The organism is Streptococcus sp. Marseille-Q5855 (assembly GCF_946901985.1).
Classification (GTDB): Bacteria; Bacillota; Bacilli; order Lactobacillales; family Streptococcaceae; genus Streptococcus.
Genome location: NZ_CAMPPR010000010.1, coordinates 1 through 83,233 on the forward strand (window position 1 = coordinate 1; position 83,233 = coordinate 83,233).

Consider the following 83,233-nt stretch of genomic DNA (forward strand, 5'->3'; position numbering starts at 1 on the left):
GGGGCTTGCTGAAGTCTGGCAGGGGCTGGATCGCACTAGACTATACAGAAGAAATCAAATAGAAAAAGGAAGAAAGAATGAAACAAAAGCATAAAGAAGATCATAAAGGGGAAAAGGTTTTTCGTTATTCGATAAGGAAGTACCACTTCGGTGCTGCTAGTGTTGCCGTTGCGGCGCTGATGTTTTTTGCCAACGGGACAGTACAGGCACAAACGCCTGAGATTTCCCCAGCGACAGAGAGTGGAACGACTAAAACCAGCGCCCTTGTAAGCGATTCCTCGGGGGGTATCTAGAGAGCTAAGTGAAGAAAGTCCTGCCACAGCCCCTAGTGAACCCGAGCAATCTAGCCAAGGCAATCAAAAGCCTCAAGAGGCATCAGATGAAAACCAGTCTCTAGTAAAAGATAGCGAAGAAGGCAAGAAGGAAAGCCAAGCAGAGACAAGTCGTCCTACTGTAGATAAGTCACTTGCCGAGTCTGCACAAACCAGTCTGCAAGCCTTGCTTGCCAATTTAACACTGGACTCTATGAAAGAACTTCACGCTCGTGTAGAAGCAGGTCTAGAAAGAGCTAAAGCTGTTCTTGAAAATCCAAACTCCAGTCAAGAGGAGGTCAATGCCCAGATTCAAAGCATGAGGGAGTTGACTGAGGAGGTCAACAAGGCTATGGCAGGTGGAGTCACTTCCCCAGCTCAGCTTGGAGAGGGAAGAAGTGTGACTCAGAGTGAAGCAAGCCCGACTCCTAGACGGGGGCGACGTGGTAGGGGGCCGCTAACCCCTCCTGCCACGCCAGCACCAGTGTCAACAGAAAGTCAAGAAAAGAAGGAAACAGTGGAGGAGGCTACAGACTACACAAATGGTCCAGGTAGCTACCCTCTATTAGAAAACATCCATAAACTCTTCCAAGAACTGAAGACCAGCACTGGAAATCCAGAACAAGTCCAAAAACTCAAGGAAGCCTATGATAAGCTCAATGAAGCATTACAGACGCAGGAAGATGGACTTGTAGACGATGCTATCTTTAATGCTGCACTTGAGGAGTATAAAAAGGCTAGTCACCTAAAGAAAGGTGCAGAGGGAGCTGCAAAAACTAGGAGCCGTAGAAGTGTTTCTGGACTTGTCTATGGGCTGGCTACTGGAAGCCCAGGGAATGAGAGAATATTGACGCATTCGGACGGTAGTGGAAAAGATAGTGTAACATTATTGAATAGTACAGATTTAACTGACGCACCGCTGAAGTTTATTGCTACCGTACAAAATGGAAGTATTCGTGAGTTTGCATTAACAGAATTTCCAGATAGAGATAAGAATGGTAATAAATGGGCGGAGACCACTGTAACTTATTCTCGTGACAAAAAGAGAGCACTTATAACAGTTAAAGGTAAGACGCCAAAAGAAATTTACGGACTATACAATGTAAAACCGGTAGTAACCTTATCTAGTGGACATGTTGAGAGTAGAATACTGCAAGTTAGATACCAGCTTCCAAAAGCGGAATTTGATTTATCTCCATTAGGTACAGGGAATACAGCTCAACAAGATGTGGAGGGTAAAGCCAAAGCTAAGGGGAACGACAGGCCTGTATTAAAAGTGAAAATACCTCTACCACCAAATGGTTCAGTAGATTCAAAAAATATTCCTTCTAAGGGTCAGTTGAGAGTGTTATTGGTTCGAGGCGGAACCAATGATAACTTTAATGGAGTCGCAACTTCAGCAAAAAATTATGACATCGTTGCGTGGACACTAATAAGTGGTAACGGAACGGGGTATATTACTCCTCCTCGATATCTAAAAGAAACCATAGGTGATCAACCCTTGCGCTTGGTTACTGCTTACGTTTGGCAAAATACAAATAATCCAATCAGCGAAGACGTTATTTCACCTCTTTCTGATGCTTCTATCACGCCGACCAATCCGATTGATAGGGATGGGGCTAAACAAACAGCTGAACAAAAAGCACAGGCTAAGAGAGAAAGCTTTAATGGTATTCGACATCTGACAGATGAAGAGAAGAATGCGGCAATTGATAAGGTTAATGCAGCACTTGATAAAGCCAAGAAAGCAATTGATGCGGCAGGCAACCAAAGAGATATTGAGGCTGCCAACCAAGCGCTTGATACTGAGCTAAGTCAAATCACTCCAACAGCTGAAGCGAATAAGGCAGCTAAACAAACAGCTGAACAAAAAGCACAGGCTAAGAGAGAAAGCTTTAATGGTATTCGACATCTGACAGATGAAGAGAAGAATGCGGCAATTGATAAGGTTAATGCAGCACTTGATAAAGCCAAGAAAGCAATTGATGCGGCAGGCAACCAAAGAGATATTGAGGCTGCCAACCAAGCGCTTGATACTGAGCTAAGTCAAATCACTCCAACAGCTGAAGCGAATAAGGCAGCTAAACAAACAGCTGAACAAAAAGCACAGGCTAAGAGAGAAAGCTTTAATGGTATTCGACATCTGACAGATGAAGAGAAGAATGCGGCAATTGATAAGGTTAATGCAGCACTTGATAAAGCCAAGAAAGCAATTGATGCGGCAGGCAACCAAAGAGATATTGAGGCTGCCAACCAAGCGCTTGATACTGAGCTAAGTCAAATCACTCCAACAGCTGAAGCGAATAAGGCAGCTAAACAAACAGCTGAACAAAAAGCACAGGCTAAGAGAGAAAGCTTTAATGGTATTCGACATCTGACAGATGAAGAGAAGAATGCGGCAATTGATAAGGTTAATGCAGCACTTGATAAAGCCAAGAAAGCAATTGATGCGGCAGGCAACCAAAGAGATATTGAGGCTGCCAACCAAGCGCTTGATACTGAGCTAAGTCAAATCACTCCAACAGCTGAAGCGAATAAGGCAGCTAAACAAACAGCTGAACAAAAAGCTACTGATACCCTAGCTCTTATTAATGGCGATGACAACCTCTCTCTATTTGAAAAAGAGGAGGCTAAGAATCAAATAAGGAAATCTCTTCAAGATGCACTTAATAGTATTGACCAAGCTAAAACACAAGCTGAAATCGATCAAGCTCTTCAAGATGCTTTATCTAGTATAGATCTGGCTCTGGGTCAAGCCCTTGGTAGAGCTAATGCTAGAAGACAGTCTAATCAAGATAAGGATCAGACTCGTCCATCAGATCAAGTAGAAAATCCAGAGGACAAGGATGGTAGCCAAACACCAGCTTCCACAAGAAATCGAAGAACTCCTCCGCGCCGCTCTCGTAGAAGTGTAGAATTTGTAGGGAATTCCCAAACAGGTACAAATCCATCGGCTGTGGATAAGTCAGAACTTCAGACTCTGGTAGAAGATTTGGAACGTCGCTTGCAAGGTCTAGCAGCTCTATCTCCTGAAGCACTGGAGGAAGCGCAGCGTATCTTGAGAGAGGCGCAAGCAGCTCTTGCTAATGACTCCTTAACAGCTAAAGAATTAGCGGAACTCCTTGCCAAAGTTAGAGAAGCTCTCAATTCTCTACAAGCTGGCACATCAGCTGATAAGAGTCCGTCTACGTCAAACTCAAATAAGGAAGCAGAAAGTACCAAGGGAGCTAAAAATGAGACAGAAGTCCCTCTATATGGTGTCTTAGGAGCTGCAGTTCTTTCTCTTCTAGGAGCTCTCCTCTTTGCAGTAGCTCGTAAAAAATCCTCTCAACTAGATAAGCTTTCAAGAGAATTGCACCAGCTTGTAGTTGAGCTAGAGGCTAGCGACAAGGATAAAAAAGTTCTAAACAAGGCTAAGAAATTAGCTGATGAAGCACGACTCTTTGTAGATAGCCATCAAAAAGATTCTCAAAAAGAAGCAGAACTAATTTCTGAAATCAAGACTGTTCTCAGTCAACTCAAAGAAGAAGTCTAGTTTTGAAGAAAACACTACTTTCAGGAACTGAGTGAGTAGCTTTGTAGCTATGATGAGGAAATAATAAAATCTCCAGATTAGGAACCGTCAATGAGTTCTCTAGTCTGGAGATTTTTCAATATACTTCATTATTGGGGGATTACAAATAGTCGGATGTTTTTTGATTTTTTTACGAATAAATAGATGAGTAGAAAAAGAAATGGAGACATTTATGAAAATCACAAACTATGAAATTTATAAGTTGAAAAAATCAGGTTTGACCAATCAACAGATTTTGACAGTCCTAGAATACGGTGAAAGTGTTGATCAAGAACTTTTGTTGGGTGATATTGCAGATATATCAGGTTGCCGAAATCCAGCTGTTTTTATGGAACGTTATTTTCAGATAAACGATGCGCATTTGGAGAAGGAGTTTCAAAAGTTTCCATCTTTCTCTATTTTAGATGACTGTTATCCTTGGGATTTGAGTGAAATTTATGATGCACCTGTGCTTTTATTTTACAAGGGCAATCTGGATCTCTTGAAATTTCCAAAAGTAGCGGTTGTGGGTAGTCGTGCTTGTAGCAAACAGGGAGCTAAGTCAGTTGAAAAAATTATTCAAGGCTTGGAAAATGAACTGGTTATCGTCAGTGGATTAGCCAAGGGCATTGACACAGCAGCTCATATGGCAGCTCTCCAGAATGGCGGAAAAACCATTGCAGTGATTGGAACAGGACTGGATGTGTTTTATCCTAAAGCCAATAAACGCTTGCAAGACCACATCGGCAATGATCATCTGATTCTCAGTGAGTATGGACCTGGTGAACAACCTCTGAAATTTCATTTTCCTGCCCGTAATCGCATTATTGCTGGACTTTGCCGTGGTGTGATTGTAGCAGAGGCCAAGATGCGCTCAGGTAGTCTCATTACCTGTGAGAGAGCAATGGAGGAAGGGCGCGATGTCTTTGCTATACCTGGTAGCATTTTAGATGGACTATCAGACGGTTGCCATCATTTGATTCAAGAAGGAGCAAAATTGGTTACAAGTGGGAAGGATGTTCTTGCAGAATTTGAATTTTAAAAATGACCTAAGCTAGAATTCTGAGAAAAAATCAATTTCAAGATAAAATGAAGTAAATATCCCCACAATAAAATGCATAGTATCAGTTTTTTCATCACTTGATATTATGCGTTTTTTCTAAGTGGGGAAGTAGAGTGGAGGACTTTTCCCATAGGAAGGAAAGTAATTTAGTGTAATTGAGAAAGGAGAGTTGCTTGCGACTAATCTTGGTCAGCTTACTGTTAGGGAGGCTTATCATCTAAAATCTTGTCGCTAAGGAAAAATAAATTCTTCAAAAGTAGAGATTACAAGGCTTGTTTAAGAAAGAATTCAAAGACCTTGACAGATAAAAATAAAATGGTTATTATAAAAAATGATCTGAAATTGATGATGATACTTTTCGGAAATCTTTTTAAATCAGCTCAGCTTTGCCTTGTTGTGTTTTGAGCAATCTACGGTGAGCTTCCGAGTTTGATTTTCATTTACTAGAAATGAAGCTGATGAGAGATAGCAGTAGACATTTGCGTCAGGATATGATGGAAAATGATAAAAAGACCTCATGAGATTGGCATATCAGACTACTAAAGTATTGAGTTTGTTAGGATTTTATACTCAATGAAAATCAAAGAGCAAACTAGGAAGCTAGCCGCAGGTTGCTCAAAGCACTGCTTTGAGGTTGTAGGTAAGACTGACGAAGTCAGCTCAAAACACTGTTTTGAGGTTGCAGATAGAACTGACGAAGTCAGTAACATCTATACGGCAAGGTGAAGCTGACGTGGTTTGAAGAGATTTTCGAAGAGTATTAGCGACTAGTTAGCTAGGAAAGGAAGATATTTGTGACAAATAATAAACTGTATTCGTTGGTAGAATTTAGAAATAAAATATATGAAGAATTAGAACTTTCCAGAAGTGATTTAGCGATTTTACTATGTGCCATGCTTATCGCCTCTATCGGATTAAATATGGATTCGACTCCCGTGATTATTGGAGCCATGTTAATCTCTCCTTTGATGACACCTATTCTGGGAGTGGGGCTCTCTCTAGCTATATTTGATTTTAAATTGTTAAGAAAATCTTTTAAAATATTAGCTATTCAAATTCTTGCCAGTTTAATAGCTTCAACACTTTATTTTTATCTTTCTCCCATTTCGTATGCTAGTTCGGAGATTGTTGCTAGAACCTCTCCGACCATTTGGGATGTTCTCATTGCTTTTGTAGGAGGGATAGCAGGTATTATTGGTGCTAGGAAAAAAGAGACCAATAATATTGTCCCTGGTGTCGCGATTGCAACTGCCTTGATGCCTCCTCTTTGTACAGTAGGTTATGCTATTGCTTCTGCTAATCTAAAATTTATCATAGGCTCCTCTTACCTATTCCTCATCAATTGTAGCTTTATTGTCATTGCGACTTATATAGGTGTTAGGTTGATGATGGTTAAGAAGCACTATTTTAGAGATAATGAAGAAGACTCTAAAATGCGCAGGATTTTGCTTTTAGTTGCTGTTTTGCTGATGATTCCGAGTTTCATCTCTGCAACGACTTTAGTCAGAGAAACGTTGAAAAAAGAGTCTCTTAATAAATTTATATCAGAGCAGTTTCAGGGGCATAATATTTTGAAAAAAACCTATTCTAAAAAGACTCATACCCTAAAGCTAACCATTTCAGGAAATTATTTGACAGAAGAAGAGCTTGATATGATTTCCAGTAAGAGGGGGGACTATGGTTTAAGTGATGTTTCTGTTCAAGTTTCCCAATTGTCTGATTCAGAACAACTTAGCAAGGAAGAACTGGTAGAGTATTTCTTTCAGTATATCAAGGATAAGGAAGCAAAAGAAAAGGAAAAGGCTAATAAATTTGATACAGAGTCTGAGGAACAATAATTTCTTGAGAATAGCTGGTTTTTCTCGTGAGTCTTCTATGTATATCAAAGGAAGATTGTGGTCTTAAGTATAAACTTTTCTTCTATTATAGTAGCTAAGTCTTGACAGTTATGGCAAAATGGTTTACACTTTATAAAGTTTATTACTTTGAAAAGGTGTGATACTGTGGCTACGGCAACAAAAAAGAAAAAATCAACAGTTAAAAAAAATCTAGTCATCGTGGAGTCGCCTGCTAAGGCGAAAACGATTGAAAAATATCTAGGCAGAAACTACAAGGTTTTAGCCAGTGTCGGGCATATACGTGATTTGAAGAAATCCAGTATGTCCGTCGATATTGAAAATAATTATGAACCGCAATATATCAATATCCGAGGAAAAGGTCCTCTTATCAATGACTTGAAAAAAGAAGCCAAAAAAGCTAATAAAGTCTTTCTCGCAAGTGACCCGGACCGTGAAGGAGAAGCGATTTCTTGGCATTTGGCCCATATTCTCAATTTGGATGAAAATGATGCCAACCGTGTGGTCTTCAATGAAATCACCAAGGATGCGGTCAAAAATGCTTTTAAAGAACCTCGCAAGATTGATATGGACTTGGTCGATGCCCAACAGGCTCGTCGTGTCCTAGACCGCTTGGTAGGCTATTCGATTTCGCCTATTTTGTGGAAAAAGGTCAAGAAGGGCTTGTCAGCAGGTCGCGTTCAGTCTATTGCGCTTAAGTTAATCATTGATCGTGAGAATGAAATCAATGCCTTCCAGCCAGAAGAATACTGGACAATTGATGCTGTCTTTAAAAAGGGAACCAAGCAATTTCAGGCTTCCTTCTATGGAGTAGACGGCAAAAAGTTGAAACTGACTAGCAATGATGAGGTCAAGGAAGTCTTGTCTCGTCTGACCAGTAAAGACTTTTCAGTGGATCAGGTAGATAAGAAAGAGCGCAAACGCAATGCTCCATTACCCTATACTACTTCATCTATGCAGATGGATGCTGCCAATAAAATTAACTTCCGTACTCGAAAGACCATGATGGTTGCCCAACAGCTCTATGAAGGGATCAATATCGGTTCTGGTGTGCAAGGTTTGATTACCTATATGCGTACCGATTCGACTCGTATCAGTCCAGTGGCACAGAACGAAGTAGCAAGTTTCATTACGGACCGTTTTGGTAGCAAGTATTCTAAGCATGGTAGCAAGGTCAAAAATGCATCAGGTGCTCAGGATGCCCACGAGGCTATTCGCCCGTCTAGTGTCTTTAACACACCGGAAAGTATTGCTAAGTATCTGGATAAGGATCAGCTCAAGCTTTATACTCTTATTTGGAATCGTTTTGTAGCGAGTCAGATGACAGCTGCTGTCTTTGATACTATGGCTGTTAAATTGTCTCAAAATGGAGTTCAATTTGCTGCCAATGGTAGTCAGGTTAAGTTTGATGGTTATCTTGCCATTTACAATGATTCTGATAAGAATAAGATGTTACCAGATATGGCTGTTGGAGATGTGGTTAAGCAGGTTAATAGCAAACCAGAGCAACATTTCACTCAACCGCCTGCTCGCTATTCTGAAGCGACACTGATCAAGACCTTGGAGGAAAATGGGGTTGGACGTCCGTCAACCTACGCGCCAACCATTGAAACCATTCAGAAACGTTATTATGTTCGCCTTGCAGCCAAACGTTTTGAACCGACAGAGTTGGGAGAAATTGTTAACAAGCTCATCGTTGAATATTTCCCAGATATCGTAAACGTGACCTTTACAGCTGAAATGGAAGGCAAGCTGGATGATGTCGAAGTGGGAAAAGAGCAGTGGCAACGGGTCATTGATGCTTTTTATAAACCATTCTCTAAAGAGGTCGCCAAGGCTGAAGAAGAAATGGAGAAAATCCAAATCAAGGATGAACCAGCTGGATTTGACTGTGAAGAGTGTGGCAGTCCCATGGTCATTAAACTTGGTCGATTTGGTAAGTTCTACGCTTGTAGCAATTTCCCAGATTGCCGTCATACCCAAGCAATCGTGAAAGAGATTGGTGTTGAGTGTCCAAGTTGTCATCTGGGACAAATCATTGAGCGTAAAACCAAACGTAACCGCCTCTTCTATGGTTGCAATCGCTATCCAGAATGTGAATTTACCTCTTGGGACAAGCCTGTTGGGCGTGACTGTCCAAAATGTGGCAACTTCCTCATGGAGAAAAAAGTCCGTGGTGGCGGTAAGCAGGTTGTTTGTAGCAAGGGTGACTACGAAGAAGAAAAGATTAAATAAGAAGAGAGTCCTGAAAGTGAATTTCAGGCTCTTTTTGATTAGTACTTGACAAAATTCATCATTTTATGCGAAACTAGAAGAAGATTATTTTAACTAGGAGAAGTTATGCGTCTTATCTATCTGATAATTGGTTTTTTATCACTAGCCTTGGCTATTGTTGGGGTTGTCTTACCCTTGTTGCCGACAACGCCTTTCCTTTTGTTGTCTATTGCTTGTTTCTCCAGAAGTTCCAAGCGCTTCGAAGATTGGCTTTATCATACCAAGCTCTATCAGAGCTATGTAGCTGATTTTCGAGAAACAAAGTCTATTGCGCGTGAACGTAAGAAAAAAATCATTGTATCTATCTACATCTTGATGGGAATTTCCATTTACTTTGCTCCTCTTTTGCCGGTCAAAATCGGTCTGGGAGCTTTGACCATCTTTATCACTTATTATCTCTTCAAAGTCATTCCGGACAAAGAATAAGAAATAGTAACTATTTTCCTTGATATAAATGAAAGCATATTCACAACAATATGATATAATAAATTCAAAGTAATACTCAAGGAGAATCAAATGATTTATGAATTTTGTGCTGAAAATGTGACCTTGCTTGAAAAAGCGATGGAGGCTGGAGCTCGTCGGATCGAACTTTGTGACAATCTAGCAGTTGGTGGAACAACCCCCAGCTATGGAGTGACCAAGGCAGCGGTTGAACTGGCAACTAAATACGATACGACTATTATGACCATGATTCGTCCTCGTGGTGGCGACTTTGTCTATAATGATATGGAAATTGCTATCATGCTAGAAGACATTCGTTTGACTGCTCAGGCTGGAAGTCAAGGAGTTGTATTTGGGGCTTTAACTGGTGAGAAGAAGTTGGATAAGCCTAATCTGGAGAAGCTAATTGAGGCTTCAAAAGGAATGGAAATTGTCTTTCACATGGCCTTTGATGAATTGAGTGATAATGATCAACTGGAAGCCATTGACTGGCTCAGCCAAGCTGGAGTCACTCGTATCTTAACTCGTGCTGGTGTGTCTGGCGATTCACTAGAGAAACGTTTCGCCCATTATCACAGAATTTTGGAGCACGCTAAAGGTAAAATTGAAATTCTACCAGGTGGAGGGATTGACTTGGACAACCGTCAAACTTTTATCGACCAGCTGGGTGTAACACAATTGCATGGAACCAAGGTTGTCTTTTAAAAAATAGAAAGGAACTGCTAGCTTTTGGTAGCAGTTTTCACTTATGTTTGAAATTTTTAAATCCTATCAGTTTAATCACGAAAAGGCTAAAGCTTTTGGTTTTGTAGAAAATAGTGGAGTCTGGACCTATAGTTGCCAGATTTTGCAGGGTGACTTTGTCATGATTGTATCCATCACTGCTGATAATGTGAGTTTTCAAGTCTTTGACCAGGAAACGGGCGACCTCTATCCTCAAGTTCATATGGAAAGTATGACAGGAAGTTTTGTTGCAAGTGTTCGTGAGGCTTGTTTGGAGATTCTCTACCAGATTCGGAAGGCTTGTTTTGAGATACAAGATTTTATTTGTCCTCAGACTAAGCGTATCATGGTTCAGGTTCAGGAAAAGTATGGCAATCAGTTGGAGTATTTGTGGGAGAAATCGCCTGATACGGCAGTCTTAAGACATGAAGGCAATCAAAAATGGTATGCCGTCTTGATGAAAATCTCTTGGGATAAGCCGGAAAAGGGCAGAGAAGGTTTAGTCGAAGCAGTCAATCTCAAACACGACCAAGTAGCGGACTTGCTTTCACAAAAGGGCATCTATCCAGCTTTTCATATGAACAAACGCTACTGGATTAGTGTGGCTTTTGATGATACGTTGTCAGATGAAATGGTACTGGAATTGATAGAAAAAAGTTGGAACTTAACTTCTAAAAAATGAAACATTTCAAGGATTTTCAATAACTTTCAATTAGCTAAATATTCTATACTGAAGAAATTTTCAGAAAATATTTGATTTTTTCTTGACAAGTGCTTTTGCCTATGCTAAAATACTTAACAAGATATCAAACGAAGGAGAAAGTCAAACATGAGAACAGCTAAGTTTAATCAATTTGCTTTGTTGTTGAGGTACTCGGGCTAGTGCAAAAAGCATTAGTCCTGTTTGGCTTACCAAGCGGGAGTAAATCAACATCTCGCTTGGGTTTCTGAGCGAGATGTTTTTTTAAAATCACATTTGGAAAAGGGGAAATCTTATGCGAACAGTTGAATTTCTAGATACCAGCCTTCGGGATGGAGAGCAGACACCCGGTGTTAACTTTTCAATCAAAGAAAAAATTGCCATAGCAAGGCAGCTGGAGAAATGGGGCATTTCAGCCATAGAAGCTGGTTTTCCGGCGGCGAGTCCTGATTCATTCACAGCAGTGCAGGAGATTGCTAAGGCCTTGAAGAAAACGGCGGTGACTGGTTTGGCACGTTCGGTCAAGTCTGATATTGATGCTTGTTATGAGGCCCTCAAGGATGCCAAGTATCCACAGGTTCACGTCTTTATCGCTACCAGTCCGATTCATCGCAAGTACAAGCTCAATAAGAGCAAGGAAGAGATTTTGGAAGCAATCAGTGAGCATGTTTCTTATGCCCGTTCTAAGTTTGAGATTGTCGAATTCTCTCCTGAAGATGCGACTAGAACAGAGTTGGATTTCCTCTTGCAAGTTGTTCAAACAGCGGTTGATGCAGGGGCGTCTTATATCAATATTCCTGATACGGTAGGATTTACCACACCAGAGGAGTACGGCGCTATCTTCAAATACTTGATTGAGAACGTCAAGACAGATCGTCAGATCATCTATTCACCTCACTGTCATGATGATCTTGGAATGGCAGTGGCTAATAGCCTTGCTGCCGTCAAGAATGGGGCAGGACGTGTCGAAGGAACTATCAACGGTATTGGGGAGAGAGCTGGAAATGCTGCTTTGGAAGAAATAGCAGTTGCTCTCAATATTCGCCAAGATTACTATCAAGCAGAAACTAGTATTGTTTTAAATGAAACCATCAATACGTCAGAAATGGTTTCTCGCTTCTCAGGAATTCCAGTTCCTAAAAACAAGGCCGTCGTTGGTGGCAATGCCTTCTCTCACGAATCTGGTATTCACCAAGATGGAGTTCTTAAAAATCCTCTTACTTATGAGATTATCACCCCTGAATTGGTCGGTGTTAAGAGTAATAGTCTTCCGCTTGGAAAATTGTCTGGTCGCCATGCCTTTGTCGAGAAACTAAGAGAATTGGCCCTAGACTTTACAGAAGAGGACATCAAACCACTCTTTGCTAAGTTCAAGGCACTGGCCGACAAGAAACAAGAAATCACAGATGCAGATATTCGTGCTCTGGTAGCTGGAAGCATGGTTGAAAACCCAGAAGGCTTCCACTTTGATGATTTACAACTGCAAACCCATGCAGATAATGACATTGAAGCACTCGTTAGCCTAGCCAATATGGATGGTGAAAAAGTCGAATTTAATGCGACAGGGCAAGGTTCCGTTGAAGCAATCTTTAACGCTATCGATAAGTTCTTTAACCAATCCGTCCGCTTGGTGTCTTACACTATTGACGCGGTGACAGATGGAATTGATGCCCAAGCTCGGGTCTTGGTCACTGTTGAAAATAGAGATACAGAAACTATCTTTAATGCAGCAGGGCTTGATTTCGATGTGTTGAAGGCTTCAGCAATTGCCTATATCAATGCCAATACCTTTGTTCAAAAAGAGAATGCTGGTGAAATGGGACGCAGTGTTTCTTACCGCGATATGCCTAGTGTGTAAAGGAGAAGGCTATGACAAAGAAAATAGTAGCTCTAGCAGGGGACGGAATTGGCCCAGAAATCATGGAGGCTGGTTTAGAAGTTCTGGAGGCTCTAGCTGAAAAAACAGGTTTTGACTATGAAATAGACAGACGCCTTTTTGGAGGTGCAGGTATTGATGCTGCAGGGCATCCCTTACCTGATGAAACCCTCAAGGCAAGTAGGGAAGCAGATGCTATTCTCCTAGCGGCTATCGGTAGTCCTCAGTATGATGGAGCAGTGATTCGCCCTGAACAAGGCCTGCTGGCTCTTCGTAAGGAACTCAATCTCTATGCTAATATTCGCCCTGTAAAAATATTTGACAGTCTCAAGCATTTGTCACCACTCAAATCGGAACGAATTGCTGGTGTAGACTTTGTCGTGGTGCGTGAGTTGACAGGCGGGATTTACTTTGGAGATCATATCCTTGAAGAGCGCAAAGCGCGTGATATCAACGACTATAGCTATGAGGAAGTGGAGCGGATTATTCGCAAGGCCTTTGAAATCGCAAGAAATCGCAGAAAAATCCTTACCAGCATCGATAAGCAAAATGTGTTAGCGACCTCAAAACTCTGGCGGAAAGTAGCTGAGAAGGTCGCACAGGATTTCCCAGATGTGACCTTGGAACACCAGTTAGTGGACTCAGCTGCCATGCTCATGATTACCAATCCTGCTAAGTTTGATGTCGTCGTGACGGAGAATCTTTTTGGAGATATTTTATCTGATGAATCAAGTGTCCTACCTGGTACACTTGGGGTCATGCCATCAGCCAGTCATTCTGAAAATGGACCAAGTCTCTATGAACCTATTCACGGTTCAGCGCCTGATATTGCAGGTCAAGGAATTGCCAATCCTATTTCCATGATTTTATCAGTGGCCATGATGCTGAGAGATAGTTTTGGACATTTTGAGGATGCAGAGCGTATTGAGCGTGCTGTTGAAGCTAGTTTAGCGGCTGGCGTTTTAACGAGAGATATAGGTGGACAGGCTTCGACCAAGGAAATGACAGAAGCTATTATTGCAAGGTTATGAAGTTAGACGAAAAAATTACTCTAGTCCTTTTGATTTGGAATGTCATGGTTTTCTTGATTTATGGTATTGACAAATCTAAGGCAAGGAGAAGAGTTTGGCGCATCCCTGAGAAAATCTTACTTATTTTAGCCTTTACTTGTGGTGGTTTTGGTGCCTGGCTAGCAGGAATCATCTTTCACCACAAGACTCGAAAATGGTATTTTAAAACAGTTTGGTTTCTTGGGATGGTGTCCACACTAGTAGCCTTATATTTTATTTGGAGGTAATGGATGGCAGGAAAATCGATTTTTGATAAATTATGGGACCGCCATGTCATCACAGGAGATGAGGGGCAGCCCCAACTCATGTATGTGGACCAGCACTATATCCACGAGGTGACCAGTCCTCAGGCATTTCAAGGATTACGAGACGCAGGTCGTAGATTGAGACGACCAGACTTGACATTTGGAACCTTTGACCACAATGTCCCGACGGTCAATATCTACGATATTCGAGATGTCATTTCCAAGGCACAAATTGATAAACTGGCTGAAAATGTTGAGGAGTTTGGGATTGAACATGCGGCCCACGGTTCTGAAAAACAAGGAATTGTTCACATGGTTGGACCAGAAACTGGAAGAACTCAACCAGGAAAATTCATCGTCTGTGGAGACAGCCATACCGCAACCCACGGAGCTTTCGGAGCAATCGCCTTTGGGATTGGGACCAGTGAGGTCGAGCATGTCTTCGCTACCCAAACACTCTGGCAGGTCAAACCCAAGAAAATGTTGGTAGAATTCACTGGAGTTCCTCAAAAAGGAGTTTATTCCAAGGATTTCATTTTAGCCTTGATTGCCAAGTACGGCGTTGCTTGCGGTGTAGGCTACGTGGTGGAATATAGAGGACAGGCTATTGATGCACTGAGCATGGAAGAGCGAATGACCATCTGCAATATGTCCATCGAGTTTGGGTCCAAGATGGGAATCATGAATCCGGATCAAACCACCTATGATTATCTCAAGGGACGCGAGTGTGTTCCAGAGAATTTTGAAGAGGCTGTGGCGGATTGGAAAACAATTGTCAGTGATGATGATGCTGTTTACGATAAGGTTATCCAGATGGATGTCTCAGACTTGGCTCCCATGGTGACCTGGGGGACCAATCCTGCTATGGGTGTTGACTTTGACAGTAGCTTCCCAGAAATTAAGGACATGAATGATGAGCGAGCCTACAACTACATGGACTTGGAACCAGGTCAAAAGCCAGCGGATATTGAACTAGGCTATATCTTTATCGGTTCTTGTACCAATGCTCGTCTCAGTGACTTGCAACTGGCTGCGCGATTTGTCAAAGGGAAGAAAATAGCCCCTAATCTAACAGCTATCGTGGTTCCAGGCTCTCGTCCTGTCAAACGAGCTGCGGAGAAATTAGGCTTGGATAAAGTTTTCTTAGATGCTGGCTTTGAATGGAGAGACCCAGGTTGCTCTATGTGCCTAGGGATGAATCCTGACAAGGTTCCAGATGGCGTTCACTGCGCCTCAACCAGCAACCGCAACTTTGAAGACAGACAGGGATTTGGGGCTAAGACCCATCTCTGCAGTCCAGCCATGGCGGCTGCAGCAGCTATCGCAGGGCGCTTCGTAGATGTTCGGCAAATGCCAGAAGCCCAGTAAGGAGAGGATATGGAGAAATTTACAGTTTATACGGGAACGACCGTTCCTCTCATGAATGATAATATCGATACCGATCAAATCCTACCTAAGCAGTTTCTCAAGTTAATAGATAAGAAAGGCTTTGGTAAGTACCTCATGTATGCTTGGCGTTATCTGGACGACAAGTATACTGAGGACCCAGACTTTGTCTTTAACCGACCTGAATATCGGAAAGCCAGTATCCTCATCTCAGGTGATAACTTTGGGGCAGGTTCTTCGAGGGAACACGCGGCTTGGGCTCTAGCAGACTATGGTTTTAAAGTCGTGATTGCAGGATCTTTCGGTGATATTCATTACAATAATGAACTCAATAATGGCATGTTGCCCATTGTCCAGCCTAGAGAGGTTAGAGAGAAACTAGCTCAGCTACAACCAAGTGACCAGGTAACTGTGGACTTGGAACAACAGAAAATCATCTCACCAGTTGGAGAATTCACTTTCGAAATCGATAGCGAGTGGAAACACAAGCTCTTAAATGGTTTGGATGATATCGGAATTACCTTGCAGTATGAAGATTTGATTGCTGCTTATGAAAAACAACGACCAGCCTACTGGCAGGATTAGAAGAAAATTAGAAAAGGAAATAGAACTATGACAAAACACATTCAATGGAACGGAACACTTTCACAAGAAGGCTATGACATTTTAAAAGGTGAGGGCGGATGTATCGTTTGCCCAACAAAAGTTGGTTATATCATCATGACTAGTGACAAGGCTGGTCTTGAACGTAAGTTTGAAGCCAAAGAACGTAACCGTAACAAACCAGGTGTCGTGCTCTGTGGTAGCATGGATGAGCTTCGTGCTTTAGCACAACTCAATCCAGAAATTGAAGCCTTCTACCAAAAACATTGGGACGAAGACATTCTTCTTGGATGTATCCTTCCATGGAAACCAGAAGCCTTTGAAAAACTCAAAGCGTATGGAGATGGCCGTGAAGAACTCATGACTGACGTGCGTGGTACTAGCTGTTTTGTTATCAAGTTTGGGAAAGCTGGTGAACAATTGGCTGCCAAACTTTGGGAAGAAGGCAAGATGGTTTATGCCTCATCAGCTAACCCATCTGGAAAAGGAAACCGTGGTAAGGTAGAAGGAATTGGAGAACGTATCGAAGGAGCAGTTGACCTTGTTATCGAGGCAGACGACTATGTGGCCTCTATCCAGCCTGACAAAACGATTGAAACTCGCTACGAGCAAGGCGTGATGGTGTCTATGGTCGATAAGGACGGCAAACTCATCCCAGAACAAGGAGGAGCACGTTCAACTTCACCAGCGCCAGTGGTAATCCGTAAAGGGCTTGACATTGATAAGATTATGATGCACCTGTCAGACACCTTTAATTCATGGGACTACCGTCAGGGTGAGTATTATTAGGATGTAGAAGAAGTGGGGAGACAATAATCTCTCCTCTTTTTTTTGTTTATTCATACAAGAAAATCCGAACGATATATTTTAATTTATAAAATAATTTGACAAAAACTGTACTTTGGTTTATAATAAATTAAGGAAACGTCGGAAAAGGCGTAGTGATGCGAGAGCATAGGTAGGTCATTATAAAAGAAACGAGACATCAATATGTTAAATGAATTTCCAATTTTTGATTACGAAGATATTCAATTGATTCCAAATAAATGTGTGATTAAAAGCCGTGCAGAAGCGGACACAAGTGTCACTTTAGGAAATCACACCTTTAAACTACCTGTTGTGCCAGCTAATATGCAGACGATTTTGGATGAAAATGTAGCAGAGCAACTGGCTAAAGGTGGTTACTTCTACATTATGCATCGTTTTGATGAAGCAGGACGCATTCCTTTTATTAAACTAATGCACGATCAAGGGCTTATTGCTTCTATCTCTGTCGGTGTTAAGGATTATGAGTATGATTTTGTTAGCCAGCTCAAGGCTGATGCTCCTGAATATATCACGATTGATATCGCTCATGGTCATGCAGATAGTGTGATTTCTATGATTCAACACATCAAGAAAGAATTGCCAGATACTTTTGTTATTGCAGGAAATGTGGGAACACCAGAAGCTGTGCGTGAATTGGAAAATGCTGGTGCGGATGCCACTAAGGTCGGAATTGGTCCTGGTAAGGTTTGTATTACCAAGGTCAAGACTGGTTTTGGTACAGGTGGTTGGCAGTTGGCTGCTCTACGCTGGTGTGCTAAGGCTGCGCGTAAACCGATTATCGCCGATGGAGGAATTCGTACTCACGGTGATATTGCCAAGTCTATTCGTTTCGGTGCTAGCATGGTCATGATTGGTTCCCTCTTTGCAGGACATATCGAAAGTCCAGGGAAAACGATTGAAGTCGATGGCGAACAGTTCAAAGAATACTACGGTTCAGCTTCCCAATACCAAAAAGGAGCTTACAAAAATGTGGAAGGCAAACGCATCTTGCTTCCTGCCAAAGGTCATCTGCAAGACACTTTAACTGAGATGGAACAAGACCTTCAAAGTGCTATTTCTTATGCAGGTGGACGTCAGGTTGCTGACCTTAAACACGTTGATTATGTTATCGTGAAAAACTCCATCTGGAATGGGGATGCTTCCCACTAGGACGGGCTATTTGACCAGAAAAAACTTGTTATTAGAGCAAATTTCTGTTATAATAAAACAAGTTTCCACCCTTAGTGTAATGGATATCACGTAAGATTCCGGTTCTTGAGATGGGGGTTCGATTCCCTCAGGGTGGATGTAAACATCCTAAAAAAAGCCTTTAATAGGGCTTTTTTTCTTTATCCTGCCCCAAATTTGCTCCGAAAACTGAAAACATCATTCTAAAGAATGCCCAAATCCTCTCCAGTCCCGTTTTAAAGTGACTCAGGGGGCTTTTTTTGATATAATAAAAAGGACTGTTATCAGTTAGAAAGAGGTTGGTATGAAAGAATTACAAACTGTACTAAAGAACCATTTTGCAATCGAATTTGCAGACAAAAAGTTACTGGAAACTGCCTTTACTCATACGAGTTATGCCAATGAGCACCGCCTCTTAAAAATTTCACACAATGAACGCTTGGAATTTTTAGGAGACGCTGTTCTACAGTTATTGATTTCAGAATATCTGTATAAAAAATATCCAAAAAAACCTGAGGGTGATTTATCCAAACTCCGTGCTATGATTGTCCGCGAGGAGAGTTTGGCTGGTTTTGCGCGTGATTGCCAGTTTGATCAGTTTATCAAGCTTGGTAAGGGGGAAGAAAAGTCTGGTGGTCGCAATCGTGATACCATTCTTGGTGATGCCTTCGAAGCCTTTCTTGGTGCCCTCCTTTTGGACAAGGATGTGGCCAAGGTCAAGGAATTTATCTACCAAGTCATGATTCCTAAGGTTGAAGCAGGCGAGTTTGAGATGATTACAGACTACAAAACCCATCTCCAGGAGTTACTTCAGGTCAATGGGGATGTGGCTATCCGTTATCAGGTAATTTCTGAAACGGGTCCTGCCCATGATAAGGTCTTTGATGTAGAAGTGCTTGTCGAAGGTAAGAGCATTGGTCAAGGTCAAGGTCGGTCTAAGAAATTAGCAGAGCAAGAAGCTGCCAAAAATGCTGTTGAGAAAGGGCTGGATTCATGTATTTAAAGGAAATCGAAATTCAGGGATTCAAGTCTTTTGCTGATAAGACCAAGGTCGTCTTTGACCAAGGTGTGACGGCAGTCGTTGGACCAAATGGATCTGGAAAGTCAAATATCACAGAAAGTCTGCGTTGGGCCTTGGGGGAGTCTAGTGTCAAGAGTCTCCGTGGTGGCAAGATGCCAGATGTCATCTTTGCTGGAACAGAGAGTCGCAAACCGCTCAATTACGCTTCTGTAGTTGTAACTCTGGATAATCATGACGGATTTATCAAAGATGCTGGTCAAGAAATCAGGGTCGAACGCCATATCTATCGTAGCGGAGATAGCGAATACAAGATTGATGGCAAGAAAGTCCGTCTGCGTGATATTCATGACCTCTTCTTAGACACAGGTTTGGGACGAGATTCTTTCTCCATCATTTCCCAAGGGAAGGTTGAGGAGATTTTTAATTCCAAGCCTGAGGAACGCCGTGCCATTTTTGAAGAAGCTGCTGGGGTTTTAAAATACAAGACTCGCAGAAAAGAAACCGAGAGTAAACTGCAACAAACTCAGGATAATCTGGACCGTCTTGAAGACATTATCTACGAGTTGGATAATCAAATCAAGCCTCTTGAGAAGCAAGCTGAAAATGCTCGTAAGTTTCTAGACTTGGAAGGGCAACGCAAAGCGATATACTTGGATGTATTGGTTGCTCAAATCAAGGAAAATAAGGTTGAACTAGAATCGACAGAAGAAGAGTTGGCTCAGGTTCAGGAACTCTTGACGAGCTATTACCAAAAGCGTGAAAAATTAGAAGAAGAAAATCAGAATCTTAAAAAGCAACGTCAAGATTTACAGGTTGAAATGGCCAAAGACCAAGGCAGTTTGATGGATTTGACCAGCCTGATTAGTGATTTAGAGAGAAAATTAGCCCTATCGAAATTAGAAATTGAGCAAGTAGCCCTGAATCAACAGGAGGCACAAGCCCGTTTGGCTGCTTTAGAGGATAAGAGAAATTCACTCAGCAAAGAAAAATCTGATAAAGAAAGCTCTTTAGCTCTGTTAGAGGAAAATCTAGTCCAAAATAATCAAAAACTCAATCGTTTAGAAGCTGAATTGCTGGCTTTTTCAGATGATCCTGATCAGATGATTGAGCTTTTGCGTGAACGCTTTGTGGCGCTTTTACAGGAAGAAGCCGATGTCTCAAACCAGTTGACCCGTATCGAGAATGAGTTGGAAAATAGTCGTCAGCTTTCTCAAAAACAAGCAGATCAACTAGAAAAGCTGAAAGAACAGTTGGCTACAGCTAAAGAGAAGTCTAGTCAGCAAAAAGACGAGCTTGAAACTGCCAAGGAGCAGGTTCAAAAATTATTGGCCGACTATCAAGCTATTGCCAAGGAGCAAGAGGAGCAGAAATCTTCCTATCAAGCTCAACAAAGTCAACTATTTGACCGTCTGGATAATCTCAAAAACAAGCAGGCCAGAGCTCAGAGTTTGGAAAATATCCTGAGAAATCATAGTAACTTTTATGCAGGTGTTAAGAGTGTTCTCCAAGAAAAAGAACGTCTTGGTGGTATTATTGGTGCTGTTAGTGAGCACCTGACCTTTGATGTGCATTATCAAACAGCCCTAGAGATTGCCTTAGGGGCAAGTAGCCAGCATATTATTGTGGAAGATGAGAACGCGGCGACTAAGGCTATTGATTTCCTCAAACGCAACAGAGCCGGTCGTGCAACCTTTCTTCCTTTGACAACGATCAAGGCTCGTACGATTTCAAGTCAGAACCAAGATGCTATTGCTGCAAGTTCAGGATTTCTGGGCATGGCAGATGAGTTGGTGACATTCGATACTAGACTGGAAGCCATTTTCAAGAACTTGCTAGCTACGACGGCTATCTTTGATACAGTAGAACATGCGCGTGAAGCTGCTCGACAAGTTCGTTATCAGGTTCGCATGGTGACATTGGATGGGACAGAGCTGCGTACAGGTGGTTCCTATGCAGGTGGAGCCAATCGTCAGAACAACAGCATCTTCATCAAGCCAGAACTGGAGCAATTACAAAAAGAAATTGCTGAAGAGGAAGCAAGTCTTCGTTCAGAAGAAGTGGCTTTGAAGACCTTACAAGACCAGATGGCTAGATTGACAGAAAGATTAGAAGCTATTAAATCTCAGGGAGAACAGGCACGTATTCAGGAGCAAGGCTTGTCCCTCGCTTATCAGCAGACCAGTCAGCAAGTTGAAGAACTGGAAACTCTTTGGAAACTCCAAGAAGAGGAATTAAATCGTCTTTCTGAGGGAGATTGGCAAGCAGATAAGGAAAAATGCCAAGAGCGCCTTGCTACCATTGCCAGTGATAAGCAAAATCTGGAAGCTGAGATTGAAGAGATCAAGTCTAACAAAAATGCCATCCAAGAACGCTATCAAAACTTGCAGGAAGAGGTGGCGCAAGCTCGTTTGCTTAAGACAGAACTGCAAGGGCAAAAACGTTATGAAGTAGCTGATATTGAGCGTTTAGTCAAGGAATTGGACAATTTAGATATCGAACAAGAGGAAATTCAGCGCCTTCTACAAGAAAAAGTTGACAATCTTGAGAAAGTTGATACAGAGCTTCTAGCTCAGCAGGCTGAAGAAGCCAAAACTCAGAAAACAAATCTCCAACAAGGTTTGATTCGCAAGCAGTTTGAGTTGGATGATATAGAAGGTCAACTGGATGATATTGCCAGTCATTTGGATCAGGCTCGCCAGCAGAATGAGGAGTGGATTCGCAAGCAAACACGTGCTGAAGCCAAGAAAGAAAAGGTCAGCGAGCGCTTACGCCATTTACAAAGCCAATTAACAGACCAGTATCAGATTAGCTATACTGAAGCACTAGAAAAGGCACATGAATTGGAAAACCTCAATATGGCAGAGCAAGAGGTGCAGGATTTAGAGAAGGCTATTCGCTCACTGGGTCCTGTCAATTTGGAAGCTATTGACCAGTACGAAGAAGTTCACAGCCGTCTGGATTTCCTCAATAGCCAGCGAGATGACATTTTGTCAGCGAAAAATCTGCTCCTTGAGACAATTACAGAGATGAATGATGAGGTCAAAGACCGCTTTAAATCAACCTTTGAGGCTATTCGTGAGTCCTTTAAAGTGACCTTCAAGCAGATGTTTGGTGGAGGTCAGGCAGACTTAATCTTGACTGAAGGAGATCTGCTGACAGCTGGGGTTGAGATTTCTGTTCAACCTCCAGGTAAGAAAATCCAGTCGCTTAATCTGATGAGTGGTGGTGAAAAAGCATTATCAGCTCTTGCTTTGCTTTTTTCTATCATTCGAGTCAAGACCATTCCATTTGTGATCTTGGATGAGGTAGAGGCTGCACTGGATGAAGCTAATGTTAAGCGTTTTGGGGATTACCTCAATCGATTTGACAAGGACAGCCAATTTATCGTCGTAACCCACCGTAAGGGAACTATGGAAGCGGCTGATTCCATCTATGGAGTTACCATGCAAGAATCAGGTGTCTCAAAAATTGTTTCGGTTAAGTTAAAAGATTTAGAAAGTATTGAAGGATGACAATTAAACTAGTAGCAACGGATATGGACGGAACCTTCCTAGATGAGAATGGACGCTTTGATATGGACCGCCTCAAGTCTCTCTTGGTTTCCTATAAGAAAAAAGGGATTTACTTTGCGGTAGCTTCGGGTCGAGGATTTCTGTCTTTAGAAAAATTATTTGCTGATATTCGTGATGACATTATTTTCATCGCGGAGAATGGCAGTTTGGTAGAGTATCAAGGTCAAGACTTGTATGAAGCGACCATGTCTCGTGACTTTTATCTGACGACTTTTGAAAAGCTGAAAACGTCACCTTATGTAGATATCAATAAACTGCTCTTGACGGGGAAAAAAGGCTCTTATGTGCTAGATACGGTTGATGAGATCTATTTAAAAGTGAGTCAGCACTATAATGAAAATATCCAAAAAGTAGCGAATTTGGAAGATATCACAGATGACATTTTCAAATTTACAACCAACTTCACAGAAGAAACGCTAGAAGCTGGAGAAACTTGGGTTAATGAAAACGTTCCTGGTGTTAAGGCCATGACAACTGGCTTTGAATCTATTGATATTGTTCTGGATTATGTCGATAAGGGTGTGGCTATTGTTGAATTAGCTAAAAAACTTGGTATCACAATGAATCAGGTTATGGCTTTTGGAGATAATCTAAATGACTTGCATATGATGCAGGTTGTGGGACATCCTGTAGCTCCTGAAAATGCACGACCAGAAATTTTAGAATTAGCAGAGACTGTGATTGGTCACCATAAGGACCAGTCGGTTATAGCTTATATGGAGGGCTTATAATGGCAGATATAAAATTGATTGCATTGGACTTGGATGGGACCTTGCTGACTACTGATAAAAGGCTGACAGATCGAACCAAGGCAACCCTGAAAGCTGCACGTGATCGTGGTATCAAGGTCGTTTTGACAACTGGTCGTCCCTTAAAAGCTATGGATTTCTTTCTCCATGAGCTAGGGACTGACGGCCAAGAAGATGAGTATACGATTACTTTTAATGGTGGTTTGGTTCAGAAAAATACAGGAGAAATCCTTGATAAAACAGTCTTTTCATATGATGATGTGGCACGCTTGTACGAGGAAACAGAGAAATTATCACTGCCTCTTGATGCTATCTCAGAAGGAACTGTTTATCAAATCCAATCCGACCAAGAAAGTCTTTATGCCAAATTTAATCCAGCTTTGACTTTTGTTCCAGTGGACTTTGAAGACTTATCTAGTCAAATGACTTACAATAAATGCGTGACTGCCTTTGCTCAAGAACCCTTGGATGCAGCCATTCAGAAGATTTCGCCAGAATTGTTTGACCAATATGAAATCTTTAAATCACGTGAAATGTTGCTAGAGTGGTCACCAAAGAATGTTCATAAAGCAACAGGTTTGGCAAAACTAATCAGCCATCTTGGAATCAATCAAAGCCAAGTCATGGCCTGTGGTGATGAAGCCAATGACCTTTCTATGATTGAATGGGCAGGGCTCGGTGTTGCCATGCAAAACGCTGTTCCTGAAGTCAAGGCAGTCGCAAATGTGGTAACTCCAATGACCAATGATGAGGAAGCTGTCGCCTGGGCTATCGAAGAATATGTGCTAAAGGAGAACTAAGATATGGGATTATTTGACCGTCTATTCGGAAAAAAAGAAGAACCTAAAATCGAAGAAGTTGTAAAAGAAGCTCTGGAAAATCTTGATTTGTCTGCAGATAATGAGCTTGCCCTTGCAGAAGCTGAGGAAGTTCCTCAAGAAGAAGCAGAGGTTGAAAGTTCTGAAGAAGCTGTGTTTGAAGAAGAGGAAATCCAAGTCACAGTTGAAGAAAGTACGGATTCAGAACCAGTTGTAGAAGTTCAACAAGAAGAAGTCCCAGAGGAAGAGAATACTGAGCTCCTAGAAACTGTAGAAGAAAATAGTTCTGAAGTTCTTGAAGCAGAAACGCCTCAAGCAGAAGAAACTGTTCAGGAAAAATATGACCGCAGTCTTAAGAAAACTCGTACAGGCTTCGGAGCCCGCTTGAATGCCTTCTTTGCAAATTTCCGCTCTGTTGATGAAGAATTTTTCGAGGAACTGGAAGAACTGCTGATCATGAGTGACGTTGGTGTACAGGTCGCTTCTAACTTAACAGAGGAGTTACGCTACGAAGCCAAGCTTGAAAACGCCAAGAAACCTGATGCACTTCGCCGTGTCATCATTGAGAAATTGGTTGAGCTTTATGAAAAGGATGGTAACTACGATGAAAGCATCCACTTCCAAGATGGCTTGACAGTCATGCTCTTTGTTGGTGTTAATGGTGTTGGGAAAACAACTTCTATTGGGAAACTAGCTAACCGCTATAAACAAGCTGGTAAAAAGGTCATGCTGGTTGCGGCAGATACCTTCCGTGCAGGAGCAGTAGCCCAGCTTGCTGAATGGGGCCGTCGTGTTGACGTTCCAGTTGTGACTGGACCTGAAAAAGCTGACCCAGCCAGTGTGGTCTTTGATGGTATGGAACGAGCTGTAGCAGAAGGAATTGATATTCTCATGATTGATACTGCTGGTCGTCTGCAAAATAAGAATAACCTTATGGCCGAGCTAGAAAAGATTGGTCGTATCATCAAACGTGTTGTGCCAGAAGCGCCGCATGAAACTTTCTTGGCTCTGGATGCATCAACAGGTCAAAATGCTCTTGTACAGGCCAAGGAATTTTCAAAAATTACCCCTTTGACAGGAATTGTCTTGACTAAGATTGATGGAACTGCTCGAGGTGGTGTTGTTCTAGCCATCCGTGAAGAACTCAATATTCCTGTAAAATTGATTGGTTTTGGTGAAAAAATCGATGATATTGGAGAGTTTAACTCAGAAAACTTTATGAAGGGTCTCTTGGAAGGCTTAATCTAATCAGAAGCAAAAATCCTGCAAGGTACAAACTTGCAGGATTTTTTTTATTCTAAACGACCATCTTGACGATAAGCGATATCTGGTTGCCAAGTCCATTTGGCACCGAATTTTTCAAGTAGGTCAAAGCTGGCTTGAGGTCCCATGCTTCCAGCTTTATAGTCATGAAGTGGGGCACCATTTTCAGCCCAGAGCTCTTCGATACGGTCAATCAATTTCCATGACGCACCAACTTCATCCCAGTGGCTAAAGTTAGTTGAGTTATTATTTAAGACATCATAAATCAATTTCTCGTATGGTTCTGGAGAAGCACCAGTTGCGGTCGCATCTGTACGGTAATCCAGTGAGTTAGGAGCCAAGTTAAATTCTTCTCCTACTTGTTTCCCATTTAGGCTAAGAGAGAAGCCTTCTGTTGGTTGGATATAGATGGTCAAAATATTTGGAGCAAGTGGCTCACCAAAGATAGAGTCCATTTGTTTAAAGACGATGTTGACATGAGTTCCTTTTTCAGTCAGACGTTTACCAGTACGGAAGAAGAAAGGAACACCATGGAATCGATCGCTGTCTACAAAGAAAGCACCAGATGCAAAGGTTTCAGTTGTAGATTCTGGATTTACATTTGGCTCGCTACGATAAGAGATGTATTTCATGCCATCAATCTTACCAGAGCGGTATTGACCACGGATAAAGTGTTCTTTAAGTTCTTCATCAGTTGGATGATAGAGGTTTTTAAAGACCTTAATCTTCTCAGCACGAATCTCGTCTTTTGTGAAGCTTGCTGGTTTGTCCATGGCAAGGAGGGAAAGCAGTTGTAGAGTATGGTTTTGTACCATGTCACGGAGGGCACCAGATTGGTCATAGTAGCCACCACGTTCTTCTACACCCAAGCGCTCTGCAAAGGTAATTTGAACATTGTCGATAAAGTCCTTGTTCCAAACATTTTCAAAAATCAGGTTGGCAAAGCGAACTGCAAAGATGCTTTGGATCATTTCCTTACCAAGATAATGGTCGATACGGAAAATTTGTTCTTCGTCAAATGTTGCTAGGAGTTCGTCATTTAACTTGCTTGCGCTTGCGTAATCTGTACCAAATGGTTTTTCAACGATTAAGCGCTCAAAACCTTTACCGTCAACAATGTTTTCAGACTTGAGGTGTTTGGCAATGGTTCCAAAGAACTGAGGTGCCATCGACAAGAAGAAGAGCTTGTTGTGTTCAGCTTGGTACTTGTCATTGAGTTCGGCCTGCAATTGACGCAAAGCAATATAGTGCTCTGTATCATTGACATCATGACTTTGATAGTAGAAGTGGCTAGCGAATTCTTGAGCCTGTTCGGCACTATCTGCCAAATCAAGGATAGATTCAACTACTACAGATTCAAAATATTCCTTGCTCCAAGGACGACGAGCAGTTCCAATGACGGCAAAATGTTTGGAAAGATTGCCGGATTTATATAGTCTAAATAGGGAAGGGTAGAGCTTGCGTTTAGCCAGGTCTCCACTCGCACCGAAAATTGTAACAATAACCTTAGATGACATCTAGCTACCTAATTTCTATTTTTATTCCTAGTCTTGCTAGGTATGAGGAAACCTCATTTCATAAATTTAATTCTAACATAATTTTCCGAAAAATCAAAAATTCCAATACGAGGTAGAAAAAAACTGCAAGGAAATCCTTACAGTTTGAGTTTAGACGTTTAAGACCTTGTCCAAGAACTCTTTCAGACGTGGGTGTTGTGGGTTATCAAAGATTTGATCAGGTGTGCCGTCTTCTAGGAATTCACCGTCTGCAGTAAAGATAACGCGGTTGGCAACTTGACGAGCAAATCCCATCTCATGAGTTACGATAATCATGGTCATACCTTGCTCAGCCAATTCCTTCATAACGTTTAGTACGTCTCCGACCATTTCAGGGTCAAGGGCAGAAGTTGGTTCATCAAAGAGCATGATGTCTGGATTCATTGCAAGGCCACGAGCGATGGCTACACGTTGTTTTTGACCACCTGACAGGCTATCTGGACAGGCCTTAGCCTTATCTGCTAGCCCAACCTTGTCAAGCAACTCCATTCCCAATTTTTCAGCTTCTTCCTTAGTCATCAACTTGTGCTCAATAGGAGCAAAGGTGATGTTGTCCAAAACGGACATGTGTGGGAAGAGGTTGAAGTGTTGGAACACCATTCCGATATTTTCACGGACGTGGTCAACGTTGGTTGTTTTTTCAGTTAAGTCATAACCGTTCACAGTGATGTGACCGCTAGTAACTTCTTCCAAAAGATTTAGGCTACGAAGGAAAGTTGACTTACCAGAACCCGAAGGACCGATGATACAAACAACATCTCCTTCATAGAATTTAGTCGTAATTCCTTTTAGGACTTCATTTTTTCCGTAGCTTTTGTGTAAATCATTTACATCAATTTTTAATTTTGCCATTAACGAATCCTCTTTTCTAAGCGTTTCGCTAGTTTAGTCAAAAGTGTGATAATTACAAGATAGAAGATAGCAAGGATTGCATACATCTTGAAACTTTGGTAGTTACGGGCAATGATAATCTTACCAGTTTGGAAGAGTTCAACCAAACCGATAGCAGATACGATAGTTGTATCTTTAAGAGCGATAACGAATTGGTTAACAAAGTTTGGCAACATCAATTTAGTTGCTTGTGGCAAGATAATCTTACGCATGGTTTTTCCATAAGAGATACCCAAGCTTCGGCTGGCTTCCATTTGGCCAACTGGAACGGCCTGAATACCACCACGAACGATTTCAGCGATATAAGCAGCCGCATTGAGTGAGAGGGCAATTGTTCCAGCTACAAAGTCGTTAATTGGGCTTTGTTGGCCTGTGATAGACTCGATGAAGTTTGGAATTCCCCAGAAGATGAAGGCTGCAAGAATCATCAATGGAATACCACGAATAACGTCAACGAAAATCTCAGAGATGACGCGAAGAGATTTGTAGGGGCTAACGCTAAACATACCGAAGATAATCCCGATAACAATGGCAATAGCAAATGAGATAAGAGCTAGAGCAAGAGTGATACCAAGCCCGCTAAGGAGTTGTTTATAGTTGTTTTGAAGCAAGCCCCAGATAGTTGTCTCATCAACAGTGCTTGTTGAAGCAGTTGAAGATTCGCTAGCTAGGTATTTATCAAGAATCTTTTGGAATTCTCCGTTTGCTTTAAGGTTTGCAAGTCCGTTGTTGAACATTTCAATCAATTCTGGATTTGCTCCTTTTTTAACGGCAAAGGCTGTTTCACCGATTGGAGTTCCAGCGATTGGTGTTTTCAATTTTTGGCCTTGGCTGATAGAATATTTGAGAACAGGCTCATCATCCATAACGGCATCGATTGCCCCAGTATTTAAACTGTCATACATTGAAGAACCATCAGCGAAGGTTTTGATTTTGTAGCCGTATTTGCTTTGATTTTCTGTTAGGAAGGTTTGAGAAGCAGTTCCGTTTTTAACACCAACTGTCTTTCCTTTCAAATCCTCATAAGAAGCAATGGTGCTTGATTCTTTGACACCAAGGATAGTATTAGCAGTGTAGTATGATTCTGAGAAGTCAAAAGTTGCCTTACGAGCATCTGTGACAGACATACCAGCAATGATACCGTCAGCTTGACCAGCTTGAACAGCACTGATAGCGGCATCGAAACCAGGGTTGGTGATTTCAATTTCAAAACCTTGGTCTTTAGCGATTGCCTTAATCAATTCCATATCAATACCAGTAAATTGGTTACTTGAGTTTTGGAAAACAAAAGGTGCAAAAGAAGAATCGCTGGCAATAATGTATTTAGCTTTAACAGGAATGGCTTTTAAGCCTGCTATAGTAGTTGTAGTTGGCACTGCTGAAGATGATGAAGCAGTCCATTTCTTGATGATTTTATCAAGACTACCATCTTTTTTCATTTCAGCCAAGGCTTGGTTAAATTCAGTAACCAGGTGCTCGTATTTGCTACCTTTTTTCACACCGAAAGCAAAACTTCCTACAGCTTCCCCATCCATTTCAATATGAAGGTCTTGACCTTGGTTAATGGCATACTCGATAACAGGTTTGTCATCCATCATGGCATCGATGGCACCAGCACTCAAGCTGTTGTTCATCAAATCACTAGTGTCAAATGTTTTAATAGTAAAGCCGTATTTATCTTTGATTGTTTCAAGAAAACGTTGAGCAGCAGTTCCGTTTTTAACACCAACGGTTTTGCCAGTTAATTGGTCATATTTACTAATCTTGTGTGATTTTGTAGTAGCAATGACAACTTTTGTATCATAGTAAGTATCAGACATGGTGAAGACTTTTTCACGTTCTTTCGTCTTTGTCATCCCTGCCATGATAGCGTCAGCTTGACCAGCTTGAACTGCATTGACCGCTGCATCAAATCCAGGATAGGACATCTGAATGTTCCATCCTTTAATCTCAGCGACTTTGTTGATAATGTCAACATCAATTCCTTTATAAGTTTGATCTGAATCTTTAAACTCAAAAGGCGCATAGGCAGTATCAGACACAATCTTAATCGTCTCTGCTTTTGCAATACCTAATGAGAAAATTGGGAATAAAATTAGCAAAAATGCTAGAAATTTTTTCTTCATTTTTAGTCTCCTTTTCCGAATATTTTTCCATTATATCAGAAAAATTAAAAAAATGCAAATCGCGAGGTTTTTATGTCAGAAAATATAACATAGATTCTTTTTGTTTCTTGATTGAATTGCTACTATAAAGTGCTATAATGGTATAAATAGAAGAAAAGAGGACAGGAATATGAAAGACAAAAGAATTTTTAAAGACTTCCAAGCTTCAAAAATGAGTTTAAACATTTACACAAGCCCCTTGTTAGCTCTATTTTTCGTCTATATATCTGAGTTCATATCTTCTCTATTTTTGGGCCTTAGTTTTTTAGCATTGATCGGGCTATTTAGCAATCTTGGTATGGGTGGTCAAAGAATTGCAGATTTCCTTCAAATGTTATTTCAGAATTTATCTGATAAATCAAGTGACATCCATTTGATATTTGAATTACTGTCCTTTGGTTTTATCATCTTAACTGTGTTTAGATGGACTAGAAAAGTAGAGAAAAGACCGATTCGAACCTTGGGATTCTATAAAGAAAATTTTTTAAGTGCCTTATTTAAAGGATACGGTCTTGGTCTATCCCTCTTTATACTTGCTTTGGCTGGACTAGTAGTGTTGGGGCAGTATCAATTTGATTCCATTCACTTGGATACTTATTCGCTAGCTTTTACTTTATTTACAATACCTTTTTGGATTTTACAGGGAACGGCAGAAGAATTGGTTACTCGTGCTTGGTTGATTCCACAATTGGCTAAGAGAACCAATCTTAAAGTCGCTATTATCATATCTAGTAGTCTCTTTACCTTACTTCATTTAGGAAATTCAGGCATAACCTTCTTATCTGCAATTGATCTCTTTTTATTTGGGGTTGCCATGTCTCTATATCTTCTTAAAACAGATACTATATGGGGTATAGGTGGTATTCATGGAGCTTGGAATTTCGCACAGGGAAACCTCTTTGGAGTATTAGTTAGTGGTCAGTCTTCAGGAACATCAATCATGAAATTTACTCCACAAGGCAATCAAGACTGGCTATCTGGTGGGTCTTTTGGTATTGAGGGTTCCATCGTGTCCAGTATTATTTTGTTTCTGCTGATTCTTTATCTCGCTTATCAATTAAAGAAAGAAAATGAAAGGATGTGACTTCGGTCCGTCCTTTTCTTCGTGAAAATGCTACAAGTATGCTAAAATAGGAATAGCACATCGAGAGAGGATTCTTATGATCAATCGCATTACAGATAATCAATTTAAACTAGTATCAAAATATCAACCATCAGGAGATCAACCCCAAGCTATCGAGCAGTTGGTTGATAATATCGAGGGTGGAGAAAAAGCTCAGATTCTGATGGGGGCGACTGGAACAGGGAAGACCTATACCATGAGTCAGGTCATTTCCAAAGTCAATAAACCCACTCTGGTCATTGCCCACAATAAAACGTTAGCAGGACAGCTCTATGGGGAGTTTAAGGAATTTTTCCCTGAAAATGCAGTTGAGTATTTCGTATCCTACTATGATTATTACCAGCCAGAGGCCTATGTCCCTTCTAGCGATACATATATTGAGAAGGATAGTTCTGTCAATGACGAGATTGACAAGCTTCGCCACTCAGCTACCTCAGCCCTTTTGGAGCGTAATGATGTTATTGTCGTGGCCTCAGTCTCTTGTATCTATGGTCTGGGTTCGCCCAAGGAATACGCTGATAGTGTCGTTAGTCTCCGTCCAGGTCTTGAAATTTCCCGTGATAAACTCTTGAATGACTTGGTGGATATCCAATTTGAGCGAAATGATATTGATTTCCAACGGGGAAGATTTCGCGTTCGTGGGGATGTGGTGGAGATTTTCCCAGCTTCCCGTGATGAACACGCCTTTCGAGTAGAATTTTTTGGAGACGAAATTGACCGTATCCGTGAGGTTGAGGCTCTGACAGGTCAGGTGTTGGGAGAAGTGGATCATTTGGCGATTTTCCCAGCTACTCACTTTGTGACCAATGACGACCATATGGAAGTTGCCATTGCCAAGATTCAGGCCGAGTTGGAAGAACAATTAGCTGTCTTTGAAAAGGAAGGTAAACTGCTTGAAGCCCAGCGTTTGAAACAGCGGACAGAGTATGATATCGAAATGTTGCGTGAGATGGGCTATACCAATGGGGTTGAAAATTATTCTCGCCACATGGATGGACGGAGCGAAGGAGAGCCTCCTTATACGCTTCTCGACTTCTTCCCAGATGATTTCTTAATCATGATTGACGAGAGCCATATGACTATGGGACAAATCAAAGGCATGTACAATGGAGACCGTTCGCGTAAGGAAATGCTGGTTAATTATGGTTTCCGTTTGCCGTCTGCTCTGGACAATCGTCCTCTCCGTCGTGAAGAGTTTGAAAGTCATGTGCATCAGATTGTTTACGTTTCAGCGACACCTGGTGACTATGAAAATGAACAAACCGAGACAGTGATTGAGCAAATCATTCGTCCGACAGGGCTATTGGATCCTGAGGTGGAAGTACGTCCGACAATGGGACAGATTGATGACCTCTTAGGTGAAATCAATGCCCGTGTTGAAAAGAATGAACGAACATTTATAACCACTTTGACCAAGAAAATGGCAGAGGACTTGACCGACTACTTTAAGGAAATGGGCATCAAGGTCAAGTACATGCACTCGGATATTAAGACCTTGGAACGGACGGAGATTATCCGTGATCTGCGCTTGGGTGTCTTTGATGTCTTGGTCGGAATCAACCTCCTTCGTGAAGGAATTGACGTTCCTGAAGTGAGCCTCGTAGCCATTCTCGATGCTGACAAGGAAGGTTTCCTTCGTAACGAACGTGGGCTCATCCAGACCATTGGCCGTGCTGCTCGTAACAGCGAAGGGCATGTCATCATGTATGCGGACACGATGACTCAGTCTATGCAACGTGCCATCGATGAAACGGCCCGCCGTCGCAAAATCCAGATGGCCTATAATGAAGAACATGGTATCGTGCCACAAACCATTAAGAAAGAAATTCGTGACTTGATTGCCGTGACTAAGGCAGTTGCCAAGGAAGAGGACAAGGAAGTCGACATCAACAGCCTCAACAAACAAGAGCGCAAAGAACTAGTCAAGAAACTAGAAAAACAAATGCAAGAAGCCGTCGAAGTGCTTGACTTTGAACTAGCAGCACAGATTCGTGATATGATGCTAGAAGTCAAGGCGTTGGGGTAGGAGAAGAAAATAAATGACGGTTATTATCAAATCAATGGAAACTCCTGAAGAAATAGAAGGTAAATCCTTCGTTCACTGGCAAACGTGGAGAGAGGCTTATGATGACCTTTTACCTGCAGAATTTCAGGAGACGATGACATTAGAAAGATGTCGATTCTTTAGTCAAAAATATCCAGAAAATACATTGATTGCGATGGATGGTATGAAGGTAGTTGGCTTTATAAGTTATGGCAACTTTCGTGATGAGACTATTCAAGCTGGTGAAATTATTGCTTTATATGTTTTAAAAGACTATTATGGAAAAGGAATCGCACAAAAGTTAGTGAAAGCAGCTTTGACTGCTCTGGATCATTTTTCTGAAATTTTCTTATGGGTATTGAAAGATAATAAGCGAGCCATTGCTTTCTATCAAAAAATGGGTTTTACTTTTGATGGTCAAGAAAAAATACTTGAACTTGGAAAGCCTATAAAGGAAAAACGAATGGTATTTCAATACTAAACAATTTTAAAAAGTAAAAGCTAATGTCTCTGGTAGTAAGTCTGAAAATTTAATAAATTAGAAAGCGAGTAAATTTATGTCCCGTTCCCAATTAACGATTTTAACAAATATTTGTCTGATTGAAGATCTAGAAACCCAGCGCGTGGTGATGCAGTATCGCTCTCCTGAAACCAATCGCTGGTCTGGTTATGCATTTCCTGGAGGTCATATTGAAAATGGTGAGGCTTTTGCGGAGTCTGTCATTCGTGAAATATATGAAGAAACAGGGTTGACTATCCAAAATCCTCAACTTGTCGGCATTAAAAATTGGCCACTGGATACAGGTGGGCGCTACATTGTCATTTGTTATAAGGCGACTGAGTTCTCTGGTACCCTTCAATCCTCAGAAGAGGGAGAAGTTTCTTGGGTGCAAAAAGACCAGATTACAAACTTGGATCTGGCCTATGATATGTTACCCTTGATGGAGATGATGGAAGCTCCGAACAAGTCAGAGTTTTTCTACCGTCATCGTACAGAAGATGGCTGGGAGAAAGAAACTTTTTAGTTCTATGATTAGTCTATAGGTGTTATCTTTTAAAGTAAGGTACTGAAATATAGGCTAAGTATGGTGGTGTAAGTCAACTGAATATCTCTAAATTTCTTATTATTCTTTTCGACCTATATTTTGAACAATCTCCACCTTCAATTTTGAAATCGGAGATTGTTTTATTTTATGGTATAATCTTAAAATATGAAAGGAAGGACTAGAAAATGGATGATAAAGTAATTGAACAATATGCAAAACAAGATAATCTTGATATTAGAGTAAAAATACATAAGAAGTATTCAAAAAATAAATTAGGATTTAACAATTGGATATTTTCCAACTACCAAATCACTGATGAAGTAAAGGTTCTAGAATTGGGATGTGGTACAGGAGAACTGTGGAAAAGTAACAGTGATTCTATAGATAAAATGAAGCAGTTGGTTATTACAGATTTTTCTAAAGATATGGTGAAAACAACGAGATCAGTGATTGGAAATAGAGACAATGTTAACTATGAAATAATGGATATTCAAAAGATTTCTTTTGAGGATGAAACGTTTGATATTGTTATTGCTAATATGCTTCTACATCATGTAAATGATATTCCTAAAGCGCTCTCTGAGGTGAATAGAGTCTTAAAAACAGGCGGAATTTTTTACTGTGCTACATTTGGTGAAAATGGAGTTGTAGATTATTTGGCAAGCTTATTTAAAGATGAGGTCAATCAAGATTTGGAAAATAAAACTTTTACTTTACAAAATGGTAAAAGGTACCTGAGTAGGTGTTTTAACTCTGTCGATACATTGCTCTATGATGATGAGTTACAGGTAACTAGTATAGATGACCTAGTTAAATACATCCAATCCTTTAAAGGAATTTCAGAAATAGGTTCGCTAGAAGAGGAAATAATTCGTAAAAGGTTGGAAACTGAGTTTAATAATGGTATGTTGATTATTCCTAAAGAATATGGAATGTTTATCGCTCGAAAATAAAGTTAAGGGAAAGAATTGTGAAAAATTATGGAGAAGCTTTTCGATATAAAATCAAGCGGATAGTCTTTAGAGCATGCTATAGCTGATTCTATATAAAAATCTCAATCTTTTGGATTTGGAGAAGTTTCTTGGGTGCAAAAAGACCAGATTCCAAACTTGGATCTGGCCTATGATATGTTACCTTTGATGGAGATGATGGAAGCTCCTGACAAATCAGAGTTTTTCTACCGTCATCGTACAGAAGACGATTGGGAAAAGAAAATTTTCTAGTCTTTTACTAAATAACCAAGTTGGTCCAAGGCCTCCTCGATATAGTGGAGGCCTTGTTGTATTTCCTGTATAATAGTAATAATGGATTTGGAAAAAATATATGTACTCTGAAATAAATTTAAAATATTTTTAGAAAAGTATTGACAAATCAAAAGAAAACGTTTACTATAGAATAAGGGAACGGTTCCACAACGTAAGAAGGAGGAATGATGACTACAATAAAACAGGTTGCTGAAGAAGCTGGAGTATCAAAATCAACGGTTTCAAGATATATATCAAAAAAAGGTTATGTTGGAGATGATGCGAGAGAGAAAATAAAAAATGCGATTAAAAAATTAAATTACACACCAAATGTATTAGCACAATCTTTGAAAACCAAAAAAAACCAAATGGTGGGACTCTTATTGCCAGATATTTCAAATCCCTTCTTCCCAAGATTGGTTCGAGGAGCTGAATCATATTTGAAAGATAAAGGTTATAGAATTATGGTTGGTACGATTTCAGACCAAGAATCTTTGAGTGAATATGTTAATTTACTGTTGAAAACAAATGCTGCTGGAATTATTACTACACATGACTTCACAAAAGAATATCCAGATTTATCATTACCTGTTGTTGTGGTTGATCGAATTAGTAAAGATACAGGTTACGGTGTTTTTTCTGATAATCAGTCAGGTGGTCGTTTGGCTGCTGAAGCAATCTGTAATGCAGGTGCTAAACAAGTTCTGATTATTAAAGTTTTAGATGATAAAGCCGAGAATATCGCGGAACGGTTTGAAGCAAGTTTAAACTATTTGAGGAATAAATCTTTAGAAATTTGTATTGAAGAAAGTGAAACGTTTGACTTTGAAAAAATTCAAAAAGAAGCTAAAGAGAATCTAAAAAGAAATCCCAATATCGATAGTATTATAGCACCTTCAGATATTCATGCGATAGCTTATATTCATGAAATTTTAGCAATTGGTAAAAAAATTCCAGATGATATTCAAATCATTGGTTATGACGATATTGTACTTAGTCAATTTATTTACCCTTCTTTATCAACTATTCACCAATCATCATATAAAATGGGAGAACAGGCTGCAAAGCTAATCTATAATATGGCAAATAAGTTCTCTATAGATGAAGCTAAAATTAAACTACCTGTTAGATACGTAGAAAGAAATACATTAAGGAGAAAGTAATGAGTAAAATTGTTGTTGTTGGAAGTATTTCAATGGACTTAGTTATGAGAACAAAAAGGATTCCAGAAGGAGGTGAAACGATTTTTGGGGATTCATTTAATATAGTTCCAGGTGGAAAAGGTGCAAATCAAGCTGTAGCTATTGGTAGATTATCCAGTGTAGAAGATAATATTTACATATTTGGAAACGTCGGAGAAGATATTTTTTCAGAAGATTTACTAAGTAATTTGCAAAATAATAATATTTCTACAGAACATGTGGGAACGGTACCACAATCTACAGGAGCTGCACAAATTACTTTATATGGAGGTGATAATAGGATTATTTATTATCCCGGAGCGAATAATTTAGTTAAAACAAATGATTGGAAAAATGAGTGGGAATTGATTAGTGATGCAAGTATTGTTGTATTACAGAATGAAATACCACATGAAGCCAACCTATCTATAGCTAAATTTTGTCAAGAAAATCAAGTTAAGGTGCTTTACAATCCTGCACCAGCTAGAGAAACAGACATAGAGATGATTCCTTTTTGTGATTTTATTACTCCTAATGAGCATGAATGTTCAGAGCTTTTTCCAGATAAGAAATTAGAAGAAATTATTAAAATTTATCCTAATAAAATGATTGTGACATTAGGAGTTGAAGGTTCTATTTATTATGATGGGACAGCAGTTCAGAAGATTCCTGCTATAAAAGCAGAAGTAGTTGATACTACAGGAGCAGGAGATACGTTTAATGGTGCTTTTGCTTATGCTATCTCAAAAGGAAAAGAGATGAATGTTGCATTGTCCTTTGCAACGATTGCTTCACATCTTTCTGTTCAAAGATTTGGAGCGCAAGGAGGCATGCCGAGTTTGAAAGAAATAAAGGAGCATTCAGGATATGAAGAAATATGGGATTTTAAATAGTAATATAGCAAAACTAGCTGATGATTTAGGTCATATGGATTTGGTTTGTATCGGAGATTTAGGATTGCCAGTTCCAAAAGGTGTTGATAAAATTGATTTAGCATTAAGAAAAGGTAGTCCAAGTTTTTTAGAGGTTTTAAAAGAATATTCAGATCATGTACTTATTGAAAAAATTTTCTTAGCAGAAGAAATTAAGGAAAAAAACAAAGAACAGTGGCATGCAGTTCTAGATCTTTTAGGATCGAATATAATTATTGAATATATTAGTCATGAAGAATTGAAAGCTATGAATACTAAAGTTAAAGCAGTTATTCGCACTGGGGAAGATACACCATATTCGAATATAATCTTGCAATCAGGAGTTATTATTTAGAAGGGGGTTGCCTATGAAAATTGAAATGAAGAACATTTCAAAATCTTTTGGGAATAATCGTGTTTTAGAAAGTATTGATTTGGTTCTTAATTCAGGAGAAGTTCATGCTTTAATGGGGGAGAATGGTGCAGGCAAATCAACCTTAATGAATATTTTAACTGGACTTTTTCCAGCTACTTCAGGAACTATTTTTATTGATGGAAAAGAAAAAACATTTTCTAATCCTCAAGAGGCAGAACGGTTTGGATTGAGTTTTATTCATCAAGAAATGAATACTTGGCCAGATATGACTGTACTTGATAATCTTTTTTTAGGAAGAGAAATAAAAAATTCGATTGGGTTTCTAGATAAGGCTAGTATGGAAAGGAAAGCTAAAGAAGCATTTAAACGTCTTAATATCTCTATTCCTCTCGATGCAATCATTGGTCAATTATCAGTCGGACAACAACAAATGATAGAAATAGCAAAATGTTTATTATCAGAAGTTTCCTTGTTAATTATGGATGAACCCACAGCAGCTTTAACTGATCGTGAAACTGAAACACTTTTTAAAGTGATAGAAGGATTAAAATCTGATGGTGTAGGTATTGTGTATATTTCACATCGGATGGAAGAAATCTTTAAGATTACAGATCTTATAACTGTTATGAGGGATGGGTTTGTAATTGATACCAAGAAAACGAAGTTAACCAATGCGGATGAATTAGTTCAGAAGATGGTAGGTCGTGAATTAGAAGATTATTATCCAGAAAAAAAGGCTGAGATTGGGAATATTGTTTTTCAAGCTAAGAATCTTTCTGGTGATGCTTTTACGGATATTTCTTTCTATGTACGTCAAGGGGAAATTCTTGGTTTTTCTGGTTTGATGGGTGCTGGTCGTACTGAAATAATGCGAGCAATTTTTGGAATTGATTCTTTAAAATCTGGTCAAATTATAATAAACGAAGAACAACTGATAATTAAAAATCCTTTTGAAGCAATTAAGCATGGAATTGGTTTCTTAACAGAAGATCGTAAAGATGAGGGATTGATTTTAGATTTTTCTATTAAAGATAATATGACTTTACCTAGTACTCGAGATTTTGTTAAAAATGGTATTTTTGATAATAAAACAAGTGATATATTTGTACAACGTTTAATTGATAGGCTACGAATTAAATCAGGTTATCCAGATAAGGAAGTTGGAACACTTTCTGGTGGTAATCAACAGAAAGTAGTTTTAGCAAAATGGATAGGTATTGCTCCAAAAGTACTGATTCTAGATGAGCCAAGTCGTGGGGTAGATGTTGGTGCTAAGCGTGAAATTTACCAATTAATGAATGAATTGGCTGAACGAGGTGTGCCGATTATTATGGTATCTTCAGATTTACCAGAAGTGATCGGAGTCAGTGATCGCATTATGGTCATGCATGAAGGAAGAATTAGTGGAGAATTAACACGTCAAGAAGCTACACAAGAAAAAGTTATGCAACTAGCTACAGGAGGACAATAGTGTGAAAAATACTATGAAGTATATGTCAGAATTGACAACAGTAATAGCATTGATAATTTTAATGGCTGTCATCACTATTATTAATTCAAATTTTTTAACAGCAAATAATCTGTTAAATTTACTATTGCAAGTAACATCAAATGCACTGATTGCTTTTGGAATGACTTTTGTTATTCTAACAGGTGGAATCGATTTATCAGTAGGATCAATTTTAGCCTTATCCAGTGCGCTAACAGCTGGTTTATTAGGATCTGGAATGCCTGTTACATTAGCAATTCTCATCTCTTTAATTTTGGGTTGCATTCTGGGGATGATGAATGGTTTGTTGATTTCCTACGGGAAATTAGCTCCATTTATCGTCACTTTAGCGACTATGACTATTTTTAGGGGAGCAACACTTGTTTATACAAATGGGAATCCTATTACAAAAGGATTAAGTGATACATTCTTATTTCAATTTTTGGGGCAAGGTTATATAGTCGGAATTCCATTTCCTGTAATTATTATGTTTATTGTATTTATTGTTTTATATGTTTTACTTCATAAAACAGCATTTGGTAAATCTGTGTATGCTATAGGGGGGAATGAAAAAGCAGCATATATATCAGGTGTGAAACTAAATAAAGTGAAAATTATCATTTATTCAATTTCAGGTATAATGGCTTCAATTTCTGGATTGATTATAACATCACGCTTAAGTTCTGCTCAACCAACAGCAGGTGCTAGTTATGAAATGGATGCTATTGCAGCTGTTGTTCTTGGGGGAACCTCATTATCAGGAGGTAAAGGTCGTATACTGGGGACTCTAATAGGTGCTTTAATTATTGGAGTTTTGAATAATGGACTTAATATTATTGGTGTTTCAGCATTTTGGCAGCAAGTAGTAAAAGGAGTTGTAATTTTAATTGCTGTTCTGATTGATCGTTTTAAAGTTGTAAAACAGTAGAATCATTTTCAATTTTTTTGGAAATAGTAATAATTTATTAGATGACGAACAATAGTCGGGATGGAAACTATCCCTATAGATATATATTACGAGGAGTAATAACATGAAAATTATTAAAAAAATTAGCATTTTTGCTTTGTTTGTAACATTTATTTTTGCTTTAGTAGCTTGTGGAAAAACTGGTTTAGGAAATTCATCAAATGATAATAAATCTACGACTCAAAAGTCGGCAAAAGAATTAAAATTAGGAGTTTCTATTTCGACTACTAACAATCCCTATTTTGTAGCTATGAAAGATGGTCTTGAAAAAGCCGCAAGAGAAAAAGAAGTAACTTTGAAGATAGCAGATGCACAAGATGATGCTGCTAGACAAGCAGATGATATTCAAAATTTTATTAGTCAAAATGTAGATGCTTTACTAATTAATCCAGTTGATTCTGATGCAATTGTAACATCTATTAAAGCTGCTAATAATGCAAATATTCCAGTAATCTTAATTGACCGCGGTAGTAATGGCGGTGAAGTCTTGACAACTGTTGCTTCTGATAACGTAGAAGCAGGTAAAATGGCTGCAGAATTTATTACCAAGCAATTGGGAGAAAAAGCAAAAACTTTTGAATTATCAGGAGTCCCTGGAGCTTCTGCAACTGTAGATAGAGGTAAAGGATTTGAACAAATTTCAAAGACAAATTTAGATGTTCTTTCTAGTCAATCCGCTAATTTTGATCGCGCAAAAGCTTTGAATACAGCGCAAAATATGATTCAAGGAAACAAAGAAGTACAAGCAATCTTTGCACAGAATGATGAGATGGCGTTAGGAGCTGCACAAGCAGTAAAAGCAGCTGGTCTTAGCAATGTATTAATTGTTGGTATTGATGGTCAACCAGATGCACATGATGCTATTGCAAAAGGTGATATTACTGCCACTATTGCTCAGCAACCAGCTAAGATGGGTGAAATTGCTATTCAATCAGCAATCGATCATTATCAAGGGAAAAAACTGGAAAAAGAAACAGTTTCTCCAATTTATCTTGTGACTAAGGATAATGTTGATCAACATAACTGGTGATATATTTTTAGTAAGTAGGTAGTTGTTAATTTTCATTCAATGTAGTTTTTAAATATCATTGTTACTATTTGAGCTTTTGGGTGCAAAAAGACCAGATTCCAAACTTGGATCTGGCCTATGATATGTTACCCTTGATGGAGATGATGGAAGCTCCTGACAAGTCAGAGTTTTTCTACGGCCACCGTACTGAAGATGGCTGGGACAAGAAAATTTTCTAGTCTTTTACTAAATAACCGAGCTGATCCAAGGCCTCCTCGATATAGTGGAGGTCTTGTTGTGTTTCAGCTTCGACTAGGTGGTAATGGATGCCATCTGTCAATTCAGACAGAGGTCTAAAGTCAGAATGCTCGACTTGTTCTAGAAAATGTTGCACATCTCTGCGACAAGACAGTTTCAGCAAGGTTTCAATTTCTCCATAAACGGGATGGTCAATCAAGGTATTCTGGACACGCCCTCCATTATCTACGATAGCAAGGAGTTCTTGACCGATTTCTTCAACTTCATGTTTCACTTTGAAAAGTTTGTGGACGTATGGATTGACATCAACTTGCTTATAGACGTAGCCACGATTAGTGGATAGGATAGGAGCGCCATCGGCTCTCAAAATTGCAATGTCTTGTACAATGACCTGACGTGTGACATGAAAATGTTCAGCCAAACTTTGGCCGTTGAGGGCTTTAGGAGCTTCTTTCAAGAGTTGGAGCAGGGCTTGTTTGCGATTTTTTGTCATAGTTCTTCCTTTTAACGGCGTTTTCGAAGCACTTTATAGACAGCTAGTGCTAATGTATAGTCTACCATACTATGGATAATTGTACCAAATCCAACTAGCACAAATAGAACATAAAACATATTTTCTACATTGGTACCAGAAGTTGCGTAAAAAACGACACAGGCCAATACTTCAGCAAGGGCATGGATAAGCGCTAAAACAAAGTTAAAAATCCAGGAAGATTTTGGTTTATCAAGGGTTTCGGGGAATTTTTGTAGGTAAAGAGCTCCTAGAGTCCCAAAAAAGATATGGGAAAAAGCTCGAAATACGATAACCATGGGATAGCCAGCCATCAAAAATCCAAAACTAGAGGCTAGGATGACAAAAACAGCCATCAAGGGCGATAAGAACATGGCAATAAAAATAGCAATGTGGCTTCCCAAAGTGTAAGAAGCAGGTGGAATGACAATCTTAAAAGGCATAACAATTGGAATCAAAATCGCAATAGCCGTTAAAAGAGCAGTCATTGTCATAAATTGTGTCTTTTTCCGTGTATTCATAAGAATCTCCTTTTTGTCTGTATATACACTAGTATAGTACAATAAACAAGACAATAAAGCAAGGATTTACTTAAGTTTATAGGTCGTTTTTAAGTTAAAAGTTAGTAAAGATTTCACTAAAAAGAAACTACCTCAAACAAAATCTCCACCTTCAGGTTTGAAAGCGGAGAATGTTTTTATTTTTTCAAGGTTTGTAGTCGTGGAACAATAGCTAGGGTTAGAACTGCGGAAATAACTAATTCAGCAATCGAATTTGTAGAGATAACAGTTGCTAGGAGTTTTTGGATATTACCATCAAAGACATTTCCAAAAAGGTAGAAAATTCCACCAAGTACAAAGACTGTATTGGTAAGTGAACCAAGGGCACCAGCTAGAATCAGACCAGTTTTATTTTTCATCAGTTTATAAACTAGATACGGAGTCAAACCAATCAAAATACGTGGGACGATGGCAATGATAGCTGAGTAGATGTTTCCGTTTGGTACAAATGGGGAGAAGAGGTAACTTGTCGGTAGAATTGTAATCGTGTTAACAGTTAAGCTAAGTAGCCCCATCAAAAATCCAAGTGTAACTCCAACGCGTGGACCGTAAATAATGCTGGCAATAATGACAGGAATATGAACGATAGTCGGTTTGATTGGAAATGGAAAAAGGTTAAAGATAAGTGAGCTCAGAAAGTGTATCACGAGCATGGTTGCAAAAAAGATAGCAATAGGTGCAATATTAGAGCGTTTTTTCATCGAGAGTTTCCTTTATTCTTTCTAAAATAATTGTGAGGTCAGCTAAAGCTCCTCGTCCGTGGTCTCCACAAGCTAGTAGGGATTCCTTAGGAGCAATCAGCTGATAGCCGTAGGTTTCTAATGTTTTCAGATTAGCCTGAGTTGCTGTATGGTCATACATTTTTGTATTCATAGCAGGAGCTATTAGTTTAGGAATATGACTGGGCAATGCTAGAGCCGTACAGGTTACCATGTTGTCCGCAAAGCCGTGGGCTAGCTTTGCAATTGTGTTAGCTGTTGCAGGGACTACGATAAATAAATCTGCCTTTTTTCCAAGTTCGATATGATTAATCTGATTAGGATAGGGTTCCTTCATGACATCAAGGTGGACAGGATTCTGTGATAAGACCTGTAGTGTCAAAGGTTGGATAAACTCTGTAGCGGCCTGAGTCATTAAAACCGTGACTTGATGACCTTGTTTTTTTAGAGAACTGACTAAATCTGCCGACTTGTAAGAGGCGATTGACCCTGTTACAGCCAAGAGAATATGTGACATATCTTTCCTTTCTAAGAATGGTAGGCTTGAATTTTTTCAAGGAGGAGTTCTGCAATTTCTTCCTTAGTATTAACTGATTGAAGTTGATTTTTCTCAACAAAGATAGCACGATGCTTGTCTGTTGAAATTTGAGTCTGGTCATTTGCAATGATTAAGTCTGCTTGATTATTGATAAGACTGTTTCTAGCAGTGTCAATTAGATGATTTTCAGATACATCAACTAGTAGTTTAAAACCAATCAGATGAATAGCAGGATTCCATTCCTTGACTAGAGAGATGATCTTGGGTGTTTTTTTCAGGAATAAGACCTGAACCTCGTCGGTTGAAGAAATCTTAGCCTGATGATTCTGCTTGCTTAAAAATTCTTCTAGATTGGAGCTAGCCTGAACTTCCTCAAGTCCTGTCATATAAACAGAAGTGTAGTCGGACACCGCCATTGAGTGAATCAAGACCTGATAATCCTGAACACGTTCTTGCATTTCTAGTAGAAGGTCCTTGGTATTGTTAATTTCTCGAATACTTAGGTTAGGATGGGCTTCTGGCTTCACAGCTCGTTTTGTTGTTATCAAACAAACTTCATGCCCTGCAGCAAGCAAGGTTTCTGTGATGATTTTCCCTAAACAACCTGTAGAATGGTTAGTGATAGAGCGGACGCTATCGATAGCTTCACTGGTACCGCCCGATGTAACTAAAATTTTCATAGGACTATTGTACACAAAAATAAACGGTAAGTAAAATGAAAGTGATAAATTTTTGGTAAAAACGAAGATTAACTATAGTTTTAAACTATAAAGCCATATAAAATTTAAGAAAGGACTCTAAAAACCTAAAAAATAGGGATATTTACGAACGTTTAGAGAGTTTTAGGATGTTAAAAATCTTGTTTTGTGTTATAATGAATTATCATATAAGAGGTTAGAGGAGTTTTGAATGAAAACAGATATTGAAATCGCACAGAGTATTGAGCTGAAGCCAATCGTTGATGTTGTAGAGAAACTTGGTATTTCTTACGACGATTTGGAGTTGTACGGAAAGTACAAGGCTAAGCTCAGCTTTGATAAAATTCGTGCAGTTGAGAGCAATCCAGTTGGAAAATTGATTCTGGTTACTGCTATCAACCCAACACCTGCAGGTGAAGGAAAATCAACCATTACCATTGGTCTTGCGGATGCCTTGAACAAGATTGGCAAGAAAACCATGATTGCTATTCGCGAACCATCTCTTGGTCCAGTAATGGGGATTAAGGGTGGTGCTGCTGGCGGTGGGTATGCACAAGTTCTGCCAATGGAAGACATCAACCTCCACTTTACTGGAGATATGCATGCGATTACAACTGCCAACAATGCACTTTCTGCCTTGATTGACAACCACTTGCACCAAGGGAATGAGTTGGGAATTGACCAACGTCGTATCCTCTGGAAACGTGTAGTGGACTTGAATGATCGTGCCCTTCGCCATGTGACCGTTGGACTTGGTGGTCCTCTAAACGGTATTCCTCGTGAGGATGGCTTTGACATTACCGTTGCTTCCGAAATCATGGCAATTCTTTGCTTGGCAACAGACATCGAGGACTTGAAACGCCGTTTGGCTAATATCGTTATCGGTTATCGTTACGACCGTACCCCTGTTTCTGTAGGTGATTTGCAGGTTGAAGGTGCCTTGGCTTTGATTTTGAAGGATGCGATTAAGCCAAACTTGGTTCAGACAATTTACGGTACACCTGCCTTTGTACATGGTGGTCCATTTGCCAATATTGCTCATGGGTGTAATTCAGTCTTGGCAACAAGCACAGCCCTTCACTTGGCTGATTACACAGTTACTGAAGCTGGTTTTGGTGCGGACCTTGGTGCTGAGAAATTCCTTGATATTAAGACACCAAACTTACCAACATCTCCAGATGCAGTAGTTATTGTAGCAACTCTTCGTGCCCTTAAGATGAATGGTGGCGTGGCTAAGGATGCTCTGACAGAGGAAAATGTGGAGGCGGTTCGTGCAGGTTTTGCTAACTTGAAACGCCATGTAGAAAATATTCGTAAGTTCGGTATTCCAGCAGTCGTAGCTATTAACGAATTTGTATCTGATACAGAAGCTGAAATTGCAGCCTTGAAAGAACTTTGTGCCTCAATCGATGTACCAGTTGAATTGGCTAGTGTCTGGGCTGATGGTGCAGAAGGTGGAGTAGCACTTGCTGAAACGGTTGTCAAGACTATCGCTGAAAACCCATCTAACTATAAACGTTTGTATGATAATGACCTTTCTGTTCAAGAAAAGATTGAAAAGATTGTTACTGAAATCTACCGTGGTAGCAAAGTGAACTTTGAAAAGAAAGCTCAAACGCAAATCGCTCAAATTGTTCAAAATGGTTGGGACAAATTACCAATCTGTATGGCTAAGACTCAGTACAGTTTCTCTGACAATCCAAATGCACTTGGAGCACCTGAAAACTTTGAAATTACCATTCGCGAATTGGTGCCAAAATTAGGTGCAGGCTTCATCGTTGCCTTAACTGGTGATGTCATGACCATGCCAGGACTTCCAAAACGACCTGCTGCTCTCAACATGGATGTTGAAAGTGATGGAACCGTTCTAGGCTTGTTCTAGTATATTGAAATTGACTTTAAATGAGTTTGGAAATAATATCCAAACTCATTTTTTCTCAGACTGCAAGCAGTTCATCAATAAGATTTATATAGTGTATTGAATTTAGAATAGTACATCATAGTTTCTAAAGCATTATTAGGAATTACTTTAAAATTTCCTTATCAATTTGTTCACAGTCTATTTCAATCTACTATACTCTTCGAAAATCTCTTCAAACTACGTCAGATTCACCTTGCCGTATAGATGTTACTGACTACGTCAGTTCTATCTGCAACCTCAAAACGGTGTTTTGAGCTGACTACGTCAGTTCTATCCACAACCTCAAAACAGTGTTTTGAGCAACCTGCGGCTAGCTTCCTAGTTTGCTCTTTGATTTTCATTGAGTATTAGTCCTCTTTCTCTTGGGAAGAGGCTTTTTAATACTAGGAAAAGGACAGTTAGAGTCTTCTGTGTTATACTAGAGATATGTTAGATTTGAAAGAATACGGTATCGTTCTGTGGCCGGAGGAGAAGATTGTTTCTTTTCGTCAGAAACTCCTCACTTGGTATGATGAAAACAAAAGAGATTTACCGTGGCGTAGAAGTAAAAATCCTTATCACATCTGGGTATCTGAAATTATGCTCCAGCAGACTAGGGTGGATACGGTTATTCCTTACTACGAACGATTCTTGGACTGGTTTCCAACAGTAGAATGTTTGGCGAATGCGCCTGAAGAGCGTTTGTTGAAGGCTTGGGAAGGTTTGGGTTATTATTCTCGAGTACGCAATATGCAGGCTGCAGCCCAGCAGATTATGACTGACTTTGGTGGTCAATTTCCAAACACCTATGAAGGAATTTCCAGCTTGAAAGGGATTGGTCCTTACACTGCAGGAGCCATTTCCAGTATTGCTTTTAATTTGCCTGAGCCGGCTGTAGATGGTAATGTTATGCGTGTTTTGGCCCGTCTGTTCGAAGTCAACCATGATATTGGGATTCCAAGTAATCGCAAAATTTTTCAGGCAATGATGGAAATCTTGATTGATCCAGAACGTTCGGGTGACTTTAATCAAGCCTTGATGGACTTAGGATCTGATATTGAGGCTCCTGTAAATCCCAGACCAGAAGAAAGCCCAGTTAAGGACTTTAGTGCGGCATATCAGAATGGCACAATGGACCGTTATCCAATCAAGGCTCCCAAGAAAAAGCCAGTTCCCATTTATCTAAAAGCCTTAGTTGTAAAAAATGCTCAGGGACAATTTTTACTTGAAAAAAATGAAAGTGAAAAGTTGTTGGCAGGATTTTGGCATTTTCCCTTGATAGAAGTAGATGACTTTTCGCAAGAGGAGCAGTTTGACCTCTTCCATCAGGTCGCAGAAGAAAGTATAAACTTTGGCCCCAGTCCAGAAGAGAGTTTCCAGCAGGACTATGACCTAGAAGTTGATTGGCTTGATGTTTGTTTTGAGACTGTCAAGCATGTCTTTAGTCATCGAAAGTGGCGTGTTCAAATTGTAGCAGGTCAGGTAAGTGACTTCCATGACTTTTCAGATAGGGAAGTTCGCTGGCTTTCACCAGAAGAGTTCAAGGATGTTCCGCTTGCTAAACCCCAACAAAAAATCTGGCAGGCTTATGCAAAAGCTAACTTAGACAGTAGTAAAGACTAGCTATTGTGTCTTCTTGCTATTTTTTTGGTATAATAGTAGAGAAAAAGGTGAACAAATGAAAAAAATATTAATTGTAGATGATGAAAAACCAATCTCGGATATTATCAAGTTTAATATGACCAAGGAAGGTTACGAAGTTGTAACTGCTTTTAATGGTCGTGAAGCATTAGAGCAATATGAAGCAGAGCAGCCAGATATTATTATTCTGGATTTGATGCTTCCAGAAATTGATGGTTTAGAAGTTGCTAAGACCATTCGCAAGACCAGCAGTGTGCCTATTATCATGCTGTCGGCTAAAGACAGCGAATTTGATAAGGTCATCGGTTTGGAGCTTGGGGCAGATGACTATGTGACAAAACCCTTCTCCAATCGTGAGTTGCAGGCGCGTGTTAAAGCTTTGCTGCGTCGTTCTCAACCTATGCCAGTAGATGGGCAGGAAGCAGAAAGTAAACCTCAACCTATCCAAATTGGGGATTTAGAAATTGTTCCAGATGCCTACGTGGCTAAAAAATATGGCGAAGAACTAGACTTAACCCATCGTGAGTTTGAGCTTTTGTATCATTTGGCATCGCATACAGGTCAAGTCATTACGCGCGAACACTTGCTTGAGACTGTCTGGGGTTATGACTATTTTGGTGATGTCCGTACAGTTGATGTGACTGTCCGACGTCTGCGTGAGAAGATTGAAGATACGCCTAGCCGACCAGAGTATATCTTGACGCGCCGTGGTGTAGGGTATTACATGAGAAATAATGCTTGATTTACTGAAACAAACCATTTTTACCAGAGATTTTATCTTTATCCTGATTTTGTTAGGTTTCATCCTTGTTGTGACCCTTCTATTACTAGAGAATAGACGTGATAATATTCGATTGAAGCAAATCAATCAAAAGGTTAAAGATTTGATTGCAGGAGATTATTCCAAGGTTCTTGATATGCAAGGTGGGTCTGAAATCACCAACATTACCAATAATTTGAATGACTTGTCGGAGGTTATTCGTCTCACTCAGGAAAATCTAGAACAAGAGAGTAAGAGGCTAAATAGTATCCTGTTTTATATGACGGATGGGGTTCTTGCGACCAATCGTCGGGGTCAGATTATCATGATTAACGATACAGCCAAGAAGCAACTGGGGTTGGTTAAAGAAGATGTTCTGAATAGAAGCATTTTGGAAGTACTCAAGATAGAAGAAGACTATGAATTGCGTGATTTGATTACCCAAAGTCCAGAATTGTTGCTAGATTCCCAAGACATCAATGGCGAATATCTAAGCCTTCGAGTTCGCTTTGCCTTGATTCGTCGAGAGTCTGGTTTTATTTCGGGTCTGGTGGCTGTTTTGCATGATACGACGGAGCAGGAGAAGGAAGAACGCGAACGAAGACTCTTTGTTTCCAATGTTAGCCATGAGCTACGGACACCCTTAACCAGTGTTAAATCTTATCTTGAAGCCTTGGATGAGGGAGCTTTGTGTGAAACTGTAGCACCAGACTTCATCAAGGTGTCTCTGGACGAAACCAACCGTATGATGCGCATGGTAACGGACCTCCTTCATCTCTCTCGGATTGATAATGCTACCAGTCACCTAGATGTGGAACTGATTAACTTTACTGCTTTTATTACCTTTATCCTCAATCGTTTTGACAAGATGAAAGGACAGGAAAAGGAGAAAAAATATGAGTTGGTGAGAGATTATCCTATCAATTCTATCTGGATGGAAATTGATACAGATAAGATGACGCAGGTTGTCGACAATATTTTAAATAATGCCATTAAGTATTCGCCAGATGGGGGTAAAATCACTGTCAGAATGAAGACAACTGAAGACCAGATGATTTTATCCATTTCTGACCACGGTTTGGGGATTCCTAAGCAGGATTTGCCACGTATTTTTGACCGTTTCTATCGTGTGGATCGTGCTAGAAGTCGTGCACAAGGTGGTACAGGTCTAGGACTGTCTATTGCCAAAGAAATTATCAAACAACATAAGGGCTTTATTTGGGCCAAGAGTGAATACGGTAAGGGATCAACCTTTACCATTGTGCTCCCTTATGATAAGGATGCAGTGAAAGAAGAAGTATGGGAGGATGAAGTAGAAGACTAGAATGAGTGAAATAGGCTTTAAATACAGTATTTTAGCGTCGGGTTCCAGTGGAAATTCCTTTTATCTGGAAACCCCAAAAAAGAAGCTTTTAGTGGATGCAGGCTTGTCTGGTAAGAAAATTACCAGCCTACTTGCTGAAATAAATCGCAAGCCAGAAGACTTGGATGCCATCTTGATTACACATGAGCATTCAGACCATATCCATGGAGTGGGTGTTTTGGCTCGCAAGTATGGTATGGATCTTTATGCCAATGAAAAGACCTGGCAAGCTATGGAAAATAGTAAATATCTTGGCAAGGTGGATTCTTCGCAAAAGCATATCTTTGAGATGGGCAAAACCAAAACCTTTGGAGATATTGACATCGAGAGTTTCGGTGTAAGCCATGATGCAGTCGCACCGCAGTTCTATCGCTTTATGAAAGATGATAAAAGTTTTGTCCTTTTGACAGATACAGGTTATGTCAGTGACCGTATGGCAGGAATTGTCGAAAATGCGGACGGCTATCTTATCGAGTCCAACCATGATGTAGAGATTTTGCGAGCAGGATCTTATGCTTGGCGACTCAAACAACGAATCCTATCGGATCTCGGTCATCTTTCTAATGAGGACGGTGCTGAAGCTATGATTCGCACCTTAGGAAATCGCACTAAGAAAATCTACCTAGGACATTTGTCTAAAGAGAACAATATCAAGGAGCTGGCTCACATGACCATGGTCAACCAGCTAGCACAAGCTGATCTGGGAGTTGGAGTAGACTTTAAGGTTTATGATACCTCACCAGATACCGCAACACCATTGACAGATATATAGAAAGAACGCTGAGAAGGTGTTCTTTTTATATTGACTGAACACCTAAAAAGTAATACAATAGTGTTACCGTTAAAAAAGGGAGTACAAAAGATGGCTACTATTACATTAAAAGTTTCTGAAGCTGATAAAACATTTATGAAAGCAATGGCTAAGTTTGAAGGAGTTTCCCTGTCGGAACTGATCCGCACCAAAACTCTCGAAGCTCTAGAAGACGAATACGATGCTCGTGTGGCAGATTTAGCCTATCAAGAGTATTTAGAAGACTTGGAAAAAGGAGTTGAACCCATTACTTGGGAAGAAATGATGCATGATTTAGGCTTGGAGGATGAATAATTTGTATAAATTAGTTCCAACAAGACGTTTCATCAAGCAATTGAAAAAATTGGATCGTTATACGCAGAAGCTAATTACAAACTATTTACAAACCAATGTTTTGGAGGATCCAAGACGACACGGAAAGGCTTTGGTTGGTAATCGCGTTGGTCAATGGCGCTATAGAATTGGTAATTATCGAGTTATCGTACAAATTGTAGATGATGAATTAGTCATTGCTACTTTAGAAGTTGGTCATCGGAGAGATATTTATTGAATTACTTTTCCAAGTAAATTTTTATTCTTTAAAATATGATATAATAGGGCTTACAATATAAGAAAGGTTGCTTATGACAATAGATATTAGTGAAGAAAGTTTAGCTAAAGAATCGGCTGACTTATTAAAAATTCTTTTAAAAGATCGAACGACAAAGAAAAATATTGTTTGGGCGACACATTCTTATGAATTGTTGGGAAAGGGATTTGCTCCAAGTAATCGTATCACTCCGAGTAGGGTGACAGGAGCCTATGCAAACTTGATTCAACCCAGATCAGAAAAGTCTAAGTATGAGCAAAAAGACCGAACCAAGATTAGAGCCGAAGTTTTTACGCCAACTTGGTTAGTTGAAAAGCAAAATGGCTACGTGGAAGCTGAACTTGAAGCTCTGGATCTTGAAGATTATATCCAAGTGCGCTGGCTAGAAATTACCTGTGGTGAAGCACCTTATATGGTAACGCGTTATGATACAGTAACTGGTGAGGAAATTCCATTATCTGAGCGTGTTGGTTTTGTAGATAGAAAACTACAACGGATTAGTCGTGAGGTTTCAGATGAAGTCGCCTTTTATGAACTTATAAAAGAAGCTTATCGTGCTTCGTATGGTTATGAGTACCAAGGGGACTCTCTACTTTTGGCGCGTGAAAATCTTTTGGCAACTTTTGAGGACTATTATCTTGCAAAGATTGGAAATCAACCAACATTAGAGCAAAAGAAAGAAATTGCGACTATTATCTCTTACAATGTCTTTCAGATGGATGGATTGGAAAAAAATAGTCCTTATTCAGCTAGCCAAGGACAATCTCAACAACTAAGCTTGTTTACAGATGAGCTAGAAATTCAAGAAGTAGAAGAATCTAAAACTCAAATCAAAGACTGGAAAAAGAATAGAATGATAGGTTTTGAGTGCCTATCTAGCGAGGAAAGTGAAATGAAATTTGATGTCGTGATAGGAAATCCGCCATATCAGGAAACAGGGGAAGCTAGAGATGAACCAATTTATCACTTTTTTATTGATGAAGCTATTAAAATCGCAGATAAATCGATACTAATCACCCCAGCAAGATTTTTATTTAAAGCTGGTCAAACTCCTAAAAATTGGATGGAAAAGATGCTTGAAGATAAGCATTTAAAAGTTCAATTCTATGAACTTAAAAGCGGTAAAGTATTTACAGGAACAGATATTAAGGGTGGAGTAGCAATAACTTATCGTGATGCCGATAAAGATTTGGGACCAATCGGAGTATTTACTATTTTTGAATCTTTGAATAGTATTGTAAAAAAAATAGAAAAACATCCAGACTTTGAAACTTTTTCTGATTTAGTTTATCCTCAAGGTATTTATAGATTTTCAAATCAACTTTTTTCTGATTATCCAAATGCTGAAAAGCTGCAAGGAAAAGGGACAAAAAATAAAATTGTTTCGAAATCACTAACTCAGTTAGATTTTGTTTTCAAAAACAAAGAAGAAAAAGACCATGTTGCTCTACTTGGAAGAATTGGCTCCGAACGTGTTTATCGATATATCAATAAAAAATATTTAGATTTACCAGAAACATTCGAAAATTATAATGTTTTTGTACCAGAAGCTAATGGAAGTGGTGCCTTAGGTGAAGTCTTATCAACACCCCTAATCGGGGAACCCCTAATCGGGCATACAGATACTTTTTTATCTATTGGTAATTTTAAAACAAAATTTGAAGCCGATGCTTGTATTAAATTTATTAAAACTAAATTCGCTAGAGTATTATTAGGTGTTTTGAAAGTTACTCAGCATAATTCACGCAAAACTTGGTATTACGTCCCTCTCCAAGACTTTACGGTCAATTCGGACATTGATTGGACACAATCAGTGGCTGATATTGACCGTCAGCTCTATCAAAAATATGACCTTTCTCCTGAGGAAATTGCCTTTATTGAGACACATGTAAGGGAGATGGATTAGAGAAGTATTTTTATTTGACAAATAGCGCTCAGTGATCTATAATAGATATATAGGATTAGGTCAGGAAGCATACGATGCCCTGACCCTTTTTATTTTATAGGAGATAAGTTTGAAGGAACATAAAACATTTAATCAACAGTTAACAATCTTAAGAAATAGGGGTGTTGTAGTCCCAACGAATGGAAAGCCAAAGAGATTTTTAGAACAAGAAAACTATTACAATGTTATAAACGGTTATAAAGATTTATTTTTAGTAAAGGACAGCAATAATCGACCTGTTGAACCTGAAATTTATCAAAAAGGAACCCACTTTAACGAACTAAAGGCCTTGTTTTTATTTGATAGAGAGCTAAGGATATTATTATTGAAATATTTATTGATATTCGAAAATTCAATAAAGACCACAGTTGCATATGAATTCTCTAAAAAACACCCTCGTAAGAATGCTTATTTAGATATTGCAAATTTTGTAGACAATGATCCTAAAAAAGTTCTTCAACAAATCTCTATCTTAACCAAGACGATTCATGATAAGGTAGATAGAACTGGCGCTATTAAACATTACATTGAGGAACATGGGGAAGTACCACTTTGGGTTTTAGTTAATTTTCTTACAATGGGAAACATTGCTAATTTTTACAATATTTTAACGGATAGTACAAAGAATATCATTGCAAAATTTTATACAGATAAATATAGAATACAAAATAAAGACAATACATTTAGACTATCTAGTGCAGATTTAAGTGCATGTTTGAAAGTGGCTAATCTAGTTAGAAATATCTGTGCACATGATGAACGACTGTATAATGTTAATTTAAGAAATGTCAGAATATCTCAAATAGCAAATCATTTTGGGATAAGGAGATATGATAATAAACGTTTCATAGTGGTTATTCTATTTTTAAAAATTGTACTTGATAAGAAAGATTTTCAAAGATTATATAAAGCTTTAATGAATTTATTCAATCAGTATGCTGATGAATTTAAAACTGTAGTATTTGATGATATTTTAAACACGATGGGAATCGATTTAACAGAGTTAGAAAAATTATCTTAGTTTTTTAAAAAAGGAATACTTATGCCAGTAGAAATTAAAACCTCGAAAGAAATTCATCCTAAAATCTATGCTTACACCACCCCTACGGTAACTAGCAATGAGGGCTGGATTAAGATTGGTTATACGGAGCGTGATGTCACACAACGGATTAAAGAGCAAACGCATACTGCTCATATAGATACAGATGTTTTATGGACTGGAGATGCAGCTTATACGGAAGAACCTGATAAGGGAAAGACTTTTAAGGACCATGATTTCCACCATTTCCTTTCTTTCCATGATGTGGAACGTCGTCCTAAGACGGAATGGTTCTATTTTAATGGAACTCCTGAAAAATCTAAAAATCTCTTCGATAAGTTTGTTCAGCATGATTTGTCAGGTTATCAGCCTGGCCAAGGACAGGACTATACTCTGCGACAAGAGCAAGAAGAAGCAGTTTCTAAGACATTAGCTTATTTCAAGAATCATCTAGGAGGTAAGTTCCTTTGGAATGCCAAGCCACGCTTTGGTAAAACCTTGTCTACCTATGATCTAGTTCGTCGAATGGAAGCTGTTAATGTCCTGATTGTAACAAACCGCCCTGCCATTGCTAACTCATGGTATGATGATTTTGAAAAATTCATAGCAGGTCAAACGACTTACAAGTTTGTTTCAGAATCAGACAGTCTTAAAAATCGTCCAACCTTGTCACGTAAAGAATTTGTTGGTATTTTAGATGACGATGTAAGACAACTTGCTTTTATCAGTCTCCAAGATTTGAAAGGATCTGCTTATCTAGGTGGAGAGCATAATAAACTCAAATGGGTTACAGATATCCATTGGGATTTATTGGTTATAGATGAGGCTCACGAAGGAGTAGATACCTTTAAGACAGACCAGGCTTTTAACAAGATTCGACGGAATTTTACTCTGCATTTGTCAGGTACACCATTTAAAGCATTGGCTAAAGGAGATTTTACAGAGGAGCAGATTTACAACTGGTCTTATGCGGATGAACAGTCTGCCAAATCTACTTGGTCTCCTGAGCAAGAAGAGGAAAACCCTTATGAAAGCTTGCCTCAGTTGAATCTCTTTACCTATCAAATGTCTCAGATGATTGGTGAGGAGTTAGAAAAAGGTGCTCAACTTGATGGAGAGAATATAGACTATGCTTTTGACTTGAGTGAATTTTTCGCTACAGATGATAAAGGGAAATTTATCCATGAGCAAGATGTCAGAAATTGGCTAAATACTCTATCAAGCAATGAAAAGTATCCATTTTCAACCAAAGAACTTCGTAATGAACTCAAGCATACTTTTTGGCTGTTAGAACGTGTAGCCTCAGCTAAAGCTTTAAAAGCTCTACTAGAAGAACATCCCATCTATGAAAATTATGAGATTGTGTTAGCTGCTGGCGACGGGCGTATGTCTGAGGATGACGATAAAGTCAAACTCAAATCCTTGGACTTGGTTAGAAAAGCGATAGCAGAGAATGACAAAACCATTACCCTCTCCGTTGGTCAGTTGACGACAGGGGTCACCATACCTGAATGGACAGGTGTATTGATGTTATCAAATTTGAAATCACCAGCTCTTTATATGCAAGCTGCATTTCGTGCTCAGAACCCATATTCATGGACCGATAACAAAGGAAATCATTTCCGCAAAGAAAAATCCTATGTATTTGACTTTGCGCCGGAAAGAACCTTGATTCTCTTTGATGAGTTTGCCAACAACTTATCGCTTGCGACTGCAGGAGGCGGCGGGACTTCGACAACTCGTGAAGAAAACATCAGAGAGTTACTAAATTTCTTCCCTGTCATAGCTGAAGATCGTGCTGGTAAGATGGTTGAAATTGATGCCAAGGCGGTTCTAACTATCCCTCGCCAGATTAAAGCTAGAGAAGTTCTTAAACGAGGCTTTATGTCCAATCTATTATTTGATAATATCAGCGGTATTTTCCAAGCTAGTCAAACAGTTCTAGACATTTTAAATGAACTCCCAGTTGAAAAGGAAGGCAAGTTACAAACATCTTCTGAACTATTAGACTTTTCAGATGTTACAGTAGATGATGAGGGCAATGCAGTAGTTGACCATGAAATTGTAGTTAATCAGCAAATGCGACTTTTTGGTGAAAAAGTCTATGGACTTAGTCAATCCGTTTCAGATTTGTTCACTAAGGATGAGGACAGAACTCAAAAACAGCTGGTTAATGATTTGAGTAAGACAGTTTCTCCAGTGATTGTAGAAGAATTGGAAGCAGGCTATGACCTTAAAACGAGGGAAAAAGAACAAATCAAGAAAGAAATTTCCAAAACATTTGAGAATGAAATTCGAAAAAATGAGATAGAACGTAAAATTTCTGAGGCTCATATCAAGGAAGAGTTGAAAGAACAACTCAAGGAAGCAAATGATAAGGAGCAAAAAGATAAGATTCAAGAAGATTTGGATAAACGTTTAGAAGAAAATAATCTCATTCACAAAGAAAAACTAGAGCAAACACTCAAAAAAGAAGTGGAAAAAATGCCTGAGAAGTTTATCGAACAGGTTGAGATAAAACGGGTTGAACAGTTAAAACAATCAGCTCAAGATGAGATTCGTGACCATCTTCGTGGATTTGCAAGAACCATTCCAAGTTTTATTATGGCCTATGGTAATCAATCTCTAATACTTGATAATTTTGATACCTTTGTTCCTGAGCAAGTCTTCTTTGAGGTGACTGGTATTACGATTGACCAATTTCGTTATTTGAGAGATGGTGGACAAGATTTTGCAGGGCATCTCTTTGATAAAGCAACATTTGACGAAGCTATTCAAGAATTTCTCCGCAAGAAAAAGGAGTTGGCAGATTATTTTAAAGATCAAAAAGAAGATATTTTTGATTATATTCCACCGCAGAAGACCAACCAGATTTTCACGCCTAAACGTGTGGTAAAAAGGATGGTAGATGATTTAGAAAAGGAAAATCCAGGGATATTTGAAGATTCATCTAAAACTTTTATTGATTTATATATGAAGTCAGGTCTCTATATTGCAGAATTGGTTAAACGCCTCTATAATAGTGATGGTTTGAAACAATTATTTCCAGATTCTGAAAAACGTTTGAAGCATATTTTAGAGAATCAGGTTTATGGATTTGCTCCGTCTGAGATTATCTATAATATCTCGACTAATTTTATTTTTGGAAATCTTTCTAAAGATATTAGTAGGAAGAATTTTGTTTTAGAAGATACTATTCCAGCGGCTAAAGAAGGAAGAGTTCAGGAGTTGGTTGATTCCTATTTTGAAGATAATTAAAAAGAAGGCCGAGTCAAAATTCTTTGAAATCAGAAAAAACGCATAAGATAAGGTATTGACAATCCTTGGTATTATGCGTTTTATTGTGGGAAGATGTATAATGAATTGAAATAAGATATGAACAAATTGATTAGGGATTTAAAGCATTTTATAACAACGTTTTAGAGTAATGGGGTGCTATTTCAACTTCAACCTACTATAATACAGAAAAAAACAACTCCCTGATGATTCAAGGAGTTGTCTATAGTTAAATTAGTTTTTAGAAGCTTCTTGGAATTCTGGGTTTTTCCATGCTTCGTCAATGATAGCTTGCAATTCTTTAGCAGATGCTTGCATTTTTTGAGTTTCTGCGTCGTTCAATGGAATGTTTACTGGACGAACGATACCATGTGCACCAACAACAGCTGGTTGACCGATAAAGACATTCTCAACTCCGTATTGCCCTTCTTGGAATACTGAAAGTGGAAGTACTGCATTTTCATCGTCAAGGATTGCTTTAGTGATACGAGCAAGGGCTACTGCGATACCGTAGTATGTTGCACCTTTTTTGTTGATGATTGTGTAAGCTGCATCACGAACACCTTCGAACAATTCAATCAATTCAGCTTCTTGAACATTTTGAGTGTCTTTAAGGAATTCTTCAAGGTTTACACCAGCGATGTTTGCGTGTGACCAAACAGCGAACTCAGAGTCACCGTGTTCACCCATGATGTAAGCGTGAACTGAACGAGCATCTACATCCAATTTTTCAGCAAGTGCTTGACGGAAACGAGCTGAGTCAAGTGAAGTACCTGAACCGATAACGCGTTCTTTAGGGAAACCAGAGAATTTCCAAGTTGAGTAAGTCAAAACGTCAACTGGGTTAGCAGCAACAAGGAAGATACCTTTGAAACCTGATTCAACAACTTGAGTTACGATTGATTTGTTGATAGCAAGGTTTTTACCTACAAGGTCAAGACGTGTTTCACCTGGTTTTTGAGGAGCACCTGCAGTGATTACAACAAGGTCAGCGTCTGCACAGTCAGAGTATTGAGCTGCATAGATTTTTTTAGGTGAAGTGAAGGCAAGGGCGTGACTAAGGTCAAGCGCGTCACCAACAGCTTTTTCATGCAATTGTGGAATTTCGATAATTCCAAGCTCTTGTGCAATTCCTTGGTTAACAAGTGCAAAAGCGTAAGATGAACCTACAGCACCATCACCGACAAGAATAACTTTTTTGTGTTGTTTAGTTGAAGTCATTGTTCTAAACATCTCCTTAATTTTATTAGGGGATTTCCCCAGACAACTTCATTCTATCACTTTTAAAAAACTTTGTCACGAATATGCCTTATAGTTCTCGATGTAAACGTTTTAGTGGGTTAGAGTCTGAAATAGATGGGAATTTATGGTATAATGTTGTTACTTACTAATTGTGAAATGAGGCATTTATTAATGCAGGATAAAAATTTAGTGAATGTCAATCTGACAAAGGAGATGAAGACGAGCTTTATCGATTACGCCATGAGTGTTATCGTAGCCCGGGCTCTTCCTGATGTTCGAGATGGCTTGAAACCTGTTCACCGTCGCATTCTCTACGGAATGAATGAATTGGGTGTGACTCCAGACAAACCTCATAAAAAATCTGCTCGTATTACAGGGGATGTCATGGGTAAATATCACCCTCATGGAGATTCCTCTATCTATGAAGCCATGGTCCGTATGGCTCAATGGTGGAGCTACCGTTACATGCTTGTAGATGGGCATGGAAACTTTGGTTCCATGGATGGTGATGGTGCTGCCGCCCAGCGTTATACTGAGGCACGTATGAGCAAGATTGCTCTGGAAATGCTTCGTGATATCAACAAAAATACAGTTGATTTCGTTGATAACTATGATGCCAATGAACGGGAACCCTTGGTCTTGCCAGCGCGTTTTCCAAACCTTTTGGTTAATGGAGCAACTGGTATTGCTGTTGGGATGGCAACCAATATTCCACCTCATAATCTGGGTGAAACCATTGATGCAGTGAAGTTGGTCATGGATAATCCTGAAGTGACTACCAAGGACTTGATGGAAGTCTTGCCTGGGCCAGATTTTCCAACAGGTGCCCTTGTCATGGGGAAATCAGGTATCCATAAGGCTTACGAAACAGGTAAAGGTTCGATTGTTCTTCGTTCTCGTACTGAAATCGAAGAAACTAAGACTGGCCGTGAGCGCATTGTTGTAACAGAATTTCCTTATATGGTCAACAAAACCAAGGTGCATGAGCATATTGTTCGCTTGGTTCAGGAAAAACGCATTGAGGGTATCACAGCGGTTCGTGATGAGTCAAACCGTGAAGGGGTTCGTTTCGTGATCGAGGTCAAGCGCGATGCCTCAGCCAATGTTATCCTCAATAACCTCTTTAAGATGACCCAGATGCAAACCAACTTTGGTTTCAATATGCTGGCTATCCAAAATGGGGTACCGAAGATTTTATCCCTTCGTCAGATTTTGGATGCTTATATCAAGCACCAAAAAGAAGTGGTTGTTCGTCGTACCCGTTTTGATAAGGAAAAAGCGGAAGCACGCGCTCATATCTTAGAAGGTCTCTTAATTGCGCTAGACCATATCGATGAAGTGATTCGTATTATCCGTGCTAGTGAAACGGATGCGGAAGCACAAGCTGAGCTGATGAGCAAGTTTAAGCTTTCTGAACGTCAAAGTCAGGCTATCCTAGACATGCGTCTTCGCCGTTTGACGGGATTAGAACGTGATAAGATCCAGTCTGAGTATGATGACCTCTTGGCTCTGATTGCGGATTTGGCGGATATTCTTGCTAAGCCAGAACGTGTTTCTCAAATTATCAAAGACGAATTAGATGAAGTTAAACGTAAATTTTCCGATAAACGCCGTACAGAGTTGATGGTCGGTGAAGTCTTGAGTCTTGAAGACGAAGATTTGATTGAAGAATCGGATGTCTTGATTACCCTTTCTAACAGAGGCTACATTAAGCGTTTGGATCAGGACGAGTTCACTGCTCAAAAACGTGGGGGTCGTGGTGTCCAAGGAACGGGAGTGAAAGATGACGACTTTGTTCGTGAGTTAGTGTCAACTAGCACCCATGATCACCTGCTCTTTTTCACAAATAAAGGGCGAGTTTATCGTTTGAAAGGTTATGAAATTCCTGAGTATGGTCGGACGGCCAAAGGACTACCAGTAGTTAATCTCTTGAAATTGGACGAAGGCGAAAGTATTCAGACTATTATCAATGTTGAGTCTGATCGCAGTGATGATGCCTATCTCTTCTTTACAACCCGTCATGGTATTGTGAAGAGAACCAGTGTTAAGGAATTTGCTAACATTCGCCAGAATGGTCTCAAGGCTTTGAACCTCAAGGATGAAGATGAGTTAATCAATGTCTTATTGACAGAAGAAGATACGGATATTATCATTGGTACCAAGTTTGGTTATGCAGTTCGCTTTAATCAATCAGCCGTTCGCGGCATGAGTCGTATCGCCACAGGTGTGAAAGGTGTTAACCTTCGTGAAGGAGATACAGTTGTTGGTGCCAGCTTGATTACTGATCAAGATGAGGTTCTTATTATCACAGAAAAAGGATATGGTAAGCGTACAGTCGCTACTGAATACCCAACAAAAGGTCGTGGTGGTAAGGGAATGCAGACAGCTAAAATTACCGAAAAAAATGGCTTGCTGGCCGGTCTTATGACTGTTCAAGGGGATGAGGATTTGATGATTATCACTGATACAGGTGTCATGATTCGAACCAATCTTGCCAATATTTCACAAACAGGACGCGCAACTATGGGAGTTAAAGTAATGCGCCTGGATCAAGATGCTCAGATAGTGACCTTCACAACGGTTGCAGCGGCAGAAAAAGAAGAAGTTGGGACAGAAAATGAAACAGAAGGTGAAGCATAATGTCTCAAAAAAATAATAAAAAGAAAAATAAAAGAAAAAATCTGCTGACAAATATCCTAGCAGGATTTCTGATAGTACTGTCACTGGCTTTGATTTTTAATGCGCAAATTCGAAATATTTTCATGGTCTGGAATACCAATAAGTATCAAGTTAGCCAGGTATCAAAAGAAAAAATAGAAGAAAATCAGGATACAGAAGGAAATTTTGATTTTGATTCGGTCAAAGCGATCTCTTCGGAAGCTGTTCTAGCTTCTCAATGGGATGCTCAAAAATTACCAGTTATTGGGGGAATTGCAATTCCTGAATTGGAAATGAATTTGCCGATTTTTAAAGGACTTGATAATGTTAATCTCTTCTACGGCGCTGGTACAATGAAACGCGAGCAAGTAATGGGAGAAGGAAATTATAGTTTAGCTAGTCACCATATCTTTGGTGTTGATAATGCTAATAAAATGTTATTTTCTCCTTTAGATAATGCTAAAAATGGTATGAAGATTTATCTAACCGATAAAAATAAAGTTTATACTTATGAAATACGAGAAGTCAAACGTGTGACACCGGATCGTGTTGATGAGGTTGATGATAGAGATGGGGTCAATGAAATCACATTAGTAACCTGTGAAGACCTTGCTGCTACAGAACGTATTATTGTAAAAGGTGATTTGAAAGAAACAAAAGATTATTCACAAACATCTGATGAAATCCTAACAGCTTTCAATCAACCATATAAACAATTTTATTAGTACAAATCAGTGAAATCTAGAATTTCACTGATTTTTTTTTAGATTTTCATAAAAATAAACTGTTATGAAATACAGAAAACGCTTCCTAAAATCTAAAGTTTGTGATATAATTATCAAGAAAAAAGATTTAGGAGTTTATTATGGTTTCTTCAGAATTTATCTCAAAGATTGAATTTGCTTGCAAGAAGAAGGAAAGTCTTTATAGTCAAAGCAAATTTAAGTATGCGATTCGTTCTATGTTTGCAGGTGCATTCTTAACTTTCAGTACAGCTGCTGGTGCAGTTGGGGCTGACTTGATTAATAAAATTGCACCAGGTAGTGGACGTTTCCTCTTCCCATTTGTCTTTGCTTGGGGCTTGGCCTACATTGTTTTCTTGAATGCCGAGTTGGTAACATCAAACATGATGTTCTTGACTGCAGGTAGTTTCTTGAAAAAAAATCTCTTGGAGAAAAACAGCTGAGATTTTACTTTACTGTACCTTGTTCAACCTTATCGGGGCTTTGATAGCAGGTTGGGGCTTTGCCCACTCAGCAGCCTATGCACATCTGACTCATGATAGTTTCATCTCAGGGGTTGTTGAGATGAAGTTAGGCCGCTCAAATGAATTAGTCTTACTTGAGGCGATTTTGGCAAATATTTTCGTTAATATTGCGATTCTTTCATTTGTTTTGGTCAAAGATGGTGGTGCCAAACTTTGGCTTGTTTTATCAGCGATTTACATGTTTGTATTCTTAACAAACGAGCACATTGCCGCAAACTTTGCTTCTTTCGCGATTGTGAAATTCAGTGTTGCTGCTGATTCAATTGCTAACTTCGGTGTTGGAAATATGCTTCGCCACTGGGGTGTAACCTTCATCGGAAACTTTATCGGAGGAGGCCTCTTGATAGGTCTTCCATATGCCTTCCTCAATAAAAATGAAGATACTTATGTAGATTAAGAAAATGAGCACGATTGAGTCGTGCTTTTTTCGATTTTGTAAGAAGTAATAGCCACTCCTTATATCAAAATATAAAAAGAGGTATTAGTCAAGATAGGTCGATAGTGCTACAATATCCTTAATGAAACTATATGGAGGTCGCCTTATGACTCGTGATTTTAAATTTGAAACCTTGCAACTACATGCTGGTCAAGTAGTTGATCCAGTAACTAAGTCTCGTGCGGTGCCGATTTATCAAACAACATCTTTTGTTTTTGATGATACGCAGGAAGGTGCCGATTTGTTTGCCTTGAGGAAACCAGGGAACATTTATACTCGTATTACAAATCCTACAACGGCTGCTTTTGAAGAAAGAATTGCAGCTCTCGAAGGTGGTGTCGGAGCTCTTGCAACAGCATCAGGTATGGCAGCAGTGACTTATACGATTTTGGCGCTTGCCCATGCTGGTGACCATGTAGTGGCTGCTTCGACTATTTACGGTGGAACCTTCAATCTCTTGAAGGAAACCCTTCCTCGTTATGGTATCACAACAGCCTTTGTCGATGTGGATAATTTGGAGGAAGTAGAAGCAGCGATCAAAGACAATACCAAGCTTGTCTTGATTGAAACCTTGGGGAATCCCTTGATAAACATTCCTGACTTGGAAAAATTGGCTGAGATTGCGCATAAACACCAGATTCCACTCGTTTCGGATAATACCTTTGCTACACCTTATTTGATTAATGTCTTTTCTCACGGTGTAGATATTGCCATTCACTCTGCGACTAAGTTTATCGGTGGCCATGGTACGACTATTGGTGGAGTGATCGTTGATAGTGGTCGTTTTGACTGGGCAGCTTCAGGAAAATTCCCTCAATTTGTTGAGGAAGACCCAAGCTACCACAATTTGAGCTATACTCGTGATGTGGGTGCAGCAGCCTTTATTATCGCTGTTCGTGTTCAATTGCTTCGTGATACAGGTGCAGCCTTGTCACCATTCAATGCTTTCCTCTTGCTACAAGGACTTGAAACCCTTTCACTTCGTGTGGAACGCCATGTTCAAAATGCTGAGAAAATTGTTTATTTTCTTGTCAACCATCCTAAGGTAGAAAAAGTAAATTATCCAAAACTTGCAGATAGTCCTTATCATGCCTTGGCTGAGAAATACTTGCCAAAAGGTGTGGGCTCCATCTTTACCTTCCATGTCAAAGGTGGGGAGGGAGAAGCACGCAAGGTAATTGATCATTTAGAAATCTTTTCTGACCTAGCAAACGTAGCAGATGCTAAATCGCTTGTTGTCCATCCAGCTACAACCACTCACGGTCAATTGTCAGAAAAAGATCTGGAAGCAGCAGGTGTCACACCAAACCAAATTCGTTTGTCAATCGGACTTGAAAATGTAGAGGATTTGATCGAAGATTTGCGCTTGGCCTTGGAAAAAATTTAAAGCAACAGAAGATAAACAGTGGGTTTCGACTCGCTGTTTTTGATTTTCCCTCAGGCATGATATAATGGTTACAGAAGTCTAGAAAGAGGAACGATATGAACGAAATCAAATGCCCCAACTGTGGGGAAGTCTTTACAGTAAATGAGAGCCAGTATGCTGAACTCTTGTCTCAAGTGAGAACGGCAGAGTTTGATAAGGAATTGCACGATCGGATGAAGCAGGAACTGGCCTTGGCTGAGCAAAAGTCCATGAATGAACAACAGTCTAAACTAGCTCAAAAAGACCAAGAAATCGCTCAATTGCAGAGTCAAATTCAAAACTTTGATACAGAAAAAGAATTGGCCAAGAAAGAAGTTGAACAGACAAGCCATCAGGCCTTATTGGCTAAGGACAAGGAAGTACAGGCTTTGGAGAACCAATTGGCCACTTTGCGTTTGGAGCATGAAAATCAACTGCAAAAGACCCTTTCTGACCTAGAAAAAGAACGGGATCAGGTTAAAAACCAGCTTCTTTTACAAGAAAAAGAAAACGAGCTTTCTCTTGCTTCAGTTAAGCAAAACTATGAAGCCCAGCTTAAAGCAGCTAGTGAACAAGTCGAGTTTTATAAGAATTTTAAGGCTCAACAATCTACAAAAGCCATCGGGGAAAGTTTGGAACACTATGCAGAGAGTGAGTTTAACAAGGTTCGCAGCTTTGCCTTTCCAAATGCCTACTTTGAGAAGGATAACAAGGTTTCTGCGCGTGGGTCTAAGGGGGACTTTATCTTCCGTGAGTGTGATGAAAATGGAGTGGAAATCATTTCCATCATGTTTGAGATGAAAAATGAAGCAGATGGAACAGAGAAGAAGCACAAGAATGCAGATTTTTACAAGGAATTGGACAAGGACCGTCGGGAGAAGAACTGTGAGTATGCGGTTTTGGTGACCATGCTTGAGGCCGATAATGACTACTTTAACACGGGGATTGTTGACGTCAGCCACGAGTATGAAAAGATGTATGTGGTTCGTCCTCAATTCTTTATTCAGTTGATTGGGCTCTTACGTAATGCGGCGCTTAATTCCCTAAAATATAAGCAGGAGTTGGCGCTTGTTCGCGAGCAAAATATTGACATTACGCATTTTGAAGAAGACTTGGATGCCTTTAAATTAGCTTTTGCTAAGAACTACAACTCAGCTTCGACCAACTTTGGTAAAGCAATCGATGAAATCGACAAGGCCATCAAACGCATGGAAGAGGTTAAAAAGTTCCTAACCACATCTGAAAACCAACTCCGTCTTGCAAACAATAAATTGGAAGATGTTTCAGTAAAAAAACTAACTCGAAAAAATCCAACCATGAAAGCAAAGTTTGAAGCGCTGAAGGAGGAGTGAGAAAGTAAAAATGAACGGTATTATCAACTTAAAAAAAGAAGCGGGGATGACATCGCATGATGCGGTTTTTAAACTGCGTAAGATTTTGGGAACTAAGAAGATTGGTCATGGTGGGACCTTGGATCCGGATGTGGTGGGTGTTTTGCCCATTGCGGTTGGTAAGGCGACACGCATGGTCGAGTTTATGCAGGACGAGGGCAAGGTCTATGAGGGGGAAATCACTCTGGGCTATTCCACGACGACTGAGGATGCCAGTGGGGAAGTGGTTGCAGAGACACCTGTTTTATCGCACTTGGATGAAAAGCGTGTCGATGAAGCGATTGCTAGCTTGACTGGGCCTATTATCCAGATTCCACCTATGTATTCGGCTGTAAAGGTCAATGGTCGCAAGCTCTATGAGTATGCGCGTGCTGGTCAGGAAGTGGAGCGTCCAGAACGTCAGGTGACTATTTATCAGTTTGAGCGGACAAGTTCGATTTCTTATGAGGGTCATTTTGCACGTTTTACTTTTCGTGTGAAATGCAGTAAAGGGACTTATATCCGTACCTTGTCAGTTGACTTGGGAGAGAAGCTTGGCTATGCGGCCCATATGTCTCAGTTAACTCGTACTAGTGCAGCTGGTTTGCAACTAGAAGATGCTCTTACCTTGGAAGAAATTGCTGAAAAAGTGGAGGCTAGCCAATTGGACTTTCTCCATCCTATAGAGATTGGAACAGGGGATCTTGTTAAAGTTTTCCTAAGTCCAGAAGAGGCTACAGAAGTGCGCTTTGGTCGTTTTATCGAACTCGAACAAACAGAACAAGAATTAGCTGCTTTTGAAGGAGATAAATTGTTAGCTATTCTAGAAAAACGGGACAATCTCTATAAGCCAAGGAAGGTTTTTAGCTAGTCTAACTGGGGTGTAGGGAGTGTTGTTTCCCCTAGACTATCCAAATCAGACTATAAATTTTGCAAAAAATGTGATAGAATAGACGACGGATAAAAAAACGGAGGATAGCATGCAAAATAGACCAATCATTATCGGAGTGACAGGTGGTTCTGGTGGTGGTAAGACCAGTGTTTCAAGAGCCATTTTATCGCATTTTCCTGATGAAAAGATTTCCATGATTGAGCATGATTCATACTATAAGGATCAGTCTCATTTGACCTTTGAAGAGCGTGTCAAAACCAACTACGACCATCCTTTTGCCTTTGATACAGACTTGATGATCGAGCAGATTAAGGAATTGTTGGCAGGGCGTCCGGTGGACATTCCGACTTATGACTATACAGAGCATACACGAAGTAGCAAGACTTATCGTCAGGAGCCTCAAGATGTCTTTATCGTTGAGGGGATTTTGGTCTTGGAGGATAAGCGTCTGCGTGATTTGATGGATATCAAAATTTTTGTGGATACGGATGATGATGTGCGCATTATTCGTCGTATCAAGCGTGATATGGAGGAGCGTGGCCGTAGCCTTGATAGCGTCATTGACCAGTACTTAGGTGTGGTTAAACCAATGTACCACCAGTTTATCGAGCCAACTAAGCGTTATGCTGATATCGTCATTCCTGAAGGAGTTAGCAATACAGTGGCTATCGATCTTTTGACAACCAAGATTGCTAAGATTTTGGAAGAAGCTCGAAACAGCAAATAATCAGATGTGGAGGCCTTGCCTCCTTTTTCTATTTTTCCCTCATAATGGTACATAAATGGAGATTTTTAGGCATATTTTTGGTATAATAATACCCATGAAAGAGCAAGTAAATGAATAGTAGGTGGAGATGGAAAAGTATTTATCGGTAACAACTTTGACCAAGTATCTGAAAATGAAATTCGATAAAGACCCTTACTTGGAACGGGTCTATTTAACTGGTCAAGTTTCCAACTTTCGTAAACGACCTACTCACCAATATTTCTCCCTAAAAGATGACCATGCAGTTATTCAAGCGACCATCTGGTCTGGAATTTATCAGAAATTAGGGTTTGACCTGGAAGAAGGGATGAAAATCAATGTGATTGGGCGTGTGCAGGTCTATGAACCAAGTGGTAGCTACTCCATCATCATTGAAAAGGCTGAGCCTGATGGGGTTGGGGCGCTTGCGATTCAGTTTGAACAACTCAAGAAAAAATTGACAGAAGAAGGCCTGTTTCAAGAACGTTTCAAGCAACCTCTGCCCCAATTTTCTAAGAGAATTGGTGTAGTGACCAGTCGCAGTGGAGCCGTGATTCGAGATATTATCACGACCGTCAGCAGGCGATTTTCAGGTGTTGACATTCTTCTCTATCCGACCAAGGTTCAAGGAGATGGAGCAGCAGAGGAAATAGCACGGAATATTGCGCGTGCTAATCAACGGGACGATTTGGACTTGCTCATTATTGGTCGTGGTGGAGGTTCCATAGAGGATCTCTGGGCCTTTAACGAAGAAATTGTGGTACGAGCCATTTTTGAATCTCGTTTACCAGTTATCTCTAGTGTGGGGCATGAGACGGATGTGACCTTGGCAGATTTTGTGGCAGATCGACGAGCTGCGACACCAACGGCTGCTGCTGAACTAGCAACACCTGTGACCAAGTTGGATCTATTAGCTCATTTGCAAAATCAGGAAAAACGGATGGCAACGGCAGTCCGAAATGTCCTATCTAAGAAACAAGAAGCTTTGAAAAAATGCAGTCAGTCTGTTATTTTTAGACAACCAGAGCGCTTGTATGATGGTTATTTGCAACGCTTGGATCAATTGCAACTGCGCTTAAAACAAAGTTTGCGAACACGGATTTCTGATAACAAACAAGTCGTCCAAGCAAGTACGCATCAGCTAGTCCAATTATCGCCTGTTACCAAAATTCAACGCTATCAGGACAGACTAGCTCAGTTGGACAAGCTCCTCCGTAGCCAAATGGCGCTGGTTTATGATGCTAAGGTTGCTGAAGTCAAGCGACTTTCGGAAGCCTTGCTGATGTTGGATACCAGTCGAATCGTGGCGCGTGGCTATGCTATTGTCAAGAAAGAAGAGTCCGTTGTAGATTCGGTTGAGAGTTTGAAGAAAAAAGACCAAGTGACGCTTTTGATGCGAGATGGTCAAGTAGAATTAGAGGTTAAAGATGTCAAAACAAAAGAAATTTGAGGAAAATCTAGCAGAACTGGAAACCATTGTCCAAAGTTTGGAAAATGGTGAAATTGCTCTGGAAGATGCGATTGCTGCCTTTCAAAAGGGTATGGTCTTGTCAAAAGAGCTCCAAGCGACGCTGGACAAGGCTGAAAAGACCTTGGTCAAGGTCATGCAAGAAGATGGAACAGAAAGTGATTTTGAATGAAGAAGCAAGAAAAATTAGCTCTTGTCGAGTCAGCCTTGGAAGACTTTTATGGAGACCAGCAGTTTGCCTCTAATTTGCGAGAGTCTGTTCTCTATTCCATTCATGCTGGTGGCAAGCGTATTCGACCTTTTCTCTTGTTAGAAGTTCTGGAAGCCTTGCAGGTCGCTATTAAACCTGCTCACGCACAGGTGGCTGCGGCTTTGGAAATGATTCATACAGGGAGCTTGATTCACGATGACCTTCCTGCCATGGATGATGATGATTACCGTCGAGGGCGTTTGACCAACCATAAGAAATTCGGTGAAGCTATGGCCATTTTGGCTGGAGATGCTTTGTTCCTAGATTCTTATGCCTTGATAGCGCAGGCAGATTTGCCAAGTCAGATCAAGGTGGACTTGATTGGCAACTTATCTCTTGCTTCAGGAAGTCTAGGCATGGTAGCAGGTCAGGTTTTGGACATGGAAGGTGAACACCAGCATTTGTCTTTGGAAGAACTTCAGACCATTCATGCTAATAAGACTGGAAAATTACTAGCTTATCCCTTCCAAGCAGCTGCTATCATAGCTGAATTGGCACCTGAAATTCAGGCAAAGCTGAAAACTGTTGGTGAATTGATTGGGCTTGCTTTTCAGGTCAGAGATGATGTGCTGGATGTGACCGCTAGTTTTGAGGAAATCGGCAAGACACCTCAAAAGGACCTACAGGCAGAAAAATCAACCTATCCAGCCTTGTTAGGCTTGGAAGAGGCCATTGCTTTTTGTAACCAGACTTTGGATCAAGCTAATGCCAAATTAGAAGAAATTGCCCAGCAGGTTCCCTTTGAGATAGAATCGATTGTAGAAGTAGTAGAAAGTTTGAGAATCAATGGCTAAGGAAAGAGTGGATGTACTAGCTTATAAACAGGGCTTGTTTGAAACGCGAGAACAAGCCAAGCGCGGTGTCATGGCTGGCCTAGTCGTAGCAGTTCTGAATGGAGAACGGTTTGACAAACCAGGAGAGAAAATTCCCGATGACACTGAGCTGAAACTCAAGGGTGAAAAACTCAAGTATGTCAGCCGTGGTGGCTTGAAATTAGAAAAGGCCTTGCAGGTCTTTGATTTGTCAGTGGATGGCGCGACCACGATTGATATCGGTGCCTCTACTGGTGGCTTTACCGATGTTATGCTACAGAATGGTGCTGAGTTGGTCTTTGCAGTCGATGTTGGTACCAACCAGTTGGCTTGGAAATTACGCCAAGACCCACGAGTTGTCAGCATGGAACAGTTTAATTTCCGCTATGCTGAAAAGACTGACTTTGAAAAGGAACCGAGCTTTGCCAGTATTGATGTGAGTTTCATTTCCCTCAGTCTGATTTTGCCGGCCTTGCACCGAGTCTTGGCAGATCAAGGTCAGGTTGTGGCTCTAGTTAAGCCACAGTTTGAGGCAGGTCGTGAGCAGATTGGGAAAAATGGAATTATTCGCGATGCTAAAGTTCATCAGAATGTCCTTGAATCTGTCACAGCTATGGCAGTAGAGGAAGGATTTTCAGTCCTTGGATTGGACTTTTCTCCCATCCAAGGTGGACATGGAAATATTGAGTTTTTAATGTATTTGAAAAAAGAAGATTCAGCAAGCAATCAGGTTCTTGCTGAGATTGAAGAAGTAGTAGAGAGGGCGCATAGTCAATTTAAAAATGAATAAAAAAGAGAGACTTGAAAAAATTAGACGATTTGTGACGGATTATCAAATCGGTACGCAAGAAGAAATCGTAGAACATCTGAAAGAAGCAGGCATCAGTGCCACTCAGGCAACGGTATCACGAGATATCAAAGAGCTAGGTATTGTCAAAATTCCTTTGAGAGACAACACCTATGTCTATGAATTACCAAAATCAATCGTAAAAAGTTTGCAACTGGCTGAAGACAATATCGAATCGGCTGAATTGATGGATAAGATGATCAATCTCCAAGTTATTCCAGGAAATACAGCCTTTGTAAAAGCTCAGTTAATCGAGACATTTGCTGACAAGATTTTTAGCTGTTTAGCTGATGATAGCTCGATTTTAGTCATTGCCAGAAGTGAAAGTCTAGCTGAGGAAATCTTTGAACAAGTAAAAAATTGGTAGGTCTATATGTTACTTGAAATTTCGATAAAAAACTTTGCCATTATTGAGGCTATTTCCCTCAATTTTGAAAAGGGGATGACAGTCCTGACTGGTGAAACGGGTGCAGGGAAGTCGATTATCATTGATGCCATGAATATGATGTTGGGAGCTCGTGCGACGACAGATGTTATTCGTCACGGTGCGCCAAAGGCAGAGATTGAGGGGCTTTTCTCAGTTGAAAATAGTCGCCTTTTACAGGAAATTTTTGATGAGCAAGGTTTGGAAATGGGTGATGAAATCATCATCCGTCGAGAAATTCTGCAAAATGGTCGTAGTATCAGCCGTGTGAATGGCCAGATGGTCAATCTGTCTGTTTTGCGTGCTATTGGGCAACATCTGGTGGATATTCATGGTCAGCATGATCAAGAGGAGTTAATGCGTCCTCAACTGCATATCCAGATGTTGGATGAATTTGGTGATACAGCCTTTTGGGCCTTGAAAGAAACCTATCAAACGAGTTTTGATGCCTATCGTAAAATGCGTAAGCAGGTTCTGGAAGTCAAGAAAAACCAACAGGAACACAAGGCTCGTATTGAAATGTTGGAATTTCAAATGGCAGAGATTGAGGCGGCAAACTTGCAGGCTGGAGAAGATCTGGCTCTCAATCAAGAGCGTGATAAACTTCTCAATCATAAAAATATTGCGGATACACTGACCAATGCCTACAGCATGTTGGACAATGAAGACTTTTCAAGTCTGGCCAATGTTCGTTCGGCCATGAATGACATGGAAAGTGTCGAAGAGTATGACACCGAATACTGTGAAATTTCCAGCTCTCTGTCTGAGACCTACTATGTCTTAGAAGACATTAGCAAACGTTTGGAAGCTATCATTGAGGATCTGGATTTTGACGGCAATCGTCTTATGCAGGTTGAGAATCGTTTGGACCTCCTTCATACTATTACCCGCAAGTATGGTGGGACTGTAGACGATGTCTTGCTTTATTTTGCCAAGATTACGGAAGAATACAATCTCTTGACAGGCAATAATCTTTCGTCTGAGGACATGGAAACAGAGCTCAAGAAATTGGAAGTTAATCTTGTCGATTTGGCAGGTCAACTTGCTTCTGCTCGTCATGATTTGGCTCAGCAATTGGAAGCCGAGATTAAACAAGAACTGCAAGACCTTTATATGGAAAAAGCCCAGTTTCAGGTTCGTTTTAGCAAGGGTAAATTCAGCCGTGAGGGCAATGAAATGGTCGAATTTTACATTTCAACCAACCCTGGTGAAGACTTTAAACCCTTGGTTAAGGTTGCATCTGGCGGAGAATTGTCTCGCCTCATGCTAGCTATTAAGTCTGCCTTTTCACGTAAAGAAGGCAAGACTAGCATTGTCTTTGATGAGGTGGATACGGGAGTTTCAGGCCGTGTAGCTCAGGCTATTGCACAGAAGATTCACAAGATTGGTCAGCATGGTCAGGTTCTGGCTATTTCCCATTTACCACAGGTGATTGCGATTGCAGATTATCAATTCTTTATTGAGAAGATTAGTAATGAGCATTCAACCGTTTCAACTGTTCGTCTCTTGACGGTTGAAGAGCGAGTGGAAGAAGTTGCTAAGATGTTGGCAGGTGATGATGTGACGGAAGCAGCCCTGACGCAAGCCAGAGAATTGTTGAGAAACAGGGAGAAATAAGATGACAGACTATTATGTAATTGGAGATGTTCACGGAAAAGCTGGGATGCTGGAAGACCTTCTCAAAACATGGGATGGTCAGACCCAGCTGCTCTTTCTAGGGGACTTGATTGACCGTGGTGAAGATAGTCGCCGTGTTCTTGAAATGGTCAAGGACTTAGTGGACAATCAAGGGGCTATCTGTTTATCAGGAAACCACGAGTATATGTTTCTGACTTGGCTCGATGACCCAGAAGAAAGCTATGACCACTATCGTCGTAATGGTGGTGATACAACCATTAACTCTATCCTAGGTCGTCCCTTGGATGCACCGGTTGATGGAGTAGAAGATGCCAAGCGTGTTGCTACTGAAGCGGCAGATTTGGTCGAATTTATTCGTCAAATGCCTTTTGTGGTAGAGACAGATAAGTATATCTTTGTTCACGCTGGTATTGATTTGACCTTGGATGACTGGCATGAAACCACAGATTATAAAAAAGTATGGCTTAGAAAACCATTCCACGAAGCAGAAAATCATACTGGAAAAATCATTGTCTTTGGTCATACACCAGTTTATGGTTTATTACAGCAAGAACGCGGTACAGCTGAGCTTTGGGTGACAGAAGACGGTAAGATTGGAATGGATGGAGGAGCTGTCTATGGTGGTGTCCTTCACGGGATTGTCTTTACAGACCAAGGAATGACAGAACATCACTTTATCGAAAATGACGGCTTTGTCGCTGAAGATTAGTACTCCTAGCAGGGTATGGTCTTGTCAAAATGTCAAAAACAATTTATAATAAATAGATACCCTGAAAGGAAGAGAATCATGAACTTAGAAGAATTGAAAAAACGACAGGAGAAGATCCGTAACTTCTCTATTATCGCCCACATTGACCACGGGAAATCAACTCTAGCAGACCGCATTTTGGAAAAAACAGAGACGGTTTCAAGTCGTGAAATGCAGGCCCAGCTTTTGGATAGCATGGATTTAGAGCGGGAACGTGGGATTACCATTAAGTTGAATGCCATTGAGCTGAATTATACTGCAAAAGATGGAGAAACTTATATTTTCCACTTGATTGACACGCCAGGTCACGTGGACTTTACCTATGAAGTTTCGCGTTCGCTAGCTGCCTGTGAAGGAGCGATTTTAGTGGTTGATGCTGCTCAAGGAATTGAGGCCCAAACCCTTGCCAACGTTTATCTGGCCTTGGACAATGATTTGGAAATCATGCCAGTCATTAACAAGATTGACCTGCCAGCAGCGGATCCAGAGCGCGTGCGTACTGAGATTGAAGATGTCATTGGTTTGGATGCTAGTGAAGCAGTTTTGGCTTCTGCCAAGGCTGGTATCGGTATTGAAGACATCCTTGAGCAAATCGTAGAAAAAGTACCAGCACCAACGGGTGATGTGACGGCACCACTTAAGGCCTTGATTTTCGACTCTGTTTACGATGCTTACCGTGGGGTTATCCTCCAAGTGCGTGTCATGGACGGAGTGGTCAAACCTGGAGATAAGATTCAGCTCATGAGCAATGGTAAGACCTTTGATGTGACCGAAGTTGGTATTTTTACTCCGAAAGCAGTTGGTCGTGATTTCCTTGCGACTGGTGACGTTGGATATATCGCTGCTTCTATTAAGACGGTTCAAGACACTCGTGTGGGTGATACCGTTACCTTGGCAACCAATCCTGCGGCAGAGCCATTACATGGTTACAAGCAGATGAATCCTATGGTCTTTGCGGGTCTCTATCCTATCGAGTCAAACAAGTACAATGACCTGCGTGAAGCGCTTGAAAAATTGCAGCTCAACGATGCCAGTCTGCAGTTTGAACCAGAAACATCTCAGGCACTTGGATTTGGTTTCCGTTGTGGTTTCCTTGGACTTCTTCATATGGATGTTATTCAAGAACGTTTAGAGCGTGAGTTCAATATCGACCTCATTATGACAGCTCCGTCTGTTATCTATAAAGTCAATCTGACAGACGGCGAATCTATGGATGTGTCTAACCCATCTGAGTTCCCAGATCCAACTAAGATTGCGACCATTGAAGAGCCTTATGTCAAGGCGCAAATCATGGTGCCGCAGGAGTTTGTCGGGGCAGTAATGGAATTAGCTCAGCGTAAGCGTGGGGACTTTGTGACTATGGATTATATTGATGACAATCGTGTTAATGTTATCTATCAAATTCCACTTGCTGAAATCGTCTTTGACTTCTTTGATAAACTTAAGTCTTCGACACGTGGTTATGCAAGTTTTGACTACGAATTGTCAGAGTATCGTCCATCTAAGCTGGTCAAAATGGATATCCTTCTCAATGGAGACAAGGTGGACGCCCTCAGCTTTATCGTTCACAAGGATTTTGCTTACGAACGTGGAAAACTTATCGTTGATAAACTCAAGAAAATTATCCCTCGTCAACAATTTGAAGTTCCAATCCAGGCAGCAATTGGACACAAGATTGTCGCTCGTACTGATATCAAGGCCCTTCGTAAGAACGTACTTGCCAAGTGTTACGGTGGTGACGTTTCTCGTAAACGCAAACTCCTTGAAAAACAAAAAGCTGGTAAGAAACGTATGAAAGCTATCGGATCAGTAGAAGTTCCTCAAGAAGCCTTTCTCAGTGTCTTGAGCATGGATGAAGAATAAAATTTTTACTTAAAAATTAGAGCAGGTTTATAAGCCTGCTTTTTATTATGGGAACATTGTTAATACTCTTCGAAAATCTCTTCAAACCACGTCAGCTTCACCTTGCCGTAGGTATGATCACTGACTTCGTCAGTCTTATCTACAACCTCAAAAGCATGTTTTGAGCTGACTTCGTCAGTTTCATCTACAACCTCAAAATCATGTTTTGAGCTGACTTCGTCAGTTCTATCTACAACCTCAAAACTGTGTTTTGAGCAACCTGCGGCTAGCTTCCTAGTTTGCTCTAGTATTAGAACAGAAAAAATGCTGATAGTATTTGTTTGTGTGTTTATTTTTATATAACAAACTATAAACGCAACAAAAATATAAAAAAAGAGACAAAAATCAACAGAAAACTATTGACAACGATTTCATATAGTGTTATACTTATGGCATAAAGTTAATGGAAAGAAGGGAAAACCTTATGGGATTAGATCATTTCTTTGACAAAAACCTTGTGTTTTGCTTAGAAGCGGATAATCAAGAACATCTCTTTGATCAGGTTGCAACTTTATTGGAAGAACGAGAAATCGTGACTCCAACCTATCGTGAAGCCTTGATCACGCGTGAAAAATCATTTCCAACTGGCTTAGATATGGAATTTTTGGGTAAGGATTTGCCAAATGTGTCTATTCCTCATACAGATATTGTTCATAATCTAGCTGAAAAAGTTGTGGTCGTTCGATTAGATAAACCTGTGACCTTCCACAACATGATTGCACCGGATAAGGAAGTAGAAGTATCCTTGCTCTTCTTTATTATCAATAACTCGAGTTCAAGTCAAACCAATATTCTTGCTCAGTTGATGGACTTCTTCACAGGAAATGGTCATCTTGAAGACCTATCAAAAATTTCTGAACCAGAAGCCCTCTATGCTTATATCGCTGAAGCAATTGCTTAATCTTGTCTATTAAAAATATTAAATTGGAGGAAATCCATATGATTAAAATTCTTGCTGCCTGCGGTGCAGGTGTTAACTCAAGCCACCAAATTAAAAGTGCTCTTGAAGAAGAACTTTCAAACCGTGGTTACGATGTGCACTGTGATGCAGTCATGGTCAAAGACGTTAACGAAGACCTTATCAAAGGTTATGACATCTTCACACCAATTGCTGCTACAGACCTTGGTTTTGACCCAGATATTCCAGTTATCGAAGCTGGACCAATCTTATTCCGTATTCCAGCAATGAGTGCTCCAGTATATGATAATATTGAAGCAGCCATCAAAGAACACGGGTTAAGCTAATTTTAATTTGTTAACATTCATATAACATAAAAAAGGGAGGAACTGTTATGGATGCAATATTTGGTCTAATCAAAGACTTTTTCACACCTATCTTAGATATGGGTGGTCCTGTCATCATGTTAATCATTTTGACAGTATTGGCTTTACTTTTTGGAGTGAAATTCTCCAAAGCGCTTGAAGGTGGTATCAAACTTGCCATCGCTCTTACTGGTATCGGTGCCATCATCGGTATGCTAAACACTGCTTTCTCAGCGTCGCTTGCAAAATTCGTTGAAAATACTGGTATTCAATTGAGTATTACAGACGTTGGTTGGGCACCACTTGCTACAATCACTTGGGGTTCTGCTTGGACACTTTACTTCTTGCTCATCATGTTGATTGTCAACATAGTGATGCTAGCTATGAAGAAAACTGATACACTTGACGTTGATATCTTTGATATCTGGCACTTGTCTATCACAGGTCTTTTGATTAAATGGTATGCAGATAACAACGGTGTGAGCCAAGGGGTTTCACTCTTGATTGCTACAGCAGCTATCGTGCTTGTTGGTGTGTTGAAAATTATCAACTCTGACTTGATGAAACCTACATTTGATGACCTTCTTAACGCTCCAAGTTCATCACCAATGACATCAACTCACATGAACTACATGATGAACCCAGTTATCATGGTTTTGGACAAGATTTTTGAAAAATTCTTCCCAGGTCTTGATAAATATGACTTTGACGCTGCAAAATTGAACAAGAAAATCGGTTTCTGGGGATCTAAATTCTTTATCGGTTTCATTCTTGGTATTGTAATCGGTATTATGGGAACTCCACATCCAATTGCAGGAGTTGAAGATGCAGATAAATGGCGTCTTGTTATCAGAGGATGGTTGTCTCTTGGTTTGACTGCCGGTGTATCTTTGGAACTCTTCTCACTTATCGGTTCATGGTTCATCGCTGCCGTAGAACCTCTTTCACAAGGTATTACAAACGTTGCTACTAAACGTCTTCAAGGACGTAAATTCAACATCGGTCTTGACTGGCCATTCATCGCTGGTCGTGCTGAAATCTGGGCTTGTGCTAACGTACTTGCACCAATCATGTTGATTGAAGCTGTGCTTCTTTCAAAAGTCGGAAATGGTATCTTGCCACTTGCAGGTATCATTGCTATGGGTGTTACTCCAGCTCTCTTGGTTGTAACACGTGGTAAATTGCTCCGTATGATTATCTTCGGAACACTCTTGTTGCCACTCTTCCTTCTTTCAGGTACACTTATTGCACCATTTGCAACAGAACTTGCTAAAGGTGTAGGTGCCTTCCCAGCAGGTGTGAGCGAAACTCAATTGATTACTCACTCAACTCTTGAAGGACCAATCGAAAAACTTCTTGGTTGGACAATTGGTAACACTACAACAGGTGATATCAAAGCAATCCTTGGTGCAGTAGTCTTCCTTGTATTCTATATCGGTATCTTTGCTTGGTACAGAAAACAAATGATCAAACGTAACGAAGAGTACGCAGCAAAAGCAAAATAATGCGCTCCTATAAAATGTAAATTGTTGAAACTAGGTTGTCATACCTTCTAGGAGTGACAGCCTAGTTTTTTATAAACTATCAAGAAATCGGAGAAAATAATGGTAATTGAATTAAAATCAGAACAATTAAGAGTTCAATTTAACAGTTTTGGTGGGGCTCTTTCTTCTATAAAAGATGTTGAGGGACTTGAGTATTTGTGGCAAGGGGATGCTACTTATTGGAGTGGACAAGCTCCTGTTCTCTTTCCTATTTGTGGTTCATTGAGAGAGGATACAGCACTTTATATAAATGATAATGGACAAGAAAGCAAAGGAATCATCCCTCGTCATGGTTTGGTTCGTAAGAAAGAATTTGAATTAGTTGAACAGACAGACAAGAGTGTAACTTTTGCAATTGAAGACGATGAGAATAGCTATCAGAACTACCCTTATCATTTCCGCCTAGAAATCACTTATAGCCTTACTGGCAAGACAGTACGGACTCAATACAAAATATTTAATAAAGAAACTAGCAAGGTCATGCCTTACTTTATTGGTGGCCATCCAGGCTTTAATTGTCCTCTACTGGATGATGAGGTCTATGAAGATTACTATTTAGAGTTTGAGAAAGAAGAGACTTGCTCTGTTCCACGTCCTTTCCCAGACACGGGTATGCTGGATTTTCAAGATAGAAGTCCATGGTTAGAGAATCAAAAAGAAATAGATCTTAGTTATGATCTTTTCAGCACAGATGCAGTGACTTTGGATGAATTGCAATCTCGAACAATTGCCCTTCGTTCTCGTAAACATGATAAGGGATTGAAAGTGCACTTTGCAGAGTTTCCAAACCTCATCATCTGGTCAACTTTGAACAAGGGACCTTTCATTGCCTTTGAACCATGGTCTGGCTTGTCAACATCCCTTGAAGAAGGAGATCATTTAGAAGATAAGAAGAATGTTCGTCTCTTAGAAGCCAATCAGGTTGGAGAATTAGGGTTTGAGATAGAAGTTTTATAAAAAAAGTAAAAAATAAATAACAAAAACAAACATAAACTGTTGACTTTTTCAAACAATAGTAGTATATTATGTTTGTGAGGACTAATTGACTGTTTTTTAAAGACAGCCAATACACTGCTGGAATCCAGCATAGAAAAAATAAAAAGGAGTATACAATATGTCTATTGTTATCGGTGCAGATGCTGCAGGTTTGAGATTGAAAGAAGTTGTGAAAGACTTCTTAGAAAAAGAAAATTTCCACGTTGTGGATGTTACAGCTGAAGGTCAAGACTTTGTTGATGTGACTCTCGCTGTTGCTGCAGAAGTAAACAAAGAAGAACAAAACCTTGGTATCGTGATTGATGCTTACGGTGCTGGTCCATTTATGGTCGCAACAAAAATCAAAGGAATGGTTGCTGCAGAAGTATCTGACGAACGTTCAGCCTATATGACTCGTGGCCACAACAACTCACGTATGATCACTATGGGTGCACAACTTGTTGGTGATGAATTGGCTAAAAACATCGCTAAAGGATTTGTTAACGGTAAATACGATGGTGGACGTCACCAAATTCGTGTCGACATGTTGAACAAAATGTGCTAATTAGATTACAGTAAGAAAGGTAAGATAAAAATGAGAATTGCAATTGGATGTGACCACATCGTAACAGATGAAAAAATGGCGGTTTCAGAATTTTTGAAATCAAAAGGATATGAAGTCATTGACTTTGGTACATATGACCATACACGTACTCACTACCCAATCTTTGGTAAAAAAGTAGGGGAAGCTGTAACTAGCGGTCAAGCTGATCTTGGGGTATGTATCTGTGGTACTGGTGTTGGTATCAACAATGCTGTAAATAAAGTTCCAGGTGTCCGTTCTGCCTTGGTTCGTGATATGACAACAGCCCTTTATGCTAAAGAACAATTGAACGCCAACGTTATCGGTTTTGGTGGTAAGATTACTGGTGAATTGCTCATGTGTGATATCATCGAAGCTTTCATCCATGCTGAATACAAACCATCTGAAGAAAACAAAAAATTGATTGCGAAAATTGAACACCTTGAAAGTCACAATGCTAAACAAACAGACGCAAACTTCTTCACTGAATTCCTTGAAAAATGGGATCGCGGAGAATACCACGACTAAGAGGTGACCTATGATTTTAACAGTCACAATGAACCCATCCATTGATATTTCTTATCCCTTGGATGAGTTGAAGATTGATACTGTCAATCGTGTGGTGGACGTAACCAAAACGGCTGGTGGTAAGGGACTCAATGTTACCCGAGTACTTTCAGAATTTGGGGATTCTGTTCTTGCTACTGGTTTAGTGGGTGGCAAACTTGGTGAGTTTTTGGTTGAACATATCGATGATCAAGTAAAGAAAGATTTCTTTTCAATTCAGGGAGAAACCCGGAACTGTATCGCTATTCTCCACGGAGACAACCAAACAGAAGTTCTTGAAAAAGGTCCTGAAGTATTGGAACAGGAAGGTCAAGACTTTTTGGAACATTTCAAAAATCTCCTAGAGTCAGTTGAAGTAGTAGCCATCTCGGGTAGTCTGCCAGCTGGTCTTCCAGTTGATTACTATGCGAGCTTGGTAGAACTTGCTAATCAAGCTGGTAAGCCTGTAGTCTTGGACTGCTCTGGTGCAGCGCTTCAGGCGGTTCTTGAATCACCACATAAACCAACAGTCATCAAACCAAATAATGAAGAATTGTCTCAACTTCTAGGAAGAGAAGTTTCTGAGGATTTGGATGAATTAAAAGAAGTCCTTCAAGAGCCTTTGTTTGCAGGTATTGAATGGATTATCGTTTCACTTGGTGCCAACGGTGCCTTTGCCAAACATGAGGACACTTTCTACAAGGTAGATATTCCTAGAATTCAGGTAGTCAATCCTGTTGGATCTGGAGATTCTACTGTGGCAGGAATTTCTTCAGGACTTCTTCACAAAGAATCGGATGCAGAATTACTCATCAAGGCAAATGTCCTTGGTATGCTCAATGCTCAAGAAAAAATAACTGGTCATGTCAACATGGCCAACTATCAAGCTCTATATGATCAAATAATAGTAAAAGAGGTATAAAATGGCTTTAACAGAACAAAAACGTGCACGCTTAGAAAAACTTTCTGATGAAAATGGTATCATCTCAGCTCTTGCATTTGACCAACGTGGTGCGTTGAAACGCCTCATGGCTCAACACCAAACAGAAGAACCAACTGTGGCTCAAATGGAAGAACTTAAAGTTTTGGTAGCAGATGAATTGACTAAATACGCTTCATCTATGCTTCTTGACCCTGAGTATGGACTTCCAGCGACTAAAGCTCTTGATGAAAAAGCTGGTCTTCTCCTTGCTTATGAAAAAACAGGTTATGACACAACAAGCACAAAACGCTTGCCAGACTGCTTGGATGTTTGGTCTGCAAAACGTATTAAAGAAGAAGGTGCAGATGCAGTTAAATTCTTGCTTTACTATGATGTAGATAGCTCAGACGAACTCAACCAAGAAAAACAAGCTTACATCGAACGTATCGGTTCTGAGTGTGTGGCTGAAGATATTCCATTCTTCCTTGAAATTCTTGCTTACGATGAAAAAATTGCTGACGCAGGTTCTGTAGAATACGCGAAAGTAAAACCACACAAAGTTATTGGTGCTATGAAAGTCTTCTCCGACCCACGCTTTAACATTGATGTATTGAAAGTAGAAGTTCCTGTTAACATTAAATATGTTGAAGGCTTCGCTGAAGGTGAAGTGGTTTATACACGTGAAGAAGCAGCAGCCTTCTTCAAAGCTCAAGATGAAGCAACTAACTTGCCATATATCTACTTAAGTGCTGGTGTATCAGCTAAACTCTTCCAAGATACTCTTGTATTTGCTCATGAATCAGGTGCAAACTTCAATGGTGTTCTTTGTGGCCGTGCTACATGGGCTGGATCAGTTGAAGCATACATCAAAGATGGTGAAGCAGCAGCTCGCGAATGGCTTCGCACAACTGGTTTTGAAAACATTGACGAACTCAACAAAGTTCTTCAAACAACAGCGACTTCATGGAAAGAACGCGTGTAAGAAAGTCCTCCTAGGTTAGGAACATGAATCTAAAAATTTTTAAAAAAAGTTGTATGTAAGTGGTAAGAGTTTTTAGAAAATCAAATAATTCAATATTTTTAGGAGAACAGAGAAATCTGTTCTCTTTTTTGTTCGCTTAAAATTCTATTTGAGAGGAGTTCAACGATGGTAGGATTAGAGAT

The 83,233-nt window shown here is 39.9% G+C and carries 74 protein-coding genes, 1 tRNA gene and 4 pseudogenes; 68 read left to right on the top strand and 11 right to left on the bottom strand.

The features are described from left to right. Nucleotides 1-77: 77 nt before the first annotated feature. The 22 genes from OC529_RS11295 (at nt 78) to ftsY (ending at nt 25,507) form a co-directional block, all read left to right on the top strand. Nucleotides 78-293, top strand: a complete 216-nt coding sequence (locus OC529_RS11295) for a YSIRK-type signal peptide-containing protein (RefSeq protein WP_262082201.1) — start codon at nt 78-80, stop codon at nt 291-293. 232 nt (nt 294-525) lie between these two features. Continuing rightward, nucleotides 526-3,846: a DUF1542 domain-containing protein gene (locus OC529_RS11300; RefSeq protein ID WP_262082202.1), complete on the top strand. Its 3,321-nt coding sequence runs from the start codon at nt 526-528 to the stop codon at nt 3,844-3,846. 211 nt (nt 3,847-4,057) lie between these two features. Then, nucleotides 4,058-4,906 (top strand): DNA-processing protein DprA, encoded by an 849-nt coding sequence (gene dprA, locus OC529_RS11305; RefSeq protein ID WP_262082203.1) that lies wholly within the window; start codon nt 4,058-4,060, stop codon nt 4,904-4,906. A 594-nt stretch (nt 4,907-5,500) separates the two neighbouring features. Continuing rightward, on the top strand, nt 5,501-5,653 hold the full coding sequence (locus tag OC529_RS11310; protein ID WP_262082204.1) for a hypothetical protein: 153 nt from the start codon (nt 5,501-5,503) through the stop codon (nt 5,651-5,653). 68 nt (nt 5,654-5,721) lie between these two features. Continuing rightward, nucleotides 5,722-6,765, top strand: coding sequence for a TIGR00341 family protein (locus OC529_RS11315; RefSeq protein ID WP_050083959.1), 1,044 nt, complete (start codon nt 5,722-5,724; stop codon nt 6,763-6,765). A gap of 165 nt (nt 6,766-6,930) precedes the next feature. Further along, the gene (gene topA / locus OC529_RS11320) at nt 6,931-9,018 is read left to right on the top strand and encodes a type I DNA topoisomerase (RefSeq protein WP_262082205.1); all 2,088 of its coding nucleotides are present in this window, start codon (nt 6,931-6,933) and stop codon (nt 9,016-9,018) included. Between the two features lie 105 nt (nt 9,019-9,123). Continuing rightward, on the top strand, nt 9,124-9,483 hold the full coding sequence (locus tag OC529_RS11325) for a YbaN family protein (RefSeq protein ID WP_119919762.1): 360 nt from the start codon (nt 9,124-9,126) through the stop codon (nt 9,481-9,483). Nucleotides 9,484-9,573: 90 nt separating this feature from the next. Further along, nucleotides 9,574-10,206 carry a copper homeostasis protein CutC gene (locus OC529_RS11330; RefSeq protein WP_262082206.1) on the top strand — a complete coding sequence of 211 codons (633 nt, stop codon included), beginning with the start codon at nt 9,574-9,576 and terminating at the stop codon, nt 10,204-10,206. Nucleotides 10,207-10,249: 43 nt separating this feature from the next. Next, nucleotides 10,250-10,906 (top strand): MmcQ/YjbR family DNA-binding protein, encoded by a 657-nt coding sequence (locus OC529_RS11335; RefSeq protein ID WP_262082207.1) that lies wholly within the window; start codon nt 10,250-10,252, stop codon nt 10,904-10,906. Between the two features lie 313 nt (nt 10,907-11,219). Continuing rightward, nucleotides 11,220-12,782 carry a 2-isopropylmalate synthase gene (locus OC529_RS11340; RefSeq protein WP_262082208.1) on the top strand — a complete coding sequence of 521 codons (1,563 nt, stop codon included), beginning with the start codon at nt 11,220-11,222 and terminating at the stop codon, nt 12,780-12,782. 11 nt (nt 12,783-12,793) lie between these two features. Beyond that, the gene (gene leuB, locus OC529_RS11345; RefSeq protein ID WP_262082209.1) at nt 12,794-13,831 is read left to right on the top strand and encodes a 3-isopropylmalate dehydrogenase; all 1,038 of its coding nucleotides are present in this window, start codon (nt 12,794-12,796) and stop codon (nt 13,829-13,831) included. Further along, a complete protein-coding gene (locus tag OC529_RS11350) occupies nt 13,828-14,097 on the top strand; it encodes a DUF1294 domain-containing protein (RefSeq protein ID WP_261025314.1) in 270 nt (89 codons plus the stop codon). The genes leuB and OC529_RS11350 overlap by 4 nt, the downstream gene beginning before the upstream one ends. Nucleotides 14,098-14,100: 3 nt before the next feature. After that, a complete protein-coding gene (gene leuC, locus OC529_RS11355; RefSeq protein WP_262082210.1) occupies nt 14,101-15,483 on the top strand; it encodes a 3-isopropylmalate dehydratase large subunit in 1,383 nt (460 codons plus the stop codon). 9 nt (nt 15,484-15,492) lie between these two features. Further along, entirely contained in the window at nt 15,493-16,086 is a 594-nt protein-coding gene (gene leuD / locus OC529_RS11360; RefSeq protein ID WP_000410625.1) for a 3-isopropylmalate dehydratase small subunit, read from the top strand. Between the two features lie 27 nt (nt 16,087-16,113). Beyond that, entirely contained in the window at nt 16,114-16,893 is a 780-nt protein-coding gene (locus OC529_RS11365) for an L-threonylcarbamoyladenylate synthase (protein ID WP_000160505.1), read from the top strand. A gap of 201 nt (nt 16,894-17,094) precedes the next feature. After that, nucleotides 17,095-18,081 carry a GMP reductase gene (locus OC529_RS11370; RefSeq protein ID WP_262082211.1) on the top strand — a complete coding sequence of 329 codons (987 nt, stop codon included), beginning with the start codon at nt 17,095-17,097 and terminating at the stop codon, nt 18,079-18,081. A gap of 65 nt (nt 18,082-18,146) precedes the next feature. Continuing rightward, a tRNA-Arg gene (locus OC529_RS11375) sits at nt 18,147-18,218 on the top strand. A gap of 185 nt (nt 18,219-18,403) precedes the next feature. Further along, nucleotides 18,404-19,102 carry a ribonuclease III gene (gene rnc, locus OC529_RS11380; protein ID WP_000661480.1) on the top strand — a complete coding sequence of 233 codons (699 nt, stop codon included), beginning with the start codon at nt 18,404-18,406 and terminating at the stop codon, nt 19,100-19,102. Then, nucleotides 19,093-22,632, top strand: coding sequence for a chromosome segregation protein SMC (gene smc / locus OC529_RS11385; RefSeq protein ID WP_262082212.1), 3,540 nt, complete (start codon nt 19,093-19,095; stop codon nt 22,630-22,632). The genes rnc and smc overlap by 10 nt, the downstream gene beginning before the upstream one ends. Beyond that, complete coding sequence (locus OC529_RS11390) at nt 22,629-23,423, top strand: Cof-type HAD-IIB family hydrolase (protein WP_262082213.1); 795 nt, start codon at nt 22,629-22,631, stop codon at nt 23,421-23,423. The genes smc and OC529_RS11390 overlap by 4 nt, the downstream gene beginning before the upstream one ends. Beyond that, complete coding sequence (locus tag OC529_RS11395; protein ID WP_000763445.1) at nt 23,423-24,241, top strand: Cof-type HAD-IIB family hydrolase; 819 nt, start codon at nt 23,423-23,425, stop codon at nt 24,239-24,241. The genes OC529_RS11390 and OC529_RS11395 overlap by 1 nt, the downstream gene beginning before the upstream one ends. 3 nt (nt 24,242-24,244) lie before the next feature. Further along, a complete protein-coding gene (gene ftsY / locus OC529_RS11400) occupies nt 24,245-25,507 on the top strand; it encodes a signal recognition particle-docking protein FtsY (protein WP_262082214.1) in 1,263 nt (420 codons plus the stop codon). Nucleotides 25,508-25,551: 44 nt separating this feature from the next. Here the strand turns inward: ftsY and zwf are convergent, their stop codons facing one another. From zwf to OC529_RS11415, 3 genes are all read right to left on the bottom strand, one after another. Then, nucleotides 25,552-27,039 carry a glucose-6-phosphate dehydrogenase gene (gene zwf, locus OC529_RS11405; protein WP_262082215.1) on the bottom strand — a complete coding sequence of 496 codons (1,488 nt, stop codon included), beginning with the start codon at nt 27,037-27,039 and terminating at the stop codon, nt 25,552-25,554. 150 nt (nt 27,040-27,189) lie between these two features. Then, nucleotides 27,190-27,930, bottom strand: coding sequence for an amino acid ABC transporter ATP-binding protein (locus OC529_RS11410; protein ID WP_050251490.1), 741 nt, complete (start codon nt 27,928-27,930; stop codon nt 27,190-27,192). Next, a complete protein-coding gene (locus OC529_RS11415) occupies nt 27,930-30,095 on the bottom strand; it encodes an ABC transporter substrate-binding protein/permease (RefSeq protein ID WP_262082216.1) in 2,166 nt (721 codons plus the stop codon). The genes OC529_RS11410 and OC529_RS11415 overlap by 1 nt, the downstream gene beginning before the upstream one ends. Before the next feature lie 169 nt (nt 30,096-30,264). Between OC529_RS11415 and OC529_RS11420 the strand changes: the two genes are divergently transcribed. From OC529_RS11420 to OC529_RS11445, 6 genes and pseudogenes are all read left to right on the top strand, one after another. Continuing rightward, nucleotides 30,265-31,218 carry a CPBP family intramembrane glutamic endopeptidase gene (locus OC529_RS11420; RefSeq protein ID WP_262082217.1) on the top strand — a complete coding sequence of 318 codons (954 nt, stop codon included), beginning with the start codon at nt 30,265-30,267 and terminating at the stop codon, nt 31,216-31,218. A gap of 76 nt (nt 31,219-31,294) precedes the next feature. Then, nucleotides 31,295-33,283 carry an excinuclease ABC subunit UvrB gene (uvrB, locus tag OC529_RS11425; protein ID WP_050971372.1) on the top strand — a complete coding sequence of 663 codons (1,989 nt, stop codon included), beginning with the start codon at nt 31,295-31,297 and terminating at the stop codon, nt 33,281-33,283. 13 nt (nt 33,284-33,296) lie between these two features. Beyond that, nucleotides 33,297-33,782 carry a GNAT family N-acetyltransferase gene (locus tag OC529_RS11430; RefSeq protein ID WP_050971371.1) on the top strand — a complete coding sequence of 162 codons (486 nt, stop codon included), beginning with the start codon at nt 33,297-33,299 and terminating at the stop codon, nt 33,780-33,782. 76 nt (nt 33,783-33,858) lie between these two features. After that, a complete protein-coding gene (locus tag OC529_RS11435; RefSeq protein ID WP_173217830.1) occupies nt 33,859-34,326 on the top strand; it encodes an 8-oxo-dGTP diphosphatase in 468 nt (155 codons plus the stop codon). 206 nt (nt 34,327-34,532) lie between these two features. Further along, nucleotides 34,533-35,300, top strand: coding sequence for a class I SAM-dependent methyltransferase (locus OC529_RS11440; protein ID WP_050971369.1), 768 nt, complete (start codon nt 34,533-34,535; stop codon nt 35,298-35,300). 102 nt (nt 35,301-35,402) lie between these two features. Beyond that, nucleotides 35,403-35,570, top strand: a pseudogene (locus OC529_RS11445) (NUDIX hydrolase); the annotation flags it as partial. Here the strand turns inward: OC529_RS11445 and OC529_RS11450 are convergent. Then, nucleotides 35,567-35,635 (bottom strand): annotated as a pseudogene (locus tag OC529_RS11450) (DNA-binding transcriptional regulator); the annotation flags it as partial. The pseudogenes OC529_RS11445 and OC529_RS11450 sit on opposite strands and share 4 nt — an antisense overlap. Before the next feature lie 144 nt (nt 35,636-35,779). On the opposite strand from OC529_RS11450, the gene OC529_RS11455 reads away from it, so the two are divergent. From OC529_RS11455 to OC529_RS11485, 7 genes and pseudogenes are all read left to right on the top strand, one after another. Next, a complete protein-coding gene (locus tag OC529_RS11455; protein ID WP_000207600.1) occupies nt 35,780-36,754 on the top strand; it encodes a LacI family DNA-binding transcriptional regulator in 975 nt (324 codons plus the stop codon). Beyond that, complete coding sequence (gene rbsK / locus OC529_RS11460; RefSeq protein ID WP_050971368.1) at nt 36,754-37,665, top strand: ribokinase; 912 nt, start codon at nt 36,754-36,756, stop codon at nt 37,663-37,665. Before OC529_RS11455 ends, rbsK begins: the two co-directional genes overlap by 1 nt. After that, entirely contained in the window at nt 37,640-38,038 is a 399-nt protein-coding gene (rbsD, locus tag OC529_RS11465; RefSeq protein WP_050971367.1) for a D-ribose pyranase, read from the top strand. Before rbsK ends, rbsD begins: the two co-directional genes overlap by 26 nt. A 13-nt stretch (nt 38,039-38,051) precedes the next feature. Beyond that, nucleotides 38,052-39,530: a sugar ABC transporter ATP-binding protein gene (locus OC529_RS11470; RefSeq protein WP_262082218.1), complete on the top strand. Its 1,479-nt coding sequence runs from the start codon at nt 38,052-38,054 to the stop codon at nt 39,528-39,530. Nucleotide 39,531: 1 nt separating this feature from the next. Next, entirely contained in the window at nt 39,532-40,476 is a 945-nt protein-coding gene (locus tag OC529_RS11475) for an ABC transporter permease subunit (protein WP_004248623.1), read from the top strand. Nucleotides 40,477-40,579: 103 nt separating this feature from the next. Continuing rightward, nucleotides 40,580-41,545 (top strand): substrate-binding domain-containing protein, encoded by a 966-nt coding sequence (locus OC529_RS11480; RefSeq protein WP_049544192.1) that lies wholly within the window; start codon nt 40,580-40,582, stop codon nt 41,543-41,545. Between the two features lie 77 nt (nt 41,546-41,622). Further along, nucleotides 41,623-41,763 (top strand): annotated as a pseudogene (locus OC529_RS11485) (NUDIX hydrolase); the annotation flags it as partial. Here the strand turns inward: OC529_RS11485 and OC529_RS11490 are convergent. The 5 genes from OC529_RS11490 to coaB form a co-directional block, all read right to left on the bottom strand. Continuing rightward, on the bottom strand, nt 41,760-42,275 hold the full coding sequence (locus tag OC529_RS11490; RefSeq protein ID WP_000164966.1) for a transcription repressor NadR: 516 nt from the start codon (nt 42,273-42,275) through the stop codon (nt 41,760-41,762). The pseudogene OC529_RS11485 and the gene OC529_RS11490 overlap by 4 nt on opposite strands. An 11-nt stretch (nt 42,276-42,286) precedes the next feature. Next, the gene (locus OC529_RS11495) at nt 42,287-42,814 is read right to left on the bottom strand and encodes an ECF transporter S component (protein WP_077805212.1); all 528 of its coding nucleotides are present in this window, start codon (nt 42,812-42,814) and stop codon (nt 42,287-42,289) included. A gap of 176 nt (nt 42,815-42,990) precedes the next feature. Continuing rightward, a complete protein-coding gene (locus OC529_RS11500; RefSeq protein ID WP_000747412.1) occupies nt 42,991-43,554 on the bottom strand; it encodes an ECF transporter S component in 564 nt (187 codons plus the stop codon). Beyond that, the gene (coaC, locus tag OC529_RS11505; RefSeq protein WP_262082219.1) at nt 43,538-44,089 is read right to left on the bottom strand and encodes a phosphopantothenoylcysteine decarboxylase; all 552 of its coding nucleotides are present in this window, start codon (nt 44,087-44,089) and stop codon (nt 43,538-43,540) included. The genes OC529_RS11500 and coaC overlap by 17 nt, the downstream gene beginning before the upstream one ends. 11 nt (nt 44,090-44,100) lie before the next feature. Then, entirely contained in the window at nt 44,101-44,790 is a 690-nt protein-coding gene (gene coaB, locus OC529_RS11510; RefSeq protein ID WP_262082220.1) for a phosphopantothenate--cysteine ligase, read from the bottom strand. A gap of 229 nt (nt 44,791-45,019) precedes the next feature. Between coaB and OC529_RS11515 the strand changes: the two genes are divergently transcribed. Beyond that, nucleotides 45,020-46,690: a formate--tetrahydrofolate ligase gene (locus tag OC529_RS11515; RefSeq protein WP_262082221.1), complete on the top strand. Its 1,671-nt coding sequence runs from the start codon at nt 45,020-45,022 to the stop codon at nt 46,688-46,690. A gap of 227 nt (nt 46,691-46,917) precedes the next feature. Here the strand turns inward: OC529_RS11515 and OC529_RS11520 are convergent, their stop codons facing one another. Next, nucleotides 46,918-47,070 carry a hypothetical protein gene (locus tag OC529_RS11520; protein WP_050242747.1) on the bottom strand — a complete coding sequence of 51 codons (153 nt, stop codon included), beginning with the start codon at nt 47,068-47,070 and terminating at the stop codon, nt 46,918-46,920. Between the two features lie 85 nt (nt 47,071-47,155). On the opposite strand from OC529_RS11520, the gene mutY reads away from it, so the two are divergent. The 9 genes from mutY (at nt 47,156) to OC529_RS11565 (ending at nt 58,114) form a co-directional block, all read left to right on the top strand. Then, the gene (gene mutY / locus OC529_RS11525) at nt 47,156-48,331 is read left to right on the top strand and encodes an A/G-specific adenine glycosylase (RefSeq protein ID WP_262082222.1); all 1,176 of its coding nucleotides are present in this window, start codon (nt 47,156-47,158) and stop codon (nt 48,329-48,331) included. 55 nt (nt 48,332-48,386) lie between these two features. After that, entirely contained in the window at nt 48,387-49,091 is a 705-nt protein-coding gene (gene yycF / locus OC529_RS11530) for a response regulator YycF (RefSeq protein WP_173306810.1), read from the top strand. Further along, nucleotides 49,084-50,433 carry a cell wall metabolism sensor histidine kinase VicK gene (gene vicK / locus OC529_RS11535; RefSeq protein WP_050259788.1) on the top strand — a complete coding sequence of 450 codons (1,350 nt, stop codon included), beginning with the start codon at nt 49,084-49,086 and terminating at the stop codon, nt 50,431-50,433. The genes yycF and vicK overlap by 8 nt, the downstream gene beginning before the upstream one ends. A 1-nt stretch (nt 50,434) precedes the next feature. Then, on the top strand, nt 50,435-51,244 hold the full coding sequence (locus OC529_RS11540; RefSeq protein ID WP_054384038.1) for an MBL fold metallo-hydrolase: 810 nt from the start codon (nt 50,435-50,437) through the stop codon (nt 51,242-51,244). A 90-nt stretch (nt 51,245-51,334) separates the two neighbouring features. Next, nucleotides 51,335-51,577 carry a type II toxin-antitoxin system RelB family antitoxin gene (gene relB, locus OC529_RS11545; RefSeq protein WP_050223090.1) on the top strand — a complete coding sequence of 81 codons (243 nt, stop codon included), beginning with the start codon at nt 51,335-51,337 and terminating at the stop codon, nt 51,575-51,577. 1 nt (nt 51,578) lies between these two features. After that, nucleotides 51,579-51,833 (top strand): type II toxin-antitoxin system RelE family toxin, encoded by a 255-nt coding sequence (locus OC529_RS11550; RefSeq protein WP_007284771.1) that lies wholly within the window; start codon nt 51,579-51,581, stop codon nt 51,831-51,833. A 73-nt stretch (nt 51,834-51,906) separates the two neighbouring features. Then, nucleotides 51,907-53,778, top strand: coding sequence for an Eco57I restriction-modification methylase domain-containing protein (locus OC529_RS11555; RefSeq protein ID WP_262082223.1), 1,872 nt, complete (start codon nt 51,907-51,909; stop codon nt 53,776-53,778). Between the two features lie 109 nt (nt 53,779-53,887). Next, nucleotides 53,888-54,838, top strand: coding sequence for an Abi family protein (locus tag OC529_RS11560; RefSeq protein ID WP_000658132.1), 951 nt, complete (start codon nt 53,888-53,890; stop codon nt 54,836-54,838). Nucleotides 54,839-54,859: 21 nt separating this feature from the next. After that, complete coding sequence (locus OC529_RS11565) at nt 54,860-58,114, top strand: DEAD/DEAH box helicase family protein (protein WP_262082224.1); 3,255 nt, start codon at nt 54,860-54,862, stop codon at nt 58,112-58,114. 252 nt (nt 58,115-58,366) lie between these two features. Here the strand turns inward: OC529_RS11565 and OC529_RS11570 are convergent, their stop codons facing one another. Continuing rightward, on the bottom strand, nt 58,367-59,353 hold the full coding sequence (locus OC529_RS11570) for an L-lactate dehydrogenase (RefSeq protein ID WP_000204727.1): 987 nt from the start codon (nt 59,351-59,353) through the stop codon (nt 58,367-58,369). Between the two features lie 192 nt (nt 59,354-59,545). Between OC529_RS11570 and gyrA the strand changes: the two genes are divergently transcribed. The 23 genes and pseudogenes from gyrA to lacD all read left to right on the top strand — a co-directional run bounded on the left by gyrA (nt 59,546) and on the right by lacD (nt 83,051). Then, a complete protein-coding gene (gyrA, locus tag OC529_RS11575) occupies nt 59,546-62,014 on the top strand; it encodes a DNA gyrase subunit A (protein WP_262082225.1) in 2,469 nt (822 codons plus the stop codon). Further along, nucleotides 62,014-62,757, top strand: coding sequence for a sortase SrtA (gene srtA / locus OC529_RS11580; protein ID WP_130886013.1), 744 nt, complete (start codon nt 62,014-62,016; stop codon nt 62,755-62,757). Before gyrA ends, srtA begins: the two co-directional genes overlap by 1 nt. Before the next feature lie 140 nt (nt 62,758-62,897). Beyond that, nucleotides 62,898-63,696: pseudogene (locus tag OC529_RS11585) on the top strand (formate/nitrite transporter family protein). A 145-nt stretch (nt 63,697-63,841) separates the two neighbouring features. Next, complete coding sequence (locus OC529_RS11590) at nt 63,842-65,122, top strand: O-acetylhomoserine aminocarboxypropyltransferase/cysteine synthase family protein (protein WP_262082226.1); 1,281 nt, start codon at nt 63,842-63,844, stop codon at nt 65,120-65,122. 95 nt (nt 65,123-65,217) lie between these two features. Then, nucleotides 65,218-66,492 carry a DUF2130 domain-containing protein gene (locus OC529_RS11595; protein ID WP_262082227.1) on the top strand — a complete coding sequence of 425 codons (1,275 nt, stop codon included), beginning with the start codon at nt 65,218-65,220 and terminating at the stop codon, nt 66,490-66,492. A gap of 10 nt (nt 66,493-66,502) precedes the next feature. Beyond that, nucleotides 66,503-67,381, top strand: a complete 879-nt coding sequence (gene truB / locus OC529_RS11600; protein WP_262082228.1) for a tRNA pseudouridine(55) synthase TruB — start codon at nt 66,503-66,505, stop codon at nt 67,379-67,381. 109 nt (nt 67,382-67,490) lie between these two features. Then, nucleotides 67,491-68,129 carry a uridine kinase gene (gene udk, locus OC529_RS11605; protein ID WP_001181376.1) on the top strand — a complete coding sequence of 213 codons (639 nt, stop codon included), beginning with the start codon at nt 67,491-67,493 and terminating at the stop codon, nt 68,127-68,129. A 127-nt stretch (nt 68,130-68,256) separates the two neighbouring features. Next, a complete protein-coding gene (xseA, locus tag OC529_RS11610) occupies nt 68,257-69,597 on the top strand; it encodes an exodeoxyribonuclease VII large subunit (RefSeq protein ID WP_262082229.1) in 1,341 nt (446 codons plus the stop codon). Beyond that, nucleotides 69,575-69,787 (top strand): exodeoxyribonuclease VII small subunit, encoded by a 213-nt coding sequence (locus OC529_RS11615; protein ID WP_000043226.1) that lies wholly within the window; start codon nt 69,575-69,577, stop codon nt 69,785-69,787. Before xseA ends, OC529_RS11615 begins: the two co-directional genes overlap by 23 nt. Next, complete coding sequence (locus OC529_RS11620; protein ID WP_262082230.1) at nt 69,784-70,659, top strand: polyprenyl synthetase family protein; 876 nt, start codon at nt 69,784-69,786, stop codon at nt 70,657-70,659. Before OC529_RS11615 ends, OC529_RS11620 begins: the two co-directional genes overlap by 4 nt. Next, entirely contained in the window at nt 70,652-71,467 is an 816-nt protein-coding gene (locus OC529_RS11625; protein WP_262082231.1) for a TlyA family RNA methyltransferase, read from the top strand. Before OC529_RS11620 ends, OC529_RS11625 begins: the two co-directional genes overlap by 8 nt. Further along, a complete protein-coding gene (locus OC529_RS11630; RefSeq protein ID WP_136936852.1) occupies nt 71,460-71,891 on the top strand; it encodes an arginine repressor in 432 nt (143 codons plus the stop codon). Before OC529_RS11625 ends, OC529_RS11630 begins: the two co-directional genes overlap by 8 nt. A 6-nt stretch (nt 71,892-71,897) precedes the next feature. Further along, complete coding sequence (recN, locus tag OC529_RS11635; protein WP_262082232.1) at nt 71,898-73,565, top strand: DNA repair protein RecN; 1,668 nt, start codon at nt 71,898-71,900, stop codon at nt 73,563-73,565. Nucleotide 73,566: 1 nt separating this feature from the next. Beyond that, on the top strand, nt 73,567-74,295 hold the full coding sequence (locus OC529_RS11640) for a metallophosphoesterase family protein (RefSeq protein WP_112443730.1): 729 nt from the start codon (nt 73,567-73,569) through the stop codon (nt 74,293-74,295). A 78-nt stretch (nt 74,296-74,373) separates the two neighbouring features. After that, complete coding sequence (gene lepA, locus OC529_RS11645) at nt 74,374-76,197, top strand: translation elongation factor 4 (RefSeq protein WP_078238629.1); 1,824 nt, start codon at nt 74,374-74,376, stop codon at nt 76,195-76,197. Between the two features lie 463 nt (nt 76,198-76,660). Beyond that, nucleotides 76,661-77,137 (top strand): PTS sugar transporter subunit IIA, encoded by a 477-nt coding sequence (locus OC529_RS11650; RefSeq protein WP_262082233.1) that lies wholly within the window; start codon nt 76,661-76,663, stop codon nt 77,135-77,137. A 38-nt stretch (nt 77,138-77,175) separates the two neighbouring features. Continuing rightward, nucleotides 77,176-77,481 (top strand): PTS sugar transporter subunit IIB, encoded by a 306-nt coding sequence (locus tag OC529_RS11655; protein ID WP_173233539.1) that lies wholly within the window; start codon nt 77,176-77,178, stop codon nt 77,479-77,481. 47 nt (nt 77,482-77,528) lie between these two features. After that, nucleotides 77,529-79,004 carry a PTS galactitol transporter subunit IIC gene (locus OC529_RS11660; protein ID WP_262082234.1) on the top strand — a complete coding sequence of 492 codons (1,476 nt, stop codon included), beginning with the start codon at nt 77,529-77,531 and terminating at the stop codon, nt 79,002-79,004. 99 nt (nt 79,005-79,103) lie between these two features. Next, the gene (locus OC529_RS11665) at nt 79,104-80,000 is read left to right on the top strand and encodes an aldose 1-epimerase family protein (protein ID WP_262082235.1); all 897 of its coding nucleotides are present in this window, start codon (nt 79,104-79,106) and stop codon (nt 79,998-80,000) included. Between the two features lie 157 nt (nt 80,001-80,157). After that, nucleotides 80,158-80,583 (top strand): galactose-6-phosphate isomerase subunit LacA, encoded by a 426-nt coding sequence (gene lacA / locus OC529_RS11670; protein ID WP_000029277.1) that lies wholly within the window; start codon nt 80,158-80,160, stop codon nt 80,581-80,583. 30 nt (nt 80,584-80,613) lie between these two features. After that, nucleotides 80,614-81,129 carry a galactose-6-phosphate isomerase subunit LacB gene (gene lacB, locus OC529_RS11675; protein ID WP_261060859.1) on the top strand — a complete coding sequence of 172 codons (516 nt, stop codon included), beginning with the start codon at nt 80,614-80,616 and terminating at the stop codon, nt 81,127-81,129. A 10-nt stretch (nt 81,130-81,139) separates the two neighbouring features. Further along, on the top strand, nt 81,140-82,069 hold the full coding sequence (locus OC529_RS11680; RefSeq protein ID WP_112443726.1) for a tagatose-6-phosphate kinase: 930 nt from the start codon (nt 81,140-81,142) through the stop codon (nt 82,067-82,069). A gap of 1 nt (nt 82,070) precedes the next feature. After that, the gene (lacD, locus tag OC529_RS11685; RefSeq protein ID WP_001229114.1) at nt 82,071-83,051 is read left to right on the top strand and encodes a tagatose-bisphosphate aldolase; all 981 of its coding nucleotides are present in this window, start codon (nt 82,071-82,073) and stop codon (nt 83,049-83,051) included. Nucleotides 83,052-83,233: the final 182 nt, after the last annotated feature.

Coding starts and splice junctions, on each gene's coding strand:
- OC529_RS11500 (WP_000747412.1), bottom strand. CDS start 43,554: ATGAAAAAACGCTCTAATATTGCACCTATTGCTATCTTTTTTGCAACC.
- OC529_RS11430 (WP_050971371.1), top strand. CDS start 33,297: ATGACGGTTATTATCAAATCAATGGAAACTCCTGAAGAAATAGAAGGT.
- coaB (WP_262082220.1), bottom strand. CDS start 44,790: ATGAAAATTTTAGTTACATCGGGCGGTACCAGTGAAGCTATCGATAGC.
- udk (WP_001181376.1), top strand. CDS start 67,491: ATGCAAAATAGACCAATCATTATCGGAGTGACAGGTGGTTCTGGTGGT.
- srtA (WP_130886013.1), top strand. CDS start 62,014: ATGTCTCAAAAAAATAATAAAAAGAAAAATAAAAGAAAAAATCTGCTG.
- gyrA (WP_262082225.1), top strand. CDS start 59,546: ATGCAGGATAAAAATTTAGTGAATGTCAATCTGACAAAGGAGATGAAG.
- coaC (WP_262082219.1), bottom strand. CDS start 44,089: ATGTCACATATTCTCTTGGCTGTAACAGGGTCAATCGCCTCTTACAAG.
- rbsK (WP_050971368.1), top strand. CDS start 36,754: ATGAGTAAAATTGTTGTTGTTGGAAGTATTTCAATGGACTTAGTTATG.
- OC529_RS11335 (WP_262082207.1), top strand. CDS start 10,250: ATGTTTGAAATTTTTAAATCCTATCAGTTTAATCACGAAAAGGCTAAA.
- OC529_RS11440 (WP_050971369.1), top strand. CDS start 34,533: ATGGATGATAAAGTAATTGAACAATATGCAAAACAAGATAATCTTGAT.
- OC529_RS11350 (WP_261025314.1), top strand. CDS start 13,828: ATGAAGTTAGACGAAAAAATTACTCTAGTCCTTTTGATTTGGAATGTC.
- OC529_RS11650 (WP_262082233.1), top strand. CDS start 76,661: ATGGGATTAGATCATTTCTTTGACAAAAACCTTGTGTTTTGCTTAGAA.
- OC529_RS11365 (WP_000160505.1), top strand. CDS start 16,114: ATGACAAAACACATTCAATGGAACGGAACACTTTCACAAGAAGGCTAT.
- OC529_RS11520 (WP_050242747.1), bottom strand. CDS start 47,070: ATGAAAATCAAAGAGCAAACTAGGAAGCTAGCCGCAGGTTGCTCAAAA.
- OC529_RS11655 (WP_173233539.1), top strand. CDS start 77,176: ATGATTAAAATTCTTGCTGCCTGCGGTGCAGGTGTTAACTCAAGCCAC.
- xseA (WP_262082229.1), top strand. CDS start 68,257: ATGGAAAAGTATTTATCGGTAACAACTTTGACCAAGTATCTGAAAATG.
- OC529_RS11340 (WP_262082208.1), top strand. CDS start 11,220: ATGCGAACAGTTGAATTTCTAGATACCAGCCTTCGGGATGGAGAGCAG.
- OC529_RS11300 (WP_262082202.1), top strand. CDS start 526: ATGAAAGAACTTCACGCTCGTGTAGAAGCAGGTCTAGAAAGAGCTAAA.
- leuC (WP_262082210.1), top strand. CDS start 14,101: ATGGCAGGAAAATCGATTTTTGATAAATTATGGGACCGCCATGTCATC.
- OC529_RS11565 (WP_262082224.1), top strand. CDS start 54,860: ATGCCAGTAGAAATTAAAACCTCGAAAGAAATTCATCCTAAAATCTAT.
- ftsY (WP_262082214.1), top strand. CDS start 24,245: ATGGGATTATTTGACCGTCTATTCGGAAAAAAAGAAGAACCTAAAATC.
- rnc (WP_000661480.1), top strand. CDS start 18,404: ATGAAAGAATTACAAACTGTACTAAAGAACCATTTTGCAATCGAATTT.
- OC529_RS11595 (WP_262082227.1), top strand. CDS start 65,218: ATGAACGAAATCAAATGCCCCAACTGTGGGGAAGTCTTTACAGTAAAT.
- OC529_RS11435 (WP_173217830.1), top strand. CDS start 33,859: ATGTCCCGTTCCCAATTAACGATTTTAACAAATATTTGTCTGATTGAA.
- OC529_RS11410 (WP_050251490.1), bottom strand. CDS start 27,930: ATGGCAAAATTAAAAATTGATGTAAATGATTTACACAAAAGCTACGGA.
- OC529_RS11515 (WP_262082221.1), top strand. CDS start 45,020: ATGAAAACAGATATTGAAATCGCACAGAGTATTGAGCTGAAGCCAATC.
- yycF (WP_173306810.1), top strand. CDS start 48,387: ATGAAAAAAATATTAATTGTAGATGATGAAAAACCAATCTCGGATATT.
- rbsD (WP_050971367.1), top strand. CDS start 37,640: ATGAAGAAATATGGGATTTTAAATAGTAATATAGCAAAACTAGCTGAT.
- OC529_RS11620 (WP_262082230.1), top strand. CDS start 69,784: ATGAAGAAGCAAGAAAAATTAGCTCTTGTCGAGTCAGCCTTGGAAGAC.
- OC529_RS11325 (WP_119919762.1), top strand. CDS start 9,124: ATGCGTCTTATCTATCTGATAATTGGTTTTTTATCACTAGCCTTGGCT.
- OC529_RS11665 (WP_262082235.1), top strand. CDS start 79,104: ATGGTAATTGAATTAAAATCAGAACAATTAAGAGTTCAATTTAACAGT.
- OC529_RS11640 (WP_112443730.1), top strand. CDS start 73,567: ATGACAGACTATTATGTAATTGGAGATGTTCACGGAAAAGCTGGGATG.
- uvrB (WP_050971372.1), top strand. CDS start 31,295: ATGATCAATCGCATTACAGATAATCAATTTAAACTAGTATCAAAATAT.
- OC529_RS11295 (WP_262082201.1), top strand. CDS start 78: ATGAAACAAAAGCATAAAGAAGATCATAAAGGGGAAAAGGTTTTTCGT.
- recN (WP_262082232.1), top strand. CDS start 71,898: ATGTTACTTGAAATTTCGATAAAAAACTTTGCCATTATTGAGGCTATT.
- relB (WP_050223090.1), top strand. CDS start 51,335: ATGGCTACTATTACATTAAAAGTTTCTGAAGCTGATAAAACATTTATG.
- OC529_RS11630 (WP_136936852.1), top strand. CDS start 71,460: ATGAATAAAAAAGAGAGACTTGAAAAAATTAGACGATTTGTGACGGAT.
- OC529_RS11370 (WP_262082211.1), top strand. CDS start 17,095: ATGTTAAATGAATTTCCAATTTTTGATTACGAAGATATTCAATTGATT.
- lacB (WP_261060859.1), top strand. CDS start 80,614: ATGAGAATTGCAATTGGATGTGACCACATCGTAACAGATGAAAAAATG.
- leuB (WP_262082209.1), top strand. CDS start 12,794: ATGACAAAGAAAATAGTAGCTCTAGCAGGGGACGGAATTGGCCCAGAA.
- lacA (WP_000029277.1), top strand. CDS start 80,158: ATGTCTATTGTTATCGGTGCAGATGCTGCAGGTTTGAGATTGAAAGAA.
- OC529_RS11625 (WP_262082231.1), top strand. CDS start 70,652: ATGGCTAAGGAAAGAGTGGATGTACTAGCTTATAAACAGGGCTTGTTT.
- OC529_RS11310 (WP_262082204.1), top strand. CDS start 5,501: ATGAAAATCAAAGAGCAAACTAGGAAGCTAGCCGCAGGTTGCTCAAAG.
- dprA (WP_262082203.1), top strand. CDS start 4,058: ATGAAAATCACAAACTATGAAATTTATAAGTTGAAAAAATCAGGTTTG.
- mutY (WP_262082222.1), top strand. CDS start 47,156: ATGTTAGATTTGAAAGAATACGGTATCGTTCTGTGGCCGGAGGAGAAG.
- lepA (WP_078238629.1), top strand. CDS start 74,374: ATGAACTTAGAAGAATTGAAAAAACGACAGGAGAAGATCCGTAACTTC.
- zwf (WP_262082215.1), bottom strand. CDS start 27,039: ATGTCATCTAAGGTTATTGTTACAATTTTCGGTGCGAGTGGAGACCTG.
- OC529_RS11455 (WP_000207600.1), top strand. CDS start 35,780: ATGACTACAATAAAACAGGTTGCTGAAGAAGCTGGAGTATCAAAATCA.
- truB (WP_262082228.1), top strand. CDS start 66,503: ATGAACGGTATTATCAACTTAAAAAAAGAAGCGGGGATGACATCGCAT.
- OC529_RS11495 (WP_077805212.1), bottom strand. CDS start 42,814: ATGAATACACGGAAAAAGACACAATTTATGACAATGACTGCTCTTTTA.
- OC529_RS11660 (WP_262082234.1), top strand. CDS start 77,529: ATGGATGCAATATTTGGTCTAATCAAAGACTTTTTCACACCTATCTTA.
- OC529_RS11615 (WP_000043226.1), top strand. CDS start 69,575: ATGTCAAAACAAAAGAAATTTGAGGAAAATCTAGCAGAACTGGAAACC.
- OC529_RS11415 (WP_262082216.1), bottom strand. CDS start 30,095: ATGAAGAAAAAATTTCTAGCATTTTTGCTAATTTTATTCCCAATTTTC.
- OC529_RS11555 (WP_262082223.1), top strand. CDS start 51,907: ATGACAATAGATATTAGTGAAGAAAGTTTAGCTAAAGAATCGGCTGAC.
- OC529_RS11570 (WP_000204727.1), bottom strand. CDS start 59,353: ATGACTTCAACTAAACAACACAAAAAAGTTATTCTTGTCGGTGATGGT.
- OC529_RS11470 (WP_262082218.1), top strand. CDS start 38,052: ATGAAAATTGAAATGAAGAACATTTCAAAATCTTTTGGGAATAATCGT.
- OC529_RS11490 (WP_000164966.1), bottom strand. CDS start 42,275: ATGACAAAAAATCGCAAACAAGCCCTGCTCCAACTCTTGAAAGAAGCT.
- smc (WP_262082212.1), top strand. CDS start 19,093: ATGTATTTAAAGGAAATCGAAATTCAGGGATTCAAGTCTTTTGCTGAT.
- OC529_RS11330 (WP_262082206.1), top strand. CDS start 9,574: ATGATTTATGAATTTTGTGCTGAAAATGTGACCTTGCTTGAAAAAGCG.
- leuD (WP_000410625.1), top strand. CDS start 15,493: ATGGAGAAATTTACAGTTTATACGGGAACGACCGTTCCTCTCATGAAT.
- OC529_RS11680 (WP_112443726.1), top strand. CDS start 81,140: ATGATTTTAACAGTCACAATGAACCCATCCATTGATATTTCTTATCCC.
- OC529_RS11395 (WP_000763445.1), top strand. CDS start 23,423: ATGGCAGATATAAAATTGATTGCATTGGACTTGGATGGGACCTTGCTG.
- lacD (WP_001229114.1), top strand. CDS start 82,071: ATGGCTTTAACAGAACAAAAACGTGCACGCTTAGAAAAACTTTCTGAT.
- OC529_RS11590 (WP_262082226.1), top strand. CDS start 63,842: ATGACTCGTGATTTTAAATTTGAAACCTTGCAACTACATGCTGGTCAA.
- OC529_RS11390 (WP_262082213.1), top strand. CDS start 22,629: ATGACAATTAAACTAGTAGCAACGGATATGGACGGAACCTTCCTAGAT.
- OC529_RS11420 (WP_262082217.1), top strand. CDS start 30,265: ATGAAAGACAAAAGAATTTTTAAAGACTTCCAAGCTTCAAAAATGAGT.
- OC529_RS11480 (WP_049544192.1), top strand. CDS start 40,580: ATGAAAATTATTAAAAAAATTAGCATTTTTGCTTTGTTTGTAACATTT.
- OC529_RS11540 (WP_054384038.1), top strand. CDS start 50,435: ATGAGTGAAATAGGCTTTAAATACAGTATTTTAGCGTCGGGTTCCAGT.
- vicK (WP_050259788.1), top strand. CDS start 49,084: ATGCTTGATTTACTGAAACAAACCATTTTTACCAGAGATTTTATCTTT.